Source organism: Oscillospiraceae bacterium, assembly GCA_025757685.1.
In the GTDB taxonomy this organism is placed as follows: Bacteria; Bacillota; Clostridia; order Oscillospirales; family Acutalibacteraceae; genus CAG-217.
Genome location: CP107220.1, coordinates 87,501 through 202,843, shown reverse-complemented (window position 1 = coordinate 202,843; position 115,343 = coordinate 87,501). Strand labels below are relative to the sequence as shown.

General features: G+C 54.9%; 85 protein-coding genes, 4 tRNA genes, 2 rRNA genes and 1 riboswitch (2 of these 92 cut by a window edge). Of the genes, 44 read left to right on the top strand and 47 right to left on the bottom strand.

Annotated elements, in window-relative coordinates; genetic code table 11:
- The 4 genes from OGM59_00870 to OGM59_00855 all read right to left on the bottom strand — a co-directional run.
- Nucleotides 1-296, bottom strand: partial view of an InlB B-repeat-containing protein gene (locus tag OGM59_00870; protein UYI91050.1) — the 5' portion only. 1,567 nt of this gene lie to the left of the window's left edge; only the first 296 of its 1,863 coding nucleotides appear in the window; its start codon is at nt 294-296; its stop codon lies off the left edge, out of view.
- Between the two features lie 405 nt (nt 297-701).
- Entirely contained in the window at nt 702-3,797 is a 3,096-nt protein-coding gene (locus OGM59_00865) for an InlB B-repeat-containing protein (protein UYI91049.1), read from the bottom strand.
- Between the two features lie 21 nt (nt 3,798-3,818).
- Entirely contained in the window at nt 3,819-4,928 is a 1,110-nt protein-coding gene (locus OGM59_00860; GenBank protein ID UYI91048.1) for a dockerin type I domain-containing protein, read from the bottom strand.
- Nucleotides 4,929-4,989: 61 nt separating this feature from the next.
- Complete coding sequence (locus OGM59_00855; GenBank protein ID UYI91047.1) at nt 4,990-10,941, bottom strand: carboxypeptidase-like regulatory domain-containing protein; 5,952 nt, start codon at nt 10,939-10,941, stop codon at nt 4,990-4,992.
- Between the two features lie 890 nt (nt 10,942-11,831).
- On the opposite strand from OGM59_00855, the gene OGM59_00850 reads away from it, so the two are divergent.
- From OGM59_00850 to OGM59_00835, 4 genes are all read left to right on the top strand, one after another.
- A complete protein-coding gene (locus OGM59_00850; GenBank protein UYI91046.1) occupies nt 11,832-19,004 on the top strand; it encodes a hypothetical protein in 7,173 nt (2,390 codons plus the stop codon).
- 262 nt (nt 19,005-19,266) lie between these two features.
- Nucleotides 19,267-19,983 carry an NUDIX domain-containing protein gene (locus OGM59_00845; protein ID UYI91045.1) on the top strand — a complete coding sequence of 239 codons (717 nt, stop codon included), beginning with the start codon at nt 19,267-19,269 and terminating at the stop codon, nt 19,981-19,983.
- Between the two features lie 11 nt (nt 19,984-19,994).
- The gene (locus tag OGM59_00840) at nt 19,995-21,161 is read left to right on the top strand and encodes a nucleotidyltransferase family protein (GenBank protein UYI91044.1); all 1,167 of its coding nucleotides are present in this window, start codon (nt 19,995-19,997) and stop codon (nt 21,159-21,161) included.
- Nucleotides 21,158-22,891: an alpha-galactosidase gene (locus OGM59_00835; protein UYI91043.1), complete on the top strand. Its 1,734-nt coding sequence runs from the start codon at nt 21,158-21,160 to the stop codon at nt 22,889-22,891. Before OGM59_00840 ends, OGM59_00835 begins: the two co-directional genes overlap by 4 nt.
- Before the next feature lie 68 nt (nt 22,892-22,959).
- Here the strand turns inward: OGM59_00835 and OGM59_00830 are convergent, their stop codons facing one another.
- Entirely contained in the window at nt 22,960-23,667 is a 708-nt protein-coding gene (locus OGM59_00830) for a GntR family transcriptional regulator (protein ID UYI91042.1), read from the bottom strand.
- A 236-nt stretch (nt 23,668-23,903) separates the two neighbouring features.
- Here OGM59_00830 and OGM59_00825 point away from each other — a divergent pair, with 236 nt between their 5' ends.
- Nucleotides 23,904-24,944 (top strand): DUF5692 family protein, encoded by a 1,041-nt coding sequence (locus OGM59_00825; GenBank protein UYI91041.1) that lies wholly within the window; start codon nt 23,904-23,906, stop codon nt 24,942-24,944.
- A 65-nt stretch (nt 24,945-25,009) separates the two neighbouring features.
- Here OGM59_00825 and OGM59_00820 read toward each other — a convergent pair whose 3' ends face one another.
- Both OGM59_00820 and OGM59_00815 read right to left on the bottom strand, forming a co-directional pair.
- The gene (locus OGM59_00820; protein UYI91040.1) at nt 25,010-25,654 is read right to left on the bottom strand and encodes a lactate utilization protein; all 645 of its coding nucleotides are present in this window, start codon (nt 25,652-25,654) and stop codon (nt 25,010-25,012) included.
- Between the two features lie 16 nt (nt 25,655-25,670).
- Nucleotides 25,671-27,197 carry a YifB family Mg chelatase-like AAA ATPase gene (locus OGM59_00815; GenBank protein UYI91039.1) on the bottom strand — a complete coding sequence of 509 codons (1,527 nt, stop codon included), beginning with the start codon at nt 27,195-27,197 and terminating at the stop codon, nt 25,671-25,673.
- 159 nt (nt 27,198-27,356) lie between these two features.
- Between OGM59_00815 and OGM59_00810 the strand changes: the two genes are divergently transcribed.
- Both OGM59_00810 and OGM59_00805 read left to right on the top strand, forming a co-directional pair.
- Complete coding sequence (locus OGM59_00810; GenBank protein ID UYI91038.1) at nt 27,357-29,069, top strand: phospho-sugar mutase; 1,713 nt, start codon at nt 27,357-27,359, stop codon at nt 29,067-29,069.
- A 190-nt stretch (nt 29,070-29,259) separates the two neighbouring features.
- Nucleotides 29,260-30,114: an EamA family transporter gene (locus OGM59_00805; protein UYI91037.1), complete on the top strand. Its 855-nt coding sequence runs from the start codon at nt 29,260-29,262 to the stop codon at nt 30,112-30,114.
- Between the two features lie 75 nt (nt 30,115-30,189).
- On the opposite strand, the gene OGM59_00800 is transcribed toward OGM59_00805, so the two are convergent.
- Genes OGM59_00800 through OGM59_00790 form a run of 3 tightly spaced genes read right to left on the bottom strand, consistent with a single transcriptional unit; the run spans nt 30,190 to nt 33,803 of the window.
- Nucleotides 30,190-32,517, bottom strand: coding sequence for a hypothetical protein (locus OGM59_00800; GenBank protein UYI91036.1), 2,328 nt, complete (start codon nt 32,515-32,517; stop codon nt 30,190-30,192).
- A complete protein-coding gene (locus tag OGM59_00795; GenBank protein ID UYI91035.1) occupies nt 32,495-33,394 on the bottom strand; it encodes an ABC transporter ATP-binding protein in 900 nt (299 codons plus the stop codon). The genes OGM59_00800 and OGM59_00795 overlap by 23 nt, the downstream gene beginning before the upstream one ends.
- Nucleotides 33,387-33,803 carry a GntR family transcriptional regulator gene (locus OGM59_00790; GenBank protein UYI91034.1) on the bottom strand — a complete coding sequence of 139 codons (417 nt, stop codon included), beginning with the start codon at nt 33,801-33,803 and terminating at the stop codon, nt 33,387-33,389. Before OGM59_00790 ends, OGM59_00795 begins: the two co-directional genes overlap by 8 nt.
- A 215-nt stretch (nt 33,804-34,018) precedes the next feature.
- Between OGM59_00790 and OGM59_00785 the strand changes: the two genes are divergently transcribed.
- The 4 genes from OGM59_00785 to OGM59_00770 all read left to right on the top strand — a co-directional run bounded on the left by OGM59_00785 (nt 34,019) and on the right by OGM59_00770 (nt 40,267).
- Nucleotides 34,019-35,785: a Na/Pi cotransporter family protein gene (locus OGM59_00785; GenBank protein ID UYI91033.1), complete on the top strand. Its 1,767-nt coding sequence runs from the start codon at nt 34,019-34,021 to the stop codon at nt 35,783-35,785.
- Nucleotides 35,786-35,827: 42 nt separating this feature from the next.
- A complete protein-coding gene (locus tag OGM59_00780; GenBank protein ID UYI91032.1) occupies nt 35,828-36,502 on the top strand; it encodes a response regulator transcription factor in 675 nt (224 codons plus the stop codon).
- 2 nt (nt 36,503-36,504) lie between these two features.
- Nucleotides 36,505-37,518, top strand: coding sequence for an ATP-binding protein (locus OGM59_00775; protein ID UYI91031.1), 1,014 nt, complete (start codon nt 36,505-36,507; stop codon nt 37,516-37,518).
- A 187-nt stretch (nt 37,519-37,705) separates the two neighbouring features.
- Entirely contained in the window at nt 37,706-40,267 is a 2,562-nt protein-coding gene (locus tag OGM59_00770) for a YhgE/Pip domain-containing protein (GenBank protein UYI91030.1), read from the top strand.
- 114 nt (nt 40,268-40,381) lie between these two features.
- Here OGM59_00770 and OGM59_00765 read toward each other — a convergent pair whose 3' ends face one another.
- The 6 genes from OGM59_00765 to OGM59_00740 all read right to left on the bottom strand — a co-directional run bounded on the left by OGM59_00765 (nt 40,382) and on the right by OGM59_00740 (nt 45,895).
- Nucleotides 40,382-40,951 (bottom strand): TetR/AcrR family transcriptional regulator C-terminal domain-containing protein, encoded by a 570-nt coding sequence (locus OGM59_00765; GenBank protein ID UYI91029.1) that lies wholly within the window; start codon nt 40,949-40,951, stop codon nt 40,382-40,384.
- A gap of 24 nt (nt 40,952-40,975) precedes the next feature.
- Nucleotides 40,976-41,938 carry a lysophospholipase gene (locus OGM59_00760; GenBank protein ID UYI91028.1) on the bottom strand — a complete coding sequence of 321 codons (963 nt, stop codon included), beginning with the start codon at nt 41,936-41,938 and terminating at the stop codon, nt 40,976-40,978.
- Between the two features lie 167 nt (nt 41,939-42,105).
- Entirely contained in the window at nt 42,106-42,456 is a 351-nt protein-coding gene (locus OGM59_00755; protein UYI91027.1) for a DUF1667 domain-containing protein, read from the bottom strand.
- Entirely contained in the window at nt 42,453-43,706 is a 1,254-nt protein-coding gene (locus tag OGM59_00750; GenBank protein UYI91026.1) for an FAD-dependent oxidoreductase, read from the bottom strand. The genes OGM59_00755 and OGM59_00750 overlap by 4 nt, the downstream gene beginning before the upstream one ends.
- Nucleotides 43,706-45,142 carry an NAD(P)/FAD-dependent oxidoreductase gene (locus OGM59_00745; protein ID UYI91025.1) on the bottom strand — a complete coding sequence of 479 codons (1,437 nt, stop codon included), beginning with the start codon at nt 45,140-45,142 and terminating at the stop codon, nt 43,706-43,708. Before OGM59_00745 ends, OGM59_00750 begins: the two co-directional genes overlap by 1 nt.
- 189 nt (nt 45,143-45,331) lie before the next feature.
- On the bottom strand, nt 45,332-45,895 hold the full coding sequence (locus OGM59_00740; protein ID UYI91024.1) for a glycerol-3-phosphate responsive antiterminator: 564 nt from the start codon (nt 45,893-45,895) through the stop codon (nt 45,332-45,334).
- Nucleotides 45,896-46,035: 140 nt separating this feature from the next.
- On the opposite strand from OGM59_00740, the gene OGM59_00735 reads away from it, so the two are divergent.
- From OGM59_00735 to OGM59_00725, 3 genes are all read left to right on the top strand, one after another.
- Nucleotides 46,036-48,399 (top strand): glycoside hydrolase family 31 protein, encoded by a 2,364-nt coding sequence (locus OGM59_00735; GenBank protein UYI91023.1) that lies wholly within the window; start codon nt 46,036-46,038, stop codon nt 48,397-48,399.
- A 62-nt stretch (nt 48,400-48,461) separates the two neighbouring features.
- The gene (locus OGM59_00730; protein UYI91022.1) at nt 48,462-49,826 is read left to right on the top strand and encodes a sodium-dependent transporter; all 1,365 of its coding nucleotides are present in this window, start codon (nt 48,462-48,464) and stop codon (nt 49,824-49,826) included.
- Between the two features lie 168 nt (nt 49,827-49,994).
- Entirely contained in the window at nt 49,995-51,440 is a 1,446-nt protein-coding gene (locus OGM59_00725; protein ID UYI91021.1) for an MFS transporter, read from the top strand.
- Between the two features lie 91 nt (nt 51,441-51,531).
- Here OGM59_00725 and OGM59_00720 read toward each other — a convergent pair whose 3' ends face one another.
- The 3 genes from OGM59_00720 to OGM59_00710 all read right to left on the bottom strand — a co-directional run bounded on the left by OGM59_00720 (nt 51,532) and on the right by OGM59_00710 (nt 55,530).
- Nucleotides 51,532-54,207 carry a DUF4982 domain-containing protein gene (locus OGM59_00720; protein ID UYI91020.1) on the bottom strand — a complete coding sequence of 892 codons (2,676 nt, stop codon included), beginning with the start codon at nt 54,205-54,207 and terminating at the stop codon, nt 51,532-51,534.
- 95 nt (nt 54,208-54,302) lie between these two features.
- A complete protein-coding gene (locus OGM59_00715) occupies nt 54,303-54,566 on the bottom strand; it encodes a hypothetical protein (GenBank protein UYI91019.1) in 264 nt (87 codons plus the stop codon).
- Nucleotides 54,567-54,693: 127 nt separating this feature from the next.
- Nucleotides 54,694-55,530: a hypothetical protein gene (locus tag OGM59_00710; protein ID UYI91018.1), complete on the bottom strand. Its 837-nt coding sequence runs from the start codon at nt 55,528-55,530 to the stop codon at nt 54,694-54,696.
- Nucleotides 55,531-55,692: 162 nt separating this feature from the next.
- Nucleotides 55,693-55,907, top strand: a riboswitch (cobalamin riboswitch).
- A 128-nt stretch (nt 55,908-56,035) separates the two neighbouring features.
- On the opposite strand from OGM59_00710, the gene OGM59_00705 reads away from it, so the two are divergent.
- The 3 genes from OGM59_00705 to sdaAA all read left to right on the top strand — a co-directional run bounded on the left by OGM59_00705 (nt 56,036) and on the right by sdaAA (nt 59,361).
- Entirely contained in the window at nt 56,036-57,709 is a 1,674-nt protein-coding gene (locus OGM59_00705; protein UYI91017.1) for a hypothetical protein, read from the top strand.
- Nucleotides 57,710-57,817: 108 nt separating this feature from the next.
- Nucleotides 57,818-58,501, top strand: coding sequence for an L-serine ammonia-lyase, iron-sulfur-dependent subunit beta (gene sdaAB / locus OGM59_00700; protein UYI91016.1), 684 nt, complete (start codon nt 57,818-57,820; stop codon nt 58,499-58,501).
- Entirely contained in the window at nt 58,483-59,361 is an 879-nt protein-coding gene (sdaAA, locus tag OGM59_00695) for an L-serine ammonia-lyase, iron-sulfur-dependent, subunit alpha (GenBank protein UYI91015.1), read from the top strand. Before sdaAB ends, sdaAA begins: the two co-directional genes overlap by 19 nt.
- A 68-nt stretch (nt 59,362-59,429) precedes the next feature.
- Here the strand turns inward: sdaAA and OGM59_00690 are convergent, their stop codons facing one another.
- The 7 genes from OGM59_00690 to OGM59_00660 form a co-directional block, all read right to left on the bottom strand.
- Nucleotides 59,430-60,191 (bottom strand): ZIP family metal transporter, encoded by a 762-nt coding sequence (locus OGM59_00690; protein ID UYI91014.1) that lies wholly within the window; start codon nt 60,189-60,191, stop codon nt 59,430-59,432.
- A 409-nt stretch (nt 60,192-60,600) separates the two neighbouring features.
- Nucleotides 60,601-62,064 (bottom strand): beta-propeller domain-containing protein, encoded by a 1,464-nt coding sequence (locus OGM59_00685; GenBank protein UYI91013.1) that lies wholly within the window; start codon nt 62,062-62,064, stop codon nt 60,601-60,603.
- Between the two features lie 14 nt (nt 62,065-62,078).
- Nucleotides 62,079-62,591, bottom strand: a complete 513-nt coding sequence (locus OGM59_00680) for a sigma-70 family RNA polymerase sigma factor (GenBank protein ID UYI91012.1) — start codon at nt 62,589-62,591, stop codon at nt 62,079-62,081.
- Nucleotides 62,592-62,625: 34 nt separating this feature from the next.
- Complete coding sequence (locus OGM59_00675) at nt 62,626-63,270, bottom strand: hypothetical protein (GenBank protein UYI91011.1); 645 nt, start codon at nt 63,268-63,270, stop codon at nt 62,626-62,628.
- A gap of 201 nt (nt 63,271-63,471) precedes the next feature.
- Nucleotides 63,472-64,083, bottom strand: coding sequence for a TIGR04100 family radical SAM protein (locus OGM59_00670; GenBank protein ID UYI91010.1), 612 nt, complete (start codon nt 64,081-64,083; stop codon nt 63,472-63,474).
- Nucleotides 64,076-64,585 (bottom strand): ECF transporter S component, encoded by a 510-nt coding sequence (locus OGM59_00665; GenBank protein UYI91009.1) that lies wholly within the window; start codon nt 64,583-64,585, stop codon nt 64,076-64,078. Before OGM59_00665 ends, OGM59_00670 begins: the two co-directional genes overlap by 8 nt.
- Entirely contained in the window at nt 64,582-65,370 is a 789-nt protein-coding gene (locus OGM59_00660) for a PfkB family carbohydrate kinase (protein ID UYI91008.1), read from the bottom strand. Before OGM59_00660 ends, OGM59_00665 begins: the two co-directional genes overlap by 4 nt.
- 93 nt (nt 65,371-65,463) lie before the next feature.
- Between OGM59_00660 and OGM59_00655 the strand changes: the two genes are divergently transcribed.
- The 4 genes from OGM59_00655 to OGM59_00640 all read left to right on the top strand — a co-directional run bounded on the left by OGM59_00655 (nt 65,464) and on the right by OGM59_00640 (nt 68,957).
- Nucleotides 65,464-66,768: a PLP-dependent aminotransferase family protein gene (locus tag OGM59_00655; GenBank protein UYI91007.1), complete on the top strand. Its 1,305-nt coding sequence runs from the start codon at nt 65,464-65,466 to the stop codon at nt 66,766-66,768.
- Between the two features lie 94 nt (nt 66,769-66,862).
- Nucleotides 66,863-67,189, top strand: coding sequence for a hypothetical protein (locus tag OGM59_00650; GenBank protein UYI91006.1), 327 nt, complete (start codon nt 66,863-66,865; stop codon nt 67,187-67,189).
- Nucleotides 67,190-67,254: 65 nt separating this feature from the next.
- A complete protein-coding gene (locus OGM59_00645; GenBank protein UYI91005.1) occupies nt 67,255-68,673 on the top strand; it encodes a glycoside hydrolase family 127 protein in 1,419 nt (472 codons plus the stop codon).
- The gene (locus OGM59_00640) at nt 68,592-68,957 is read left to right on the top strand and encodes a hypothetical protein (protein ID UYI91004.1); all 366 of its coding nucleotides are present in this window, start codon (nt 68,592-68,594) and stop codon (nt 68,955-68,957) included. Before OGM59_00645 ends, OGM59_00640 begins: the two co-directional genes overlap by 82 nt.
- A gap of 61 nt (nt 68,958-69,018) precedes the next feature.
- Here the strand turns inward: OGM59_00640 and htpG are convergent, their stop codons facing one another.
- Nucleotides 69,019-70,908, bottom strand: a complete 1,890-nt coding sequence (htpG, locus tag OGM59_00635; GenBank protein ID UYI91003.1) for a molecular chaperone HtpG — start codon at nt 70,906-70,908, stop codon at nt 69,019-69,021.
- A gap of 252 nt (nt 70,909-71,160) precedes the next feature.
- Nucleotides 71,161-72,627: an L-fucose/L-arabinose isomerase family protein gene (locus OGM59_00630; protein ID UYI91737.1), complete on the bottom strand. Its 1,467-nt coding sequence runs from the start codon at nt 72,625-72,627 to the stop codon at nt 71,161-71,163.
- 303 nt (nt 72,628-72,930) lie between these two features.
- On the opposite strand from OGM59_00630, the gene OGM59_00625 reads away from it, so the two are divergent.
- The 3 genes from OGM59_00625 to OGM59_00615 all read left to right on the top strand — a co-directional run bounded on the left by OGM59_00625 (nt 72,931) and on the right by OGM59_00615 (nt 75,335).
- On the top strand, nt 72,931-73,821 hold the full coding sequence (locus OGM59_00625) for a transporter substrate-binding domain-containing protein (protein ID UYI91002.1): 891 nt from the start codon (nt 72,931-72,933) through the stop codon (nt 73,819-73,821).
- Nucleotides 73,822-73,918: 97 nt separating this feature from the next.
- The gene (locus OGM59_00620) at nt 73,919-74,629 is read left to right on the top strand and encodes an amino acid ABC transporter permease (protein ID UYI91001.1); all 711 of its coding nucleotides are present in this window, start codon (nt 73,919-73,921) and stop codon (nt 74,627-74,629) included.
- Nucleotides 74,613-75,335 (top strand): amino acid ABC transporter ATP-binding protein, encoded by a 723-nt coding sequence (locus OGM59_00615; protein UYI91000.1) that lies wholly within the window; start codon nt 74,613-74,615, stop codon nt 75,333-75,335. Before OGM59_00620 ends, OGM59_00615 begins: the two co-directional genes overlap by 17 nt.
- A 454-nt stretch (nt 75,336-75,789) precedes the next feature.
- Here OGM59_00615 and OGM59_00610 read toward each other — a convergent pair whose 3' ends face one another.
- Nucleotides 75,790-76,830 (bottom strand): glycerophosphodiester phosphodiesterase family protein, encoded by a 1,041-nt coding sequence (locus OGM59_00610; protein ID UYI90999.1) that lies wholly within the window; start codon nt 76,828-76,830, stop codon nt 75,790-75,792.
- 197 nt (nt 76,831-77,027) lie between these two features.
- Here OGM59_00610 and OGM59_00605 point away from each other — a divergent pair, with 197 nt between their 5' ends.
- Both OGM59_00605 and OGM59_00600 read left to right on the top strand, forming a co-directional pair.
- The gene (locus tag OGM59_00605) at nt 77,028-77,960 is read left to right on the top strand and encodes a hypothetical protein (GenBank protein ID UYI90998.1); all 933 of its coding nucleotides are present in this window, start codon (nt 77,028-77,030) and stop codon (nt 77,958-77,960) included.
- A gap of 377 nt (nt 77,961-78,337) precedes the next feature.
- A tRNA-Met gene (locus tag OGM59_00600) sits at nt 78,338-78,413 on the top strand.
- Nucleotides 78,414-78,805: 392 nt separating this feature from the next.
- On the opposite strand, the gene OGM59_00595 is transcribed toward OGM59_00600, so the two are convergent.
- Entirely contained in the window at nt 78,806-79,078 is a 273-nt protein-coding gene (locus OGM59_00595) for a helix-turn-helix domain-containing protein (GenBank protein UYI90997.1), read from the bottom strand.
- A 325-nt stretch (nt 79,079-79,403) separates the two neighbouring features.
- On the opposite strand from OGM59_00595, the gene OGM59_00590 reads away from it, so the two are divergent.
- The 11 genes from OGM59_00590 (at nt 79,404) to OGM59_00540 (ending at nt 94,013) form a co-directional block, all read left to right on the top strand.
- Nucleotides 79,404-79,790, top strand: coding sequence for a hypothetical protein (locus OGM59_00590; GenBank protein ID UYI90996.1), 387 nt, complete (start codon nt 79,404-79,406; stop codon nt 79,788-79,790).
- A gap of 174 nt (nt 79,791-79,964) precedes the next feature.
- The gene (locus tag OGM59_00585; protein ID UYI90995.1) at nt 79,965-83,288 is read left to right on the top strand and encodes a hypothetical protein; all 3,324 of its coding nucleotides are present in this window, start codon (nt 79,965-79,967) and stop codon (nt 83,286-83,288) included.
- A gap of 229 nt (nt 83,289-83,517) precedes the next feature.
- A complete protein-coding gene (locus OGM59_00580) occupies nt 83,518-84,498 on the top strand; it encodes a rod shape-determining protein (GenBank protein ID UYI90994.1) in 981 nt (326 codons plus the stop codon).
- The gene (locus tag OGM59_00575; protein ID UYI90993.1) at nt 84,498-85,346 is read left to right on the top strand and encodes a rod shape-determining protein MreC; all 849 of its coding nucleotides are present in this window, start codon (nt 84,498-84,500) and stop codon (nt 85,344-85,346) included. Before OGM59_00580 ends, OGM59_00575 begins: the two co-directional genes overlap by 1 nt.
- On the top strand, nt 85,346-85,870 hold the full coding sequence (gene mreD, locus OGM59_00570; GenBank protein UYI90992.1) for a rod shape-determining protein MreD: 525 nt from the start codon (nt 85,346-85,348) through the stop codon (nt 85,868-85,870). The genes OGM59_00575 and mreD overlap by 1 nt, the downstream gene beginning before the upstream one ends.
- 36 nt (nt 85,871-85,906) lie before the next feature.
- Nucleotides 85,907-87,922 (top strand): penicillin-binding transpeptidase domain-containing protein, encoded by a 2,016-nt coding sequence (locus tag OGM59_00565; protein ID UYI90991.1) that lies wholly within the window; start codon nt 85,907-85,909, stop codon nt 87,920-87,922.
- A 150-nt stretch (nt 87,923-88,072) separates the two neighbouring features.
- Nucleotides 88,073-88,483 carry a methylglyoxal synthase gene (mgsA, locus tag OGM59_00560; protein UYI90990.1) on the top strand — a complete coding sequence of 137 codons (411 nt, stop codon included), beginning with the start codon at nt 88,073-88,075 and terminating at the stop codon, nt 88,481-88,483.
- A gap of 68 nt (nt 88,484-88,551) precedes the next feature.
- On the top strand, nt 88,552-89,892 hold the full coding sequence (hisS, locus tag OGM59_00555; GenBank protein ID UYI91736.1) for a histidine--tRNA ligase: 1,341 nt from the start codon (nt 88,552-88,554) through the stop codon (nt 89,890-89,892).
- On the top strand, nt 89,892-91,673 hold the full coding sequence (gene aspS / locus OGM59_00550) for an aspartate--tRNA ligase (protein ID UYI90989.1): 1,782 nt from the start codon (nt 89,892-89,894) through the stop codon (nt 91,671-91,673). Before hisS ends, aspS begins: the two co-directional genes overlap by 1 nt.
- Nucleotides 91,670-92,257 carry a 5'-deoxynucleotidase gene (yfbR, locus tag OGM59_00545; GenBank protein ID UYI90988.1) on the top strand — a complete coding sequence of 196 codons (588 nt, stop codon included), beginning with the start codon at nt 91,670-91,672 and terminating at the stop codon, nt 92,255-92,257. Before aspS ends, yfbR begins: the two co-directional genes overlap by 4 nt.
- A 13-nt stretch (nt 92,258-92,270) precedes the next feature.
- Nucleotides 92,271-94,013, top strand: a complete 1,743-nt coding sequence (locus OGM59_00540; protein ID UYI90987.1) for a glycosyltransferase family 39 protein — start codon at nt 92,271-92,273, stop codon at nt 94,011-94,013.
- 159 nt (nt 94,014-94,172) lie between these two features.
- On the opposite strand, the gene OGM59_00535 is transcribed toward OGM59_00540, so the two are convergent.
- From OGM59_00535 to OGM59_00505, 7 genes are all read right to left on the bottom strand, one after another.
- Nucleotides 94,173-94,814, bottom strand: coding sequence for a bifunctional 2-keto-4-hydroxyglutarate aldolase/2-keto-3-deoxy-6-phosphogluconate aldolase (locus OGM59_00535; protein ID UYI90986.1), 642 nt, complete (start codon nt 94,812-94,814; stop codon nt 94,173-94,175).
- 287 nt (nt 94,815-95,101) lie between these two features.
- Complete coding sequence (locus OGM59_00530) at nt 95,102-96,199, bottom strand: sugar kinase (protein UYI90985.1); 1,098 nt, start codon at nt 96,197-96,199, stop codon at nt 95,102-95,104.
- Between the two features lie 12 nt (nt 96,200-96,211).
- Nucleotides 96,212-97,615, bottom strand: a complete 1,404-nt coding sequence (uxaC, locus tag OGM59_00525; protein UYI90984.1) for a glucuronate isomerase — start codon at nt 97,613-97,615, stop codon at nt 96,212-96,214.
- 86 nt (nt 97,616-97,701) lie between these two features.
- The gene (locus tag OGM59_00520) at nt 97,702-98,553 is read right to left on the bottom strand and encodes an SDR family oxidoreductase (protein ID UYI90983.1); all 852 of its coding nucleotides are present in this window, start codon (nt 98,551-98,553) and stop codon (nt 97,702-97,704) included.
- Nucleotides 98,554-98,573: 20 nt separating this feature from the next.
- The gene (uxuA, locus tag OGM59_00515; protein UYI90982.1) at nt 98,574-99,641 is read right to left on the bottom strand and encodes a mannonate dehydratase; all 1,068 of its coding nucleotides are present in this window, start codon (nt 99,639-99,641) and stop codon (nt 98,574-98,576) included.
- 140 nt (nt 99,642-99,781) lie between these two features.
- Nucleotides 99,782-100,783 (bottom strand): sporulation protein YqfD, encoded by a 1,002-nt coding sequence (locus OGM59_00510; protein ID UYI90981.1) that lies wholly within the window; start codon nt 100,781-100,783, stop codon nt 99,782-99,784.
- Nucleotides 100,780-101,082 (bottom strand): hypothetical protein, encoded by a 303-nt coding sequence (locus tag OGM59_00505; GenBank protein ID UYI90980.1) that lies wholly within the window; start codon nt 101,080-101,082, stop codon nt 100,780-100,782. The genes OGM59_00510 and OGM59_00505 overlap by 4 nt, the downstream gene beginning before the upstream one ends.
- 44 nt (nt 101,083-101,126) lie before the next feature.
- Here OGM59_00505 and OGM59_00500 point away from each other — a divergent pair, with 44 nt between their 5' ends.
- The 6 genes from OGM59_00500 to OGM59_00475 all read left to right on the top strand — a co-directional run bounded on the left by OGM59_00500 (nt 101,127) and on the right by OGM59_00475 (nt 107,220).
- A complete protein-coding gene (locus OGM59_00500) occupies nt 101,127-102,161 on the top strand; it encodes a hypothetical protein (GenBank protein ID UYI90979.1) in 1,035 nt (344 codons plus the stop codon).
- A gap of 180 nt (nt 102,162-102,341) precedes the next feature.
- Nucleotides 102,342-103,088 carry a Fe-S cluster assembly ATPase SufC gene (sufC, locus tag OGM59_00495; protein ID UYI90978.1) on the top strand — a complete coding sequence of 249 codons (747 nt, stop codon included), beginning with the start codon at nt 102,342-102,344 and terminating at the stop codon, nt 103,086-103,088.
- 14 nt (nt 103,089-103,102) lie between these two features.
- On the top strand, nt 103,103-104,509 hold the full coding sequence (sufB, locus tag OGM59_00490) for a Fe-S cluster assembly protein SufB (GenBank protein ID UYI90977.1): 1,407 nt from the start codon (nt 103,103-103,105) through the stop codon (nt 104,507-104,509).
- Between the two features lie 14 nt (nt 104,510-104,523).
- The gene (locus OGM59_00485; protein UYI90976.1) at nt 104,524-105,561 is read left to right on the top strand and encodes a SufD family Fe-S cluster assembly protein; all 1,038 of its coding nucleotides are present in this window, start codon (nt 104,524-104,526) and stop codon (nt 105,559-105,561) included.
- Nucleotides 105,558-106,784, top strand: a complete 1,227-nt coding sequence (locus OGM59_00480; GenBank protein ID UYI90975.1) for a SufS family cysteine desulfurase — start codon at nt 105,558-105,560, stop codon at nt 106,782-106,784. The genes OGM59_00485 and OGM59_00480 overlap by 4 nt, the downstream gene beginning before the upstream one ends.
- Entirely contained in the window at nt 106,774-107,220 is a 447-nt protein-coding gene (locus OGM59_00475; GenBank protein UYI90974.1) for an SUF system NifU family Fe-S cluster assembly protein, read from the top strand. The genes OGM59_00480 and OGM59_00475 overlap by 11 nt, the downstream gene beginning before the upstream one ends.
- 91 nt (nt 107,221-107,311) lie before the next feature.
- Here the strand turns inward: OGM59_00475 and OGM59_00470 are convergent, their stop codons facing one another.
- The 5 genes from OGM59_00470 to OGM59_00450 form a co-directional block, all read right to left on the bottom strand.
- Nucleotides 107,312-107,770 carry a hypothetical protein gene (locus OGM59_00470; GenBank protein UYI90973.1) on the bottom strand — a complete coding sequence of 153 codons (459 nt, stop codon included), beginning with the start codon at nt 107,768-107,770 and terminating at the stop codon, nt 107,312-107,314.
- Nucleotides 107,771-107,781: 11 nt separating this feature from the next.
- Nucleotides 107,782-108,564 carry a hypothetical protein gene (locus tag OGM59_00465; protein UYI90972.1) on the bottom strand — a complete coding sequence of 261 codons (783 nt, stop codon included), beginning with the start codon at nt 108,562-108,564 and terminating at the stop codon, nt 107,782-107,784.
- Entirely contained in the window at nt 108,554-108,847 is a 294-nt protein-coding gene (locus tag OGM59_00460; protein UYI90971.1) for a hypothetical protein, read from the bottom strand. Before OGM59_00460 ends, OGM59_00465 begins: the two co-directional genes overlap by 11 nt.
- Nucleotides 108,848-109,495: 648 nt before the next feature.
- Nucleotides 109,496-110,299 (bottom strand): OB-fold putative lipoprotein, encoded by an 804-nt coding sequence (locus tag OGM59_00455; GenBank protein ID UYI90970.1) that lies wholly within the window; start codon nt 110,297-110,299, stop codon nt 109,496-109,498.
- A 77-nt stretch (nt 110,300-110,376) separates the two neighbouring features.
- Complete coding sequence (locus OGM59_00450; GenBank protein UYI90969.1) at nt 110,377-111,384, bottom strand: serine/threonine protein kinase; 1,008 nt, start codon at nt 111,382-111,384, stop codon at nt 110,377-110,379.
- Between the two features lie 85 nt (nt 111,385-111,469).
- Here OGM59_00450 and OGM59_00445 point away from each other — a divergent pair, with 85 nt between their 5' ends.
- Nucleotides 111,470-111,895, top strand: coding sequence for a helix-turn-helix domain-containing protein (locus tag OGM59_00445; GenBank protein UYI90968.1), 426 nt, complete (start codon nt 111,470-111,472; stop codon nt 111,893-111,895).
- A gap of 413 nt (nt 111,896-112,308) precedes the next feature.
- Here OGM59_00445 and OGM59_00440 read toward each other — a convergent pair.
- From OGM59_00440 to OGM59_00420, 5 genes are all read right to left on the bottom strand, one after another.
- Nucleotides 112,309-112,384: transfer RNA gene (locus tag OGM59_00440), tRNA-Asn, on the bottom strand.
- Between the two features lie 35 nt (nt 112,385-112,419).
- Nucleotides 112,420-112,536 (bottom strand): 5S ribosomal RNA (rrf, locus tag OGM59_00435).
- A 64-nt stretch (nt 112,537-112,600) separates the two neighbouring features.
- Nucleotides 112,601-112,675 (bottom strand) — tRNA-Glu (locus OGM59_00430).
- 5 nt (nt 112,676-112,680) lie between these two features.
- A tRNA-Lys gene (locus tag OGM59_00425) sits at nt 112,681-112,757 on the bottom strand.
- Nucleotides 112,758-112,853: 96 nt separating this feature from the next.
- A 23S ribosomal RNA gene (locus tag OGM59_00420) occupies nt 112,854-115,343 on the bottom strand; it runs 344 nt beyond the window's last position.

The following is a 115,343-nucleotide window of genomic DNA, read 5'->3' as shown; positions in this document are numbered from 1 at the left end:
GGGTATTCAAAGTCCGTGACCGTGCCGTCCGGATCCGTCAGGCTGGCACGGATATTCCGCCCGCCTGTCACATGGCCGTACAGCTTTAAGGTGTATTCCGCCGTGTACTGGGGCGTAAAGGTCAGGTTTGCCGTCTCACCAGCGCCAAAGGAAAAGGCATTCGTCCGGGTACGGAACAGGTAGTTCTGGTTCAGATTTACCGAGGTGGTGGCACCGTAAGTGACCCCCGGCAGGGCACAGCAGGCCATTACCAACACCAGCACCAGGCACGCCAAGCGCTTTGTCATTTTTTTCATACCGCCGCCTCCAATTCGTTTCGTCTGCTTTCATTGTACCATAAGTGCCGCTCCATTGCCATAGAAAAACAAAAAAAGCCGACGGTCATCCCGCCGATCCGTACAATACCGACCCGGTGCACCCAACCGGCCGCACCGATAAAGCAAAAAAAATCGAGCCGAGGGATTGCTCCCTCGGCTCTTTTCGCTCGAGCAATTATTTTACTAATTGCAATTAGTCGTCTTCGCCACCAATAATTTCAGGACCGCTTGCGGTCATCACATCGATCTGCTGAAATTCCTTGACGTCGACAACAGGCTTAGAATAAGCTTCTTTCATGAAGACATTCCTCCTATTCCTAAATTGCCTTATATCGCTGCCGGCAGTTGCCCGCCGGCAGGAGCGATAAATAGGTGTTTACGCGATTAAGCGTAAGTGTGGCTCATCACATCAGAGTACACGGTCTGCACTTTGCCATTCTGATCCTTGTAGGTCAAGAATGCCTTAGCGGAGGCAGTGCCGGTCTGAGCGGAGATACCATAGCTCAGGATGAACTGAGTGCTGCCCTCGGTGCTGTTGGCATAAGCAGCCTTCACAACGCCGGAGTTATCAGCGGAACCCTTCTTGCCAACATTGGCCAGAGTCAAGTCAGCGTCAGTCAGGTTCTTACCATACACAAAACCGGACTTCAGGTAAGTGCAGCCATCCACCATAGCGCGGGTAGCAACGAACTCAACCTTGTAAGAACCGGCAACCTGGTTGGCAGAAACAGCAGCCACAACGGGAGCCTGGGTGGTAGCGGAAGCCGCCTTCACAGTTACATCAGATGCAACATAGAAGGTGTAGCTGTCGCCGTAAGCAACGATCTTGCCGTCGATAGCCCAAGCGGTAGCGTCGGCCTTAGACACGGTTACCTGGGTGCCGTAAGGAATGTCAGCCAGAGTGCCCTGTGCGGAGTTGCTGCCGTAAGCAACGGTAGCATCAGCGTCAGTGGTTACAGTGTAGGTAGCGGCAGCGTCCTTCTCATACTGTGCATAAACAGTCATGGAGGAGGTAGCGGCCTTAATGGCAGCCTCATCTACGGACCAACCGGTGAAGGTGTAGCCGGTGTAGGTGGGTGCCTGCGGGATCTTCACATCTGCGCCGGAAGCAACAGGCTGAGAAGAGATCACGTTGTTGAACATATCAACAAAGGTGAACTGAACGGGCTTAGCGGACTCAGCGAACACAGGCGTGTAAGTGATGTCAGCGATAGCCACGGTGGTGTAGGTAGCATCGGTGGAAACGATCTTGTTACCGGTCTGCCAGCCTACGAAGGTGCAGTCCGCATTGGGAGTCGCAACCAGGGTGTAAGTGCCGTTCTCAGCGAACTTCTTAGAACCACCGGCGGTCACATCCTGACCTGCCAGGGTTACAGAGCCGTTCTCCACAGCATTTACAGTTACGGTCACACCAGCCAGAGCCGGCGCAGTCTCCTTGGTGTAGAAGTAGCCGCAGTCCTTACAGGTGTAAGTGGTGATCTCGGGCTGATCCAGAGTGGCCTCCTGGGTCACCTTAGCGGTGAAGTCGCAGGCCTTGGTCTCCGTGTGAGAAGCGTCATTGGCGCATACACGGCTGTGCTTTGCATCAGCACCCTCGGTGCCCTCAACATGCTTCCAGTCACCCCAGTTATGATCGGTAGCCGGGATCGCTACAGTGTAGGTGCCGCCGCACTCGGTGCAGGTGAAGGTCTTCACGCCGGGCTCGGTGCAGGTAGCAGCCTTGGTCTCCACACCATTGTTGAAGGTGCACTTGTCAGTCTTCGTAGGCTGGCTGCAGGTACCCTCGCCGGTGCAGGTAGCAGTGTGGGTGTAATTCTTACCCTCAACGAAGGCCTCACCGCTGGTGTAATCAGCAACGGGAGCGCCGTAGTTGTGGGTATGACCCAGAGCGGGCTTGGTCTCCTCAGTGTAGGAGTAGCCGCAGTCCTTACAGGTGTAAGTGGTGATCTCAGGCTGATCAGCAGTCTGGTTCTGGGTTACCTGAGAAGTAAAGTTACAAGCTGCGCTATCGGTATGAGTAGCGTCATTCTCGCAGGTGCGGGTGTGCTTGGACTCAGCCTTAGCGGTAGAGTCGTCATGCTTCCACTCGCCCCACTTGTGACCCAGAGCAGCCTCACCGGTCATCTGGGTTCTGGAGATCTCCTGACCGCAGACGGAGCAGTAAACCACGGAGTCATAAGTCTCAGCAGTCTCGCAGGTTGCGGGCTTCACATTCTCCTTAACCGCAGCAGCGGGGGTGTGGTTCTTGGTAGCGGGGATAACCACGTTATTCTCAACGCTGATCACATAGCCGCAGTCGGAGCAGCTGGTGGTCACGGTCTTAGAACCGTCCTTACCGCAGGTGGCATCCACAATGTTGCTGTCCATAGTCTGCGGATTATGCGGCGTGGTGGTCAGCTTAGCAGTGAAGGTGGTGTCTGCGGAGATGGTCGCTGTGGTGGGATCGGTATCCCAAGCATAGCTGTAGTGGCCGGCAGCATCGGGAGCCTTAGTGGGCAGAGCCGGTACAGAAGCGGGGCTCTTGCCCTCTTCCACTTTCTCGGTGCCCAGAGAAGCGCCGTCCTCGGTCACATAGTTAACGGTGTAAGACTTGGTCTCCGGAGCAGATGCCTTCATGGGTACTTCAAAAAGTCCAACCTCAGCATCGCCTTCTTCGGAGATACCTGTCATGGTGTAGCTGCAAGCGATCTCGTTTTCGTTACCAAATGCAATAGAACTGTACTTGGTCATCAGCGGATCGGTGTTGAAAGTCAACAAGCTATCTTCAATTTTTGTGCCAGCAGCTACCTTAAAGCCAACAGTTGCAATGTAAATACCATCAATAACAACATTAGTATCCTCGTCACTGTTGTACAAAGTAGAAGTATCGCCCTGCCATGTAGCATCCGGAACTTCATCGTTAACCAAACGAGTACCATAGCAGATGTACTGCTCGGTTCCGTTTACATCACTTGCATTATCAGTCATATAAGCTTCGCCGTTAGCATCGACCATAGCCTCATCGGCCATTGCAAGTAACTTTGCAGTCTTGCTCCAGCCGGTAGTAGGATTGCTACGCACACCTGGTGTCAAAGCTGAATTAACTTCATATTTAAACTGTACATTGCCAAATTGGCCAGCTGTATCATGCAGAATGAACGATGCAGCAACGAAATACTCGCCCTTAGAGTTTGCTTTCAGGGTGCAACCATCGCTACCAACGGTCTGACCTTCCACAGAAACTTTACTCAAATCAGTAACGGTCGCGCCATCGGTAATCCAGTTCTCATCGCCATTCTTATAAAAAGCCTGATCTTTACCGGTATAGGCAGTCCATACTACATCCAATTTCGGGCTCAGGCTCTTAGCAGCAGGCAAGTCAGCCTTTTCGATAACCTGGCCAGGCGTATAATTCGCTGCCAACGCAGAAACGGGCGCAGCAGTCAGGATCATCATACCTGCCATAATACCGGAAAGCACTTTCTTTACGCTTTTGCGCATGTGTGTTTCCTCCTAAAATAATCAATTGTAAATCTCAGCACTCAACATTTTACCAGAGAATGCCTTGTAAATGTTGTAATCAGTACCATTCACGGCACCGTCGTGATTAAAATCACAGGCGCCATTGTATGTACTGTCACTCTTACTCTTACCTGTACATCTCTTATAAACATTGAAGTCTGTGCCATTTATAGCCGAATCTTTCTTGAAGTTGCATACAACCATACCGTAGGTGCCGAGATCCACATCAGTGTCAGCAACCGTGATCTTAATGTCACGGTCATAGCCGTAGGCGTATCTCAGCGTAGCGGTATAAGTACCGGCTGCCAAAGACGGAATAGTAAATACGCCATCCGCGCCGGTAGTTGCCACAACTTCCCCATTGATCAGCACATCACAACCGGGGACGGTAAATGCACTGCCTGCCACCTTGCCGCTGGTATTGGCCAGCGCCAGCACCTTGCCGGTAACGGCATGGCCGGTGGCCGGGGACAGATCCGCTGTCATAGGATACAACGTTGCGGTATAGCCGTCAAAGGCGGTGACCAGTGCATAACAGTCCTGGTCAGCCGTGCCATAATCGGCATAATCCGCATAATCTGCCTCAATAAAGGTTTGGTTCGGGTCCGTATCCAAGGTCACAATCTTTGCAAAGTCCACAGGCGCTTCCGTAGCAACGGTGACCTGCAACTTCAAAAGGAGCTGACCCGCCGCATCAATGGCGGTGGTCGTTGCGGTCTGGTCCACCCTGGTGATAAAACCAAAGTTGATGGTCCCATTCTGCACCAGCACACCGGCGGCGCCAAGGCCCCGCAGCTGATCCGGCATACTGTCCGACAGCAGATCACTGTGACCGTTGACCGTCAGCACAGCCGCGTCATAAGACATGGTGTACTGCATCACGGCAAAGGACTGCATACCGGAAAGCGTAAAGGATACGGTGTAATCCCCGGCAGACAGTGCATTGCCGTCTACCGCCCGGCCCTCGCTGTCCGTAAAGGTACAGGAGAGGTGGGGCTGCTCGGTGCCCAAGGTACCCTGGGCAGCCAGCGGGGTTATAGAGGTTAAGGTCAAAATCAATACAAACGATAAGAAAGCAGCAAGTGTTCTCTTCAGTTTGTTCAATTTCATAATCAAAATCAGTGTGACCCAAGCGGTGCCGAAGCACCGCCCGGGTACTTTAAGTTAGGATTTAGCCGTAGATTGCGTTGCTCAGTGTCTTACCTGTAAATGCCTTATAGATATTGTAGTCTGTACCATTTACAGCGCCATCATGGTTAAAGTCGCATGCTTCGTTATAGGAAGCACTACCCTTAGATTTACCTGTTGACTTCTTGTATGTGTTGTAGTCAGTACCGTTGATTGCTGCATCTTTCTTGAAGTTGCATACAACCATACCGTAGCTGCCCAGATTCACATTGCCGTCTTTCACCTCAATGGTGATGTTACGGTCAAAGCCATACTGGTAGCTGAGCGTTGCCGTGTACTTACCGGCAGCCAAAGACGGAATGGTAAAGGTACCATCCTGACCGGTGGTAGCCACAGTCTCGCCGTTGATGATCACATTACAACCAATGACTGTAAACTTGTCACCAGCAACCTTACCGCTGGTGTTCGCCAGAGCAAGCACCTTACCGGTTACAGCAAAGCCCTCAGAAGGAGCAGTTGTGCCCTCTTCAAGAGAGTTCTCTGCATCAATCAGGTTCTTGTAAGCGGTGAAGCAAGCAGACAGGTTGGCGGTGTAGTTGTCCTTATCAGCCGGAACATAGGTGGCAGCGTCCTTATGGGCGTAGTCGCCGTTACCGGTGGTCGCAACATCTACAGCAGCAGCCAGTGCGTTCACATAGTTGGTCCAGGACTCGTCGGTGTAAACCTTCTCGCCCTTGTTAACCAGCTTGCCGCCCTCAACAGCACCGTACTTCGCGGAAGTCGCGGTGGTGGCGATTGCAGCATTCTTGATGGCATTGCCGTCTGCATCGACTTTACCGGAATCTGTCCAGGTGGTGGTCATTGCGCTGTAAGCGCTGCCGCTGGCGTGAGAAACCTCAGCCTCCACCTTGTCGCCGATATAGCCGCGCTCGGTCACAGTGCCCATGTACAGGCTAAACATACGAACAGCCTCTTCAATCAGCAGAGAAGAAGTGCTGGTGGAGAATGCATAGGTATAATCCGCAGCGTCATTACCGTTGGTGTTTGCCAGGTCAGCAATGGTCTGGTCGATCTGGTTCCAAGCGCAGGTGGCAAGCACCGTCTTGGACTCGTCACTCTTCAGGTAAATATCTGCAGCGTACATCTTTTCAGCATCCTTCGCCACGGATACCATCTTCTGGTACTCGGGCAGATCGAAGTTGGCGTCCGTCATACCGTCACGAATGGAAGAAACATCCGTGAAGATCTGACCGGCAACGGTAACGCTCAGCATCTGCGCACACTGATCCACAGCATAGCGCATCTTGTCTCTTGCCTGCATGGCAAGTGCACGAGTTTCCTCACCATTGTTGACAATGGACTTCTCGGTAACCATGTGCTTCACAGTGAAGTCCTTGCTCACGGCAACGCCATTGGCATTGTAGTAAACGAACTTCGCCTGATTGAAGGTGCCTTCCTTTTCAGCACCGTTGATCGCATAGGGAGCAGCCTCATAAGTGGTGGTATCCCATGCGGTGGCATAAGCCGGGGCGTTCAGGAAGTACCAGGAAGAACCGCTCTTCACAACAACCTGGCCGGTCTTATCCATACCAGCGGTGTAAGCCTGACCACCAACAGTGGTGGAAGTCTTACCGGTTACATCAGCATCGGTCAGAGCCTCCGTGGTGTAATAAGGCTGGCTCATAGCGCTGTCAGCATAGTAATAATTGCCGTCAGTCGTTGCATAAGCAGCCAGAGCTGCAGGCAGCTGATCCAAGGAAGTTACAGGCTTGGTTGCAGGCTCGCCGATCACGGTCTTCACCTCAGAGGTAACAGGCGTCTTCGTGAACGCACTGGACAGCGTGCCGGCAGTGGACAGATTCAGCGGAGACTGGCGGGCCTCAAAGCCGGCAGCCAAAGCAGCGGTTGCTGCATCATAGGTTGCGGAAGAGCCACTGGCCGCATCGTAATCCTTAAAGTCAGAAGGTCTGTAGTTCTTAATGTAGCTGTTCAAAGAATCGTAAGCACTATTGAACTGGCTACGGTTACCATCGTCAGCAACAGTTACTTTCAAGCTACCGGTTGCCGGGTTCTTGTCGCAGAAGAAGCTCAACTTCACTTCTTTCTTGGATACCTGAGAAATATCCGTAGAACCATCATACTTGAACAGATCCAGGGAAGAGGAACTGTCCTTAGACAGAGTCACGGAACCGGTCTGGATGTACAGACCGTCAATGCCGGTTGCACCGGAAACCTTGCCCAGCAAGTTGCTGTAAGCGAAGTCGCCGGAACCGCTCTTCAGATAAACAGCGGTGTAATAACCGTTGCTATCCTTAACAGCTGCAGCCAGCGCTTTGCCGCCGTTCAGCTCGCTCAGCGTGTAAGCGTGGTTCACACGAGATACGCCGTTGGAGGGAACCTGGCTTGCGGCAACGCCCTTGACCCAAGTCTGACCGCCATCGGTGGTGTAGTCTACCTTTTCGTAGTTCAGCACATCACCGGTGAACTTATCAAACGCAGCCATCATGTTGGAATTGTTCACAGTTACGGTCTTGTTGCTAAAGGAATCCTTAACAGAACCGGTGCTGTAAGCAAAAACGCCGTCCAAAGTCTTGTCGGGAGAACCGGCAAGGGTACGGTCATAGCCAAGACGAATCTTGTAGTTCTTCACTGCATCCAGGTTAGAGCTTGCCAGAACAATATCGGTAGGATAGCTTACACGGAACGGCTTCGCGTTCAGGTAAGGGTTACCAAAGTAACCGGTGTTGTTCACGGTAGCCTGGCCATCGGAGGTCTTACCGGAAGAACCATTGGAGAATCTGCCGTCCTGAGAACCGCCCGGATACACAGAATCGGACCAGTTCTTCAGCGGAGTCACAAACTGATAAGTCTTGCAGGTCAGGCCGGTGTAGAGGGCCTGGTTGGTGTTGGTGTCGATAATGTTGTAAGTAACGGTGTAAGTTACTACAGTATCTTCATCAAAACCGCCGTTGGTAACAGTGAAGGAAGCGGACTTCTCAGGAACAACTGTCTTGCTGGAGAAGTCTACGGTGCAAGCACTGTTATCGGAAACCACATTCGTGATCTCAATGTTGTAACGGCCACGAGCAACGAAGTTACCCTCGGCGTTCTTTACCGCACGGTTCAGACCGTAGCAGTTATTGGTAACCGTCAGCGTTGTGGTGGTGGTGTTACCGCCATAGCTGAGGGTCAAGTTGCTGTCTGCCACACGAGCGGAAGCCAGCTTCATGTTATGATCCGCCAAAGTGGTGATCAGGCCGCCGATCAGGCTGTTCACAGCCTGTACGGTGTACATAGCGCCGGGCAGGATCGTATCGGTCTTGCCGCTGTCGCCGCCTACACCGCCGGAGGCTTCATACACATTGTATACCAGGGTACCCAGTACGCCGTAACTGCTGTTGCTGGAAGTACCGGCAAAGGTATCCTTCTGCAGCAGATCGTCGAAGGGATGATCGTTGGTCGCAGCAGCGGGAACCACATTACGGGCTGTGCCGTAGCGGCCGCCGAATACAACGTTCACCAGATCAGCCAATACATTGTAAACAGTGCGGATAATGCCTTCGCTCTTGATGGGCGGTGCGGAAACCATGGTCAGCAGACGGGTTACAAACCCGGTTGCGCCATACTGGCCGTTCGCATCTGCCACACCAATATTCAGCATACCCTGGATCACATCGGTGTAGATCAGCTCTTCGGAATTCAAAGCGCCTTTCTTTGCAGAATCGCCATACTGCAGCACGCCTGCAACAGGCAGCAGCTTGTTGGCGATCACATTGATGTTCTCCCACAGGGAGTTGGACAGCTTCACCAGGCAATTGCCGTTGGTGTCGCAAACGCCCAGAAGATTGGCAATACCCTTGCCATGCTCGCCGTCCTTAAAGGTGTCGGTGCCGGCATAGTAAACAACAACGGAATTCAGCAGATCAAACAGAGAAACGCCGTCATTCAGAGTAGCGGTCTCCGGATTCCACAGGTTGCCGTCCTTGTCGTGCATGATAATATAGGGGCTCATTACATAACCCACAGCATCACGAGCCATCAGCAGCAGATTGTCAATGGTTACATCGTACTTACCGTCTGCGCCCTTCTGCACCAGAGAAGAGTAGTCGTGATCCGGCAGCACATAACCCAGATACAGCTGCAACGCCAGAGCAGCTACGCCCTCTGCATCGTCGCAAGCGTCCAGGTCCTCATTGTGGATGCCCTTCTTGAAGTCGGGGATATTCCGCAGTGCAGAAATTGCAAACGGAATCATCGCGCTCTCCAGATTGGCCTCGGTCAGAGCAGTGCCCTCGCCGTTCTCATGATAGAAAGCGCCGAGAATGTTCGCATCCGTTTGATCACAGATGAACTGCAGCACCTTCAGCATATTGCCAACCAGGGTCTGCGCTACATTGCCGGGATCCTCGGAATTTACCTTCGTCAGACCGCTGGCATCATAGCTCGGCAGGAAGTCCTTTACTGCGGCAACCAGGAAATCATTCAGCGCTGCCAGCATGGAGCTGTAGCTGCTGTAATCATTTGCCATGAATGCCTCAATGTTCTTCATACCGGTCTCAGCAAAGCTGCAGTTCAGGGGGCCGGTTGCCTGTTTAAAGTAGTAAACAGACATGGGGCTGAAACGCAGTTTGTTGAACAGGGTGGTGGAGTCAATATCTCTCCAGGTGTAGGTAGGAGACTTCACCAGGTCACGGCTGTTGTACTTCTCCAGATCCGCCTTGATGTAAGCCAGATAGGAAGCCGCATCCTTGTACTCTTCGCCAAGGGTCTGGCCGGGCTTCAAGTTCTTTGCAGCCTTTTGGCACTCATAAGCGGCCCAAGCCTGCACATCGGCAGCGGCGTAGTTGTTGGCTACATTGCTGTAGTCCCAAGCCGTGTTGTGGGTCGTGGCACCGGTGTACCACATATAGTAATTGTAGTCGTAACCGCCCACACCGGAATTCAACTGGCCCAGCGTATCCTTCAAAGCGGTGTTCCACACCATCTCAAAGGCTTGGAAGCCAAAGTCAAACAGCGTATTTGAGGGCTTCAGCGCCAACTTCTGATCCTGATAACGGAACAGATATACATTACCGATGGCCTCGCCGTTCTTGTCATGATCCTCCTGCGTTACATAATGCAGGTTGGTCGTGTCAATATACGGTGCGGAACCCTTCTCCAGATACTCTGCGTATCTGTCTCGAGAATTGGTACCGTCGGCGTATGTAATCTGTGCGGTAATGTTGCTGAGCAACTGGGTGGAGAGCTTATCAAGCAGGATGGAATCCAGCTTGCTGGTCTCCAGACTGGGATTGTTCCGGATCTGAGCCTTCTCCTCTGCAGTAAACCAACCGGTATTCTCCAGAACCAGCTGCTGAACAATATTATATACCATATTGCTCTGATAGCCGCTGGGCATACCAATCAGGTCACCAATGGTCTTGTAAACATCCAAGAAGCTGCTTACGATACCAAGGCCAAGATCGCCGCGCAGCAATTTCTTTACGATATTGCCGTTGGCGCCTTCAGGACCCCCGTCGGAAGAAATGTTCCGAACCAGCTTCACAATACCGCGTACAATATCGGTAGAGGAAGTTGCGCTGCGGGACATTCCGTTAACTGCGCTCAAATCTACATAGCGGGCATCGCCGGCCAGCAGAAGCAGTGCGGACTTGCTGTTCAGGAAAGAATCCAGATCTTGAACAGTTTTAAGCACCTCATCCACGCTGCCCAGTTTGATGGTGATGCTACCAAGGACGCTCAGGTCGATATTCATCGGTGCGATGTTTGCCTGAGCAAGAGTCAGATCCACAAAGTCCAAAAGGGCTGTGCAGGCCTGCTCATCATTGAGGATGGGCCAACCCAGTGAGTTGAAGTCCAAGTCCTGGTCATGGTACTTCGTGTTTGCCGAAGCATTAGCCGCGGAAGCGACCATAGCACCGGAGAAACAGCTCATCGCCATCAAGACCGCCAAAAAGAGCGCAAGCAACTTGCGGGAAAACTTTTTAGCTTTCACTAATTTTTACCTCCATAGTAATTTGTAATTCTTACGAATAAATGGTTGCGTGTACGCGCCGTCCCATCCTCTGACCATCGGGCAATCCAATATTCAGGATGAAGGCATTGCAGCCGGACGCCATACATTATGAAAATGCGCATAGAAACACATTTATCGCATTCTTATTAAAACACGACGCTCACCAAAAATCAATAAAGAGCCGTGATTTTTCTGATTTTCGGAATATTGCACAATTTGAGCGGCCGTTTTTTGTGCGAACGGACAAATTTAATTTACACGAAATTAACAATTTGTTCATATTTTATCGCTTAGTTAAAAGACAATGCCCATTATTTTGCAAGTTTCGACTTGTAAAGGCCATGTGCTTTACGAGCGATTTTCACACGCAAAGGTGTGCCCCTTTACACCATCGTTTTTTTGGCGTAACGGCGGGAAACTTTCACAAGTTCCACAGGATTTTCCACATTTTTTCCTCCAAAACCGGTGGAATTTCTGTCAACAGATGTCGAATGCAGCAATAACGATAAACGCGCCCTGATCCTCCACGCAAATCCAAGATAAGAATGCAGCGCAGATCCATCGGCCGGGCCAAACTATATAAGTACGCAAAAAAATGTTGCGCCGGAATTTCGCTATAAATCGGGAAATTTTGCCCACCCGTTCACATTTTGTTAAAAAGTTTTCGGAAACCTATTGACTTGCCGTTCTATATTTGGTATAAATATACTGTATTTGTTGTACGCGTGGGTATCCTGCGCCCTTTTAGCAGAGGAATTGTGAACAAATTGTTAACGCAACTTGCAAGCACATCCTCCGCTAAAAGGGTGCGCTGCCCAGGCGAATCCAAAACGACAAGTTCGTCAACATATCAGAAGGAGAGATGAATTATGAAGACGGGCAAAAAGTTACTCAGCCTATTTTTGGCTGTAGTAATGATGGTCACCACCTGCTCTGTCGGGTTCACTGCATTTGCAGCGGACAAAGACAAGGGCATCTGGAAGAACTCCACAAGTGCCGATTCCACCTTTGATGCACTGACGGAACTGGTAGACACCTATGTTCCGGTACTGCTCAATCAGCCGAATATCAAAAAGGCGCTTGAGGAGAAGTTGGGGATGACCGTCACCGACACCACCTCGATCAGTGATCTGATCATGGGTGTGTCTCCCACGCTGCTTAATCTTTTGAGCAGCCCCATGAATAAGGCAGACATCATTGACGGTTACCGGAAAGGGTATTCCGATGTGGCGTATGCCTACCTGGACGAGAAAGATGCGAAGATGAGCTTTTATCAGCTGTTTTCTTTTTGCGTCAACAACATTTCGTCCAGCGACGCAGAACTGGCCAAATGGTGCGAGGACACGCTGAGCGATCTGTCCGCCCTGCTGGAGCAGTTCCCCGAGAAACAGGCTAAGCAGCAGGAAGACCTGAGCGCTGCCTATGACGCACTGAACAAAGTGCTCGAGGTGCTGGGTACTGCTGAAGGCAGCCTAGACACCCTGGAAGACATCCAGAAAGCTACCGTTACCTACAAAGACAAATCGTACAAAGTAGACGACTTGATTGCTCTGGACGATTTCAAGGATGTAGCTAAGTGCTTTGGCACCTTCACCGCCTACTTCGAAGAAGCCGGCAGCAAGAAGAAAGTCAGCACCATGAGCGAAGCGATTTGGTATGTGCTGCTCCAGTATCAGTCCGACAAGGCAAGCAGTGAACTGGCAGAGGCCGCCAAGGCTTATCTGTGCAAGCTGGCCAAAAAGGACTACAACACCATCAAGGATGACGATGCTGCACTGGCAGCCGCTTGCAAGATCGGTGCTGCCGTACTGGCCAACAACGGCGATGACGCCTTTGTTAGCGAGTACTATGCTGCGCAGCTGGATGACGCTACCGTAGCTGCCCTGCGTGCGGACATGAACAAGAATGTGCCCGACGGCAACGCAAAAATCGGTTCCAGCCGTGACACCTTCCAGGCTTACCTGAACGGCGACTATGCAGACAAGGGCATCGCTCCTGTAACCAAGCCGGCAATGGCCACTTACTGGAGCAGTGAGGATCTGGATACGCGTACCGAGGGTATTTACCGCAGAGCGTTGATGGAGAACAGAACTGTCGGCGGCATGTCCCCCGAAGAAGTGATCGCCACCATCAACCAAGATCTGTTAAAGACCTTCTACAGTGGTGAACTGAAAGAGAGCGTTGACGAGGCCGTTGATTTCTACTTTGAGATTACCGACGCCAAGGTTATCTCTAATTCTTGCAGAAAGTATTCTTTCGCGAAATACGGCTTTAAGGATTCCTTTGCTGTTGCTGCTGTAAACAACGCCATCAATCAGTACATGGTACTGCTGGATCCTGAGGATCAGGAAGGCGTAACCATCGCAGGCTTGCACCTCACCGGTAATGCGGTTATGAACGAAGTGGTCTACAAACTGGTAGAGTCCAAGGTTGACCTGAAGGGTGCGCTCACCGATATATGGATGAACCTGTACGAGCACCCGGTTGAAACCATTATGCAGTTGCTGCCTGTTTTGACCGTTGTGATTGACGAAGTGCTGATCCCCATGGTATTCAACCAGGAGGGTGATCCCTTTAATGGTTTCCTGGGCGGTTTGCTGAGCGGTCTGATGGATCAATACGGCCAGAGCGTTGGCAGCCCCGTCGGTTTGGGCGGCGGCCTGAGCTGGGATTTGAACGAGGTTCTGCCCACCCTGATGCACTGGCTGATCGGCGACACCAACTATGACTTTACATACTACAACATCAGCGGTGTTGAGTATGGCAAGGATGCCGACGGCAAAGATGTGATCGTCAGCCAGGTGTATGGTGACCCCACCACCGGCAAGTACGATGACACCAAGACCCCGGTAATCCTGAACATCTATGCAGCCGATAAGGCGCTGCAGGGTGCCAAGGCATCCGGCATTGCCGATGCACTGAAGCTCACCGGCGACGCTGCCACTGCCGTGAATGAGGCTGTGTCCGAGCTGGCCACCTTCTTCACCGCTGCTGTGGATCAGTATGTGGCTGCCTATGGTGAAAAAGACGCCAAGAGTGGCGCCATGACCAAGGAAGAGGGCACCGTTTACAACCACGGCGTCAACAACCTCTTCGTTGCCCTGCCCAAAATTCTGGACATCATGGGCAAGAACTTCATTAAAAAATATGATGTAAAGAGCGCTGACAACACCAAGAAGGCTTCCGACTGGTCTTATAGTGATTACAAGATTAAGAGCGATACCGTTGGCGACAAAGCGTTCTCCTACAACCAATCTTTGGTTAACTTTAAGAACCTGGCAGACGGCGGCAAGCCGGCCAAGATTCTGGACTGCTTTGTAAACATCTTTGTGAACGACTGGTTCAACGCCATCATTGACCTGCTCAATGATGTGACCGCCACCGACAACAAGATCACCACCAACCTGCCCATCATCACCGGTCTGATCCGCGCTATGGGCGGTCTGGGCGAAAAGAGCACCATCAGCGATGTACTCAACGGTGTATTCCAGCTGAAGTACAACGACAAGGCCTCTTTCGTAATGGGCGTGTATAACAAGGAATCCAAGTTTGTTGGTCTGAGCACCGAAAGTGCTTACTTCCTGCTGTCTAACATCGGTCAGCTGGTGAATGTGATCCAGGCCATGGACACCAAGACCAAGAACACCATCGACGTGAGCTTCCCGAAAGTGAACGGCAAGATGGCAAAGATCCAGACCCAGCCCAAGTGGGCAAAGGTACCCAAGACCTCCAGTAAGAGCGGCGCTTCTCTGCTGTCCAATCTGGACTCCGCACTGTCCAAGGTGCTGGAGAACTCCACACTGAACAACTTCAACCTGAACACCACCCCCGGCATCCTGTGCGGTCTGGTAAGCCTTGGTTCTTACATCCTGGGCAGCGACAACACCAACCCGATGCTGAAGATGCTCAATAAGACCTTAAACTTCCTGAACGACGGGGACAAGAAGTCCACCGATACCTCAGACAAGAAGGTTTACACTGAGGATCATCTGACCAATCTGGTGGTTCAGATGTATGTTGCACTGGAGAATGTAATTGATTACTATCTGGTGAACGAGGACGCTCTGGGCCTGAATGTTTTCTACGACGGCAATCAGAAGCTGTACAAGAAGAAGAATAAGGCCGGCAAGCCGGTGTACTACACCAGCAAGACCGGTGCTTACCACTACAACATTTTGGCTGCTGCGCTGAAGGGTCTGATTTCTCCCCACGCAGTGAGCAATCACCTGACCAACAAATCCGCCGCCAAGAAGCTGGCAAGCCTGCCTACCTGGCACAACGCCATTCGCTTGGACAAGAGCACCAGCGGCTGGACCGGCGCCACCAACATTAAGATCAACTGGGGTTTCCGCGCAGGCAACAACACCAAGTTCTTCCAGAACTTCGGCGAGAGCCTGGGCATCATCACCGATCTGATCGGCGTGCTGACCAAGGATGCCGGTTACTATGACGGTGTACTCTACCCCATCTTTAAGGATCTGGAAAAAGCACAGGGCTTTAGCCTGGGCGTGTATGCAAAGGGCAGCGTAAAGGACGGCGCAACCGGCCTGCTTGCCATTCTCACCCCCATCAGCAAGCTGCTGGACGGCTTCTACAGCAAGCCTGTCTCCGTGCTGACCAACCTGCTTAAGGGCCTGTCCATTGTGATGAACAAGGACCTGAACAATGTGGCGACTGCCGCCATTTACCCGCTGTACAAAGAGATCCACGGCGTATCCAACATTCTGAGCGCAAAGGTGTCCAACCTGATGCCCTCTATGGCAAAGAACGACGCATGGTTCTCCGCAATACTGGGCCTGATCTTTAAGACCAATACGGACGACAAGGATCAAAACGCGCAGAATAAGCAGACGATTGCCCTTGTAACCGGCCTGCTGAAGAAGAGCGCAACCAAGGCTGGCTTGGGCATCAACGATGTGACCGTGATCAACGCTGTAAACAGCCAGCTGGCTAACTTTGGCTTTAAGCTGCCCACCGCCCTGTTTAAGGACATTGCAAACTGCAAGAATGCAGAGGCTGTTCTGAAGTACCTGGTCAACCTGGTGGTCGATGTACTGCAAATTCGCCAGATCATTGATTTGCTGAAAGTCGTGATCAACAATCCTTCCATGAGCCAGTTGCTGGATATGCTCAGCCGCCTGACCAAGAAGGATCTGCTGAACATCATCAACGCTGTGATCGCCAAGACCACGGATCCCACCACTGCTTACTGGACCTTCCTCCAGTATGTACAGGAAAAGACCACCGGCTTCTATTATCCCGCCGGTGTGACCGCACAGGACGCCAGCGACGCTGTTGGCGATCTGGACACCATGGTCACCTCCGTGATCGGCCTGCTGGCCGGCCTGGATGTGGTGAAGCAGGATAACCTGAAAGACCTGGTTAGCTCCCTGATCTTCACCAACGCCAACCTGACCAAGCTGGCTTCCACACTGTACGGCGCCATTGATCCTTACAAGGATTACCTGGGCTATGCCGGCATTGATGTGAGCAAGAAGGGTGTAGCAAAGCTCCTGACGGACGGCAGCTACGGCAAGACCTACTCCTCCGCAGCTAAGGCAATCAAAAATGCCAAGAGCTGGAAGAAGCTGGGCAACATCAACTGGGGCTTCACCGATGGCTCCGCAAAGGCACAGCAGGGCTTTGTAAACGGCCTGGCTGCGATCCTGCGTCCGCTGGACGGCGTACTGTCTCTGCTGCTGGCAGGCGACGACTTGGCCGTTGGCCAGATTCTTACCGATTTGGTGAAGAACCTGAACTTCGGTTCCTCTAAGGACACCGTACAGCTGAAGAATGGCAAACTGCGCATTCGCATCAAGGGCTCTGACAAGTATTCCAAGACCTCTGTACTGGAGATCAACCTGTACAAAGTGATCGAGGATGTGAAGTCCCTGAGCATCTATGGCGGCAATGGTTACGAAAGTGCCATCGTTCCGCTGCTGGAGGCACTGGAGTGCCCCAACGTGAAGACCTACAAGCAGTACAAGGCAGACATTAAGAAGTCTACCGACAGCGTACTGACGGATGTGTTGAATCCCATCGTAGGCTTCCTGAACAAGGTACTGGACGCTCCGTTCGATACCCTCACCGCAGTACTGCCCAATGTGGCATACTACATTGATAATAATGGCCTGGCACAGCTCGTCAACAATCTTCTGTCGCCGGTAACATCTCTCCTTCCGGTACTGAAGAAGAACGGCGTAGATGTTGAGGTCATTATCAAGGCTCTGGCCGGCAAGTCACTGAACGACCTGGTTAAGGACGCACTGGGTGTGAACATTCACCTGAATCTGAACCACCTGAACAAGTGCGAGATCCAAAACGCCATCGTTCCGCTGGTGAACAAGCTGCTCAAGTCTAAGAAAATCAACATTCAGTTGCCCAAGATCGACTGGGGCGCCCTGGCAAGCCACGGCACAGTCAGCACGGTCAAGAGCGCTGCAAAGAACAGCGAAGGCTATTATAATAGAAAGCACGTTACTGCAAACCAGGGCGAAACGCTGATCGCCGTGCTCCGCTATGTAGCCAACCTGCTGACCAAGAACATCAGCGGTTTGAAGTCCATTTTGGGCGGTATCGACGCGATCAAGGATTACAAGTCCATCATCAACGCGGTACTTGACCAGATCGGCACCTCCTCCGCAGACCAGATCATCCGTGCGCTGTTCTATCTGCTCCAGGAGAATCCCACCAACGCGTTCTGGAATTACAGCGAATACCAGACCAAGGACTACAAGTTCTCTTATCCCTCCACTGTGGATCAAGACTTCTTGAAGAACATTCCGCCTATGCTGGATGGCCTGATCGGTAGCTTTGCTGATCTGAACAAGCTGATCGCTGGCGCTGCCTTTAAGGACAGCACCATCAATGGCATGATCACCGGCATCGGCAAGGCACTGGACGGTGTGAAGATCAACGACTCCACCAACCTGACCGCCCTGCTGTCCCAGACCGGCATTGACTATTCTACCAAGACCGTTGCCAAGCTGCTCACCGATGAGTCCTATGGCAAGACCTACGCGAATGCGGCTGCCGTAATCGGCTCCGCCTCCTCCTGGTCCAAGGTCAACACCTCCGCTCTTAAGTGGGGCGTAAAGGATAAGGATAGCTTCTTTAATGCACTGGCTGCTGTAATGCGTCCGTTCTACGGCGTATTGGATGTACTGCTGAATGATGCTTCTCTGGGCATCTTCAACATCGTTCATATCCCCGGCTCCAACGGCTACTCTTCCGTGGTCGTTCCGCTGCTGGAGGCATTCGGCTGCTACAACATTAAGACCCAGTATCAGTACAGAGAGGACATCAGCAAGGCCTATGACAACATCCTGTTGGATATTGTCAACTCCCTGTGGGATAAGGTAGAGGACATTCTGAATGCACCGCTGCAGACCCTGATGTCCATGCTGCCCAACCTGGCACTGTTCATTGCCAACGACGGCCTGCTGCAGCTGATCGAGAACCTGTTTACACCGGTTTCCGCTCTGCTGGATGCTTTGAAGCCCATCGTGAATGTGAACACCGTACTGACTCAGGTATTCAAGGCCTTCAAAGTGGATCTGAATGGCTTACTGGCTAAGGTTGGCCTGAAGTTGGATCTGAACATTGACCTGTACGATCTGACCGCTATGCTGAAGCCCATCATCGGCGTGGACAACATTGTTCCCCTGCTGAATCAGGTGCTTGGCATGATCAAGATCAAGGGTAAACCCCTGGGTCTGGAACTGATGGATATTGACTGGTTCCAGCTGGCAAGCCACGGCAAGGTGATGACCGATGCTTCTCAGGCTGCCACCTACGGCACGCGCGTGTTTGTAAAGGGCGACGCCTCTGAGACCTTGATTGCCGTGCTGCGGTACCTGGTTGAAGTTGTCAACTACAAGGACAACTACAACACGGTAGCCAGCTTGGTAGGCTCCCTGATCGGTGGATCTGACAACAGCTCCATTACCGATGTGGTAGGCACCGTGCTGAAAATGCTGAAAGGCAACACCGACGATGTAATCGGCGAACTGTGTAACCTGCTTCAGCAGTTGGGTGGTTAATCCCCCATTCCTAAATGAAAATGGCGTACCTTCGGGTACGCCATTTTTGTTACCCGCCGCCGGACAGGCTCCTGTATATCCTGTATATAATGTATATAATATAGAGCGCCCTTTGGGTGCAGGCTCTCACCTGCCCCGAAGGGCTGCTTTTTTTCGCCAAGTTTTACGGCTTTTTGAATTTTCTTTGCGAAAGCCTTGTATTGCTTTTGCAATTTATATATAATAAGTGCATAGTAACTTTTATCTCGGTGGTGAATACAAATTGCTCGGTAAATACGCCAGAGTCAAGGTCGTTATGCCTATTGGCTCTACGGACGGTACGGGCTATCGGTATCCGCTGAACTACGGCACAGTATATGGTGAAAAGGACCAGACTGCCTACATTATGGGCATCCACCACCCTGTGCGTAACTTTGACGGGCGTGTGATAGCCGTCCTCCGAAACAAAAAAGAAAAGAAATCCATTTGGATTGTGGCGCCCAAGAGCACACGATTCATTGTCAACGACATTTTGGAATATCTGGACCCGGAGCGGGACTTTCCCGGCTACCGGCTGGAATGCCTTTACGAGAGCAGCTGCGGCGCGGTCATCTTCCATGATATTAAGGGGGAGGTGCGCTACCTGCTGATCAAGAACAAGCGCTCCGCCCACTGGGGCTTCCCCAAAGGGCATATCGAAAGGGGCGAGACCAAGGAGCAGACCGCCCTACGGGAGGTACAGGAGGAAACGGGCTTGCGGGTTAAGCTGATTGAGGGTTTCTCCTGCCTGTCCAAGTATCGGATTCGGGATCGGGTTGAAAAGACGGTAACCATCTTTGCCGCCACCACCCCGAGCACGGTGATCCACATGCAAAAGGAAGAAATTGAGGACTACATTTGGCTCACCTATGACCGGGCGCTGTCGCTGCTGCGGTTTGACAATGACAAGAGTATTCTCATTGCCGCCCACGATTTTCTGGACCAAAACAACATTATTTAACGATGGAATCCATGTGTGCTGAAACTGCCTATTTAATTGAACTGACCGCCGCCTTTTTGCGGGACGAGCCGGTAACCTTGCGCCCGGATATGGATTATCGCAAGCTGTGCGGCATTGCCAAGGCGCATAATCTGATCGCTGTGGTGTACGCAGTGTGCAACAAAGCACCCAATACCGAGGTGATCCCGGAGGACTGTCGACTGGCACTCAGCGAGCACTTCTTTAGCAGCGTGTTCCTGTACGAGCACCAAAAGCAGGGCGTGGAGCGGGTGTACCGCGTTCTCAGCGACGCCGGCATCCCCCATGTATTTTTTAAGGGCGCGATCTTAAAAGAGCTGTACCCGGTGCCGGAGTGCCGCCTAATGGGCGACATTGACCTGCTCATTAACCCGGCGAACCGCCAGGCAGCCAAAGAAGCGCTAATGAGCAGCGGCTTTGCCTGTACCGCCCAAAACGGCCCGGTATACGACTACCGCAAGGGCGATGTGTTGCTGGAGGTGCACACAGCACTGATCAGCGATGATCCCCGGTGTGAGACTGCCTTTGCAAACGCCATGGATCAAGCCCAATTTGAGGGCTGCTGCGGCAAATTGGAGGACAATTACCACTTTGCCTATCTGATCGCCCATTTGGCCCACCACTTTCGCTTTTACGGCGCCGGAATCAAGCTGATCCTGGATCTTGCCGTGATGCTGCAAAGGTGCCGGATCGACGAAAAAGCGGTACTGACCTTGTGCGAAAAAGCCGGTTTAGCACAATTCGCCAAGATTGTGCTCACCGTGTGTTATCGCTGGTACGGCGTGGGTACGCCTTATGCGGATGACACAGCGGACTGTGAATCGTTTTTGGTCAGCTACGGTGCCTTTGGTAACGCGGACCGGAACAAAAGCGCCGTCATTGCCCGCCGCCAAATGGAGCAGGGCGAGAAAGCAAGCCCCCTGCGCAGCAAGCTGCGCCTGGCGTTTCCGGCATACAGCCAAATGCGCCACATACCCTATATTCGATTTTTAGACGGCCACCCCTGGCTGACCCCGTACGCCTGGTGCTACCGTCTGATTTACAACACCCGGCACCGCAAGGACTTTATGGTGCGCACCGCCCGGGGACTGGACAGCGACGATGCCTACGCCGCTGCCAAGGAAGAACTGGAATTCTTTAAGGAGATGGGATTGTTATGATTTTTGGTATCATTTTGCTGGCTATCGTAGCCATTTTACTGGTGTGGTTCGTAGCCTGGTTTATCATCACCCGCGTCAACGGCAACTGCCCGCTGTGCGCCATGGAAAAGATTGCACGCCCCTCTAAGCTGACCATAGACACCACGGACGCACCGAATTACGGCGGCGCTACCGTGCCCCCTATGGGCTGGTCCAGCTGGAACACCTTTCGCCAAAACATCAATCAGGATCTGATTCTGGAGGTGGCAGAGGCCATGGAGGCCAGCGGTCTGGCGGAAGCGGGCTACAACTATATCAACCTGGACGACTGCTGGCACAGCTCCGTGCGGGACGAAATGGGTCGCCTGCAAGGGGATCTGGGCACCTTCTCTATGGGGATCCCGGCGCTGATCAAGCAACTGAACAGCCGGGGCTTTAAGGTGGGTCTGTACTCCTCTAACGGGACCCTCACCTGCGAGGATCTACCTGCCAGTTTGGGTCACGAACGGCTGGATGCCAAAACCTTGGCCAGCTGGGGCTGCGAATTCTTCAAGTATGACTTTTGTCATCACCATGTATTAAAGGGTGATGTGCCCATTATTGAAAACCTGCAACTGAACCTGCCGGGTACCACAGAACCGGCACTGATCCTGCTGCCCGGCGAAGCAGAATTTACCGGCAAAGGCCGGGTAGTCAAGTGCAGCGATCTGCCCTCCGGTCAAGGCATCGGTATGATCGGTTACGGCTCCGGCACCGCCGGATTCCGCTTTAGCGTAGAAGCAGGCGGCACCTATGCCCTGACCCTGGCCTATAACAAATCTCTGTGCCTCCACCAGCGCTACCTGCGCATTCGAGTCAACAACGGCAAGGAACATGAGTTGCTGTTCCCCACCACCAAGGGCGCCAGCCCCACCGGCCGTATCCAGCTGACAGTTGAGCTGCAATCGGGCGAGAACCACCTGTTGCTCTACAACCCGGTGGTTACCCGGGCTGACTCCTCTTACCTGCAATACGCCCGCATGGGTCGAGAACTGCAAGAGGCCACCAAGGAATGGGCTGTCATCACCGGCGAAGAGGAGCGCCCCATCATCTATTCCATCTGCGAATGGGGCTTTGCTTATCCCTACAAATGGGGAGCCAAGGCAGGCAATATGTGGCGCACCACGCCGGATATCATGCCCAAGTGGCTAAGCATTAAGACGATTTATGAGCACAATGTACGCCTGTATGACCATGCCGGTCCCGGGGCCTGGAATGACCCGGATATGCTGGAAGTAGGCAACGGCAAGCTGACAGAGAACGAGAACAGGGCTCACTTCTCCCTGTGGTGCATGATGGCTGCGCCGCTGATTCTTGGCAATGATGTGCGCAAGTTTGTGGACGGCAACAACGAGCAGGTGCGGGAGAACCCCACCTTAAAAATTGTCACCAACAAAAACCTGATCAACATTGACCAGGACCCGCTGTGCAAGCCCTGCAAGCGCATTCGCCGCCAGGCCGGGCTGGATATTCTGGCCCGCCCGCTGCAAAACGGCGATGTGGCCCTGTGCCTGTTTAACAAGGGCACCTCCCGCCGCACGGTCACCTACGACATTAACGCTCTGGCGGACGATGCGTACCTGAACTTCCGCAAAACGCCGGGCAAGTACGAGGTGCATGAGCTGTGGAGCGACGAGTGGTTCAACGACAACACCATTAACGCCACCGTACCCCACCACGGCGTAAAAGTCTATCGTATTCATAATTCCTAACAACATACAAAACAGGCTAAGCAATTTACATTGCTTAGCCTGTTTTTTGCGTCTGTATTGGTGTATGCTTATTCGTAAATCTGGTGCTCGCCGGTCATCATATCCGTTAAGTGCGTCTCCACCAGCGCCACCGCCCGGGCGGTATCGCCGTTGAGCAGCTGCACCAGCAGTTGCTGCAGGTAATGGTACAGGGACGCCTTGCCATAACGCTGCACATATCGAGCGCCCAACTGCACATTGGCGGTCTTAAAAGAATTATAGATCAGCGGCGCAAAGGTGTTGCCGCTAAGGAAGCTCAGTTCCTGATTATACGCATAAGCCAGCTCTGACACCCGCTGCGGGTCATCCGTCTCGGCCATTTGATCCACAAAATCCTCCAGCTTTTGCACCTCTGTCTCCGTAATGGCGCGGGCAGTGAGCTTGCGCACGGAAAAACAGTCAATCAGGATCTTAAACTCCAGCAGGGAGCGAATTTCCTGCTCCGGAAGAACACCACCGTTATAGTGCATAATGGACAGAAAAATATCCGACTTGCCCACCCGGCGATAATCTGCCACAAAGGTGCCCACCCGGGGTCGCACCTCTAAGAAGCCTTTGTGCGCCATCTCCGCAATGCCGCTATTCACTACACCCCGGCTTACATCCATCATCTCCGCCAACTCCCGCTCCGTGGGCAGCTGCGCGCCGATGGGCAGCTCGCCGGACAAAATCTTGTCCTCCACAGACGAAATAAACAATTCCTTCAAACTGGCGGTTTGCAGCTTTTCAAATTCCATAGGTTCCCCTCCTGTGGTTCTTGGTAATACCAGTGACATTGTATCATCTTTGCTACTCAATTTCAACAAAAAACCGCCCCGGTTTTTGCCAATATGTAGAAATGTGCAGCCGGGCTTGTTAAAAGATTGACAATCTATAAAAACAGGACTAAACTGAACATTGAAGCGGGCGGAAAATCGCCCACGGAAGGGTTGCGCTGCGGCGCAAGATGATTTATTTTTTGGAGGAGATAACTATGTTATTCCAAATCTACGGCGATACTGCGCTGTGGCAGCTGCTGGGCTGGGCATTGGTCTTCACCGGGTTGGTGCTGGCTAACGAGATCGCCCGCCGCTCCAAGGCAGGCGGCATTTTCTTTTTCCTGGTGCTTCCGGCTGCACTGAGCGTGTACTTTATCGTCATCAATGTGGCGGCCGCAAAGGGCGTTGACTGGGCGGTTAATAACGATACGGTGGTCCACATGAACAGCTGGTTCCATTATGCCAAGCTGTATGCTGCCACCGCAGGGTGCATTGGCTTTATGATGCTTAAGTACAAGTGGAGCATCGGCAAGACCCAATGGTTCAAGGTGTTCCCCTTTGTAATTGTGGCCATTAACATTCTGATCGCTGTGGCCAGCGACTTTGAGTCTGCCATTAAGGGCATCAGCGCCGGCGGTGCTGCCGGTGGTTGGTGGCTCTCCAGCGAAAATGTGTGGCTGTTCGGCGGCTGGTGGAATATCCTCAACGGCCTGGCCGGTATCATCAACATTCTGTGTATGACCGGCTGGTGGGGTATTTACTCCTCTAAGAACCACCAAGATATGCTGTGGCCGGATATGACTTGGTGCTACATTCTGGCCTACGATATTTGGAACTTTGAGTACACCTACAACAACCTGCCCACCCACTCCTGGTACTGCGGCCTGGCTCTGCTGCTGGCGCCCACCTTTGCCAACGCACTGTGGAACAAGGGCGGCTGGATCCAGAACCGTGCCTACACGCTGGCCATTTGGTGTATGTTTGCCCAGGTGTTCCCGCTGTTCCAGGATCAAGGCAAGTTCGCCGTGATCACCAGTGTGTATGCGGACGGGTTTATGAACCCGGCGGTGCACCCCACCGCTGCCAACCCCACAGCGCAGGGCGTAATCTCTATACTGGCGCTGGCAGTCAATGTGGTGGTATTCGGTTTCATTATGAAGAAAGCCAAGGAGACCAAGACCAACCCCTATCGTCACGAGATCTTCACCCATCAGAAAGACTTCCAGCTGGCTATGAGCCGCGCGGAAGGCAAATAATCGTACATAGACAAAGAAAGGACCGTATCCACAAGGGATACGGCCCTTTTTGTATGTACATTGTTTTAATAACCCAGTTCCTCGTCCACGATCAGCACCTTAATGCGGCCGATATGGCGGTCAAAGGCGGTGGTCACATAGTTGCAGCACACCCGCTGGGGGCTAAAGCAGCCGTCGCACAGGGCGGGGTCTTCCTGATCCAAACTGATGCAATGGCCGGTAGCGGCGCAAGGGGTCTTGCAATGGAGCCGCTGGGTGTTGCGGGGAGCAGCAATGCGCTTTACCCGCTCCACCGCCTGGTCAAAGGTATCTACGATCTTGTTGCGCCCCACGATCATAATCACCTGGCGGGGACCAAACACAATGCAGGCCACCCGGTTGGAGTTGCCGTCCACATTATAAAGCACCCCGTCGGTAGTAATGGCGTTGGAAGAAGTGAAATAGGCGTCACAGCCAAAGGCATCCTGGTAGCATTGGCGCAGCGCCTCGCCCTCCAGTCCGGCCCGGTTGATATATTGATAATCCCCACCGGAGAGCAGGTCGATCACGCCCACTTCCTTTAAGGTCTCCGATCCGCCGTGGGACACGCTGCTGCCCGCAGGCACCAGCTTTTGCACCAGGGGCAGCACCTGTGCCCGGCTCTCCAAATAATACGGCTCAAAGCCCCGTCTTTTTAAGTTTTTGATGGTTTCTTCTATTCTTGCGTCCATCCCAGTCGCTCCTTTCTTATCGGTTCCAGTATTTCCGGTCCAGCGCCCGGTATTGCAGCGCCTCCGAGATGTGGGCGCCGTTAATTTCCTCTGTCTGCTCCAGGTCCGCAATGGTGCGGGCAATGCGCAGGATTTTGTCATACGCCCGGGCAGACAACCCTAATTTATCAAAGCTGATTTGCAGCAGGGCGGAGGCATCCTCCGTCAGGCGGCAACAGTCCTTGGTCATTTGGGGCGGCATTTTGGCATTGCAGGTAATGCCGGTGCCCGCAAAGCGCCGCGCCTGCATTTGGCGTGCCCGGTTCACCCGCTGCCGAATGGCGCTGCTTGGTTCGCCCCGGGTGGTATCTGCCAACTGGGCATAGTCCACGCTCTGCACCTCCACATGCAGGTCAATCCGATCCAAAATGGGACCGCTGACCTTGTCCCGGTAGCGGTTCACCGCCGCCTGGCTGCAAGTGCAGGCCTTGGTGGGATGACCCAAAAATCCGCAGGGGCAAGGGTTCATCGCCGCCACCACCATAATATTAGAGGGATAGGTTAGGCTGCCCCCGGCGCGGGAAATGGTGATCACACCGTCCTCCAAGGGCTGGCGCAGAGACTCCTTCGTACGCCGGTCAAACTCCGGGAACTCGTCCATAAACAGCACTCCGTTATGGGCCAGGCTAATCTCGCCGGGCTTGGGCACCGCACCGCCGCCGGTAAGCCCCTGGGGCGATACCGTGTGGTGGGGACTGCGAAAAGGTCGGTGGCTGATCAGCCGAGTGCCGCTGGGCAGTGCCCCGGCAATGGAATAAATCTTGGTGGTCTCGATCTGCTCCTCAAAGGTCATTTCCGGCAAAATAGACGGCAGCCGCTTGGCCAGCATAGACTTGCCGGTGCCCGGCGGGCCGATCATCAGGCAATTGTGTCCCCCGGCAGCTGCGATCTCCAGCGCCCGCTTGGCGTTCTGCTGCCCCTTTACATCTGCAAAGTCCAGGTACTCCAGCGTGTCCTCCTCCGGGGAAAATGCCCGGTAGCAAGGCTCTACCGGTGCCTTGCCCTGCAAGTGATCCAGCACCTGGCGCACATGGGCCACCGGCAACACATCTATGCCCTCCACTATGCTGCCCTCGTCCCGGTTGGCAGCGGGAACAAACACCGCGTGCAGCCCTTTTTCCCGGGCGCACAGCACCATGGGCAGCACTCCGGTGCAGGGCCGGATTTCGCCGTCCAGAGACAGCTCGCCTAAAAAGGCACAGCCGTCGGTGCTGCCGTGAATTTGGCCGCTGGCTTTCATCAGTGCCACAAACACCGGCAGGTCGTAAACGGCGCCCTCTTTTTTTACATCTGCCGGGGCAATATTTACCGTCATACGGGACACCGGGAACTGGTAGCCCCCGTTCTTAATGGTCGCCCGCACCCGCTCCCGACTCTCTCGCACCGCCATATCCGGCAGACCCACAATGTCAAACCGGGGCAGACCGGTGCTGATATCCGCCTCTACCGTAACGGAAAAAGCGTCCAGCCCGTTCAGACCCAAGCTCTCCACCTTAGCATACATAATAACGACCTCTTCTCCTGATTTTCTGCTTTTATTATACACGACCGACAGCCGTTTGACAATGCTTATTGACACCGGTGCAAATTGGGATTAAAATAATAGCGTGATGAGGAGCAGAAAGAGACAGACCCATCGTCAAAGAAAGGCAAAGGTGACAGTATGAATACCACAGAACTCTATACCCAGTGGCTGGAAAAGGCCACCGCTGATCCGGACCTGCAGGCAGAGCTGCAAGCCATCGCCGGACAGGATGAGGAAATTCGCGATCGGTTCTACCGCTCACTGGAGTTCGGCACCGCCGGGCTGCGAGGCGTGATCGGCGCCGGTACAAACCGTATGAATGTGTACACCGTAGGCCGTGCCACCCAAGGGCTGGCCGATTATCTGAACGCCAAATACGACCACCCGTCCGTGGCCATCGGCTATGACTCCCGGATCAAGAGCGACCTGTTCTCCAAAGAGGCGGCTGCTGTGCTGGCAGGCAACGGCATTAAGGTATATCTTTATAAAGAGTTGGAGCCCACCCCCTGCCTGTCCTTTGCGGTGCGGCAGCTGGGCGCCCAGAGCGGCATTATCCTCACCGCCTCCCACAACCCGGCCAAGTATAACGGCTACAAGTGCTACAACAAAAACGGCTACCAAATGACCGACGACGAAGCGGCGGAGACTTACCATTATATTGAAAAGGTGGACTACTTCACCGGCATTAAGAAAGCGAACTTTGACGCCGCTGTGGCAGACGGCACCGTGGAATACATTGGCGAAAAGATGATGACCGCCTTTTTGGACGCGGTAGAGACCCAGTGTATGAACCGGGGCGTGTGCCAAAAGGCAGACCTGAAAGTGATCTACACCCCCCTAAACGGCACCGGCAATAAGCCGGTACGGGCGATCCTTGACCGGATCGGCGTGCCCCATGTGTATGTGGTGCCAGAGCAGGAGTTGCCGGACGGCAACTTCCCCACCTGCCCCTACCCGAACCCGGAGATCAAGCAGGCCTTTGAACTGGCACTGAAAATGAACGAAAATATCCACGCTGATCTGCTGCTGGCAACCGATCCGGACTGCGACCGGGTAGGCATTGCGGTGATGCAAGGGGGCAAAGTACGGCTGATGAGCGGCAACGAAGTAGGCGCTATGCTGCTGAATTACCTGCTGGAAATGCGAAAGCAAAAAGGCACCCTGAGCCAAAACAGCGTGGCGGTGAAGTCCTTTGTATCCACCGATCTGGCCCAGGCCATTGCTGCCCGCTACGGCTGCACCTTTAAGAATCTGCTCACCGGATTTAAGTACATCGGCGAGGTGGTAACGCAGCTGGAGTCCCAGGGCCGTGCAGACGACTTTGTGATGGGCTTTGAGGAAAGCTACGGTTATCTGGCCGGCACCCATGCCCGGGATAAGGACGCCGTGGTGGCCAGTATGCTCATTTGCGAAATGGCCGCCTACTACAAGCTGCAAGGGCTGAGTTTGGGCGATGTGATGGACAAAATTTACGCCGACTACGGCTACTATGACAACGCAGTGGTCAGCTACACCTTTGAGGGCGAAGCCGGTATGGAAAAGATGGCCGGGATCATGAACCACCTGCGCCAAAATCCGCCAAAATCTCTGGGCGACAGCCCGGTGGTGGAACACAGCGACTACCAAAGCTCCCTATCCACCGACTTGGTTAACGGCGAGTCCACCTCCATTGACCTGCCCAAATCCAATGTGCTGGAATACAAGGCGGAGAACGGCTGCAAGCTGATCGTGCGCCCCTCCGGCACGGAGCCGAAGATCAAAACCTATGTGACCGCCGTAGCCGCAGACAAAGCCGTTGCCCAGAAAATGGGGCAGCAGCTCATAGACGAAAGCGCCGCCTGGATGGCGTAACAGAAAGGAAGTAGAGAGAATATGCAGCAAAAATGGGTCAAGGTGACCGCCATTATTCTGGCTCTGCTGATGGCTTGCAGCGGGCTGGGCGTTGGCATTTACGCCTTTGTATCTTAACAAAAAGCACGCCCCGGCGCTACGGTACTTTACCGGGCGGCGGGGCTTTTTTGATGGAAAGAGGGGCCCCTTTATGTGGATCTTATTTGCCGTAGGCAGCGCTTTTTTTGCCGGCGCTACCTCTGTACTGGCCAAGGCGGGGATCAAATCCGTGTCCTCGGACTTTGCCACTGCCTTTCGCACCGGCGTGGTGCTGATCTTCTCCTGGCTGATGGTCTTTGTGGTAGGGTGCCAATACGCCGTCTCCACCATTACCCCACGGGCACTGGTGTTCCTGGCCCTGTCCGGCGCCGCCACCGGACTGTCCTGGCTGTGCTACTTTAAGGCCCTATCCATCGGCAACCTGAGCAAGGTGGTGGCGGTGGACAAATCCTCCACTTTTCTGACCATTCTGCTGGCGCTGATCTTCTTCCGCGAGCCGTTTCGTTGGCTCACCGGGCTGGGGATCGCCGTGATGATCGCCGGCACAGCCCTAATGCTGGAAAAGGGCGACGCCAAAAAGGGCGAAAGAGGCTGGCTGTTTTACGCCGCGGGCAGCGCCGTCTTTGCCGCGCTGCAGTCCATACTGGGCAAGGTGGGCGTGCAGGATATGGACTCCACCCTGGCCACCGCCCTGCGCACCGTGGTGGTGCTGGTCTTTGCCTGGGCCATTGTGCTGGGCAAGAAAGAGGGCGGCGACTGGAAAAAGATGACCCGCCGGGACGCCGTGCTTCTGGTGCTGTCCGGGATCACCACCGGCGCCAGCTGGTTGTGCTACTACCGGGCGCTGCAAACCGGCCGCGCCAGCGTGGTGGTGCCCATCGACAAGTGCTCCATGCTCTTTGCCGTGGCACTGTCCGCCATCTTCTTAAAAGAGAAGCAGACCCGCCGCAGCCTATTGGCGCTGGCACTGGTGGTGGCAGGCACTTTAATGATCGCCTTGGCCTGACCTGATATACATAGAATGCAAAAAGGACCGTATCTAAGAGATACGGTCCTTTCCTCTTTGCTTTATAAGCACGGATTATCCCAGCGCATAGGCCAGATCGCTTGCAGCGTCCGTTGTAGGCTTCCCCTGCGCATACCCATAGGCAGTAGGCACAAAATACATCTTGGTGGCCTTGCCGTCCTTGGTGATCAAGCTAACGGCATAACCCTGCTTTGCTTTCTTCAGCCGTTCCATTTGGTCAGCGCCCGGCTGTACACCGGCAAGCGTGCGGGCAATGGCTTTGCGGTCCGTTACCGTACGGAACGGATCGGTATAAAGGGACGCAAAATTCTTGCGCACCACCTGGCCGCCCAACAGGCTCTCCGGGCGGGTCAGGTAATAGCCGTCCTCACTGTCCGGCTCGCCCAGCAGGCAGCCGTCCCCTTCGGTATAATCAGCTGTCACCGTACAAATCGGCGATACCAGCATAGTCTCCACCTGATCGGCAGACGGCAGCGTGGTCTGCGCCCCATAGATAAAGCCGTCTTTTTGCAGCAGCTTTAAGGTGCGATTCGCCCCGCCGGACTGATTAGGCAGATACACCACCGAGCGCACCACCGGGCACGGCGGATCGCTGTCTGTATGGGTGCTGTAAAAGCGGTTATAATAGGTACGCAAGGCCTCCGGGTCCATCTTTTGCAGTTGGCGGCGGGTCTTGCTGTCCGTGCCCGGGCGCACCTGGTAAATGGCAAAAGACACGGTGCTCCAGGACGCGTCTTGCATATTCATATAGGTCCAGTCCGTCCGGGTCAGCTCCATAAAATCCGCTCGAATGGCAGCGTAGTAGGCGGTCTGATCCACCTGCACCTCGCCCCGATTGTCCTCCATGGTCTGGTTCCAGTACAAATCGTCCCGCTCCGTGCTGATTAAGGACACCAGCAGCAGGTTCTCCTTGGCGCTGTTCTTCACAAAGGGCTGTTGCTGCTTATATTCCTTGGTGGAGCGGATCACATTGGCGCCTTTATCCCCGTAAGCGGTATAGATCCGGGTCAGAACCTTGCCGTTCTTTAATTTATATCGGAAACTGGACTTAAAGCCGCTGCCGCCCAGTACCTCAGTCTCTGCTGCGGTAATGCAATCCCGATGCAGCTGCACAATGGCAGCCACGGACGCCGGGTCCGTAAAAGTATAGCTGGATTCCAGCTCTTGCGACTCTGTCGTATCGGTAGAAACCAAGTGCGTACCCGGCTCCAACATATAATCCGGCAGATCCACCAGCGGGTCCTCCACCATAGGCTGCACCGTCACCTGCGCCACATCCTCTGCTGCCGGCACCTTGTTGCGGTAGTCGCTGCCCTGCACGCCTAAAAGGCACACGGTGCCAACGGTCACCACCACTAAGGTACTGCACAGCACCGCGGCAGTGGGATTAACGACCTTGCGGGTGTACACCATGGTACACACCAGGGTCATCACGCCCACACCGGCACCACACAGCAGCGCATACACGCCATACTGATTCGCCTGCAAGGTTAGCAGCATAGGCAAACACACCAGGCTCAGCGCCGCCCCGGTGGTGGCCAGCACATAGACCACCGGTGTGGACAGGGTCTGCTCCGCGCACTCGCCGGAGCGCCGCCGATAAAAGAACAGTCCGGCAAAGAAGCTGACTGCCCCCACCAGCAAAGCCGCCAGCAGCAAATAGCGAAAACCAAACACTCCCTGCACCCCAAAGGGCACATACGCGATAGGGCTGACCAGTGCCACGATCCGTACCGGCTGCTGGTTCAGCCCGGACAGGAAAGCGGGAAACAACTCTGCATAAGAAATCAGTCCCAGGGGCAAACAGCCACCGATACCGATAAGCAGGGTCCAGTATTGCCACACCTTGCCTGCCGTAACGGCGCATAGCAAACAAATACAGTAGAAGGCCGCCGCCGCTGCAAAGGCAACTGCCAGCAGCCGCAGGCCGTAACCGGCATCCAGTTGAACATGCCACTTGCGAGGAATCAGCTGCGGCAACAACCAGCATCCGATCCCGGCGCCGCAAAAGGCCAGCAAAAGTACCAGTTCCCCCATCACCCACTTGACAAAGTAAAAAGTGCGCCGAGTCACCGGCAGGGATAAATAGAAATCGCTTTGCCGCCGACTGTACAGAAAGCGAAAAGCGGATATAGCAAAGAACGCCCCCGCCATGATTGTGGCGGCGGACAAAAACAGCGCTATACTGCCAAAAATGCGCACCGTCTGATCCTGCGCGGCGACAATGTCGGTATCCTGATTCATAAGTGCCTGCAAAAGGCCGTGGCACAGAGCGTACAAGAAGCCTAAAAACGGAAACAATGCCAGCCAAACAGACATACGGCGCCCCTCCCGCTGCAAAGCGGAAAACAGCACCCACTTAGATGACCTTGTTGATGTCATAACCGGCCACCTCCATTTCGCTGATAAATAATTCTTCCAGAGTAATCGGCAGGGTCTCGCAAAACAGCGGATGCAGCCGCTGTACCAGCGCCAAAGTCTCTGTCTCCGTGCCCCGCACCGTCATCTCAAACAGCTTGCCCTGCTGGCTGCATTTGAGCAAATTCAGCCCGGCGCGCACCGTTTCAAAATCCGCCGGATCCGCCAATGCAAACTGCACGCGGGTGATCCCCAGCTTCAGCCGATCCAGGTCGTCCTCGCACAAGGCACCGCCCCGATGGAGCAGCCCCACATGGTCGCACACATCCTCCAGCTCTCGCAAATTGTGACTGGCGATCATCACAGACGCGCCGTTCTCTGCCACAAAGTCCACCAGCAGCTTCTTTACCAGTTCCCGCACCACCGGGTCCAGACCGTCAAAAATCTCGTCAAACAAGATACAGCGAGGCTGGGTGGACAACCCCAGCAGAATCGCAGCCTGGCGCTGCATACCCTTACTCATCTTGCCCAGCCGAGCGTCAAAGGAAATGGGGAACAGCTTTTCCATCCGGGCAAAGTAGTCCTCGCTCCACCCGGGATACACGCTGCGGTACAGCCGTGCCAGCCGCCGCACGGTGGCGGTGGGAGCTAAATACGGATAGTCCGAGATAAACACAGTGCTGCGCTTGACCTGCTCATTCTCAAAAGGCGCCTGGCCGTTAATGAGCACCCGCCCGCTGTCCGGCCGATACACACCGGCCAAAATGCGCAGCAGCGTGGACTTACCGGCGCCGTTAGAACCTACCAGCCCAAAAACGGAGCCGTCCTGCACCTTCAGCGTCAAGTGGCGCAAGGCGGTAACGCAGTCAAACTGCTTGCTCACATCTTGAATTTCAATCATCTCGGTCCCTCCTCTCCATCTGTTCTTCTACAATCTGCTCCAGCTCCTGCCGGGTCAGGCCGGCGTCTGCCGCTGCCTGTACCGCTGCGGCAAAACGATCTGCCGCCAGCTTCTTAAACTGGGACAGCTGATCCTTCTCCGGCGAAATAAAGGCACCCCGCCCGGCTACTGTATAAAGCACGCCGTTCATCTCCAGAGCGGCATAGGCCTTTTGTACCGTGTTGGGGTTAATGCCCAGTTGCTGTGCCATGGCACGCACCGACGGCAGCTGCTGGTCCGGCAGCAACAGCCCCAGGGACACATACCGCACGATCTGCGCTTGCAGCTGCTGGTGAATGGGCACCCGACTGCGATTATCTATATGAAACAACCGTGCACGCTCCTTTTTCTCGTTCTCTGTACTATACATAGTAGTACACTATGACTATACCATACTCATCGCCAATCGTCAACCACCGTTTACAGCCAAATTCGCGCACTTTCCGACAAAATATCCGGTCTTTTGTCGCAGAACATTTAACCCAAATTTAACATTGGCCGAATTCAAACTTAACAGACTTCCTATATGCTAAGTGGGAACGAAATAAAAAACAAGACAAAACAGAAAACAGCGGGGTATATCCGATGACAATTTTCAACTTCTTAAGCCTGATCGGCGGTCTGGCACTCTTTCTCTTTGGCATGAATGTGATGGGCAGCGGCCTGGAAAAAATGGGCGGCGGCAAATTCGAGTCCGTGCTGGAAAAGATGACCAACAACCGCATTAAGGGCGTGCTGCTGGGCGCCGGCGTGACCGCCGTGATCCAGTCCTCCAGCGCCGTGACCGTGATGGCCGTGGGCTTTGTAAATTCCGGCATTATGGCACTGAACCAAGTGGTGGGCATTATTATGGGCGCCAATATCGGCACCTGTATCACCTCCTGGCTGCTGTCGCTCACCGGCATTGAGAGCAGCAATGTATTCTTGACCATGCTGAAACCCAGCACCTTCTCCCCGATATTGGCGCTGATCGGCATTGTACTCTATATGTTCTGCAAAAGCGAGAAGAAGAAGGAACTGGGTTCCATTCTCCTGGGCTTCTCTACCCTGATGTTCGGCATGGAGGCTATGAGCGGAGCTGTGGCACCGCTGGAGAGCGATCCGGCCTTTACCGGCGTGTTCACCATGTTCTCTAATCCCATTCTGGGCGTGCTGGTGGGTATGATCCTCACCGCCATCATTCAAAGTTCTTCCGCTTCCGTGGGTATTCTGCAAGCACTGTCCGCCACCGGTGCCATCTCCGTGGGCGCCGCATTTCCCATTATTTTGGGGCAGAATATTGGTACCTGCATCACGGCGCTGATCTCCAGTATCGGCACCAACAAAAACGCCAAGCGTACCGCTGTTATTCACCTAACCTTTAACATCATCGGCGTGGTGTGCGGTATGGCGCTGTTCTACGGTGCCAATGCCATCTTCCACTTTGCCTTTTTGGACAAAGCGGTGAACGGCGCAGACATTGCCGCCATTCACACCGCATTCAATGTATTTTGCACTGTGCTGCTGTTCCCCTTTGGCAAGCAGCTGGAAAAGCTGTCCTGCCTGATCGTGCGGGACAAGGCAGACAAGACGCAGCCCGCTGCCGCAGACAACGACGCACTGGTAGAGGAGCGCTTTTTGATGTCCCCGTCCTTTGCCATTGAGAAGTGCCGGGAGCGCACCAACGATATGGCCCGCCTGGCCCAGAAAAACACCTTGCTGTCCCTGGGCTTCATCCGGGTCTACAATAAGAAAGACAGCGAGGCGATTCACCAAAATGAAAAGGCGCTGGATGCCTTTGAGGACGAACTGGAGACCTACCTGGTCAAGATCAGCAGTATGCAGCTGAGTCTGGAGAACAGTATGCAGGTGAGCAAGCTGTCCCACGCCATCGGCAACTTTGAACGAATCGGCGACTACGCAGTGAATATTCTAAAAACCAAGCGCACCATGCACGAGGACAAGATCCACTTCTCCAAGGAAGCCTCCAAGGAGCTGGAAGTGATGAGCAGCGCCGTGCAGGAGATCATCACCAAGGCCACCAACGCCTTTATTGAGAACGATGTGGCTGCCGCCCAAACCATTGAGCCGCTGGAGCAGGTGATTGACAACTTAAAGGCAGAGCTGCGCGCCCGCCACACCAAGCGCTTGCAGGCCGGGGAATGCACCATTGAGACCGGTATGCTGTTCTTTGACATCATCAACAGCTTTGAGCGCATTGCGGACCACTGCTCCAATCTGGCTGTGTGCATTATTGAGCTGAGCCAGGGCAGCTACCAGACCCATCGCTACTTAAAGAGCGTAAAGAGCCAAGAGAACGCCCGGTTTATGAAAAGCTTTGAGGATTATTTGCGCAAATACGCATTGCACTAACGGCGAATTTTTGCTATGCTAAAAGGAGTAGGAGGTGACGGTGTGAGCCAAAAGATCTATATTGTAGAGGACGATGCCAGTATTCGAGAGCTGGAAAGCTATGCGCTAAAGAGCGCCGGATTTGAAACGCTGGGATTTGAGAACAGCCGGGATTTCTTCGCCCAAATGGAGAGCCACCTGCCGGATCTGATCCTGCTGGACATTATGCTGCCGGGCACAGACGGACTGAAAGTGCTGGAGACCATTCGCTCCACCCCCGCTTACAGCAAACTGCCGGTGATCCTGGTTACTGCCAAAACCGGCGAGATCGACGCAGTTAAGGGGCTGGACTCCGGCGCCGACGACTATATAACCAAGCCCTTTGGGGTGATGGAGCTGATCTCTCGGGTAAAGGCGCTGCTGCGCCGCATCGACCGGGTGAAGAAAGAGGATCTGAACTACGGCACCATTCGCATAGACGTGAGCCGACACACCGTGCAGGTAGACGGCAACGAAGTGGAGCTGACCTATAAAGAATACGAAATTCTCAAGTACCTGATGAAGAACCGGGGCATTGTGCTCACCAGGGACTCCCTGATGGAAAAAATTTGGGGCTACGATTTCGAACACGGCAACCGCACGGTGGATGTACATATCCAGTCCCTGCGCAAAAAGCTGGGCACCGCCGGGGACGCCATTAAAACCATTCGCAATGTGGGCTACAAGATCGGTGACTGATCATGCGTAAGAAAGTCTTTTTCCGTGTATTTTGCTTTACCGCTCTGGCAGTGATCGCCACCGTGGTGCTCATCACCCTGGCGCTGACAGTGGCCCACGACAACACCGGAGCCTTGACCGGCGCCATCATCCGCAAGGAACTGCCCTATGTACTGGGCATTTTAGCGGCGGTGCTGGGGGCTTCTGTGCCGGTCAGCTACGCCATCACCGGCGCAATTATTCAACCGCTGGAACAGTTGGGCGAACACATCGACCATATTGACCGGGTACAAACCGAAAAAGAGCTGCGCCCCTTTGTGGAGAAGATCCGGGCCAATAATGAAAAAAAGCGCCAGCTGGAAAAACAAAAAAAGCAATTTACCGCCAATGTGTCCCACGAACTGAAAACCCCACTGACCTCCATTGCCGGTTATGCTGAACTGATCGAAAACGGAATGGCTCGGCCGGAGGACATAAAGCCCTTTGCCCACACCATTCGCAAGCAGGCGCTGCGGCTGGTGTCTTTGGCAGAGGATATTATTCAACTGTCCCAGCTGGAGGAGAACGACGGCGAGATCCTCTTTGAAGAAGTGAATTTAACGGAATTGGCGTCGGACTGCGTGCAGTCCCTGCAAATCAATGCCCAAAGCCGAACGGTAGACCTGCGCCTGGCGGCCCCGGAAGCGCCCATTTACATTAAGGGCAACAAAAGCCTGCTGGAGGAACTGCTCTACAACCTGTGCGACAACGCCATTCGCTACAACAAGCCCCAAGGCAGTGTTACGGTAACCCTGCACCCGGAGCAAGGCGGCACCGCCTTACAGGTGGCCGACACCGGCATCGGCATACCGGAGAAGTACCGGGAGCGTATCTTTGAACGCTTCTTTCGAGTGGACAAAAGCCGCAGCAAAGAGACCGGCGGCACCGGGCTGGGGCTGGCCATCGTCAAGCATATTGCCCAGGTGCACGACGCGCCGGTGGAGCTGGACAGCGTGGAGGGGCAAGGCACAACCATTACCGTGCACTTCCCGGAATAATATGGTATATATATTTATATAAGAAACGCACAGTCGTGGCAGCTGTCCGTTTTTTGCGTTTTTTATAGTTTTTATACATTTTACGGCATTTGTCAAATTTTCAGACATTTCGTTATAAATAACTAATTACAAATCGTTATCGCGGTCATATACTATGTGTAGAATTTTTAGAAAAGGAGTTTTAGTTGTGGCTACGAAGCAAAAAAAGCCGATGGCAAAGACCATCATCAAGGCCGCCGTAATTATCGGCGTGCTGATCATTCCGCTGATGTACAGTTACTTCTATCTGAGCGCGTTCTGGGATCCGTATTCCCGCTTGCAAGATGTATCTGTGGCGGTGGTCAACCTGGACCAAGGCGCCAAAATCAACGGTAAAGACCGCAATGTAGGTAAAGAAATTTGTGATAATTTAGAGGAAGACGGCTCGCTGGACTTCCACTTTGTCAGTGAGGCAGACGCAAAAGACGGTCTGATGAACGACAAGTATTACGCCGAGGTTCTGATTCCGGCAGACTTGACCGATTCCATCTCTACGGCCTCCAAGAATACCAAGAAGCAACACGCCCAAATCCAATATGTTGCCAACCAAAAGCGCAACTACTTAGCCTCCCAGATTTTGGAAAGCGGCATGATGCCCACCATTAAAGAAACCGTCAACGGTGCGGTAAACAAGGAAATCACCGCCACCCTGACAGATAAGCTTTACTCCGTGCCGGACGCGCTGGAGATCCTGAAAGACGGCTTACAGCAGCTGTCTGACGGCGCCGGTTCCGTAAAAGACGGCACCCAGCAGCTGTCCACCGCCACCATCAGCCTGAATGTAGGCACGGAAAAGCTGGCAAAGGGCAGCAAAGACCTGGTCAGCGGCCTGTCTGTATTTAAGGCCGGTACCGCCAAGCTGGCAGACGGCGCCACCCAGGTAGACACCGGCGCCGCCAAGCTGCAAAAGGGCGCTGCCACCTTGAAAGCCGGCACCCAGCAGCTAAACAACAATGTACCCGCCCTGAAAAGCGGCGTAAAGAAGCTGAACGACGGTGCCTCCGCGTTGGCAGACGGTTCCGCTGCCCTGCGCACCAACCTGAAAGCATATACCGGCGGCGTGGCTAACGCCTCTGCCGGCAGCGACGATGTGATGGACGGTATCGCCAAGCTCCAGTCCGGCATTACCGGTCTGGAAAGCGGCTTGGTCGACCTGAAGACCCAGTCCGCAGACGGCGCCACCGACCTGGCTGCAGCAGAGAAGAAGCTGGAGACTGGCGTGGACCAGATGACCACCCAGCTGAGCGTCTACACCACCGGTGTAGACAGCCTGATCACCAACTTTGAGACCAGCGTAAAGCTGCTCACCGGGGCTTATCCCTACATTAGCAACGCCGCTGTGCAGCAGCAGGTGGGTCAGTATCTGCAACAGTGCAACACCGCAGAAAATCGAGAGAAGCTTGCCAAACTGAAGCAGGGCAAGAGCCAGATCAATACCGGTTTGGCCACCATGAAGCAGGGCTTGCAGCTGCTGGAGACCGACTCTGCCAAGAGTATGGCCAAACTGCAAGCGGGTATCGGCCAGGTACAGGCCGGTGTCAAAATGTTAGACGACGGTGCTGTGGCTCTAAACACCGGCACTGCAAAACTGCAAAAGGGTCTGCAAACCCTGGAAAAGAACAATGATGCGCTGAACGCAGGCGCAGCCGCCGTAGCCACCGGCGCAAGCCAGTTGGCAGACGGCACCGACACACTGCAGTCCTCCTCCGGCACCCTGGCCAAGGGCGTAACCGCACTGGACAGCGGCGCGGGCGATCTGCTGGCAGGCGTAAAGGCACTGAAAGCCGCCACTGCCCAGCTGGCAGACGGTTCTGACCAAATCAACACCAAGACGACGACCATTCAAGACGGTGCCTCCCAGCTGCAAAGCGGGATCAACCAGCTGAACGGCGGTGCCTCTCAACTGGAAAACGGTGCTGCCAAGCTGAACACCGGTGCCGCCGCATTAAAGGCCGGCACAGACACCGCCAAGGACGGTGTGGAGGAAAACCTGACCACCACCAACAACCAGCTGAAGGCCCTGGACGGCTTGGCCGATTACAGTGAGGAGCCGGTATCCACCGACACCCAGCATGTGCAGCCGGTAGACAACTACGGATCCGCATTCGCCCCCTACTTTATGAGTCTGTCTATGTGGGTCGGCGGTTTGATGATCTTCTTCGGTATCTACCTGGATTATCAAAAGAAAATTCGTATTCTGTCTAAAGACAGCGACCATGTGGTACTGCGTGCATTCGTGTTCATGCTGCTGGGTCTGCTCCAGGCGGTGCTGCTGGCATTCGTAATCCACCACGTGCTTGGCATTAAAGTCGCCAACTTAGGTATGCTGTACCTGTCTTGCTGTTTGGTATCGCTAACCTTTATCTCGATCATTCAGTTCTGCCTGGTACACTTGGGCGACGCAGGCAAGTTCGTTGCGCTGCTGCTGCTGATCTTGCAGCTGACCTCCTGCGCAGGCACCTTCCCCATCGAGACCTGCCCCACCTTCTTCCAGAAGCTGTATCCGTTCATGCCCATGACCTACTCCGTGCGCCTGTTTAAGGAAGCACTGGCCGGCACATGGAACGGCAGCGTTACCAAGGATGTACTGATCCTGGTGGCCATTATGGTGGTATTCACCCTGGCAACCACCCTGCTGAGTGCCTACCGTGATCGTCATAAAATCAAAGAGATGATGGCAAACGGCCCGGAATCTGTGCTGAATAAATAAATCCTAAAACCCCTTTCAAGGAGCCTGTAAGCAATTGCAGGCTCCTTTTTTTACGGCATAAACAAAGCCCCGACGGTACTGCACCGCCGGGGTCCTTTCTATTTTATGCGATTGTTACAGCGTACCGCTGGCCCGCTCTACCGCCACCTTTTGGCAATCGGCAGCCAAGTGACGCAGCTGCGCCGCCAACTGGTCCGGGGTCTTGCGCATTCCGCCGCGCACCCAATCCAGCACCGTGCCTGTAATGCCGTAGGCAAAAAAGTCCGCAATAAAGTGTTGCTCCTCCTCACTGACCTGCAAACCGGAGCGCAAGTTCAACTTAGCAGCTGCGTCCCGAAACAGCGTCGCTGCACTCTGAAACAAGAATCGACGAAACTCATCGTCTGCGTGGAGCACCGCATTCTTATAAAGCGCCGCGTCCGCCGCCATCGTCTCAAACATTTGCAACAAATGGGTATTCCAGTTTTCAAAGGTCAGACCGTCGGTAAAGGGATCAAAAATCTCCTGTTTATAAATCTGACCCAGCAGGGCGTACTTGTCTGCAAAATGATAATAAAAGGTTTGACGATTGAGCTGGCACCGGTTCGTAATATCGGACACGGTGATCTTCTCAAAGGGCGTTTGGCGCATAATGTCCTTCAGCGCCGTCTCCAACGCGGTAACGGTTATTTTTTTTACAGACACAGCATTTCCTCCCGGAATATTATTTTATATCGTAGCGGGCAACCGTCGGCGGATAAAATCATCCACGGTCCGATGATATTCTTCCTCATTGAGCAGGCAGCTTTGGGCGTGCTTGGCGTTGTCAAAAATTTTCAGTTCCTTTTTATCCGCCGGACACAGGTTATAGAGTTCGTACACCATCTCCGGGGGCACAAAGTCGTCCAGCGCACCGTGGATAAAGAGAATGGGCACCTTGGCCTCTCGCACGCTTTGGCGCACATCTGTCTTTTCCAAATCGAACCCGGCCAGGCGCTTGTTCATCTCATTTAACAGCCACAGCACCGGCTGGGGGTGGCGCAGCCCGGCATTCCGAGCCACATAGGAAAACTCGTCCTTGGCACTGGTATAGGCGCAGTCGGAGATAATCAGCTTGACACAATCCGGGCAGCGGCTGCCTGCCAGCTGCAACACGGTAGCAGCGCCCATAGACACCCCGTGGAGTATCACGGTAATATCCTGCCCAAAGCGGGCAGTCAGGTACTCGATCCAGCGGAGCATATCTTGGCTCTCATAGTAATCAAAGCCCACATACTCGCCACCGGAGGCACCGGCGCCCACATGGTCGCAGCAAAAGAAACCGTAGCCCAGGTCGTGGTAGTGCTTAATAAAAGTATGCGGGTCCACCGTGTGGTCCGCATGGAACCCGTGGGAGCCGAACACAATCACCTTGGAGTCACCCTTCGGCGGCAGATAATACCCCCGCAGCAGGTCACCCCGGTCAGAGGTGATGGTGCAGTTCTCCACCGGCTGGGTGTTGACCCAATCGGTGTACTTTTGGCGCCAGGCGTCCGCCATAGCGTAATCGTCCTTGTCCTTCATCTCCATCAGGCGGGTCATGGGGCGCTTGGGGCGATCCCCGCGACCCATCACCTGCTTATACAGATTGACCGCTTCTGCCGCAACCAAGCCCGCTGCGGCGGCGCCTAATGCCACTGTTTTCAACTTCATAAAAAATCCCCCTTATCCGCCGGCAGCCACAAGCGGCACACCTGCTTCTGTCCCTATTTTACCAAAAAACGACAGGGTTTTCAACTTTGGAAATTTACACGGCACCCGGCAGCGCCTGTCTATCAAAACAGCCCGCTTACCGGAGCAAGCGGGCCAAGGGAATACGCTTATTCTTCTACCGTTTTGGTGGCCACAAAGTGCACCCCGGTGCGGAAGATATTGTCTACCACCACATCGCCCACATGCACCGGCGCCGTGACCTCCACTTTGTCCAGAAGCCGCATGGCCTCCTCCATCATATACTTGGGGATCTGGCCGTCCGTCTTTACCGGCAGGCGGCAAGCGCTTTTGCTGCGCAGCCGCACGGTGGAGGTGATTACCCGGGTGGGGTTCTTCAGCTCATTGTGACCGTACTCCGCACCCCGAGGACAGCGATTGCCGGTCACCGTATAACCGTGCTCCTCATCTACCTTTAAGTGGCAGCCCTTGGGGCACATAATGCAAATCAAATCCTTCATGCCTGTACCTCCTCTGCTGCAATATGCAAGGTGTCGCCGTCCATCCGTGCCAGCAGCGCCTTAGGAATCTTAATGGTCTCCATCTCGCCGGGAGCCATATGCTCCCGCTTAAAGGACGCAATGACCTGATCGCCGCAGGTCACCTGAATGCGGCTCTCCTTAAACACGCGCCGCACCCGGAAGTAGAACTCCACACCGTCACTGTCTGCACGGAAACGCTGGGGCACCGTATAGCCGATATGGGCATTGGTGGTCACCTGCACTGTGCGCTCCCGATCCAGCTCGCCGGTCTGCACATAATCCGCAGCCGCCGCGCCGGCAGCCATACTCTCTGCGGTCACAAAGTCTACCAAATCATGCACATGCAGCGCATTGCCGCAGGCAAAAATGCCGGGCACCGAGGTCTCCCGGTTCTCATACACCAACGCGCCGTTGGTGCGTGGATCCATAACGATTCCGGCGTCCCGGGTCAATTCATTCTCCGGGATCAGCCCCACGGACAACAGCACCGTGTCGCAGTCAAAGGTCATCTCCGTACCGGGAATGGGACGGCGCCGGTCGTCCACCTGGGACACGACCACCTGCTCCACCCGGGCTTTGCCCCGAATGTCCGTAATGGTGTGGGACAGATACAGCGGAATATCAAAATCCTCCAGGCACTGCACAATGTTGCGCTGCAATCCGCCGGAATAAGGCATTACCTCTACGCAGGCCAGCACCTTGGCGCCCTCCAGGGTCATACGCCGAGCCATAATCAGCCCAATGTCACCGGAGCCGAGAATGACCACACGCTTGCCCACCATGTAGCCCTCCATATTCACATACCGCTGGGCAGCACCGGCAGTGAGCACACCGGCCGGGCGCGTGCCGGGAATGGAAATGGCGCCGCGGGTGCGCTCTCTGCACCCCATGGCCAACACAATGCTCTTGGCCTCCAGCACCCGGTAGCCCTCTTTCTTGCTTACCGCGTGCACCTGCTTCTCCGGGGTCACCTGGAGCACCATGGTGTCCAGGAATACCTCCACGCCGGTGTCCGCCACCATGGCGGCAAAGCGAGAGGCGTACTCCGGACCGGTAAGCTGCTCTTTGAAGTAATGCAGGCCAAAGCCGTTATGGATACACTGGTTGAGAATACCGCCCAGCTCTTTGTCCCGCTCTAAGATGGCAATGTGTTTCAGCCCTTTGTTCCAGGCTGCATAGGCAGCTGCCAAACCGGCAGGTCCGCCGCCAATTACGATCAGATCATACATTACGCACGCACCTCCCCTTTTGTATAGGCAGTAAGAATTTCGCTGCCGTCCCGATCCTGCAAAATCGTCAACGGCGACACACCCAGCTCCCGCGCCAGCAGGTCTACCACCCGCGGCCCGCAAAAGCCGCCCTGGCAGCGCCCCATACCGGCGCCGGCACGGCGCTTAATGCCGTCTACGGATACCGGCGGAATAGGCGAATGAATGGCGTCTAAAATCTCGCCCTCCGTCACCGTCTCACATCGGCAGATCACCCGCCCGTAAGCAGGGTTTTTCTCAATCAGCGCCTTGCGTTCCGCAGCGCTCAACCGGTTGAAATGCACTTTCTCCCGGCTGTCTATGTAGCTGTCTTTCTCCGTCAGATCCAGTCCGTCTGCGGCCAGCAGCGCCGCCGCATAATCGGCAATGGCCGGCGCAGAAGTCAGCCCGGGAGAGCGAATGCCCGCCACATTCAGGAAATGCGCCGCCGCAAAATCAATAATAAAATCATCCACGGTAGAATTGGCCCGCATACCGGCAAAGTTGCGGATATTCTGGCGAAAATCCACGCCGGGCACCGTGCGCACCGCCTTTTGGCGCACCTCAGCCAGGCCCGCTGCGGTGTCAGATGTATCGTCCGGATCCCGGCGCACCACCGCATTTGGCCCTACGATCAAATTGCCGTGCACCGTAGGCGCCACCAGCACGCCCTTGCCCTCTTTGCCCGGGCACTGAAAAATCACCGTAGACACCCGGTTGCCCTCGCACTTATCCAGCAGGTAATACTCGCCTACCGTAGGCTCTACGGTAAAGGACGGCGCCGCCACCAGGTTGTTCACCCGATCGGCGTACACGCCGGCAGCGTTGATCACATACCGTGCCTCCACCGTGTCTTTGCCGTCGGACAGGGCATAGCCCTCCGCTGTCTTTTCAATCTTCTCCACCGGGAACCGACGGCGCAGTTCACAACCGTTTTGCACCGCCACCTCGGCCATAGCCAAACCAAACTCCCAAGGATTAACAATGGCTGCCGTAGGCGCCCACAAAGCACCCTTGGCCGTCTCCGTTACATTGGGCTCCTTGGCTCGCACCTGCGCAGCGTCCCAAAGCTCCAGCCCCGGCACACCGTTCTCGCGCCCCCGCTCCAGCAGGTCCTGCAAGGTATCCATGTCTTCATCGTTTAAGGCTACCACCAGGGAGCCGGTGTCTTTCCAAGACACATGGAGCTTTTTGCAAATCTCCCGGCTCATGGCATTGCCTTTTACATTCAGCTTGGCCATCAGCGTGCCCGGGTGCGGATCGTACCCAGCGTGCATAATGGCACTGTTGGCGCGGGTGGCACCCATACAGATGTCGTTCTCCTTCTCCAACAGAATGACCCGCACCCGGCAGCGCGCCAGCCGATAAGCACAGGCACACCCGGCAATACCGCCGCCGATGATCGCTACATCATACATTTGTATATCCCCCTTATTCTTGCAAAACAGGCAAAAAAATAAGCAACGAAAAAAGACGGAGCGCTCTGCTCCGTGCTTTTACCGTTGCTCAAATCTCTCGGCTGTTATGCACTTAAAGTAATTTTAGTATAACACAAAGAACTGCCGCTGGCAATACGCAAAAAAGATAATGAACATCTGTGCATTATCTTACATCTGCCAAACTCCCGGATTGGTGGAGGACACTGCCAGTGCGCCCGCCTCCAGGGCGTTGACCACATCGGCCTTTTCCGTCACCAATCCCCCGGCGATAATGGGCTTGCCACAGGTGGCAGCCACCCGATGAATCACCTTTGGCATAAGCCCGGGCAGCACTTCGATCAAATCCACACAGCGCTCGTTCTTCATTTTGGCTATATTTTCCATCGCAATGGAATCAATCAGAAAAAAGCGCAAAATGGTGCGCAGTCCCTTGGCCTTGGCAAAGCGCAACAGCGGCAGCCGGGTAGAAATAATCCCATCCGGCCGGGCTGCGTGAATCAGATAATCCACTGCTGCCTCTCGAGCAGACAGACCTTCGATCAGGTCTGCGTGCACAAATACCGTTTTGCCAGCCGTCTTCAGCTCGGCCACAATCCGCGGCACGGAATTCAAATCTCCAAACAGCACAAATACCACCCGGCACGGACTGTTCAGACACCGCTCCAACCCCGGCTCGTCCTTTACAGCTGCCACAATGGGGCTGTCCCCCAGCGTATCTTCCAAAAATCCCATACTGTTCCCCCTTGTACGGTTTTGGCTTTTTCTCCCTCTCATTGTACCTGTTTTTTCCCGGCAAGTCAACCGGGGACAATCGGGTATTGCTTTAGACGCTGAATATGGTACAATAGGCTTGAAAGACAGGGGGATTTTTTATGTTAAAAGAAGCACTGCGTGCCCACACAGCGGGTACGGCCAAAGAGAAGCAGATTTTTATTTTCGGTCACTGCCGGCTGACGGTACTGACCCCGCGACTGATCCGGGTGGAGCACTGCCCCGACGGCGCATTTGAAGACCGTGCCAGCACTGCCGTGTGGTTCCGAGCCTTTGATGTGCCACCGTGCAAGGCGACACTGCACCGCGGAACGATCACCCTAACCACACCGGAGATCACCCTCACCGTCCACGCCCGCACCGGCACGCCGCAGACGGTAACTTTTTCAAACGGCAAAACGGCGGACTGCCTGAACTTCGGCAACCTGCACGGCACCTGCCGCACCCTGGACGCTACCTTTGGGCCGGTACCTTTGCAGGACGGCCTGGTGTCCCGGGACGGGGTGAGCCTCTTAGACGACAGCCGCAGCTTTTTGCTGGATGCGGACGGCCGTTTCTGCCCCCGCAAGAGAAAGGGCAAAGATGTGTATGTGTTTGCCTACGACCACGACTACCGGGCGGCGGTACAGGATTTTTATAAAATCAGCGGATCAGTGCCCCTAATCCCCCGGTTTGCCCTGGGCGTGTGGTGGAGCCGCTACCACGCCTACACCCAGGAGGAATACTTAGGGCTAATCAAGCGCTTTGCGGCGGAAAATGTGCCGCTGACGGTAGCCACCGTGGATATGGACTGGCACTGGACGGACCCCAACAAACGCTTTGGCACCCACTATAAGGGCAAAGACGGCTGGACAGGCTATTCCTGGAATACGGAACTGTTCCCGGACTACAAGGCCTTTTTGCAGGATCTGCACCAAATGGGGCTGCACACCACCGTCAACCTGCACCCGGCGGACGGGGTGCGCGCCTTTGAGGATCCGTACCCGGCCATGGCTAAGGCGATGGGGCTGGATCCAAAAACCAAGCAGGATATTCCGTTCCGGTGCGGCAACGATACCTTTTGGAACGCCTACTTTGATGTGCTCCACAAGCCCTATGAAAAAGAGGGCGTGGACTTTTGGTGGTTGGACTGGCAACAGGGCAAAAAAAGCGATGTGCCCGGGCTGGACCCGCTGGTGGCACTGAACCACTACCATTATTTGGACAACGCAGAGAACGGCAGGCTGCCGCTGATCCTGTCCCGCTACAGCGGCCCCGGCGCCCACCGCTATCCCCTGGGCTTTTCCGGCGACACCGCCCAAAACTGGCGGGTGCTGCACTTTCAGCCCTACTTTACAGCTACGGCAGCCAATGTGGGCTACACCTGGTGGAGCCACGACATCGGCGGCCATCACTTGGGCGAGCGCAACGAAGAGCTGTACCTGCGCTGGCTGCAACTGGGGGTATTCAGCCCCATTCTGCGGCTGCACTCCACCTCCAACGACCTGATGGGCAAAGAGCCTTGGCGCTATCGGCCGGATGTGTGCGCCGCTGCCAAGGACTGGCTGCGCCTGCGCCATCGGCTCATTCCCTACCTCTACACAATGGACGCTCGCACCCATCGGGAGGGACTGGCCCTGTGTGAGCCACTGTACTATGCCTACCCGGAGGCGGAGGAAGCCTACGACAAAGCCTATTGCAACGGCTACCTGTTTGGCAGCCAGCTGTTGGTGTACCCCATCACCTCTCCGCAAAAAAAGCAGTTGGGTATGGGCGCTGTGGACGCCTGGATCCCGCCGGGACGGTGGACGGATCTGTTCACCGGGGCGGTCTACACCGGTCCCCTGTGCCTGACCCTTCACCGAGAATTGACGGAAATGCCGGTGCTGGCCAAGGCCGGAGCAATCTTACCGCTAAGCGACGACCCGGGCAACGCCTGCGGCAACCCGGCGGCGCTGACCCTGTGGCTCTATGCCGGGGACGGCGACTTTACCTTATATGAGGACAACGGCCAAACGGATTTTGACACCCACAAGGCCGAGACCCAAATCACCCAGCAGCTGCAAGGCAGTACACTGACGGTGACTGTGGCGCCCACCGCCGGCGACTGCACCGTGCTGCCGAAAAAGCGACAGCTAACCTTGGTATTCAAGGATCTGGAGCCGTCCGTCCTCTCCTGCGCAGAAGCGGAAGTGACCCAAAATGCCGCAGGCGAAGCTACCGTAATTCTTACCGACTATGACCCTACTGTGGGGACACAACTGCACCTGCAAGGGGCTACCTACCGCAAGGCGGCATCGTTCAAGGATCGGGTGCTGAACATCTTTTGCCGCTGGCAGGGCAGCAATGCGCACAAAACCGAGTGCTACCGTTTGTTCAAAATCGCCAAAACCAAAGAGGAACTGCGCCGGGCGCTAAAGCGCACCCGCCTACCGGGCACCGTGCGCCGGGCTGTAGAAGAAGCCCTCTTGCAAACGGACGCATAATCGTGTAAAATGGTACGGCAAATCAACGAGAGGGCGGCAGACATCTGCCGAAAATGAAAATTATGGAACAACGCGAACAACTGGGCAGCCGCCTGGGCTTTATTCTGCTGAGCGCCGGGTGCGCCATCGGCATTGGCAATGTGTGGAAATTCCCATACATGGTGGGGCAATACGGCGGCGGTGCCTTTGTACTGATCTATCTGTTTTTCTTAGTGATCCTGGGCATACCGGTGATGACCATGGAATTTGCCATGGGTCGCGCCGGCCAGCGCAGCCCCGCCCGGCTGTACCAGCAGTTGGAGCCGAAAGGCAGCAAGTGGCACCTGCACGGCTATGTTGCCATGGCCGGCAACTATATTCTGATGATGTTTTACACCAGCGTGGCCGGGTGGATGCTGGACTACTTTGTCCGCACCGCCGGCGGACAATTCGTAGGCGCCGACACCGACGGTGTGGCGGCACAATTCAGCCAAATGCTGGGCGACCCGCTACGCATGACCCTGTTTATGGGCATTATCGTCGTGTTGGGCTTCTTGGTGTGCTCCTTTAGTCTGCAAAAGGGGCTGGAGCGCATTACCAAGTGGATGATGGTGGCACTGCTGGTCATTATGGTGGTGCTGGCGATCAACAGTGTGTGCACCGCCGGGGGCAGCCAGGGGCTGCGCTTTTACCTGGTGCCGGATTTGGCGCGGATGAAGAAAGTGGGCATCGGCAATGTGGTGGCCGGGGCCATGAACCAGGCGTTCTTTACCCTGAGTTTGGGCATCGGCGCTATGGCCATCTTTGGCAGCTATATCGGCAAGGAGCGCGCACTGATGGGCGAGTCTGCCCGGGTGGCGGCGCTGGACACGCTGGTGGCTCTGTGCTCCGGACTGATCATTTTCCCCGCCTGCTTTGCCTACGGTGTGCAACCGGACAGCGGTCCCAGTCTGATCTTCATTACCCTGCCTAATATCTTTAACCACATGCCCCTGGGGCGCGTGTGGGGCAGCCTGTTCTTTGTGTTTATGAGCTTTGCCGCCTTTTCCACCGTGCTGGGCGTGTTTGAAAACATTGTGTCCTGCACCATGGATCTGTCCGGCTGGAGCCGCAAAAAAGCCTGCCTGTTCAACGGCATTCTCATGCTCCTGCTGAGTATGCCCTGCGTATTAGGGTTCAATGTGCTCTCCAAGTTCCAGCCTTTGGGCCCGGGCACCGGCGTGCTGGATCTGGAGGACTTTGTGGTGAGCAATCTGCTGCTGCCGCTGGGCTCTCTCATCTTTATTTTCTTCTGCACCTCCCGCTACGGCTGGGGCTGGAAGGACTTTACCAAAGAGGCCAACACCGGCAAGGGACTGAAAGTGCAGCGCTGGATGCGTGGCTATATGTGCTATGTGCTGCCGGTACTGGTGGCCGTAATCCTGGTGCTGGGGCTGATCCGCCACTGATTAAACGGCAGTCACGCCAAATTGTCGCATAAATACAGACAAAAAGCCTTTTCTGCAATGGAAGTTGCAAAAAAGGCTTTCTTTTTTACCCGGGATAGGCTACTCTATATCTTAGGATCGTGTTGCCAAAAATCGAAAACGCAACCGGAACATATAGGGGGAAGCAATATGGAAGAAAAGAAGTATATCGGCCGCCGGGAACAAACCGGCTTTTTGGTGGGCCTCAGCGGCCAAAATATGGTCTATTCCCTAATTGGAGCGTCATTCTTTACTTATTTTATGACAGATATTGCCCTGTTCCCGGCACTGGTGGTCAGCGTGCTGCTGATCGTAATGAAAGTGTGGGACGGGGTCAACGACCCCATTGTCGGCTCCTTTATTGATAAACACACCTTCAAAAACGGCGAAAAGCTGCGGCCGTTTTTGCGCTACACACCGCTGCCGGTAGGGATCTTTACCGTGCTGCTGTTTGTGGTGTTCTCTACCAAAGAAGAGCTGTTGTGGCTGCGGGTCAGCTACTTTGTGATTATGTATATTTGTTGGGATCTGGCCTACACGGTGCAGGATGTGTCCATCTGGGGCATTACCGCCGCCGTATCGCCCAATTCCAATGAGCGGGACCGGTTCGTCCAATGGGCGCGCACCATCGGCTCCTGCGTATATAGCGCATTCAGCACCGTCATTCCCATGGCGCTGGAGATGATCGCCAACGCCACCGGGGCAAGTATGGCGCTGATGGCGCTGGTGTTTGCCCTGATTTTCGGGCTAGGCGGCTCCATGCTCAGCTACCGCTGCTATGCGGCACAGGAGCGGATCCATGTGGTGCAGGAGGTGCAGCAGCAAAGCCTGTGGGAGAGCTTTTCCTTGCTGTTTAAGAACAAAATGCTGCTGCTTGTGACCCTTGCCAACCTACTGGGTGCTCTGGGCTTTGGCGCCAATTTGGTGACCTACTTCTTCAAGTACGAGATTGCCGCGGACTTTTTGGGCGAGAACAGCCTGATCGGCGCGCTGGGGCTGTCCACCATCTACTACATTATGACCGGGCTGCCGGGCTTTTTAGGTATGCTGGCGGCAGATAAGATCAAAAAATGGTGCCACGGCTATGTGAATGCTCTGATCGTGATGCAGGCCTGCAATATTTTAGCGCGCATTGCCGCGTACTTTATTGGCTTTGAAGGCAAGAATTTGTGGTTTGCCATGGCGGTGATCGGCCTGGGCGGTATTCCCCTGGGTGCCGCCGCCATTGCCCAAACCGCCATCTTCTGCGACAGCATCGACTATATGGAGTGGAAGACCGGCAAGCGCACCGAGGGCATCACCTTCTCCATGCAAACCTCGTTTACAAAAATCTCCAGCGGTATTACCGCCGGCCTGGCGACCCTGGCGCTGCACCTGCTGCACTACAAGCCCATTGAGGGGGCGTCCACCTACCTGGGCACCCAAAGTGCCGCCTTTGACCGCTGGATCTGGCCGCTGGTGATTCTGACCCCGGCCATTGCCAGTCTGCTGTATATTGTCCCGCTGCTGTTTATCCGCTACACCCCCGCCCAACGGGCGCAGGTGGAGCAGGAGTTGAAAGCCCGCCGGGCAGCGACGGACAGCCAAAACACTTGATACACACAAAAAGAGCACGCAGTGCGAACTGCGTGCTCTTTTTGTTTTTGTCTATTTACAGAGTCGTGTTGGCAGTAACAACCGCCCGGTGTCAATCCGCCAGAGTGAACTGCACCTCCACCGGCTCACCGGCCTTGCAGTGCAGGGTGCGTACCGTTTGGCCGCAGCGCACGGTCAGCGTGCGGTCCACATCGGCGGTGAGCACCGCCTGCACCGTACCGGCCGCCAGATCCCATTGCAGCCGGGTAACGGTGGCCCGGTTGCGGGTCTTTAGTCCGGTGAGGGTGCCCCTGTCAAATCCGCTCTCCGGCAGCGCCGGCAGCAGTTCGATCTCATCGGCATTGGAGTACACCAGCGCCTCGTGCACAATGCCCAAATAGCCGATGGCAAAGTCCGTACAGTAGCAGCTGCCCCGGTCATAGTCATGGTTGGTCATCAGGGAGTTGTACCGGATTTTATGGTTCATCAAATTCACCAGTGCGTCCGTCAAGGCGGCGCGGTCTTGCAGCCGGGCAGCGATCAGGCTGCGGTGCACCAGGGCGTGGGATGCCTCATTCTCGCTTTTCCGGTTCTCTACCGCCTGCTTGCAGGCAGCGGTCAGCCGGGCATTGCCCCGGGTCTCCATCAGCGGCCAGGCACAGTACAGGTGGCTCAGGTGCCGGTGCTCGTTATTCTCCTCAAAAGCAGTCGTAGCCCATTCCTTCAGCGCTCCGGTATCGTCATACAGATAAGGCGGCAGGTTCGTTTTCAACTGCTTCCACCGACTTTGGTCCGCACCGGGAGCCACATCGTTCATCACGAAAAGCAGCATTTCCATATTATCCCGGCAAGCAGCAATATCAATGGCGCAGTTGGCGTCTGACGGGCTGGCATAATTATCTGGATTATTTTCCGGCGAATAGCTGGGCACAATGCAGTAACTTTCGCCCTTGCCCAGCGCCGTCTTTCCCTTTTCATAATGAATGGAGCCGTCCGCAGAAGTGTAATATTCCGGGGTCAGCAGCTGCGCCCAGTAGTTGGCGGACTTGGTCAGCAGCGGGTAGAGAATATCCTCCTCCAGCCGCAGATAGCCCCGCCTCTCTATGGCTGCCACCTGGGCATCGGTCAAATCCTTTTCCGTGGCAGACAGAACGGAGCGCAGCGCCTGCAAGTTGAATTCGTCACTGAGGGGGATCTGAATATTGCCGTAACTTTGCAGAGTCTCATACAGCGGGCGCAGCATCCAGGACGCCCCGGCGTTCCAGTACCGGAAGGGGTAGGGATAGCAGGTCTCCGTCAGCACCGCCTTGTCCCCGTCCGTATTCACCGGTGCCTGAATAGCGTCTGTAAAGCCGTGGGTGGCCCGGGCATTTTCCTCCCAATCCGGCATCTGGCGCAGCAGGAAGTACACATAGCCTTGGGGGCCGCGGCTCATATTGGAGCTATTCAGCGCCGCCGTTTGCAGGTTCACATTGGCGTCCATGGTGTACTTGCTGCCCCAGCCGGTGTTCCACTCCCCGGTCCACATGCCGTAAAGCCGCCCGGTAGAATACCCGGCGCAACACAGGGCTGCGTACCGCCCGGCATAGTAAGTACGCTGGGCCAGCGCCGCGTTGATCTCTTTCTTGCCCTTTTGCGCTTTCAGCAGCGCCTCGTTAGGCTGGATATTCTCATCACTCAGGGTCAAAGTCACCGCGTCAAATTGGGGCTGGTACGCCTTTAAATGCGCCGCCAGCGCGGCGTCATAATCAAAGGCACCGTCGGTGCTGTACCGGGCGGCCACCTTCTCCAACTGCGCGCGCAGATCTGCCAGCAGCGGATACTCCGCCTGCCTGGCAAAGTCCGATAGCTTGCCCATCTCCAGGGTGTAGTCGCTAACGGTCAGCAGCACCAGTCCGGCAGCGCCGGTAATGCGCACCCCGGTATTGTCGCCAATAAACTGGCTCTCTTTGGTCTGCTTGTCCAGCGTCACCCGCTCTCGGGTGCCGCCCACCGGCAGCACATAGGTCAAAGTGGCATAGCCGCCGGTCTTGCGCTCGCTGTTCTCATAATCCGGGTAATGGGCGATCAGCCCCAGGGCGCTGCCGTCCTGGGCCGTGACCTTTTTATATTGCAGGTCCACCTCTTCACTTTTGCCAAAGTTGGCCAGGGTGGACAGATCGTCATAGCTGAGCGTCAGGTTCAGCGCCGTACCCGTCGTGGACGGGTCCAGCCGGGTGATCACCACGCCGTCCGCCATGGAGGTGATGGAGCGGCGCAGCCAGGTGCCGTTTTTGTCCGTATAGCGCACGCCCACTTGGCCGGTGGCGTAATCAGTATAGCGCACATAATCCCTGGCATGCGCCTTGGTCTGCGCCAACCGTAATTGGCCGCCCGGGTGATACCGGTACACATCGTCATAACTGGCGTTGTCTGTAATATCCTGCCCTTTAATGATCTGCTGGCGCACCGTCTCCAGCTCATTTGCCGTATCCGGGCAGGTGCGGGCGTTTTTGTTCGGCAGCAGGAAGTGCATATTTTGGAAAATAAAAGTATCGCTGTACGGGTCGCCGCTGGTGACGAACCCTTGCAGTCCGTTGCCGGAGACCATACCCTGCCGCCAGCTGTCTGTCTTGTTGGTCTTATTGTCCTTCAGCGATGTGTAGGTGCTGCTGTAACTAACCTTTTGCAGGTCGCCAAACAGGTCTTTTACCACCGCTGTGTCCGTTTGTCCGGCACAGGCAGCCAGCGAGGTCAGCAGCCCTGCCGTCAGCAGCAGGCACAGGCATTTTTTCAGTATAGCTTTCATTTTTTGTGTTTCCCCTTCCAGAGAGAATGCGCGTTCTTTGCTTCTGCAAAACCGATTGAAGCGCCTCTCGTCCTCATTATATCACAAGCACATCCCTATACGCAATAAAAAGCGCCCTGCTGCTGCAAGGCGCTTTTTGCATATCGCTTTTCATCCAAATCAAAGCTGCCGGTAAAGTCACTGTCCGGCTGCACGGCGGACAGGTCGTTCTCGTTTTGTACACCTTTACATAGTCTACACAAAAGTCCGTCTGCCGCTGCGTCATCATTAAACCGGCCGATCTTTTGGCCGTGAGGTCCCCAGCCGTCGCCGGCGTCGATCACTCGGTCGATCTGCGCCAAATAGGCTTGCTTATCCATCTGCTTCTCCCCCCCTCGCACCCCACCGGCGCTCTATTCTATCTATGGATTATATACCCAAATCCCGGCGGGGAAAACCCACCAGCACAAAACATACATTTTTCGGAACACTGGAAAATTTATATAGTCAAAACAGGTCCTCTACCCCGTTTGACTCACGAAATAAGGTCAACAAATCCCCATACCCGGCCATACGCTCCACCCGGGTCACGCTACTGTCTACCATATTCACAGACTGCACCGCGCCCTGGGGCAGAACCATCACCTTGGCAACGCACAGAAAAACGGCAACGAGTAACACCGCCTCAAAGCGCAAGACAAATATGCAAAGGCCCCGAAAGCCGGCAGTCCAGTTGCCCCGCCGTAGAGAAAAGCGGGCGCAAAGCACACCGTAAAGCAGCACACCGGTAACCATATCCTGCACCAGCCAAACCGCCTGTTTTCCATACGCCGCGGTCACGCCTCTGCCGTAAATCAGCAGCGCCAGCCACACACCGCCGGTAAGGACTCCCATAAGAGCCACCCACACCCGGCCGCCCTTACCCACGGCAGCGGTCAGCCCGGCGCACCGGGCCGCCCACCAAAAGGCAAACAGTAAAAAGGCCAACTGTCCAATCTGCCGCACCAAGTCAACCGGCAACAGAAAAGACCCGCCATAAATCACCAAATCGAGAACCAACCTGGCCGCCAGCACGCCGCCTACGGTGCGCAGCCAGGGCTTGGCCCCAAAGGGCGCCACCGTTTTCGGCCCCAAGCTGCTGCGGCAAATGCCCGCCAGCAGCAGAGAGAACAGCACATAGTAAAGCAGGCGGGTCAGCAGCTGCCACACCCCACCCACTGCCGGCAGCTGTAACAGGCAGGTATTGTAGGGCTGCCAAATTGCATAAAATACCGGTGCCAGCGCCAAAACCAATACGCATAAGATCCCCCGGTACACGCCCGGTGCTTTTGACTGCTTATCCATCCGACTTCCTCTTTTCATTACTGAATCACAGGTTCAGTATAAACAAAGTCCGTCTGCCTTGTCAACCCCCGCCTGCTTTACCAATCTCCGGACTGCCACCTATCGAAAAACGCCGGTGAACTTATATTGACACGCCGCACGCTAAATGCTATACTCATAAAGACAATTTAGCGTGCGTTTGGTGCCTTTGCGCGCCCCGCCAAAGGCTGAAAAGGGAATCCGGTGCGAATCCGGAGCAGCCCGAACCTCTACTGTATTTGCCGACAAGAAAGCACCGCCGTTTGGGTAACGGCAGCCATTGCTCCCCCGGGAGTGAGAAGGCCGCTTTTGCGAATGAAGCATAAGTCAGGAGACCTGCCGCGCACGAGCTGTTGTTTGCGGTACTTTAGGTTGGAAGTGCAGTTTTGCTTTAGAACGGGATCATTCTAAGGCTCTTTTTGCGTACCCATACTATCCGTGCCGCCAGATCGGCACGGCTTTTTTGTGCCGCAAAAGGAGGAGAAAGATGAAAAAACACATTACCCGCAGCCTTTGCTGCCTGCTGGCCCTGCTGCTTTGCCTGGGCAGCGCCATCTACACCCCGGCAGCCCAGGACGACCAGACCCAGGTGTCCTTTACCGTGACCCTGGCCACCGGCAAGGCCACCGACTACGCCACCCTAAAGGTGCAGGACAAGGACGGCAAGACCATGCCCTGCCAGGAGGACGAGTACGGCTACGACACCTACGACTACCTGCTGCCCGCCGGTGACTACACCTACACCGCCACCTACCAAAGCGGCAGCCAGACCGCCAGCGGCAGCTTTACCGTTGCTGCCGGCGAGAGCCGTCGGATCCCGGTACAGCTGACCTACACCCAATACAAGGTGCGGTTCAACACCACCCCGCAAAACGCCACGGTGGCGCTGTACAAAAACGGTGCTTCCGGCGCCTATGGCGACCCGATCCTGCCGGACGAACAGGGGTACTATACCATCATCTTCGGTCAGTACCGCTACATCGTCAGCGCCGAGGGCTACGCCACCGTCAACAAGACCTTTAACGCCACAGACACCGCGCTGAAAAACAACAACTATGTGATCACCGTTAAGCTGGAAAGCCCGGCAGACAAGCTGCTGACCCAGGCGGACAACGCCCTGTTCAACGTCTCCGGCGACGGACTGGCGATGATCGAGTACAGCGGCGTGCACAGCGACCCGGACTTTGGTCATTATGCAGACATTGACTCCGACGATCAGGATGTAAATGTACAGAGCGCCATTGAAGCATACCTGGCCAAAAAAGTGAAGTCCGACTACCCGATCACCGTAACGGTGGACAAGGTAGAGAACGACCAGTGGGACGAGGACTACACCGTGATCGACAAGAACGGCAAGATCCACTACGACGCCGTTACCGACGATATGCTGAACTTTGACGAGACCGGCGCAGAGCTGACCGTCTCCGTGACCCTCACCTGCCTGCAAAGCACCAAGGAAAGCGAAGTGACCGTGCTGGTGCCCATGCATACATACAGCCGCCAGGAGCGCCTGGACGCGGCTGCCAAAAAGGCTGCCGATCTGCAAACCCTGCTGGGCGACAACACCGCAGCCGACCGGGTGACCGAACCGGTAAACCTGCCCACCGGCGACGACGACTTCAGCTACTACGGCATTGTCACCGGCTGGACCAGTGACCACCCGGAGGTGATCGACCCCACCACCGGCGCCGTGACGCCCGCCAAGGCAGATACCACCGTTACCCTAACGGTCAAGGCCTTTTACACCGCCGCCCAACTGGAAGAAGCCGGTTTTCTCTTTGATCCCGGCCCCTTGGGCGACAACCAAAGCCTGCAAACGGTGACCCTCACCGTGCCCGGGACCGGTGAGCCGGAGCCGCCCACTGATCCGGAAGGCCCCACTGATCCCCAGCCGCCAACGAACCCGGAAGGTCCCACCGACCCGGTACAACCTACGGACCCCGCAGCGCCCACCGACCCGGTGGGCCCCACAAAGCCCACCACGGCAAAAGAGACGACCACCAAACAGACAGAGACCACTACAAAATCCGCCAAGGCCGCCAAAAAGAGCACAGCCAAATCCCCCTCCACCGGCCACACCGGCGCTGCTGCCGGCGCGGTGCTGTGCGGTGCTGCGCTGCTGGCGCTGACCGCCGCCAAGCGTAAGCACACGGAGGAATAAAAAAAGCGCTTGCCTGTTGGGGCAAAGACGGCTATAATAAGAAAGGGCAACGGTGCACAAGGCTCCGTTGCCTGTTTTTTTATCCACTCCGCAAGGGAGGAGAAGTGTATGAATATTTTTGAGATTTTAGGCCCGGTGATGGTGGGGCCGTCCAGCTCTCACACCGCCGGTGCGGTGCGGATCGGCTACATCTCCCGCCAACTGCTGGGGGAGCCGGTTAAGGACGCCACCCTGGGGCTGTACGGCTCCTTTTGGCTCACCGGCAGCGGCCACGGCACGCCCCTGGCACTGATCGCCGGGCTGTGCGGTATGCACCCGGACGACGCCCGAATTCCTCGGGCTTTTGCCGTTGCCAAGGCTCGGGGCATGCGCTTTCGGCTGGAGCAGGCCAAGCTGAAGAACGCCCACCCCAACTCCGTGCAGCTGCACCTGGTGGGCGAAAGCGGCAAGGTGCTGGATCTGATCGGCCAGTCCCTGGGCGGCTCCATCATCAATATTGCAGAGATCGACGGGCTGGAGGCCAACGTAAGCGGCGACTACCCCACCCTGATTGTCAGCAACACCGATGTGCCCGGTATGGTAGCCAAGATCAGCGCCTTACTGGCACAGGCAAAGGTGAATATTGCGGAAATGCGGCTGTACCGCTCCGGGCGGGGCAAGCGGGCCGCCTTTATTGCCGAATGCGACCAAGAGATACCCTCCGCCACCATTGCCGCCATTCGCGCCCTGGAGGGTATTAAAAAAGTCAGTTATCTGAGTTTGGAGGAAACGCCATGCCGTACCATTCAATAGACGAGATCCTGCGCCGCTGCCGGGACCGGGCGTGCCCCTTTTGGCAGGTAGTACTCACCACCCAGGCCAAGGAAACCCAATTACCGGAGACTGCTGTGCTGGACCAAATGGACCAAATGGCAAAGGCCATGGAGGACTCCATCACCCAGTACGACCCGACAGCGGTGACCACCGGCAAAATGGGCGGCCAAAACGGCGCCCGGCTGGCAGAATATAACCAAAAAGGCGATACCCTGTTGGGAGACTACCTGTCCTCTGTGATCGCCGCAGCGGTGCAGGTGGCAGAGAGCAACGCCTGTATGAAGCGCATTGTAGCCGCCCCCACTGCCGGCAGCTGCGGGGTAATTCCGGCAGTGCTCATCACCTATCAGAAACAACAGGGTCTGCCCCGCCCAGAACTGCTGCGTGCTCTGCTGGTCAGTGCCGGGATTGGTAGTGTAATCGCCGAGAACGCCTCCATCAGCGGTGCCCAAGGGGGCTGCCAAGCAGAGATCGGCTCCGCAGCCGCCATGGCCGCCGGCGGTCTGGTATATTTGGCAGGGGGCGACAACGACGCCATTGCCCAGGGCGCCGCTATGGCGCTGAAAAATATGCTGGGACTGGTGTGCGACCCGGTAGCCGGGCTGGTAGAGACCCCCTGCATTAAGCGCAACGCCGCCGGCGCCGCCAATGCGGTGGTGGCCGCCCAAATGGCGCTGGCGGGGATCCAAAGCGTGATCCCCCCGGACGAGATAATTGACGCCATGTACGAGATCGGCTGCCAGCTGCCCGCCTGCCTGCGCGAGACCTCACAGGCCGGACTGGCCACCACTCCCACCGGGCAAAAAATTGCCGAAAAGCTGGGTCAGAACCAGTTCTAAACCGTAAAAAAAGCAAAACCGCCCGCTGCAAAAAGCAGCGGACGGCCTTTTTTTATCCCCAGGACGACTCAGCCCAGCGCCACATCCATGGCCATCATCAAGGCAAAGCCGGCAGCAGCGCCCATGGTGCCGGTATGACCGTGGGGGCCGGTTTGGGCCTGGGGGTTCAACTCCTCCAGCACCACATACACCATCGCCCCGGCGGCAAAAGCCAACAAAAAGGGCAGCACCGGACGCAGCAGGGCGGTGAGCAATATGGTCAGCACCGCGCCCACCGGCTCTACGGCACCGGACAGCACCCCATACACAAAGGAACGGCTGCGAGAGCAACCGTCGCTGCGCAGCGGCGCCGCCACAATGGTGCCCTCCGGAATATTTTGCAATGCGATTCCGACAGCAAGGGCAAAGGCGTCCGCCGGCGTAATGGCCCCGTCACCTGCCAGCATACCGGCAAACGCCACGCCCACCGCCATACCCTCCGGCACATTGTGCAAAGTCACCGCCAACACTAACAAAAAAGAATTGGCGCCTGCCGTGCCCGGCTTTGGCTCTAAATGCAGCCGAGCCGTAAGCTGATCCAGTCCCAAAAGGAACCCGATCCCCACGAGAAAGCCGACCACAACCGGCAGCCAGCTGCCGGACAGCTCCAAAGCAGGCAACAGCAACGACCAAACGGAGGCTGCCAGCATCACGCCGGAAGCAAAGCCCAACAAAATCTTTTGCACCCGGGGCGGAATATTGGATTTGAAAAGAAACACTGCGGCTGCGCCCAGCGCCGTGCCTACAAACGGAATGGCCAGCCCTACGGCAGTCTGTAAAACAGGGGTCATTGCGTGTTCTCCTTTTTTCTGCGTTCTAAGTTAGTTGCAACTAACCTCTTATAGTTTATCAAATTTTTGTCCCGGACGCAATCCCCTTTTTTCGAAGGTGAAAATAGGAAGCTGTCGCCGGGAGCCGTCAGACTATACTATGTGCGCAGCGAACCAGGCGTGCATATCCACACACCGGCAGGTCGTATATACCGGACCATGCAACCGGCGGCGTACCCACAAACGGAATGGCCAGCCCTACGGCAGTCTGTAAAACAGGGGTCATCAAAGTCTCTCCTTTTGCATTCAACTTTATGTGCCTGCTGTTCAAGCACACGGATAGACCATTCTATGCCCCTTTGCCGCCAATGTGCAAGGGCACACAGATAAAAAGAGAGACTGCGAATTTTTCCGCAGTCTCTCTTTTTACTTATCGGTATGCGTGTGCAAACCGATTGGCGCACACACCGTCCCCGCTTTCACAAAAATCAAAGCAATACACGTATGAATCCGTCAGCACACAATCCCCCGGATACATTGCCTCCGGGTGCGGATTTTGCACCGTTTTCAGCAGCACAATTTTGTTTTGCCGAATTTCAAACACCGTAGCACCATAGTACCGTCGCTGCGCATCCGCCGTATAAGACGGCAGGGCAAACACCCTTTGCCCCTGCTCTATGGCGGCTCGGTGCGACACGGTCACATCTTCCAGCTGCAACCGATCCAGCAGTTGAAAATCCCGATCATACAGAGCAAGGCTTTGGGCAGCGGTTTCCAAGTTTTCCTCTATACTTAGCCAACCATCTCCCATCTCATACAGGGTACGCTCGGTAGAATCCGCCGCAAATTCATGGGGCAATTGAAAAAGTGTTTTGGCTTCTCGCCGCGTGATTTTTGCACATTTTTGGCTTTTCAAATTCCATTTTACACCGTACGCCGTACGGTCTGCGTCCGCAGAAGCGCCCACATAAGCCGCTTTTTTTGTCAGCTGCACCTTTGTGCCGCCGCCCAACACAGCCGCCACATCCTCCGCCGCTTTACCGGTTTGTACATCCACTGTGCCTAAAACCGTGTACTGTGCCTGATTTGCACCGGCAAGGCGCACGATATGCTCCGGCAGCGCCCGGTGTATCTCGCCGTTAACCGTCAAGGCAGGCACCGACTGTTCCGCTTTTGGGTCAAAAACAAAATGAGAAAGCACATACACGTTTTCGCCCACCAATCCGGCTTGCACACAAGCGCCGCTTTGCTCTATGGCAGACAGCAGCACCGGCTTTGTTGGCTCTGCAATCGAATAAATACGCAAATAGGTGCAATTCTCGTCCCGGGCCAAAACCGCTAAACGCTCCCCGTGGGTTATCACGCCTTGCAGCGTTGCCTGCGCCGGGGCAACATTTTCAATCACCGTCAGCGGTTGCTGTCGGTTAGACGCCGCATCAAACACATAAACGCAATTACGCCCTTTTTCTGCCATGCTTGCGCTGTATGCGTAATACATATATCCGTTTTCCGTTTGAACCGATGCCATCTGCTGTACCCCCGGTTGCTGTTTAGTCAGAACCGTTGTGGCCTCTGCGCAACCGGCCTCTCCTGTATCCACAGGGGTCATCGCAGCGGTCACAGCCGTTAACTGGGCCGCGCTTTGAAATCCGTCCACCGGCACGCCGTACCAGCTTGCACCTGCGCCCACAGCAGCCACACACACCATTACCAAACAAGCCGCCGTTACCGCCCATGCTTTGTACCGTGAAGTTCGCTTAGGCATTGCAATCACCTTATGGGACTCTTTTTTCAAAATGCGCTGCTTTAGGCATTCTGCACGCAAGCCGTCCGGAAGCGGCGGCTGCGCTTGCTCAAATTTATGCTGAATAAAGTCAAAATCCTTTTGTTTCATAGCACGCACTCCCTTTATGACAAATAGCGCTTCATTTTTGCCAGGCTTCTGCTTCGTCTTTGTCGAACATTTACAGCAGTTAATCCGGTAATCCTTGCCACTTCCTTGCTTTTCAGCCCAACAACCACTGACAGCAAAATAATATTTTGGTCTGTGTCGCTAAGCAGAGCCAACGCCTGTTGCAGCTCGACCCTCGCAAACGCTGCGGTTTGGTCACAGGCAAGGCTGTTGGCATGCTGCGCAATATCCGATTGGTTGCGGCGTGTGATCTGCTCTTTAATCGCACCGGCGCAACCGTGATATAAAATGGAAAATAGCCACGACCCGAACGCCTCCGGCTTTTTCAGCATACCCAGCTGTTCAAAGGCCGTAAGCATACAATCCTGCACCACATCCTCAGCGTCCTGCACATTGCCCAGCTTGTAATAGGCATAATGAAACAGCTTTTGCTGATATGCGGTATATAAGGCGCAAAAGGCGTCTACATCTCCGGCCTGTGCCTGCCGCACCCGTTCTGCTTGTGTCATAGACTGATCCCCCTTTTCTCTTTTTCTTATTCTCTTATCGGCGCCGCTTTCTTTGCCAAAGTACAAGGGCAACCGCAGCCAAAGCACAAGCGCCCAGTGCAGCCAAAGGCAATACCGGCCGGCTTCCCTTGGCGGTGCTTTCTTTCTCGCCGTCCACCGCTTCCGTGGCTGCTTTTGTGCTGCCTGCTTCCATTTGCGGTGCTTTTTCCGTCTGTTTCTCCGTGCGCATCTGTGTCTGCGCTTCCGTTTCTCTTTTCGTTGCAGGCGGTACAGCAGCCACGCCGGAAGTGGTTACCGCAGCCGTAGAGGCCACAGCAGACGGCTGCTGCACCTTGGCATTGATATAGGGCAGACAGCCATCTTCGTCTAACGCCGCAATGGTAATGCTGCGGCCGCTTTGCGACAGAATTTTATAATCCTTGCCCTCCTCCAGCAACGGCACTTCCCATCCGGTCAGTTTCCCCTTGCCGCGGTAGGTGAATTTGCAGCCGCCCAGGTCCCGATCTGCTTGGGCAATAATCTCATCGCTTTGCGCACCGTTTACACAGCCGATGGTGTCCTGGGGATGTTCTCTGGGTGTCCATTGCCCGGCCGTCTGCGCAAACGCCGTGGCGCTGCCCAGCAGCAATGCTGCTACCAGACAAAGTACCGCTAAAATTGTTCCGATGGTCTTTTTCATACGCACGCACTCCTTATCAGGCTTTTGTCTTTTTTTGCGTTACAACCGCCCCGCTTTCGGGCGTTCACCTGTTTAGAGTCGTTTTTTGCCTGTATTGTGACACCAAAATTTGCCAAAAATTAAAAATGCCGTAACGATGACTTCTGCTTTCGTTAAAATCGTCGTTACAGCACTTTAGCTAAACCGAATGGTTATTCCTTTTTATCTTCCGGCAGCAAAGCTGCGCACACGGAATTTGGCGCCGGTGCTTTCGCACACTTGGCGCGACTTCTCAATATCCTCCGGCGAAATCACATCCACCACCGTCATACGCACATCCGGGCAGTGCGCCACACATTCCCGCGTGAACTGCAGCATGGCGTCAAACGCCTTGCCGCCGTAACAGTTGCGGGTAATCTTATCATACTTCTCTGCCGTAGGCTCGTTGAGAGACACGGAAATGCTGTCAAAATGACGGCACAGCAGCTCTGCGGTGGGCTTGCCGTTAATTAAGTCCGACAGGCCGTTGGTATTCAGCCGCAGGTGAATCTTTGGGTTCACTGTGCGCAGATAATCCGCCGCTTGCAGCAGGTGGTCCAGCGCATTGGTAGGCTCGCCGTAGCCACAAAACACCGCCTCGTCCGTGTGGGCAAAATCATAAGCGTCAATCGCCGCCTTGATTTCCTCCCAGGTAGGCTCCGTGTCAAACCACATTTCCTTCGCATCGCCCACAGCGTCGCCCTTAGAGCGAATGCAAAACGCGCAGTTACAGGGGCACTGATTTGTAATATTCAGATACACACCGTCGTAATAGCGATAAACAATATCAGCCATTGAGATAACCCTTCAATCTTTTATAAATTCCGGCCTTGTCCAGCGCCAGCGCCAGTACAATAAACACCACTGCGCTGCCTACCGCCTGAATGGCATTGGCCGGTATATCCGCGATGGCGCCCTCCCGGTACAGCACCAGATCCGCCACATAGTAGCCGCCAACAGTAATGGCACCGGACAAAATGGTGCACAGCGCCGTCCACACCGTCAGCAATTTATTGCTCTTATTATATAATGCAACAAAGGGAATTGCAATAAGGAATTTGATGATGGCAGAGGGAATGGCATAGGTGGCAAACCCACTGGCAAGATCAGAAAACGCAGCGCCGATGGAAGCAGCCAGGAACGCCCAAGGCCCCAGCAGCAGCCCGCTGAGATAAATCATGGCGTCGCCCACATGAATATAGCCGCCGGCACCGATGGGAATGTGCAGCATGGTCAGGCCGAACACCATGGCGGCGAACAGCGCCGTGAATGAAATTTTTTTTACCGTCTTGTTCATAACAGATCCTCCATAATCTTTTCAAAATCTACGCCGGCCCGGGGGTCTGTACCGTGGGTAACGGCGATGGCGTGGCTGAGAAAATCCACCGCCTGTTTGGCTGCCTGTGCCGGCGTCCGGCCACGAAGCAAGCCGCCGGTGAATACAGAAACAAACAGATCGCCGGTGCCGCTAAAGGAACCGGGGCGCAAGGGCGCTGCCAAGTCTGTACAGTCCCCGTCTGCAAACACCAGGGTGTGGATCTCCGTTCCCTGCCGATAGCCGGTGACCGCCACCACCCGGTGATCCTCTGCCAAGCGGGCGCCCATTTGCCGCACCGCCGCCGGATCCTCGGTATATTCCGCCCCGCACAGCAGCGCCAGTTCGTTTACATTGGGCGTGAGCACATCTGCCTGTGCTGCCAGGCGGCGCACCGCATTACACCGTGCTTCATCAAACCCATCGTACAGGCTGCCGTCGTCCGCCATGACCGGGTCCACCACCAGGAGCGTATCCGCCGTGCGGTGGACAGTCAGAAAGTCCGCAATGCAGTCCCCCTGGGCCGGATTGCTGAGAAAGCCGGTGATGATGCCGTCCGGCTGTACCTCTTGCCAGTCCGCAGTAAATTGGGGCATAAAGCCAGTCAAATCCTCCATAGAGTAACGGTCATAGCCGGTTTGGCGGGTAAGCACCGCCGTAGGCACCGGGTGCACCCGCACGCCCATAGCCGTCAGTACCGGAATGGCCGCCATCAGCGAGCAGTTGCCGTAGCCGGAAAGGTCGTTAAAGACCACGCAGTTTTTCAAATTCTCGCCCCCTTGCTTTTCTGTTATTTATAGTATATACTAATTTTGACAGGAATAAAAGACACAAAAGCCCTGATTTTTTAAGGTACAGTTATGCTAAAATACACCCAAGCCTACACCATGTTTAAGGAAATGATCGCCGACGGGCGACTGCGCCGGGGGGAACGGATGCCCTCTATTCGCCGGGCGGCGGAGCTTTACCGGATCAGCCGCACCACCGTGCAAAATGCTTACTTTCAATTGGCGGCGGAAGGCTATATTTACGCCAAGCCCCAAAGCGGCTACTTTGTGGCGGGAGGTCCTAAGGCACCGGCAACTCCCATGCCCCGCCCGCAGGTGCAGACACCGCCTCGGCTGGATCTCACCGGCAACAGCGCCGATCTGTCCAGCTTTGACTTCTCCCTATGGCAGCGCTACATTAAGAGTGCCTTGCGCCAGCGGCAGCGGCTGCTCACTTACAGCGAGCCGCAGGGAGAGTACGACTTGCGGTGCGCCTTGGCAGACTATGTGCGGGAGCGGCGCAATGTGGTCACTGCGCCGGAACATATTGTGGTAGGCGCCGGGGTGCAAATGCTGCTGGAGATCCTCTGCGTGCTGCTGAAAGGGCGACGCACCGTGTCCTTCCCGGACGGCAGCTTTGTACAGGGCAGTACCGTGTTTGCCGCCCACGGCTACACCGTGCGCACCCGGTACAAGGACGCGGACATTATCTATGTATCTCCCTCCCACATGAACCGGCAGGGTGATGTGATGCCCATTCAGCGGCGGCTGGAGCTGTGCGCCCACTCGGCAGATACCGGCGCGGTGGTGATCGAGGACGACTTTGAAAACGACTTTCTGTACAGCAGCACCCCCACCCCCTCGCTGTACGCCCTGGGCAGCGGCAATGTGGTGTATATGGGCGCCTTCTCCGCCCTGCTGCTGCCGGGCATTCGCATCAGCTTTATGGTGCTCAGCCCGGCGCTGGCCGCCGCCTACCATCAAATGAAAGACACCTTTGCCCAAACTGCGTCCAAAACGGAGCAGATTGCCCTGTGCGCCTACCTGCGGGACGGGAATATGAAGTCCCGCACCAAAAAAATCCGCCGTCTGTACACCGGCAAAGCCAAGACCCTGTGTGCCCTGCTGGCAAAGGCACTGCCGGACCATCCGGTGCGCGTGGGTGAAAACGGCCTGCAGGTGCAGATTGAAACGCCGATGCTACCGGACAACGCCCCTTTTGAGCAAGCGGGACTTGCCTTGTATATTGTAAAAGAGAAAAGCGGCAAAAATATAGTGGTGGTCTCCCCCTCTGCCGTGCCTGCCGATCGGCTGGAAGAAGCCGCCCACGCCGTGGCTGCCGCCCTTTACAAAGCGGAAGAAGCGGCAAAAGCAAAGCAAAGTAAAGATATTTACTAACAGGGACAAGTTTGGTACTCTGGCTGCCAGTCCCATTGTGCCTACCCTTGGGAATTGCTACAATGAAGTTGCAATTTGAAGGAGGTACAACGCCATGAAAAAATACACTGTAAAACACCTGATCTCATCCGCCCTGCTGAGTCTGACCGCCCTGGTGGTGGGCTACGCCCTGCTGAGCCTGCCCTTCCGGCTGATGGACTGGCTGGACCCCACCCAAATGAAGCTGGTGTTCGCCGCCGAATTTGTGCTGTATATCACCGTGCTGGGGCTGGTGATCACCCGCAGGGAAAAGAAATTGGCTGCCAAAAAAGCCGCCTATGCCCGCAGACAGCGCCGCCGCGCTCAGCTGGCACGGCAAGACGCCACCGCCCGCCGCCTGGTTTCCACCACCACTGCAAACGCCGGCCACATTGCCGCTTAAAACAAAATATGCTATAATAGGCCTGTACAAAGACAGGTCTATTTTTTTACCCAAGGAGCAGGCTTATGAAACCTATCAGCCCCAAACACATCACCGTAACCGACCCCTTTTGGGCGCCCCGGATCCGCACAGTAGCTGAAATCGTACTGCCCTATCAATGGCAGGTGCTGCACGATCAGGTGCCCGGTGCGCCAAAGAGCAGCTGCATCGCCAACTTCCAAAAGGCCGCTCATGCCATTGCCGCAGCAAAAGCCGGTGGCCCCCGACCCACCTATCCCACGGACAAATGGTATTATGATGACAAGAACAGCCAAGAGAAGGCCTTTATGGGATGGGTGTTTCAGGACAGCGACCTGTACAAATGGCTGGAGGCCGCCGCCTATGCCATACCCTACGGCAACCGAGCGTACCTGACTGAAAAGAGCCGGGAAGCGGTGGAGATCATTGCCGCCGCCCAGGAGACGGACGGCTATTTGGACACCCTGTATTCCATCAACGGCCTGCAAAACCGATTTACCAACTTAAAGGACTACCATGAGCTGTACTGCTTCGGCCATCTGGCCCAAGCGGCCTGTGCCCGGTGGACCATGCAGGGAGAGCGGGACCTATTGGATATTGCTTGCCGAGCAGCGGACTGCATTTGCCGCACCTTTGGCAAAGGAAAGCGCCCCGGCTATCCCGGCCACCCGCTGGCAGAGCTGGCACTGGTACAACTGTATGAGGTCACCGGCAAGGCGGACTATTTGCAAACAGCCGACTTTTTTATCCGCACGCGGGGCACCCGACCGCTGTTTTTTGACAGGGAACGAGGCGTTGACACCGACGGCAGCGACTATGTTTACAACCAGGCCCACTGCCCGCTGACCGCACAGACAACTGCCGTGGGCCATGCGGTGCGAGGCGTGTACCTATATGCCGGGGCTGCCGCCGTGGCAGAGCATACCGGGAACCGGGCGCTGCAAGCCGCCTGCGAAACGCTGTGGCAAGATCTGTGTCGCACCAAACTGTATGTGACCGGTGCACTGGGCCAGACGGCTGTGGGCGAGGCTTTTGGCCCGGCCTATTATCTGCCGAACGACCTGGCGTATGGGGAAAGCTGCGCCTCTGCCGGGCTGGTATTCTTTGCGCAGCGGCTGTACCGTTGCCACCCGCACGCTGCGTACGGCGCCGTAGCGGAGCTTGCCTTGTGGAACACAATTGCCGGAGCCATGAGCGCCGACGGCTGCCACTTCTACTACGCCAATCCACTGGAGGCGGAGGGTGTACTGAACGATACCGTACCGGAGCGCAAACGCCAGGCGTTGCGCCGCCAAAACTGGTTTGACTGCGGCTGCGCCTACCGGACTGGTGCAAATGTCCTACCCTGGACGGCCAACCTGTTACGGCAAAGGACGGCTACTATGTGCAGCAGATCACTGCCCCCATCACCCTGCGCTTTTGCTTTGTCCCCACGGTACGGCTGCTGTACAGCAACGCCCGGGTAGGCGCCAATGCCGGGCGAGTAGCGCTCAGTCGGGGCGGTCTGATCTATGCGTTGGAGACCCAAGGTGCTCCCTCTATCCACGCCCTTACTTTGGACTCCAAATCACCTATCGTCTATCGGGACGGCTGCCTACTGGCTGCGGGCACCTGTCTGCAACCCAGCGATGATCTGTACACCATATCACCGCCAAAAGCCGAGCCTCGCACCCTGCGTTTCATCCCCTTCTGCCGCAGACTAAACGGTAAGGAGGACCAAATGGCCGTGTGGGTACGCACAACAGACTGAACAAAAAAGAACGGCACTGCCTGCAACTGCAAGCGGTGCCGTTTTTTGTTTTTTGTATGGATTATAACATCATATCCACAATGCTGTCTGCCAGCGCTGTGGGGTTTTGCACATCCAGCCCGCTGATGAGCCGCGCCTGATCGTACAGGATCTTGGTGTATTTCTTCAGCGTTTCCGGATCGTCCTTTAACAGGGCGAACAACTTCTCTGCCAACGGGTGCTTATCGTTGATCTCCAGCACCAGCTGGGCCTTGGCGCCTTGGCCGCCGCCGGGCATACTGCTGAGCACTTTTTCCATCTCCATGGACAGGTAACCCTCTGCCGACAGGCACACTGCGTGGCTGCCTAAGTTGCCGGAGAATTTCACGGCGCTGACTTCCTCGCCCAACGCCTCTTTCATCGTGTCCAGCAAACCCTTGGCGTCGGCATTCTTTTGCTCCATGGCTTTCTTTTCATCTTCGCTTTCCAAATTCAGGTCGTCCTTGGTAATGTTAGCGAACTTCTTGCCATCGTACTCCATGAGCATTTGCAGGGCAAACTCATCTACATCGTCCGTCAGGTACAGCACTTGGTAACCCTTGCTCAGCACCGCGTCCGTCTGGGGCAGCAAAGCGATCTTCTCCGCCGTGTCGCCACAGGCATAATAAATGGTATCCTGCCCCTCGGCCATACCATCCACATACTCTTTCAGGGTCATCATACCCTCCCCGGCAGAGGATCTGAACAGCAACAGGTCTTTCAGGTCGTCCTTCTCGGCGCCGTAGTTGGCATACACGCCGAATTTCAGCTGCACGCCAAAGGTCTTAAAGAATGCCTCGTACTTCTCCCGCTCATTCTTCAGCATGCGGGTCAGCTCATTCTTGATCTTGCGGTTAATGGCCTTGGCAATGATCTTCAGCTGATGATCGTGCTGGAGCATCTCACGGGAGATGTTCAGGCTCAGGTCTGCACTGTCAATGAGCCCGCGCACAAAGCTAAAGTGATCCGGCAGCAGATCCGGGCACTTCTCCATAATCAGCACACCGTTGGAGTACAGCGCCAGCCCTTTTTCAAATTCCTTGGTGTAGTAGTCAAAAGGCGGGTTCTTAGGGATATACAGCAGGGCGTCAAAGGTGGCTTGACCCTCGGTCTTGAAGTGCATCACATCCACCGGGTCCTCATAGTCGCCAAAGCGCTGCTTGTAAAATGCATTGTAGTCCTCCGGCTTCAGCTCGCTTTTGGCCTTACGCCACAGAGGCACCATAGAATTTAAGGTCTCGTCCGCCACCTCTGTCACGGTCTCGCCCTCTTTGTCCGGGTTCGGCACCTGGTGGCTCATCTGCATGATAATGGGATAGCGGATATAATCGCTGTATTTCTTCACCAGGCCCTGAATCCGGTACGGCTCCAGGAACTCGTCGTAATTTTCTTCCTCGGTGTTCTCTTTCAAGTGCAGGGTGATCACCGTACCGCAATCTGCCTTGTCGCAAGGCTCTAAGGTGTAGCCGTCTGCGCCGGTAGAGGTCCAGCAGTTGGCTGTATCTGCCCCAAAGGCCTTAGACTCCACGGTCACCTTGTCCGCCACCATAAAGGCGGAGTAGAACCCAACGCCGAACTGGCCGATCACTTCTACATCGTCGGCAGCCTTGGTGTCGTTCTCCTGCTTAAAGTTCAGGGAACCGGACTTGGCGATGGTGCCCAGGTTCTGCTCCAGTTCTTCGCCGGTCATACCGATGCCGTTGTCTGTCACGGTCAGGGTGCGAGCGTCCTTGTCCACCGCCAGGCGAATGTGAAAATCGCTGCGGTTCATACCCACCGTGTCGTCCGTCAAAGAGCGGAAGTACAGCTTGTCCAGCGCGTCGGAGGCGTTGGAGATCAGCTCCCGCAAAAAGATCTCCTTATGGGTATAAATGGAGTTGATCATCATATCCAGCAGCTTTTTAGACTCTGCCTTGAATTGCTTTTTTCTCATTCAAATCACCTTTGTTATTTCAGAATTAGCACTCTTTGGCTTCGAGTGCTAATTGTTATTATAATCCAATTTTTTTATTTGTCAACCCCGGGGGCAAAAATCCACATTTTGACCTCAAAAAGGCGCAAAAAAGCCCGGCTCTGCAGAGCCGGGCAATGGGTTGATGATCAGGCGGCGAAATCGCGCCGCGATAGGAAGTTCAAGCAGTTATTCATAGGGCGGGGGCTTGCTCCCGCCGACGGACACCCGCTTTTACGCAAAAGGATTTTCCGTAGGATAGAGCATACCCTGGGGCTGATTAAAGCCCACATCGGTAACGCCCAGGCACCGCAGCACATCAAAGATGGCCTTGCCGTAATGGCCAAAAACCACTGCCCCATGGTGGGGGAAGTTCTTTTCAATGAGCACATGGCGATAGAACCGACCCATTTGGGGAATGGCAAACACGCCGATGCCGCCAAAGGAGCGGGTAGGTACCGGCAGCACCTCGCCCTCTGCCACATAGCCCCGCAGCCGGCAATCCGCCGTGGACTGGAGCCGGAAGAAGGTGATGGGACCGGGGGCAATATCCCCCTCCAGGGTGCCGTTGGTGTACTCCACCGGCAGGGTGCGCGCCATGATTTTCTGGTATTTCATCTCGCAGGTGGACAGCTTGCAGGCCGGAGTGTTGCCGCAGTGGAAGCCCATAAAAGTATCGGTTAGGCTGTACGGATACGCATTCTTGATCTTCTCCGCATACAGATCGGCCGGCACGCTGTTGTTAATATCCAGCAGGGTCACCGCGTCCCGACTGACGCAGGTGCCGATAAACTCGGACAGCACGCCGTAAATATCCACCTCGCAGGACACGGGAATGCCCTTGGCGGTCAGGCGGCTGTTTACATAACAGGGCACAAACTGGAACTCCGTCTGGAATGCAGGCCAGCACTTGCCGGCAATGGCCACATACTTGCGCGCGCCCTTGTGGGTCTCCACCCAGTCCAGCAGAGTCAGCTCGTACTGCGCCAGCTTGGCCAGGATCTCCGGCTTCTTATTGCCCTCGCCCAGCTCTTCCTCCATCTCCGCTACCACATCTGGAATGCGGGCGTCCCCGGCGTGGGCGTGGAACGCAGCGTACAGATCCAGCTCGCTGTTCTCCTCAATCTCAATGCCCAGCCGGTGCAGGGGTGCGATAGGCGCGTTGCAGGCCAAAAAGTCCTGGGGACGGGGGCCGAAGGAAATGATCTTCAAATCAGACAGTGCCAGCAGCGCCGTTGCCACCGGTACAAAATCCCGGATCATGGCGGCACAGTCCGCTGCCGTACCCACCGGGTACTGGGGAATATACGCCTGCACGCCACGCAAGTTCAAATTATAGGACGCATTGAGCATACCGCAGTAGGCGTCGCCGCGGCCGTCCAGCAGGCTGTCGCCGCTCTCCTCCGCCGCTGCGCAAAACATCACAGGGCCGTCAAACTGCTTGGCCAGAGTGGTCTCTGCCGTCTCCGGACCGAAGTTGCCCAGGAAGATCACTAAGGCGTTGACCCCGGCAGCCTTTAAGTCTGCTAAAGCCGGCGCCACATCCGTCTCACTTTCTATACACACCGGGCAGTTGTGCAGCATGCCGTACTTGGCATAGGCTGCCGCCAATGCGTCTCGCCGTCCAACGGACAGCGCCATGGGGAAGCAGTCTCGGGACACGCTCACCAGTCCCAGCTTCAGCTCAGGAATATTTGTCATCATCACACTGTACCTCTCTTATCTACCCCCCTTGCCGGGCGGGCGTGATTTATTACTTATTATAGCGCCCCGGCAGGCGTTCGTCAACGGCAGCGGATTTATGCTACATTGCACAAAAAAGCGTATTGTTTTTCGCCCCTTTTTGTGCGCCTATACATTCGCTATGCAAAGACTGCATATTTATGCGTATAATCTATGGAAAGCTCTTGCATTTTCCACGGGAATGTGCTACAGTGAACCACGATAAACCGTATATTTATGAGTATCTGTACGGCAATTTTTTGAAAGGATAGGTACAAAACAATGAAGAAGTTTAACAAAGTCATTGCCCTGGTGCTGGCTGTCCTGTTTGTGGCTGCGTCTTTCGCCGCTTGCTCCTCTAACAGCGGCAAGGATGACAAGGGCACCACAGAGGCCGCCAAGACCCAGAAGGTCAAGGTGATCGACATTGCACTGTCTGACGAGGAATACGCCTTTGGCGTGGACAAAAAGCAGCCGGAGCTGAAAGAGAAGGCCAACGCTTTCATCAAAGAGCTCAAAAAAAACGGCAAGCTGGACGAAATCTGCAATCACTACTTTGGCAGCGGTGAGCCGGCAGGCGTGACCAGCGCCGCCGAGGACAGCGCCAAGGATCAGCTGGTGGTTGCCACCAACGCCGAGTTTGAGCCTTTTGAGTACAAGAAGGGCGACACCTTCTACGGCATTGACATGGAGATTGCCAAAGCACTGGCAGACAGCCTGGGCAAAGAGCTGGTAATCAAGGACATGAAGTTTGAGGCCGTGGTTACCTCCGTGCAGCAGCAGAAGTGCGACATCGCTATGGCCGGCTTGACCGTCAACGAGACCCGCGCAAAGCAGGTAGACTTTACCGACTCTTATTATTCCGCTTCTCAGAAAGTGGTTGTAAAGGGCGACGACACCACCTTTGACGCTTGCAAGACCAAGGAAGATGTGGAGAAGATCCTGAACGGCCTGGACAGCAACGTGAAGATCGGCGGCCAGAACGGCACCACCGGTCAGTCCTATGTACAGGGCAGCGAGGATATGGGCTTTGCCGGTTTGAAGGCACAGTTCGTTGGTTATGACAACGCCTCTCTGGCTATGCAGGACCTGATCAACGGCAACCTGAATTATGTGATCGTAGATGCCGCACCGGCAGCTGCCATCACCACCGCCATCAACAATGTGGCATAATCAGGTCAAATAAACAAAGACGAATCCGCACCTCACCCCCGCACGGGGGTGGGGCATTTTTTGACAAGAAGCCGCCTTGGCGGCAGGGACGCAACTTATGGATAATTTTAGCAACAAAGTTCAGGTTTTCCTTGACTACTTTATTCATCACGACGGCTACAAGACGGTACTGCTTGGCCTGCGCAATACGGCGGAGATCGCCATGCTGGGCCTGCTGATCGGTATCGTTTTCGGCACCGTGATCGCCACCACCCGGGTTATTCCACGCACCAATCCGGTGGCTAAGTTCTTTAACGGTCTGTCCGGGCTGTATGTGGGCCTGTTCCGAGGCACCCCCATTGTGGTACAGCTGCTGGTATTCTACTATGTGCTGATGCCGCTGATGAACCTGCACATGAACTCCGTGGCCGTAGCCGTGGTGGTCTTCGGTATGAACTCCGCCGCCTATATCTCCGAAATCATGCGCGCCGGTATTCTGTCCGTAGACAGTGGGCAGATGGAGGGCGGCCGGGCCATTGGTCTGAGCTACGCCACCACCATGATGAAGATTGTAATTCCCCAAGCGGTCAAGAATATTTTGCCCACGCTGGGCAACGAGTTTATCTCGCTGATCAAAGAGACCTCGGTGGTCAGCTTCGTAGGCGCTATGGACCTGTATGTTGCGTTTAACCGCATTGGCTCCAACAGCTACGAATTTATGATCCCCTACTTGGTGATGGCTCTGATCTACATTGTGATCGTACTGGTAATCACCCTGGGCATTAAGTTGATGGAAAGGAGCCTGAGAAAAAGTGATAAAGGTATCTGACCTGCACAAAAGCTTTGGTAAGCTGGAAGTGCTGAAAGGCATAGACGAAAACATCGAAAAGGGCGAAAAGATCGTAGTGATCGGCCCCTCCGGCTCTGGCAAGAGCACCTTTTTGCGGTGCCTGAATTTGCTGGAAACCCCCACCTCCGGTCAAATCTGGTTTGACGGCCAGTGCATTACGGATAAAAAGACGGACATCAACCGGGTGCGCCGCAGTATGGGCATGGTGTTTCAGCACTTTAACCTGTTTAACAACAAGACCGTGCTGGGCAACATTACCCTGGCCCCCATTCAGCTGAAGCTGATGAACAAGGAGGAGGCCAACGAGAACGCCCTGCGCCTGCTGGATCGGATCGGCCTGCGGGATAAGGCAGACGCCTATCCCTCCATGCTTTCCGGCGGCCAAAAGCAGCGAATCGCCATCGTGCGCTCTCTGGCCATGAACCCTAAGGTGATGCTCTTTGATGAGCCCACCTCCGCCCTGGACCCGGAAATGGTGGGTGAGGTGCTGGATCTGATGAAAGAACTGGCCAACGACGGTATGACCATGGTGGTGGTCACCCACGAGATGGGCTTTGCCAAGGAGGTTGCCAGCCGGGTGCTGTTTATGGACGACGGCAAGGTGCTGGAAGAAGGCACCCCCACGAATATATTCGACCACCCCAAGGCCGAGCGCCTAACCACCTTCCTGGATAAGGTACTGTAATCCATCGTGTATAGCAAAAAGGAACGGCAATGCCGTTCCTTTTCTTTTTGCCCTTATGCAATCACGGCAGGAGCAAGCTATCTGCGGAAAATACAAACGGCATAATCCCTCCGTCTGCTCGCAGGCTCGCAGCCACCTCCCTTTACAAGGGAGGCAAATCGGTTTCATCCTCTTAGGCTCCCTTGCAAAGGGTGACTCCCCGCAGTGCGGGGAGATGTCGCGCAGCGACAAAGGGGACGGACGCCAGTTAGGCGCTGTCACGAAGTGACTGAGGGATTGCGGCACGATGTGGGCATCGTGCCCTACAAATCATATATTACATCGGTCACAAATCCTCATAGAAAGGTACCTTACTCCCGCTGTACTTTGCAGGTCAATTACCGCGCAAAATACCGGCCGACTAATGCCGACCGGTACACACTGATTCTATTCTGTTTTCACCATCGCCGGATATTTACGCCTTATCCTGCATGGTATCATAAAGCTTATCCGGGTAATCGGACATAATGCAATCGGCGCCCAAATCCACCAGGTAGGCCATGTCCTCCGGGTCGTTCACTGTCCAATACTGCACGGCCATATCGTGGGCGTGGGCATAATTGATTACCGTGGCTGTGCCCAGGTTGAAGCCCAGGTTCTTGTACGGCGCGCAATAGGGAATTTGCAGCACCTTGCAGGGCGGCGTGTAATTCTCGTCATTGCGCAGGGCTGCAGCCCAGAATTCCGCCACCTCGGCAATGGAAGTGCTGCGGGTCATATCCTTATAAGTGGCGTCCACATAGGCGCTCACTTCCTTATGGAAGGTGCCGAAGATCACCCGGTCGATAATTCCGCGCTCTTTCATAATATTATAGAGCAGGTCCACACCGTGGGTGCCCAAATCGCCGCTGTTTTTAATCTCGATAATATACTTATATTCGCCCTTGCCCTGTGCGATCAGGTAATCCAACGCGTCCTCCACCCGCAAAATACGCAGATCGTCCGGCACCTGATCCCCATGCAGGTTCGCATAGGGCTTTTCGCCGCTTTCCGTCTCAAACTGAGCGCCCATATTCAACTGGCGCAGTTCGTCATAAGTCTTGTTCTCCGGGCGCACATCTTTCTCGCCAAACACCTGCTGGCTGTCCGAGGTGCGGTCCACCGTGTCGTCATGAAGCAGCACCAGCACATCGTCCTTGGTGACATGCAGATCAAACTCAAACACATCAATGGAGAAGTCCGGGTTCTCGGCGCAATTCTTAAAGGCACGCAGAGTCTCCTCCGGTTCGATCCCGCCGCCGCTGCGGTGGCCGGAAATGTCTGTCTGTTCCAAAACATACGGGTTTTGGGTGTCGTACGTTTGAATGTGGTCCGGGTCCGACCGATGGTGGCACACCACCACATCCGTAATCACAATGGCCAGGATCAGTACCCCCAGTACCGCCAGCACAATGCGACCGGCACGGTGTTTTTTCCGCCCGGCTTTCTTCTTGGTTTTTTGCAGCGTCTCCGCCATAATTAAAATCCCCCTTCTGCAAGGTAGTATCCCTGGATTTTGTATTTTTAGATACTACTTGCTAATTGTAAGTGTACTGGATTCCCTGTAAAAAATCAACCGAAAACGGAATTTTCTATTTTTTTTGGACAGATTTGAAAAAAGCAGTTGAAAATTATGTTCCTATCGGTTATTATACTGTAGAAAGGGGATTTATTATGAGCTATAATGTGAAACGCAAATCCGCACTGGATGTGATCATCCGCATTTTGTTAATCGCACTGGTTGCCGTTGCAGTTATCTTTGCCGTTAAGGTGGTATTTTCTGCCGCCAAGACCGCACCCGTAGCTGCCGACGCCGCCGCTACTGAGGACAAGTCCGTAATCGGCGAGTTTCAGGCCGGTACATACGGCGGTATTAAGATGGACACCGCCGAGGACGCAGTCAAGTACTATGTAGAGGCCTACAACAAGACCAAGGCTGAGACCGCCGAGTTCAATACCCCGGAGGGCAAGCAGACTTGGAGCGCCTTCATCGGCGATGAGGACTTAAAGATTAACAGCGTCATCATCGACGGTAATGAGAACAAAACCATCAACAGCATGGTACCCGGTATCGTAGGCGGCATTTTTCACGCAGGCACCTCTGCCCTGCCTCCCACCGCCGGCAAAGTGCAGAAGGACGATGTAGACGAGAAGGGCAACAGCTTAGTCACCTCTTCTCTGACTGCCGATGATGTGCTGGCTGTTGTAGTTGAGGACAATGGCGACGGCACCATCACCATGAAGATCCAGCCTAAGATGGCTGAAATGAGCCACAAGGGTCAGGACTCTCAGGGTCGGTTCTTCAATACACTGGGCGGCATCGACTCCGTTGTTAATAGCATCAAGCCGCTGACCTGGTCTGAGGGCACCACTGCCGATAACTGCAAGGTACATTATAAGAATGGCACCGGCGTTGTGAAAATCGACACCAAGACCGGCATGATCGTAGAGGCCGACTATGATATGGAAGTTACCGTAGATGTGTCCCATGCGAATGTAGCCGTTCTGCGCGACAAGAGCGCCGTGGTAAGCATCACTTACAAGAACCACTTCCCGGCCAGCGACGAGTATCTGGCAAAGCATGGCGAGATCAGCCGCGTAAAATAAGTTAAAATCGCTTGCAACCCTGCCGCGCGGCAGGGTTGTTTTTTGCCTATTTTTGGATTTTATTGGGGCATTTTGTGCCTTTTGCTACCGCTGCACAGCTAAATTTATACCCGCTGTAATGATACACCATAAATAAATTCGTTAAATATCTGCAATTCGCTTGCCTTTTTGGCCGGAATATAGTATTATATTTTTGTGCTTAAGCACAGGTTAAGGTTATCATCGGCAGATGATGGGAGAGCAGTGGGTTTTCAGTGGCCCGCTGCTTTTTCATTGCCCGGGCCGCCATTGATTTTTTCTTTGCCAAAATTTAGGTGTTGACAAAATGAAAATATCTGCTATAATGATATAGCACTGAGGAAGTGCACCAACCATATCGCGGAGTAGAGCAGTTGGAAGCTCGTCGGGCTCATAACCCGGAGGTCGTAGGTTCGAGTCCTACCTCCGCAACCACCAAAACAGACACCAAACGGTGTCTGTTTTTTATTATTTATTTGGACTCGAACCTACGACACGTGGCTCCAAATGCGTAAGCATTTGGGAGGAACAGTCCGGTGGACTGTTTCGTAGCGAGTGCGCAATCTCGGTCCTACCTCCGCAACCACCAAGACGGCGTTTGTTTACGCCGTCTTTTTTCTTTCTGTTTTTGTTTTTGGCTTAAATAAGCCAAATTTCCGCTTGCGTAAAAACGAGAGAAAATAAAAACCTTGTGGCGTTGCAGTACAGGTTGCAGTACACTCTATTGCAACGCCGTAGGACGAGGACTTGCTCCCGCCGTTTATCTACGTAAACATTCTAAAAAGGCAGCGCTCATTAGCGCCACCCTTTATATTTGTACACCGTTTCTACCTGCTACCCTTTCCTTTAAGGTTTGTGTAAAAGTCTTGTAAAAATTCGGATGTATCTACTTTCAAGCACAAACTAAAACAAGCAAATTCATAATCTGTAACTTGTCTTTGATTTCGTTCAATTTTACTAATCATCTGCTGGTCAATATTTACGCCCAAAACCTGCATTTTTGCTGCCAATTCACTTTGAGAAAGCCCACGCTCCGTCCGAATGCGTGCAAGAACTTTTCCAATAACATTTTTATATTCACCGAATGTGATTTGTTTCATTCCATCATCTCCACGTCATACTAACGTATTGACAATACCACAACAATCGTGTATAATTACGTTACATTAACGTAATTATGAAAGGGGGAAATATGATTGTCACGGTGTCCATATCTTGAGTATATCCAAGGAACCGGAGGCTTTGCTTCTGAGTGCGAGTATGTTTGCAAACTTTGCTACCAGCACATGTATGCGACAGATACAAAAATTAAAAATACTTGCGACGCCGAATACGGCGATAGCTACAAAAACTGTGCTATCTACCAGCAAGCATAACCGCCCACAGTAACACTGGGAATAAAACTGCCAAAAGGAGTAAGCAATCATGACAGCAACAGAAAGAATTGAATTGTGGAAACACGAACTCGACTTGAAAAATTGGAAATACAACGTCCTAAAAAACGGCAACACCATTGTATACGACACTACCGACGGCGCAACTACATTCATTACCGCTTTGGCCGACTTTACAGATATTAGCGTTAGAGGCATTGGACATATCAGCGAAGATCAGTATGGTCACATGATGTTTGCCATAAATCGCTTCAATGGGCGTATACTACCCGTTCATCGCTTTTTTATCGATGATGATGACAACCTATCTTTTAGATCCGTATGCTTAGACCAGGATATTTCATTTGACTACTTAGTTCAAGTCATCTATGGTATGTATTGTTCTCCAGAAGCAATTGTAAAACATTTGGCCGGATAACTGCCCTGCAAATATTTCCACATATTCTGTAAAATTCGCTATACACAAAAGGCACCGGCAGGCTCGGTGCCTTTTTTATTGTCAACGCGAAAAGCGCATTGACTTGACAATAGAAAATATGGTATGATTCGGGTAGGAATTACGCCATTTTTTGGCGCGAAGGGGTGCAAAAAAATGAACAAGATCAAGCGGGGTTTGGCGCTGCTGCTGACCATGATTTTGCTATGCACGGCACTACCCATCAGTGCCCAGGCCAAGACCACCGGCAACAAAACGGTCAACAAGGCCAACATTGTGCTGTTCGGCTACTTTGCAGACGACACGCAGACGGCGGCAGATGCCTATTTTGACCAATACGCCGGGGAACTGGTAGGCTACATCGACGGCAGCTTTGGCCGCTCGCTGAAGAACTATCTGAGCAGCATTTCCTACGGTCAGCTGCAAATGAAAAACACCATTCCCCAGTACGACGGCACCACGGTGCACGCCCTGCAAGTACCGGTGAAGGAAAGCGACGCCCTGGTTCAAAATTTGGACACCCAAATCATAGAGAGTCTGATCCGTCAAATGCCCTCTATTGCAGACAAAGCCGTGGATCTGGACGGGGACGGCTATGTGGACAATGTGATGGTGATTCTAAAGGCCAGCCAGTCCAGCAAGGCCTCCTCCTCTGCCACACTGGTAGCCCACAAAAGCGACTACTCCGGCTCTGCCAAGATCAATAACAAGCCAGTGGTCGGCTACAATGTGTTTGGCACCGACCGACTGCGCTCCGAGGGCAGCAGTCTGCTGGCCCACGAGTACCTGCACACCTTTGGCTACCCAGACCTGTACCGCAATTCCGGTGACGACCGGCCGGTGTACAGCTGGTCCGTAATGGGCGGAGTGATCCCAGGCTCGCCCCAGTACCCCTTGGCCTACGAGCGGATGTATTTTACCCACTGGATCGACATAGATACGGTAACCCAAAACAGCACCCTAACCCTGGATGACCAGGCCAACGCTGACGGAAACCAGGCCTTTATCCTAAAATCGCCCTTAAACGACCACGAAATCTTTGTGGTAGAATACCGCAAAAAGCCCCCCATTAACTACACGGAGCAGGACTCCCTGGACTGCCGCATCGGCGGCACCGGGGTGATCGTTTACCGAGTGAACCTAAATGTGGATGGGCTGACCAACCTGCGGGGATACACAGGCATTTATGTGTTCCGGCCCCAGTCCGGCCAACCGGGCTACACCGGCAACGAGATACTGGATGTAAGCCACGCCTACCTGCCCTACAAGGATGACAGCACCGGCAAAACCCGCAGCACCATCGGCTCTGCGGATATGAGCGCCACCCTGACAGACGGGGCGCTGACCTTCAGCGACGGCAGCAACTCCGGCATTGTGCTGAAGAACATTGCCGTATCCGCAGACAAACAGCAGACCACCCTGGAAGTGGAAATTCCGCAAAAAAGCGACTATGACCTGTGGCAGGATCTGAACTATGCCGCCACCGGAAACATGACCTACGGCGTAACCATGACAGAGGTAGACGGCGCCCTGTACACCGTAGCGGCAGAGAACAAAAAGATCCGCTCCCGCAAGTATGAAAACGGTGCCTGGACGGACTTTGCGCCGGAGATCAGCGAGAGCTTTGCCAGCGAATTCCAACTGGCACGGCAGGGCAGCAACCTGTATATGGCCTTTAACGACACCAACGGTGCCGCCCGACTGATGCGCTACGACCTAACCGCCGGGGGCAGCTGGCAAGCGGTACGCACAGTGGATAACGCCGGCACCGGGGTCAGCCTGCGGGTGATCGGCGGCAAGCTGTATATGGCCTGCATCACCAACCGGCAGGTGGGCTATATGTACTACAACGACCTGCTGCTGATGCAGGTGGACGGCACCACCGCCACTGACCTTGGCACCTATGTAACCGGCACTTTTATCGGCCAGCCCAAGCTGGTGGACTACGGCGGTCCCTGCCTGCTGTATCGCTCCGGTAACAGCGTGATCACCGCACTCAAATGGAACGGCACCGCTTTTGAAAAATTCTCTGATGATACGGTAAAGGGCAACTTTTACGATGTGATCAGCAGCGGCGGCAAGCTGTACCTGTCTTTGGGCGGCTCCACCCTGCAAACCGCCATCTATGACGGTAGCAACTGGACACTCGGCCCGGACAGCGGCATCACCTGCGGCGAAACCGCATGGACCACCCTGGGCGGCGCCCTGTACCTGGTGGCCAGCCCCAACACGGAGAACGGCAACCTGCTGCTGTACCGCTACGACAACGGCACCTTTACCCAGGAGGGCGAACGCATTGACAGCCCGGTGTCTACCCTCACCGCCTGCCCGGTGAGCAATACCGTGTACCTAAGCTATGTGCGGGGCGCGGACCAAAAGATCACCTTTAAGAGCAAAACAGTGATTCCGCCCAAAGCAGAGGTGGACCGCAGTGCGCTGGAAGCGGCGTTGTCCCTGGCTGCCGCCTGCAAAGAGGCGCAGTATTCGGCCGAGAGCCTGGCTGCCCTGCAAAAGGAAGTGGACGCCTACACCCCCTACCTGACTGGCGATGTGACCCAGGCGCAGATCGACGCAGGCAGCACGGCGGTGCTTACTGCCATTTACAACCTGGCGCCGTACTTTGACCTGACCGTCACCGCCCTGAACGGCACCTGCGCCGCCACAGTAGGCGATCAAACCGGCGGCTGTGGTGGCTACAAGCCATTAAAAGGTGCCGATGTGACTCTGGTGGCACTGCCCTATGACGGCTACACCTTTGTGGGTTGGTACGACAAGATCAATCACCGCTATATGAGCCGCAACACCACCTACCACTTTACCGCCACCACCAATGCGCAGCTGCAAGCGGTATGCGTAAAGACCGGCAGCGCTACCCTGACCTTTGCCACCGAAAGCGGCTGGATCAGCACCACCGTTACCCGCACCACGGCGGAATGGGCGGCAACGGACAGTCTGGCAGATCTGCTGCCGGAGGTGCCCTATCGCTACGGCTACACCGCCACCGGCTGGGATTGTGACGAACACACCGTGCTGGAAAAGCTGCGCAGCGGCCAAAATGTGACCCTGCTGCCCACCTACACGGCGGACAGTGCATCCCTGCCTACCCCCTCCCCGGCTAAAGACGGGGTACCGGTGCTGGATCTGTACTACAAACTGGACGAAAAGAACAATGTTGGCTCCTTTGTGATGGCCGCCGGGTGGCCGGATTACCTGGATATTCAGTCCGTGGGCGTAGCGTTCTACTACAAAGACGCCGCCGACTTTGACCCCACCGACTTTACCCTGCTGCTAAACAACAAAATGCTGGCCAGCAACTTCAATACAGACAGCCTGGAGGAGACCTATGTAGTGAATATAAAGAAACTCTCCAACCGCTACAACTGGGCGGCCAGAGGGTATGTAAATTACTACGACCAAAACGGCAAGCTGCAAACCGTCTACTCCAACCAGATCAATCTGATCGCCCGAGAGCAGGTATAAAAACAAGTGAAAAACCGTCGCCCCGGTACGCCGGAGCGGCGGTCTTTTTTTGCCAAAAATGCGGCAGCACCCACCGACACCGACCCGAAAAATGACCAAGTTATGAATTTTCGATTTTTTGGCGTTTGGGTGTTGTGTTCCCTTTATATTTAATATATAATATTATCGCTGAAAGTTTATACAGCGGGCGGCGGCACTGCCCCCTGTTTTTGAAAGTGAGAGAATACATATGATTTTGTCAAGAGATATCGGTATCGACTTGGGTACTGCCACCACCATGATCTGCGACCGCAAGGGCCGCATTATTGTGCGGGAGCCCAGCGTGGTAGCCGTAGATGTAAAGACCAAGCGGGTGGTTGCCACCGGCACCCAGGCCAAGCAGATGATCGGCCGCACCCCCGGCTCCATTGTGGCCGTGCGACCGCTGAAAAACGGCGTCATCGCCGACTTTGATATGACCGCGGATATGCTGCACAGCTTTATTTTCCGCTCGGACAAGCGCTCCATGTTTTCCAAGACCCGGGTGGTCATCAGCGTGCCCTCCGGGGTCACCGAGGTAGAGCGCCGTGCGGTGGAGGACGCGGTACGCAGCGCCGGTGCGCAGGATGTGGAGCTGATCGACGAGCCCATGGCCGCAGCGCTGGGCGCCGGTCTGCCGGTATATGAGCCTACCGGCTCCATGATCGTAGACATCGGCGGCGGTACCACCGATGTGGCGGTGCTGAGCCTGGGCGGCATTGCAGCCTGCAAGAGCATTAAAGTAGGCGGCGAGGCCATGGACGAGGCCATCATCGACTATATCAAAAAGCACCACAACCTGCTTATCGGCGAGCCTATGGCGGAGGAGATTAAACTGAAGATCGGCTCTGCCGCACCCTATGACGGCGAGGGCGCTATGGAAGTGCGGGGACGCAACCTGACAGACGGCCTGCCCGGCGCCATGGAGATCACCAGCGCCCAGGTACGGGAAATCTTGACCGAGCCGGTGCAGGAGATCATCCGTGCCATTAAGGAGACCCTGGAGGTGACCCTGCCGGAACTGGCAGCGGACATTATGGACCGGGGCATTTACTTGACCGGCGGCTCCAGCACCCTGCGGGGGCTGGCGGACCTGATCGAGCAGGAAACGAAAATCAAAATTCACATTCCGGACGCCCCCACCGACTGCGTGGCTATCGGCACCTCCATCAAACTGAGAAGGGCGAGATAATGAAAGCATTTTGGAAAAGCCGCCCGGTGAAGACCGTAGGCATACTGGCAGCACTCCTGGTGCTGGGTATGCTCATTGCGGCAGCCACCGGCCACGGCGAGACCGCCCAAAGCGGCGTACTGGGTACCGTCTTTGCCCCCGCCCACTGGGCTGCGGAGAAGATCAGCGACGGGCTGGCCACCCTCTCCGGCAACGCCAAGGGCAATACCGAATACGAAAAGAAAATTGACGAGCTGCAACGCCAACTGGGCGAAATGCAGGAGCAGCTGGCGGATTATAAAAATATCAAGAGCCAAAATGAGGAGTACAAAGAGGCACTGGAGCTGAAAAACGAGAACAGCGGTTTTCAGTATGTGGCTGCCGATGTGGTAGGCCGGGACAGCGCAGATCCGTATCTCAGCTTTACCATCAGCAAAGGCGCCGTCAACGGAGTCAAGGAGAACGATGCGGTACTTTACGGCCGCTATCTGATCGGCATTGTGAAGAAAGCCTATCCCACATACAGCATCGTTACCACGGTGCTGGACCCGGACTTTTCCGTCTCTGCCTACGACATCAACTCCGGCGAGGTCAGCTATGTAACCGGCGACGCCAAGCTGGCGGCGGACGGCTGCTGCAAGTTTGAGAACCTGAGCACCTCTACGGACATTACCTACGGCTCCATCATTGCCAGCGCAGGCATCAGCTCTAAACTGCCCAAGGGCCTGATCATTGGCACGGTGGAGGAGGTGGCGGACGAGACCACCAACATCAGCACCTACGCCATTGTCAAGCCCGGCACGGATATTGCCAATATTACCGACTGCCTGGTGCTCACCGGCTTTACCCCCGCTAAGGGAGGCAAGTAATGGAACTGACAACACATCAAAAGACGGTGAAATACACGGCCTACTGTTTGATAATCGCCGTCGCCGGCCTGTTGCAGAATACCCCCGGCCTGTTTTGGCAAATCGGCAGCGCCCGCTGCTTTTTGCTGCTGCCGGTGACCCTGTTGCTGGTCATGGGCGAGCGGGAGCTGCCCGCCGCACTGCTGGGACTGTTTGCCGGGTGCGTGTGGGACCTGCACGCGGCCAAATCCGCCGGGTTCAACGCCCTGTTTTTTATGCTGCTGTGCTTTGGCGTGTCCGCAGTGATGGAGCGCTATATTCGCAGCACCTTTGTAACCCACATGCTGTTTGCTCTGCCGGCGCCCTTCCTGTACGGTCTGCTGTACTGGCTGTGCTTTATTCTCATTAAGGGCGTGGACGGCGGCACAAACACCCTGTTCACCTTTTACCTACCCTGTGCCCTGTACACAGCGGTCGCTGCCCCCATTCTTTGGTTTCTGCTGCGACCCCTGCGCCAGCGGCTGAACCGCAAGGCCCTGCAATAATGGGCATCCTATAAAAAAACGAAAGGAGAAAAGCCGATGCAAAGTCGATACAAAAGCACCCGTTCGGTCATTGCCCTGCTGCTGGTGGCAGTGATGATCATCGGCTTCTCCGCCACGCTATATAAAATCCAAGTTCGGGATCACGAATACTACGCCGCCCAAAACAATACGGTCAAGACCTACAAGGTCGCCATTGAGGCCGCCCGAGGCGAGATCGTAGACCGCAACGGCAACGCCCTGGTCACCAACCGGGAGACCAACTCCATTATTCTGGACGCTGCCTACTTCCCTGCCGCTACGGAAAACGACAAGCGCAACGCCATTTTGCAAAATCTCATTGCGCTGTTTCAGAAAAACGGTGAGGAATACACCCAAAATCTGCCCTTAAAGCTGAAAAGCGGCAAAATCGTCTTTTCCGGTAAAAAAACGGACATTGCCACTATGAAAAGTGCGGATATGTTCAACCTGCAACCCTACGCCACAGCACAAAACTGCTATGACGCTATGGTGGAGAAGTACGGTCTGGAGCAATACGACACCAAGACCGCCCTGCAAATCGGCAACCTGCGCTACGAGCTGACCCGGCTGCAATTCTCCATCAGCACCCCGGTAGTGATCGCCGACCAGGTGAGCAGCGAGACGGTAGCCGCCATTAAAGAGGACAAGGACCGTTACCTGGGTGCCGATGTACAGGTGGTGACCCACCGGGAATATACGGACTCCACCCTGGCGCCCCACATTCTGGGCACCGTACGCAAGATCAACGCAGAGGAGTACACCCAGCTGAAAGGCAAAGGCTACGGCATTCACGACCAGATCGGCGAAAGCGGGATTGAAAGCGCCATGGAGAGTGCTCTGCGGGGCACCCCCGGCGAAAAGACCATTACCGTAGACAAGGACGGCCATGTAACCGAGGAGATCACCAAAGCCCCGGTACAGGGCAACACGGTGGTGCTGACCATTGACCGTGACCTGCAAGCCCTGGCCCAAAAAGAGCTGAAAAAGGTCTGCGACAAAACGGATCTTTACAATTCTGCCGGCGCCGTGGTGGTGCAGGATGTAAACACCGGCGCGGTACTGGCATCCGCCAGTTATCCCACCTTCGACCTGGCGGATTACTATGACAAATATGAGCAGCTGGCCACCAATCGGCGGCGGCCCTTGTGGAGCCGCTTTGCCCTGGGTACCTACGCCCCCGGCTCTACCTTTAAGCCCATGATGGCAGTGGCCTCCCTGGAGGAGGGCGCCATCACCCGCAGCACCATCTTCAACTGCGGCGGTCTGTTTCGCTATTATGACCAGACCTTCCAGTGCCTGAACAAAAACGCCCACGGCGGCGAGAATGTGGAGACCGCCCTGCGCGACAGCTGTAACATCTTCTTTTACAACTGTGCCAAGCGCCTGGGCATTACCAAGATGAACGAGTACGCCAGTGCCTTTGGCCTGGGACAAAAGACCGGCGTGGAGATCGCCGAGTCTGCCGGTACTCTGGCCGGGCCGGAGGAGCGTGAAGCTGCCGGCGGCGTGTGGCAAAGCGGTGATACCATTCAGGCAGGTATCGGCCAGTCTGACAACCTGTTTACCCCCTTACAGTTGAGTAACTACTGCGCCACTGTGGCCAACGGCGGCACCCGCTACCAGCTGCACCTGGTGCAGAGCCTGATTGACAACAGCAGCGGCACTGTCACCGAGACTCAGCCCAAGATAGAGGAGAGCCTGGATCTGCACAAATCCACCCTTACTGCCGTTAAGAGCGGTATGCGCCTGGTGGCAACGCAAGGTGCACCCTCGCTAATCTTCAACCAGCTGCGCACCGAAGTGGCCGCCAAAACCGGTACATCGCAGGTGTTCGTCAATGGTGTGAAGAAGAACAACGGCTTTCTGATCACCTTTGCCCCCTATGACAATCCGGAGATCTCCGTGGCCTCCGTGGTAGAGCTGGCAGGCAGCGGTACTTCCACCGCAGAGATCACCTCTTCCATCATCAAATACTGGTATCAGAACAATACGGACGAAAAAACCAATCAAAAAACCGGTGCCCTGCTGAACTGACCTGTATTTTTTGTTGAATAAAGCGCCAAAATATGGTATGATGAACCGTAAAACAAAAAAACAACCGCCGTTTATCATAGAAACGGCTGAACCTACAGCGCCCCGGCGCACCTAACCACCTGACCACCCTGAGAGAAACGGAGGAGCATTATGAATATTGCACTGATTGCACATGACGCCAAAAAAGAACTGCTGGTGCAGTTTTGCATTGCCTACTGTGGCATTATCAGCCGCCACGAGGTGTGTGCCACCGGCACCACCGGCAAACTGGTGGCAGAGGCTACCGGTCTAAAGATCAACTGCTTTTTAGGCGGCAGCCAGGGCGGCGGCCAGCAGATCGCCAGCCGTATTGCCTGCAACGAGATTGACCTGCTGATCTTCTTTAGAGATCCGCTGACCGCCAAACCCCATGAACCCAACGACAACGACCTGCTGCGTCTGTGTGATGTGCACAACATTCCCTTTGCCACCAACATTGCCACGGCAGAGGCGCTGATCCGCGGCGTGGAGCGGGGCGACTTTGAATGGCGAGAGATCGTCAACCCCAAATACAATCACTAAAAACGCAACGGGTGAGCCAGCTCACCCGATTTTGCTGGTATTACACGAACGGAGAAAGAACTATGGCACTGATTACCAAAGCGATTAAGGGCACCAAGGACGTGCTGCCCCAGGACGCCTACAAAATCCAGTATATTGAAGCCACGGCTCGAGAAACGGCCGCCGACTTTGGATACAAAGAGATCCGTACCCCTGTATTTGAGCACACGGAGCTGTTCCAGCGAGGCGTGGGTGACACCACCGATGTGGTGCAAAAAGAGATGTACACCTTTGACGACAAGGGCGGCCGCTCCATTACCCTGCGCCCGGAGGGCACTGCCGGTGCTGCCCGGGCATTCCTGGAGAACGGGCTGTGCAACGAGGCTCTGCCCCAAAAGGTCTATTATCTGGTCAGCTGCTACCGGTACGAGAAGCCTCAGGCCGGTCGCCTGCGGGAGTTCCACCAATTCGGTGTGGAGTGCTTCGGCACCCAATCCCCCCTGGCAGACGCTGAACTAATCGCCTTGGCTTCCGTGGTCTTTGACCGGCTGGGGGTCACCGGACTGCGATTGGAGATCAACTCCATTGGCTGCCCCACTTGCCGTGCCAAGTATTATGACGCCCTGCGCAGCTACTTTGCTGCCCGCAAAGACGAACTGTGCGACACCTGCCGGGGCCGCTTGGAGCGCAACCCCATGCGCATTTTGGACTGCAAAAGCCCGGTATGTCAGGAGATCGCCAAGGACGCTCCGGCAGTGACCGACTATCTGTGCGACGAGTGCCGGGAACACTTTGATAAAGTACAGTCTTACTTAAAAGCGCAAAATATCGACTACATCGTAAACTCCCGCATTGTCCGCGGGCTGGACTATTACACCAAGACAGTATTTGAATTCGTGTCCGACTCCATTGGTGCCCAGGGCACCGTGTGCGGCGGCGGGCGCTACGACGGCCTGATTGACGAACTGGGCGGCCAAAAGACCCCGTCCCTGGGCTTCGCCCTTGGACTGGAGCGGCTGCATCTGCTGATGGAGGCACAGGGCTGCGCTTACCCGGAGCCGGAAAAAGCAGACCTGTTTATCATCGCCCTGGGCGACAAGGCCACCGGCAAGGCGCTGGAGCTGGCCGGGGATATGCGCGGCGAGGGCTTTGCAGTGCTGATGGATCTGAACCAGCGCTCCCTGCGTGCCCAAATGAAATATGCCAACAAGCTGGGCGCCCGCTACACCGTGGTGCTGGGCGACAACGAAGTGGATACCGACCGGGTACAGCTGAAAGCTATGGACACCGGAGAGGAAACGGAAATAGCGCTTTCTACCTTTGTCAACGGATTTTACAGTGTCAGCATGCAGGCGCAGCTGGCGGATCTGGAGATCAACGGCGAAGCCTTTGACTTTACAAGCCTTTTTCAAACAGGAGAAACGGAATAATGGATACTTTAACGGGAATGAAACGAACAGACTACTGCGGCAACTTCACCACCGAGCAGATCGGGCAGGAAGTGACCGTTTATGGCTGGGCACAGCGCCAGCGGGACCTGGGCAACCTGATCTTTATTGACCTGCGGGACCGCACCGGTATTTTGCAGCTGAGCTTTAACGACGCCACCGATCGAGAGATTTTTGCCAAGGCGCAGAGCGTACGCAGCGAGTATGTGCTGGCTGCCACCGGCACCCTGCAAAAGCGAGAGAGCGTCAACAAAGAGTTGAAAACCGGCGAGATTGAGCTGGCGGTCACAGACCTGCGCGTGCTTTCCAAGGCGCAGACCCCGCCCTTTGAAATCGCCAACGCAGATAAAGTAGGCGACGAGACCACGCTGAAATACCGCTACCTGCACCTGCGCAACGAGCGGCTCACCCAGAACCTGCTCATGCGCCACAAAATCGCCAAGATTGCCCGGGAATACTTCTACGGCCACGATTTTGTAGAGATCGAGACCCCCATGCTGATCAAATCCACCCCGGAGGGCGCCCGGGACTATGTGGTGCCGTCCCGGGTACACAAGGGCAAGTTCTATGCCCTGCCCCAAAGCCCCCAGATCTACAAACAGCTGTGCATGATCGCCGGGCTGGACCGTTACATTCAGCTGGCCCGCTGCTTTAGAGATGAGGACCTGCGCGCCGACCGGCAGCCGGAGTTTACCCAAATCGACTTGGAAATGAGCTTTGTGGACTGCGAGGACATTATGCAGATGGCCGAAGGCTTTATTCAGACCCTGATGGCACAGACCGTAGGCGTGGACATTGCCGCTCCCCTGCCTCGCATGACCTATGCGGACGCCATGGCTCGCTACGGCTCCGATAAACCGGACACCCGATTCGATATGTGCATTGAGGACATCACCGACTGGGCCAAAGGGACGGACTTTGTGGTGTTCCAAAACGCCATTGCCGCCGGCGGAACCGTGCGTTGCATTGTAGCAAAGAACGCCGCCGCTGCCTATACCCGTAAGAAAATTGACAAATTAACAGAGCACGCCCGTGGGATCGGCGCCGGTGGCCTGGCCTATGTGCGCTGGGCAGACGAGACCCCCACCTGCTCCTTTAACAAATTCTTAAAAGCGGGCCAGCTGGACGCTCTGCTCACCCGCCTGGGGGCAGAAAAAGGCGACTGCGTCTTTATCATCTCTGACAAAACCTCCAAGGCACTGCCTATTCTGGGCGCTCTGCGCCTGATGGTGGCCAAGGAGCTGGACATCATTCCCAAGGGCAAATGGAACTTCCTGTGGATCACGGAAATGCCCTTCTTTGAACAGGACGAGGAAACCGGCGAATGGATCGCCATGCACCACCCCTTCACCATGCCTATGGAGGAGTGCCTGCCGTACCTGGATACGGACAAGGCTCGGGTGCGTGCCAAGGCCTTTGACCTGGTTCTCAACGGCATTGAGCTGTCCTCCGGCTCCATGCGTATCACCGACTGCCAGCTGCAAAACAAAATGTTTGAACTTCTGGGGCTGAGCAAGGAGGAGATCGACGCCAAATTCGGCTTCCTGGTAGAGGCCTATCAATACGCCGCACCGCCCCACGGCGGTATGGGCATTGGGCTGGATCGACTGGCTATGCTCATCTGCGGTGCAGACTCCCTGCGGGATGTGACCGCATTCCCCAAGGTGCAGAACGCCAGCGAGCTGATGAGCGGCTGCCCGGCAGAGATCGACGCCGTACAGTTGGAGGAGCTGGGTATGCCCCTGCCGGAGGCGGACGCATGAGCAGCAACTTCTTTGCCATGGTGGAGCGCATGAAGCTGATTGACCGTTGGGCACTGATGAACAATACCGGCAAGGAAAACATTGCCGAGCACTCTCACACCGTAGCGGTGATTGCCCATGCGCTGGCGCTGATCGGCAACAAGAAATTCGGCCGCAGCTACAACGCGGAGCGGTGCGCACTGCTGGCGCTGTACCACGACACCACCGAGGTGATCACCGGCGATATGCCTACCCCGGTAAAATATTATAACGACACCATTCGCCGTGCCTATAAAGAGATTGAGGCCACGGCGGGGGATCGTCTGCTGGCCATGCTGCCGGAGGAATTCCGACCGGATTACGACCCTTGCTTTCACCCCGACCCGGCGGACAAAGAACTGTGGCAGCTGGTGAAGGCGGCGGACAAAATCAGCGCACTGATCAAGTGCATTGAGGAGGACCGTATGGGCAACCGGGAGTTTGAGATGGCTCTGCGTGCCCAGGAGGCCAAGGTGGAGGCCATTGACCTGCCGGAGGTGGCCTACTTCCGGAAAGAATTCATGCCCGCCTACTACCTGACTCTGGACGAACACACCAAATCCTAAGGAACGAACGCTTATGCAAACCGCTTCTTCTGCCTCCCGCAAGGGGGCGTTGACCCGCGCACTGTCTGCGCCCGGCACAGCCAATGGGCTGATCCTGCTGGGCGCCGTGTTGCAGGTCCTCTTTTTTATACTTTACCTGATCAACGGCGATGTGCATGTGGACGAGGCTATGCTGGTACTCAACGCCCGCAGTTTGGCGCGGGAGGGCACAGACATTTTCGGCCAGCGTATGCCGGTGTATTTTGACACCTGGCTGTACGGCGGCCAGTCTTCCCTGGCCACCTACCTGGCAGCGGCGTTTATCCGCCTGTTTGGCAACCAAATTTGGATTGCTCGGCTGCCCTTGGCGCTGACCGCCTTTGCCAGTCTGTTCGCCCTAAAAGGGCTGGTGCGCCTGCTGTTTCCCGGGCAGTACACGGTACAAAATACCGTTCTTCTGCTGACAGCGATCGAGCCGTGGCGGCTGTATCAATCCGCCTGGACCCTGGACTGCGCCTACCTGCCCTTTGTGCTGCTGTTTGCCCTGTACTTTTTGGTGCACGCGGTGGAAAAGCCTAAGGCACGGCTGCTGTTTTACACCCTATCCATGGCCTGCTTCGCCCTTGGACTGTACGCCTATATGGCGGCAGCCATTCTGATCCCGATGCTGCTGGTAATCCTGTATCTATCTCTGCTGATCAAAAAGAAAATGAAATTCCGTTACGCCCTGTGGTCCGTAGCCGTATTGGCTGTGTGTGCTCTGCCGTTTCTGCTCTTAGGACTGGTGCAGGCGGGTCTGCTGAAGGACTGCAACTTCCTGGGGTTGTCCATCACGGCTATGGACAGCTACGCCAGGGGCAACAGCACCACCATCTTTGGCTCTGCCGGGTCTGCCGGTGCTGTCTTTCAGCGAGCATTCTCCAACCTGGGCGGCGTGCTTTATAATATTTTGGTGCCGGATTTAATGCTGCTCCAAAGCGCCCGCTATCCCACCCTCAGCGGCAATGTAAGCAACTATCCCTTTGGCCACACAGTGGCGGGGCTGCTGGCACTGGCGGGTCTGCTGCTGTTTTTGTGGCCCAAGAAGCACCGCAAGACCGATACGGACTTTGCCAAAGCCACCACCGCCCGTGTGGTGATCGGCAGCTTTTTAGGCGCCTTTTTGGTGTACGCCATTGTGGTCAGCTACGCCTCCAACGCCATGTACCGCTACGCAGCCTTTTATCCGCTGCTGCATATTTTGGCCGCCTTTGGGGTGTGCTGGCTGCTGGAGAGCTTTTCCTCCCCGGCGGTGCCCCGCCTGCTGGCCGGGCTGGCCGTCGTGTCCCTGGCACTCACCGGCTTTGCCTTTGGCAACTTTGCCACCCACAACAGTGCCCTGTACGGCAAAAGCTTTGAACAGGCGCTGACCGCCGCCAGAGACAGCGGCAGCAGCGAAATTCTGCTGGTAGACAGCCAGGACCCGTACTTTAGAGAGCGAGAGAGCGTGTTCCTGCGCTTTTATGCGGACGACAAAATCAACCAAATGACCCCACTGGAGCCGGAGCTGCGCGCCCGTGGCGGGCTGAGTGCCGGTAACCCGGATGTGGCGCCCCGCCTGCGCCCGGTAACCAAGGACGGCAGCTGGCGCTATGTGCAGGTGGAGGAAAATCGCGACTTAACCGGCGACTGCTACATTTTCTTTGGCACCGTGCCCCAGCTGGATAAAACCCGACAGCAAGAATACGCCGTAAAAAATTATAACGACTTCTGTGTGACCCTGGTGCGGAAGAAGTAAAGTTTCCTCCTTGCGGCGAACGAATAACAGTGCAATCCCTCCGTCAATGCCTACGGCATTGCCACCTCCCTTTGCAAGGGAGGCAAATCGGTTATAAAAAAGCCCCCGACTGTGTACGAAATCTGTACCCAGTCGGGGGTATTTTCTGTTTGTTATCGCTTACGCTCTGGCTTTTTTGATGTTCTCAATAAACTTCTTGCCGGTCTCGGTGATCTTGGCATAATCCCCGGTCTTGGCACCGGCGGTCAGGGAAGAACCGGCACCAACAGCAATGGCGCCTGCCTTAATCCAATCGCCTACATTGTCCACATCCACGCCGCCGGAGGGCATGCACTGGGCATAGGGCACCGGGCCGCGCAGGGACTTAATGAACTTGGGACCAAGCACATCGCCGGGGAACACCTTCAGCACGCTGGCACCGCAGCGCATAGCGGCAATGGCCTCGGTGGCCGTGCCCACACCTGCCATAGCCGGCACATCATAAATGTTGCACACAGCGATGATCTCCGGGTCAAAGTGGGGCGACACAATATACTGGGCGCCGTTGAGAATGGCGATCCGGGCAGTGGCCGGGTCCAGCACCGTACCGGCGCCGATGGTCACATCCGTACCCTCGTATTTTTTCACCATCTGGGAAATCAGCTGGTCCGCATTGGGCACGGTGAAGCACAGCTCCACGGTGGTCACGCCACCGGCCACGCAAGCGTCTGTAATCTTGGCAGCCTGCTCCACAGACTCCGCACGGATCACAGCCACGATCCCAACATCTTTAATTTTGTTCAAAACTGCTTCTTTAGACATACAATACCTCCAAAGCCCTCTGCGGGGCTTATTTTTTCAATTTTATACGCTAACCCTTTCGGCGGCATCCCGCAAAGCGCGTTGCACGCCGGTATGTTATCTTTGCTTATCTCTGCACTCTGGCGCCTGCGCCATGGACTACGGACGGTCACGCTGCTGTTAAGGTCAGACAATACACCCACTCAGTTGCGCAAGGCTCCCCCGGAGCCTTGCTACCAAATCTGCACGGCAGATTTGGACACTCGTGCATCCCTCAAAGCGCGTTGCACGCCGGTGGTTATCTTTACTTATCTCTGCACTCTGGCGCCTGCACCATGAACTTTCGCTTCTACCTCTTTGAGGGATGCCATGCTGGTATCCCCGGGGGTGGTCATAGCCAATGCGCCGTGAACCACGCCATAGTTCACCGCCTGCTGGGCGTCGCCAAAGGTCATCAAACCGTAGATCAAGCCGGAGGCAAAGCTATCGCCGCCGCCAACGCGATCCAGAATTTCCAATCCCGGGAACTCCATGGACTTGTAGATCTGGCCGTCTGCCCAGCAAATGGCTTTCCAATCATTGACGGTGGCGGTCTTTACAGTACGCAGAGTGGTGGCGATCACCTTAAAGTTGGGGTACGCCTTGGTGGCAGCCTCGATCATCTTGTAATAGCCGTCCATATTCAGGCTCTTCAAGTCCTTGTCGTTGCCCTCAACCTCCAAACCAAGGCAAGCGGTAAAGTCCTCTTCATTGCCGATCATTACATCAATATACTTGGCGATCTCCTTGTTCACTTCCTGGGCCTTTTCCTGGCCGCCGATGCCCTTCCACAGAGAGGCACGGTAATTCAAGTCGTAAGACACCACGGTGCCGTACTTCTTGGCAGCCTTTACTGCCTCCAGCACCACGGCAGCGGAATTCTCCGACAAAGCGGCGTAAATCCCGCCGGTGTGCAGCCAGCGCACACCCAGGGTGCCAAAGATATAATCCCAATCCACATCGCCGGGCTTCAGCTGAGAAATGGCGGTGTTGCCCCGGTCAGAGGTGCTGACAGCGCCGCGAATACCGTAGCCCCGCTCCACAAAGTTCAGTCCGTTGCGCACACTGCGGCCAATGCCGTCAAAGGGCACCCAGCGGATCAGGGAGGTATCTACCCCGCCCTGGAGGATCAGATCCTCCAACAGGTAACCCACCTCATTCTCTGCAAAAGCAGTGACCACGCCGGTGCGCATTCCAAAGCAGCGGCGCAGCCCGCGGGCCACATTATACTCGCCGCCGCCCTCCCAGGCACGGAAGGTGCGGGAAGTCTTGATCCGTCCCTCGCCCGGGTCCAGGCGCAGCATGATCTCGCCCAACGAAATCTCGTCGAACTTACATTCTTCCTTGGGTCTTAATTTCAAATCCATTTTTATCTCTCCTTATGCAAAATCAAAATAGGCAATGGCGTTATTGTAGCTAATGCCCTGTACGATCTCTTTCAGCACCGCGTCGTCATTGGCGTACCAGCCTTGCTCCACCCAGCGACCGATCAGGGCGCAAAGAATGCGGCGGAAGTAGGCGTGGCGACCGTAGGAGGTAAAGGAGCGAGAGTCCGTCTCCATGCCCACAAACTTGCCCAGCACGCCCAGGTTACCCAGACTCTTTAGCTGGGCGGTCATACCATCCATGGTGTCCAGGAACCACCAAGCCGGTCCATACTGAATTTTAGACGCAGCCTCCGTGGACTGGAAGTTACCCAGCATGGTCGCCAGCACCGTGTTGTCCTTGTCGTTCAGGTTGAACAGGATGGTCTTGGGCAGGCTGTCCGTGCTGTCCATAGCGTCCAGCAGGCGAGACAGGGGCCGTGCCACCCGACCGTCATCTACTGAATCAAAACCGGTGTCCGGCCCCAGGGCGCGGAACATTCGGCTGTTGTTGTTGCGCATGGCACCAATGTGCACTTCCATCGTCCAGTGCAGCTCATGGTACAGCTTGCCCAGTGCCAGCAGCACCGGGGTTTTATAGATCTGCGCCTCCTGCTCCGTCACCGGCACCCCGGCCAGTGCCTTGGCAAAGACAGCCTGCACCTGTTCCGGTGCAGCGGGGGCGTAGGGCGGCACATCAAAGGCCTGATCAGACACCCGGCAGCCCACAGAATGGAAGTATTCTGCCCGACTGCGCAGGGCGGCGATCACATCGTCCACCGTATGAATTTCCATACCCGCAGCGGCAGCCAAAGTGTCCATATAGTCCGCAAAGTCCGGTGCCTGAATATTCAGTGCCTTATCCGGGCGGAAGGTGGGCAGCACCTTGCAGTCAAAGTCCGGCAGGGCGGCGATCTTCTTGTGATACGCCAGGTCGTCCGCCGGGTCGTCCGTGGTGCACAGCACTTTGACCTTGCTCTTTTCAATCAGTGTGCGGGGGCGAAAATCCCCGGCAGCGATAACCCCATTGGCGCGGTCGTAAATGTCATCTGCCGTGGCGGCAGACAAAGGGGTATCAATGCCGAAATACATCTGCAATTCTATATGCGCCCAGTGATACAGCGGGTTGCCGATGGCGTATTGCAAAGTGTAGGCAAATTTTTGGAACTTCTCTCTGGGGCTGGCGTCGCCGGTGCAGTACCGCTCGTCCACACCGCAGGAGCGCATGGCCCGCCACTTATAATGATCGCCGGACAGCCACAGGGCGGAAATGTCCGTAGGCTGGGCGTTCTCATAGATCTCCTTGGGACTTAAGTGGCAGTGATAGTCACAAATGGGCAGCGCCTCACAGTAGTCGTGGTACAGGTGCCGGGCCGTTGGGGTATCCAGCAAAAAGTCCTTGTCCATAAAAGGCTTCATCTTAACACTCTTTTCTATACAAATAGTCTGCGCAAAAGGGGTGCACACACCCAAAAAATCCCCGAATACTCGGGGACTTTTTTCAATCACACACCGGAATAGGCGTTAAAGCCACCGTCCACCGGAATGTTCACGCCGGTAATAAAGCCGCTGTACGCCTCATCGCAAAGGAACAGCAGCGTGCCGGCCAGCTCCTCCGGCTCGCCAAAGCGATCCATCGGCGTAGCAGCCAAAATCTTGCCGGTGCGGGCAGTGGGGGTGCCGTCCGGGTTCCACAGCAGGGTCGCATTCTGCTTGGTGGAGAAAAAGCCCGGGGCAATGGCGTTGACACGAATACCCATATCCGCAAAGTGCACGGCCATCCACTCGGTAAAGTTCTTTACCGCAGCCTTAGCAGCGCTGTACGCCGGAATTTTGGTCAGCGGACGAAACGCATTCATAGAGGTAACCATCACAATGCAGCCCTTGCCCTTCTCTGCCATATCCTTGGCAAAGATCTGCGTGGGGATCAGGGTGCCTAAAAAGTTCAAATTAAATACAAAGCTGATGCCCTGGGGATCCAGATCGAAGAAGGTCTTAACCTCCGGATCCTGCTGAGCCAGATCAATCTTTTCCAAAGTCTCCTTGGTGGTGGTACCCTTGGGGTTGTTGCCGCCGGCACCGTTTAACAGAATGTCACAGGTGCCCAGCTTCTCGGCAATCACATCCCGCGCGGCGCGCATTGACGCCGGCTCCAACACATTGCAGCCCACGGCAATCGCCTGTCCGCCGTTGGCGTTGATCTCGTCGGCCACTGCCTGGGCAGCCGCTTCGTTCAGATCCAACACAGCCACCTTGCAGCCCTGCGCCGCCAAGGTTTTGGCAAAGCCGCCGCACAGCACGCCGCCGCCACCGGTGACCACGGCCACGCGGCCCTTTAAGTTCTCGTGATTAAACATGGTTTCTACTTCCTCTCTATTTACGCCCTGCGGGATTTTTCTACCGCTTCCCACAAGCCGTTCAGGTAAGACACACCCAGTGCCCGGTCAAACAGACCATAGCCGGGTCGGGCGACTTCGCCCCAGATCATACGCCCATGGTCCGGGCGCACATAGCCGTCAAAACCCTCCTCTTGCAGGGCCTTTACAATCTCATACATATCCAAAGAGCCGTAGGCGCTCTCATGTGCCGTCTCGTTAAACCAGCGGTCATTGATCGCCACATTGCGCAGGTGGGCAAAGTAAATGCGATCCCCGGCAGCGTGGATGATCTCCACCATATCGTTCTTGGGACTGGCGCCCAGAGAACCGGTGCACAGGGTCAAGCCGTTATACTTGCTGGGCACCATGGTCAGCAGCCGCTCTACCGCCGCCTTGTCCGTAATAATTCTTGGCAGGCCAAAGATGCCCCATGGCGGATCGTCCGGGTGAATGGCCATCTTTACATCGCATGCCTCACAAACGGGCATAATCGCCTCTAAGAAATACTTTAAGTTGGCCCACAGATCCTCGGCGGTCACATCTTTATACTTTGCGAACAGCTCTTTGATCTCGCCCATGCGCTCCGGCTCCCAGCCGGGCATGGCGTAACCGTTAGAGTTGTCGTCGATCTCACGGAACATATCCTCCGGGGACTTGCCCTCCACCTGCTTGCCGTCATAGCTCAGGCAGGTAGAACCGTCCGGCAGGGGCATATACAGGTCCGTGCGGGTCCAGTCAAACACCGGCATAAAGTTGTAACAGATCACCTTGACCCCAACCTTGGACAGATTGCGAATCGAGGTTTTGTAATTCTCAATATACTGATCCCGGCTGGGCAGTCCGATCTTAATATCCTCGTGCACATTGACGCTCTCAATGCACTCCATGGTCAGCCCGGCAGCAGTGATCTCGTCATACATGGCCTGTACTCGGTCCATGGTCCACGGCGCACCGGCGGGCAGGTCGTGCAAGGCAGGCACCACTCCGGTCACGCCGGGGATCTGACGGATCTGCTCCAGAGAGACCGTGTCCTTTTCCTTGCCAAACCAACGGAATGTCATCTGCATAGCATCGCCTCCTGTTTCATAGATTTTTGCGCTTTTATTCTATCACAAGGGTGGCGCGCTTGCAAGTATCCGCTGCGTAATTTGGCAAATTTCCAAAAATGAAAAATAACGGCCAAATCGGCAAGTTTTTCCGCCGGTTTTCATGCCCGATCTCGATCGGTTTGCAGGCTTTGCACCTGCACGGTGTAGGCGCCTACGGCCGTGACCGTATCCGGGGTCACCTCCACCGTCACACAGGCATTGATGATGGTGGCGCCCGGCAGCTCCTGCGCCCGTTTTTCCTCCAGTGCCGCCTTAGCCAGCGCCGTGGCCGCCTGCACCGTTAGGCGTTGCTCCACGCGGCGGTAAGCGGTGCGGGTGCGCGTAACGCTGCCCATAGGCAACGCCCGACCGTTTAGGCGCAACAGACGGCGCTGCTCCGTCACCTCCGTCATCGGCGGTGCGTCCTTACCCATGGGCACCAGCGTCAAGCCGTAAAAATACACCCCGCGGCACACCTGCCGCCCGGTTTGCACCCGGTGTACCTGCAGCCGACGAACGGTACAGCGCAGTTCTCGCCGGGCAGCGCCCCATTGGCTCTGCTCCCTGTCGCTTTTCGTCTTAGGGGTATCTACCCGCTCTGCCACCTCCAGCCGGGCGGTGGCGCCCACCTTGTTGATATGCGCCCAGGCCAGATCCGGGAAATCCCCCAGCAGTCGATAGTTCAGCCGACTGCGCGCCGCCCCCTGCCAAGGCTTGCCCACGGCCACGCCATTCTGCGCCAAATAAGTCTCCAGTGTGCCGGTGCCCACTCGATTATTGCCCACCACCTGCACATCCCAGATAAACCCGCTGAGCACACACAGCACCAGTGCAAAAGCCACCGCCCCCATCGGCAGTCCCCAACGCCCCCGCAAACGTCGGAGAAAAAAGGGCAGCCCTCGCCGGGCAGTAATACGCACCCGGCCGCCGGCCTGCCGCGCCGCCTTGTGCAGCTGCATATAAGTCCCCACACTGCACACACCGCGCAGGTGGCTCCCCTGTCGCTGCAAGCCGGGCAGCGTTATGCCCAGCTCCCCCAACGCATTGATAAAATCCTCTGCAAACCCGCCTGTAAATACAAACTGCACATACCCGCGAAGATACCAGTACAATCGGGTCATAGGTCGCCGAACTCCACAGCCAACAGCGTACCGATCACCTGCACGCCCAAAGGCGAATAATCCAGCATGCAAAGATCCGCCCCCACCAGGGTCACCCGGCGCTTGCCCACTTGCAGCTCCAGGCGCTCCGAGGTGTAACTAAGCACCCGGCGCAGCCCGTCCACCAGCACCCGATCGCCGATGATCTCCAGCCGCGGCTCCCCGGCGCTGTAATGCACCGGCAGCTGGCTTTCGTCCCCGGGCAAGGGGCACGCCCGACGATTTTTTGCCCTTTTTTTCTCTTTCGGTATGTGCTCCATTGTATCACCTGTACATACTATGCATAGGAATTATTGGTGATGATATGAAAAAAGAGAACCAAAAAGCGCTGCCCCTGCTGGCACTGCTGCTGGCGGCAGCGTCGATTCTACTGGTGTTTGCCGCACCGGCACGGGCGGGTGCCAAGGCCGGGCTGGCGCTGGCAGAGAATACCGTGCTGCCCAGTCTGCTGCCGCTGCTAATGCTGTTCTTAATGATCCAAAACACCCAGGCGGGGGTACTGCTCAGCCGGTCGCTGACCTTACCGGCCAAGGCACTGCGCCTACCGCCCCAGGCTGCCGGAGCGCTGCTGTTTGGCCAAATCGGCGGCTATCCCACCGGCGCGGTGCTCACCGGGGAACTGCTGGATCGGGGCGTGATCGACCGCGCCACCGCCCGGCGTATGCTGTGCTTTAATGTGTGCGGCGGGGTGGGCTTTATCTGCACAGCTGTGGGAACGGCAGCGCTCCATAGCGGCGCTGCCGGGTGGCTGCTGCTGACCGCCAATATATTGGCTAACCTAACGGTGGCGGCGGTGACCGTTCCCCTCAGCGACCCGCCCGCTGCCAAAGAAGTACCGCCTGCCCCGCCCTTGTCTGCGGGCGAAGCGCTGCCCGCTGCCGCCAAAGGCGCCATGGAGAGCCTGCTGCACCTTTCTGCCTGCATCATTCTCTTCTCCGCTCTGTGCGCTGTGGTGCCGATGCCCAAATGGCTGCTGCCGCTGGTAGAGATCACCGCCGGGCTGTGTACCGGCACCGGCTACACCCTGACCCAAACGGCGGCGTTTCTGGCCTTTGGCGGGCTGTGCGTGCACTTGCAGCTGCTGGGCTGGGCCGGGCGGTTCGGGCTGCCCTACCCGACCTTTTTAGCCTGCCGTGCCGGGGCTGCACTTTTGGCAGACGGCTACTGCCGGGGGCTGCTGCGCCTGTTTCCCCAACCGGCGGCGGTGTTCTCCAATATAGCGGAGACCCTGCCACGCCCCGGTATCGGCAGCACCACGCTGACAGCGCTGCTGCTGGCAGGCGCTGTGGTATTTGCGCTTGATCTGCTGCAACGGCGCAGCCGGGTGGACTGGGCGTAAAAAAGCCCCTGCATTATATATGTATAAAATAGACAATTTTGGCCCCTTGTTTTTGTACCTTTTGTACGAAGCAACCCAAGTTTTTTAATTCCTATTGACAGAGTAGGAAATACGGATTATATTATTATGCAGAAAATAGTAAAAGCACGGTTTTTGTGCACGGAAAGGAAGTTCAAAACCATGTCCCAGCACTTACTGGATATTGAGAATTTGACCGTTGCCGTAGAGGATAAAGAGATCCTGCACGGCGTGAATTTACAGGTAAACGAGGGCGAGACCCATGTGCTCATGGGCCCCAACGGCGCCGGCAAGTCCACCCTGGGCTACGCCCTGATGGGCAATCCCCAGTACAAGGTAACCGGCGGCTCCATTCTGTTCCACGGCAAGGAGCAGCAGGGGCTATCCGCCGACCAGCGGGCCAAGGAGGGTATGTTCCTGTCCTTCCAAAATCCCCTGGAGGTGCCCGGCCTGTCGCTGAAAAGCTTTGTGCGCAGCACCCTGGCGCAGCGCACCGGCAAGCGGGTGAAGCTGTTTGCCTTTGAAAAACAGTTTAATGAGGCGGCAAAGCTGCTGCAAATGGACCCGGCCTACGGCGATCGGGACCTAAATGTGGGCTTCTCCGGCGGCGAGAAGAAAAAAGCGGAAATTCTGCAAATGCTGTTGCTGCGCCCCAGTCTGGCGATCCTGGACGAGACGGACTCCGGCCTGGATGTGGACGCGGTGCGCACCGTATCTCGTGGCGTGGAGGCCTATCAAAAAGAGCAAAAAGGCGCCCTGCTGATCATCACCCACTCCACCCGTATTTTGGAGAGCCTGCATGTGGATTACACCCATATTTTAGTCAACGGACGGATCGTAAAGACCGGCGACGGCTCCCTGGTGGACGAGATCAATGCCCGTGGGTTTGAAGCCTACGAGCAGGCGTAAAAGAGGTGTTCCCTGTGGAAGAAAAAACCTATGTGGCAGACATTGACCGCACGGTCTATGACATAAAAGACGACGAAAAAGATGCCTACAAGCTGCAAGCGGGCTTGACCCCGGAGATCGTACAGAAGATCAGCGATGAGAAGAACGATCCGGCATGGATGCAGCTGTTTCGGCTCCAGTCCCTGCAAGTTTACAATGAGAGCCGGGTGCCGCAGTGGGGCCCGCCCATTGACGGACTGGATATGGACAACATCGTAACCTATGTGCGCCCCAACACCAAAATGAGCGCCAAGTGGTCCGATGTACCCAAAGATATTAAAGATACATTTGAGCGCCTGGGCATTCCCCAGGCAGAGCGCAAGTCCCTTGCCGGTGTGGGCGCCCAGTATGACTCAGAGCTGGTGTACCACAATGTGCGAGAGGAAGTGGCCGCCCAGGGCGTGGTCTATACAGACCTGGAAAGCGCTATGCACGGCCCTTATGCGGAGATGATCCAAAAGCACTTTATGAAGCTGGTAAAACCCACGGACCACAAATTCGCCGCCCTGCACGGCGCCGTTTGGTCCGGCGGTTCCTTTGTGTATGTGCCGCCGGGGGTGTCCGTGACCATTCCGCTGCAATCCTACTTTCGGCTGAATGCGCCGGGCGCCGGCCAGTTTGAGCACACGCTGATCATCGTAGACGAGGGGGCGTACCTGCACTTTATCGAGGGCTGCTCCGCACCCAAGTACAATGTAGCCAACCTGCACGCCGGGTGCGTGGAGCTGTTCGTTGGCAAGAACGCCAAGCTGCGCTACTCTACCATTGAGAACTGGTCCAAGAATATGTACAACCTGAACACCAAGCGGGCGCTGGTAGAGGAGGGGGGCACCATTGAGTGGGTGTCCGGCTCCTTTGGCTCCCATGTGTCTTACCTGTACCCCATGAGTATTCTAAAGGGCAAGGGTGCCCGCATGGAATACACCGGCATTACCTTTGCCGGGGCGGGGCAGAACCTGGACACCGGCGTTAAAGTGGTTCACGCTGCGCCGGAGACCACCTCCGTGATGAACGCCCGCTCCATTTCCAAGGACGGGGGCATCAGCACCTTCCGCAGCAGCGTACAGGTGCAAAAGACCGCACCGGGCAGCAAATCCACCGTGTCTTGCCAGTCCCTGATGCTGGACGATATTTCCCGGTCAGACACCATTCCCGCCATGGATATTCGCACCCGTGACGCGGATGTGGGCCACGAGGCCAAAATCGGCCGAATCAGCGACGACGCGGTATTTTATCTCATGTCCCGCGGACTTAGCGAGGAAGAGGCCCGCGCCATGATCGTCAGCGGCTTTGCAGACGATGTGTCCAAGGAACTGCCGCTGGAATACGCCGTTGAAATGAATAACTTAATTCGCTTAGAGATGAAAGGCAGCATTGGCTGATGGGAGGTAGCAGTATGACAAAAGAAAATACCCTTGTAGTCAATCCCCTGCCGTCCCCCACCTGGAACCGACTGCACATGAACGAAACCACGGTGACCCTGTCCCCGCTGGACGGCCCCTGCAAAGCGGACTGGAGCGGTGCGGAAGTGACCACCGCCCCGGCTCCTGCCACAGTGGTTTCCACCGGTATGGGCCAAGAAGCGGAAGCGGCCTTTGCCTCCCTGGAGACGGACCGGATCACCGCCAAAGCGAATACCGACACCACCGCCCGGCTGACCCTGTGCGCCGACGGCGCCAAGAACGCCCGCCGAGTGGAGCTGTCCGCAGAGTCAAACAGCCACTTGACTGTGGTGATGGACCTGCAAAGCACGGCGGACGCCCCCTGCCTGGCCCTGGAGACCCGGGTAGAACTGGCCCCCGGTGCCAAAGTGCGGCTGGTGCAACTGAGTCTGCCGGGCACGGACTGCACGGTGGTCAACAACATTGGCGCCCACTGCGGTGCCGGTGCAGACTTTCAGCTGGTGCAGTTGTTTTTGGGCGGCAAAGCCACCTACGCCGGGTGCAAGACCCACCTGGACGGAGACGACAGCCGCTTTACCGCAGACATCGGCTACCTGGGCACCGGGGATCGCACCTTTGACTTTAACTATGACGCCCTGCAAACCGGGCGCCGCACCGTAAGCAATATGAACGCAGATGGGGTGCTGCAAGACCGCAGCACCAAGCTGTTCCGGGGCACCATTGACTTTCAAAAAGGCGCCGCCGGCTCTAAGGGCGACGAAAAGGAAGATGTGTTGCTGCTGGGTGAAGATGTAGTGAACCGTACCATTCCCCTGATCCTGTGCGCCGAGGAAGATGTAGAGGGCAACCACGGAGCCAGCATCGGCCAGCTGGACGAGGACATTCTGTTCTATATGAATTCCAGAGGGCTGAGCCGGGCAGAGGCCGAGCTGTTGATCACCCGCTCCAAGCTGGAGGCGCTTTGCGCCAAGGCAAACGACCCGGGGCTCACCGATCGGGTGCACCGTTATTTGGAGGAAAATGCCCAATGACCCAGCAAGAAATTATGAATTACCGGGCGGACTTTCCCCTGCTGCGGGAGAGCAAGGTGGCCTACCTGGATAACGCCGCCACCAGCCAGCGCCCGGACTGCGTGCTGGACGCCCAGCGCAAATTTTACGAGACCCACAACGCCAACCCCCTGCGGGGTCTGTACCAACTGGGTATGGACGCTACGGAGGACTACGCCGCCGCCCGAGAGACGGTGCGCCGTTTTCTGAACGCCAAAAGCGACAGCGAAATTATCTTTACCCGCAACGCCACAGAGAGCCTGAACCTGGTGGCATACAGCTACGGCCTGCACCGAATCGGCCCGGAGGACGAGATCGTTGTAAGCATTGCGGAGCACCACTCCAATATGCTGCCCTGGCGGATGGTTGCCCGGCAAACCGGCGCCACCCTGCGCTATCTGGAATGTACGCCGGACGGCAGCCTGCCTATGGCGGAGCTGGAAGCGAAGATCACAGACAAAACCGCTCTGGTGGCTGTGGCGCAGGTGTCCAATGTATTTGGCCGCACCAATCCAATGGACACCATCATTGATTTGGCCCACAAGCACGGCGCCGTGGTAGTGATGGACGCCGCCCAAAGCGCTCCCCACATGCCGATTGATGTGCAGGCACTGGGCGTGGACTTTGTGGCCTTTTCCGGCCACAAGCTAATGGGTCCCATGGGCATCGGCGTGCTGTATGGCAAGGAAGAATTGTTAGAAGAAATGCCGCCTTTCTTATCCGGCGGCGAGATGATCGAGTATGTGACCCGGGACAAGGTGACTTACGCCCCCCTGCCCCATAAATTTGAAGCCGGCACGGTCAACGCTGCCGGTGCGGTGGGTCTGGCCGCCGCCATTGACTACCTGACCGCCATTGGGTGGGACAAGCTGCACGCCCAGGAGGTAGCGCTGACGGATTTTTCCCTGCAAGGGCTGCGTGCCATGCCGTATGTGCATGTGATCGGCGCGGAAAAGGCAGAGAATCACTGTGGCATTTTGACCTTTACCGTTGACGGCGTGCACCCCCACGACATCAGCGCCATTTTGGACGCGGCCGATGTGGCCATTCGTGCCGGGCACCATTGCGCCCAGCCGCTGATGCAGCACCTGGGCACCCCGTCCACCGCCCGCGCCAGCCTGTTCTTCTACAATACAGAAGAAGAAGTACAGCGATTTTTAGACGCGGTGGCGTCCCTAAGGAGGCAAATGGGCTATGGAGAATAGAAATTTTTATAACCAGATCTTAACGGAGCACAATCTGCACCCGGAGCACAAGCACGATTTGGCAGACGCCAACTTGGTGCTGGAGGGGGTCAACCCCAGCTGCGGCGACGACATTGTGCTAAAGCTGAAAGTGGAGGACGGCGTGATCACCGACGGCGCTTTTGTAGGCGACGGCTGCGCCATCTCTCAGGCCTCGGCGGATATTATGCTGGACCTGATCATCGGCGAAAAGAAAGAGGATGCCCTGCACCTGGCAGAGCTGTTCCTAAAAATGATCAAAGACTCCATTACCGAGGAGGAAATGGAGGAGCTGGACGAGGCAGCGGCGCTGCAAGATGTGGCCCACATGCCCGCCAGAGTCAAATGCGCTGTGCTGGGTTGGCACACTATGGAAGAAATGTTTGACCTGGACAAGCAGCAAGACGCAAAGCAGTAAATCCAAAAAACCGAGAACCGTCCCCTGCGCTATGGAGAAAAAACAGGGGACGGTTCTCGGTTTTACAAAACTTATTTTTTATGTAATTTATTCAGCTTGACTGCTTTAATTTTTTGTCTATTGCAGAGTGAATGGCATTGCCGATAAAAATCGGCACATAGGTCACAAGTAAAGAAAGTACGAAATATTCAATAGTTCTCGCCGGTTCATATTTATTACAATTCTCATAAAAAACATAGTTTCCCATAGATATTGGTGTGCTTATAATGTAAATAATATTGTTCCGACCAAACCCTGACATCAGCGTCGCAATGATAAACTGAACTGACAATACAGATATAGCGATTTTACTTTTCTTTATTCCGTCACAGGCAACAACAATTGTTGATGAATATACATACATTCCTATAAAAATTATGCCTATTATAATATCTCTTTCTATGATAGGTACCAGCTCCAATATCTTGGAGGCACGAAAAAACAATTCAACTGTAAGAGCCGAAATCCAATATGCCCAAACAAGTTTTAAGCCTGATAAAAATTTTTTCATAAAGACGCCCCTTACATAGTATTGAAATTAGCATTTGTTAAAATGGTTTTATATTTTGCAAGCCATGTTTTTGTAACCGATACAGCTGCGTTATATCTTTTTTTGCTTCCGGAAACAGATTTTAGTTTATTTCTTTTGCTGTCTGTCCATTCCCAGCCGGTTTTATCATCTGCGTGGGTAATATTATCACCTTTCGTATAAGATACTAAGTGTTGCGGTGTTGATTTTCCTCTGCCGATTTGTCCGTGTGCTTCTTTATCCTGTAACGGATGAAGAGCATAGCCTAGATACATATAAGCATTTTCTTTTTGCCCTTTTTTCCACGCCAACTCGCTCGCAACAAACCATGCAGATGCAGCATAATCTCTGCTGTCATCACTTCCTGAAGCATATTCATTGAAATGAACATACTGATTGGCAGAACCGGTTATAGCACCCCAACCTGAACTATATTTTATATCAACTTCTCTGTTGTATTTTCCTATTTTTTCAGCAACCGCAGCACTGAAATAGGATTTAGCAAGTGATGTAGTATCGTCCCTATGAACTCCTGCCCCCCATAAAGGCTGAACTCCACCATTTAATGATAGTTCTTCAGAGAACAAACCACCTATATGATCAAACATATTAAAACCTGCTGTAGCATCAGCAATTTTTTCTTCTTCAACATAGTCATTTATTTCAATAATATTTTTAAGAATACAAATTGTTTCTTGTGCATCTGTATTTAAGTCCAATTCCGAAATGATATTGTAAATATTTAATGCTTCAATTGATTGAAAATCATTTTTCATGATAATGAGCAAAATATAAATACTGTTCATCTTTTATTAGAGAAGATAGAATTATCATCATCCTTTCTTCTATAGTTTTATCACCAACCATATTTTCTACAAAATCAGGTTCACAAGAAAGGCGATTATTTAATACTTGATCCTTTTCTTCGTTATCTAAAAAGTCTATCTTGTTTCTTTTTATTTCATCTTTCACAGCTTTGTTGTTATAATTCAACACAACTTTATAGAGCCAGGATTTATAATTCCTGATTTCATTTCCACGAGATAAATTATCATACAAAACTTTGCAGACCTCTTGAGTACAATCCTCTGCATACTCATATTGATACTCAAAAAATTGATGTCAATAACGAATTAAATCCGTTCTGTATTGCTCGCAATCTTCCATTATATTATCTATGAACTTTTCATTGCTGTTTTTTTGGGCTTAAATTTAATCAAAATATTTTCCATAGTTTCAACAATCGATAGTGTTGTAAAAGCAATTAATCAATGGCAATTATTTGAAATAATTATCTAATCTTATTAAACATTATCGCAAGTGTTTTGTCAAGAGCTTTTACTAAAATAAAACAGGGTATAAAACAGTAAAATAAGGAACGGTTCCTTGTTTTGTGGTGTAGCTCTACCTACCCCAACTGCATACGCATAGCAAAAAGGCACAGCCGTATGGCTGTGCCTTTCTTTGTATGCCTATCCTTTTTTCGAATTGGCGGGCGGCAACCTGTCGCTCGCTTTTTATATTGGCGTCCATACACCGTAGAGCGTTATATTCTCCCCTCCGTCAACAAAGTTGACAGCACCTAACCGGTGCCCGTCCCCTCTGTCGCTGCGCCACATCTCTCCGCACTGCGGGGAGTCACCCCTTACATTAAGGGGAGCCTTTGAACAGCGTATCTTAGGTTGTGTGACGAATTCGACGAACCGCTTATTTCTTCACAATGGCACGGCAAATTTTGGCGGTATACATATCCGCCTGGCCGTAGCACTCACCAACGATAGTGACCATCTTGCCCTCGGTCACTTTCTTCAGGTCGTCCATATCCTCAAAGCAGATCTGCACATCGCAATCCCAGTCCCACACATCCGCATTGAACGGCTCCACCACGGCGTACTCATCTGCCACATGGGTCACCTTGGCGGTGAACTGCACGGTCTTGCCCTTGTACTTTTCGTCGGCTTTCACCTGGTTTTCCTTGTAGCGCTTTACAAAATCGTTGATTTTCACCTTTTGGGCGCCGTCATAGTCCGGCACGGTGGCAAACTGGTCGGCGATCACGCTCTTTTTCACATCCACATCGCCAAACAGGTCCGTATCGTCGCACACGCCCTCAATGGTCACCGTGTCGCCTACCTTAAACTTCTTCAGATCCTGGTTGTTTCCCATGTAGACATTCACATTATACAGCCACAGGTCGTCATCATAAGCCCGCAGGGTCACATATTCGTCCTGAATGGTGCCCACCTGACCGGTAACGGCGATCACCTTGTCCGAGTATTTTTCGCTGGCGTTGGCGGCGTCGTTTTTGAAGTCCGTCATTACCGTATCCACCGTTACTCGTGCTGCCGGTTGGTCAAAGTTGTAGTCCTTTGGCCGATTGGCGACCACGACGATCACCACGATCACCGCCAGGATCACCCCAAAGATAATCAGCTTCTTCTTTCGTTTCTGTTTCTTTTGATCTTTCATTGCCTGGTCAACAGCCAGTTGCACCTCTGCGTCGTTTGCCATTTCGCAAACCCCCTTTACTTTGATGGTCTCATTATACAACAGCAAAAAGGGGATTTGGTGTGCTGCCAGCACAACATTCAGGCAGCCGGCGATGCTATAATACAAAGCACAGACAGCACTTGGGCCAGGGCAGACAGGATGATTTGGATCCAAATGCGTTGAGATTTGGTCTTATTTTGCAACCGGGCGATCCGATGGGTCCAGTCCAGGTAGTTGGTCAGGATCGGCACCGGCACGGCATAACCGAAGAAGAAAAAGCCAAAGGTGCACAGGGCGTCCAACAGAGAATGCGCAGTCGACATCGCAACAATCAGGAAAAACAGCAGGGCGATATCGTACAAGACGGCAATCAACTGGTGCCACCAGATCCCCTTGCGAAAGCCGGGAACGGTGCGCAAAAGCCGCTGAAGCTTGCTGCGCCGCTCCAAGTCCAGGATCAGATCGTCCATATTTCTGTACCGATTGGTTTCATCAATCTGGGTGCATTTCAAAACGATCTCAGACAGCCAGCCGTTCACCAACTGCACACCCGGCAGGCAGCCGGTAGCCATCACATTGATCAGCACGCCCATGGAGTAAATATCCGCTTTTGGTCCGGTTTGGTGAAAGCCGAATTGCTCCGGTGCGGTAAAGCCCTGGGTGCCCAGGATCTCCGTATCGCAGCTTTGATTGCGCTTGACAGTCCGGCTGATGCCAAAGTCGATAATCTTCACCGTGCCATCCGCCGCCAGCATAATATTGTTTGGGTTAATATCCCGGTGAACAATACCCAGCTTATGCACCTGCTTCAGCCCATTACAGATCTGGAGCGCTATATTCTTGGTTTCCAAATCACTTAGCGGACCCCGGCGCTCCATATACGCCCGCAGTGTACTGCCGCCGTTGATGAATTCCTCTACTGCATAAAAGCGTCCGTCCTGTGCCACTGTATCGTAAAAGCGCACAATGTTCTTGCAGTCCAGGCGGATCAGCTTTTGATACATTTCTGTATCTTCCAGCCCGATTTCCTTCAGCACATACAAGCTGCCGTCGGCTATGGCCAGCTTCATGCGCGGGTTCATTTCTTTTAAAATTTCATAATACATAAAAATTACCTTGCTTTTAAAGTGTTACTATTATATCATAAATGCAAGGGCATTTGGCGATTTTTGCCAAAATAAGGAGAAGATGATGAAAAAAACCACCGAAGAGTTAATGGAGATCCTAAAACAGAAAAAGTCCATACATGCGTATTTTACGGAAGAAATCGACGAACTGGAATTCGCGTCCCTAGCTGAATACCTGGAACTGCTGCTTAACGAAAAAGGACTGCGCAAAAGCGATGTCATCAAGCGCAGCAATATGGACAAAAACTATGCCTACCAGATTTTCAACGGCAACAAGACCCACCCGTCCCGTGACAAGATGCTTGCCCTTGCCATCGGTATGGGACTGAATGTATTGGAAACCCGCAAGTTGTTAAAGATCGCCGGCACTTGTGACCTGTATGCCCGCAACCCGCGGGACAGCGTACTCATCTATTGCCTACATAAAGGGGCCGGCTTAATGGAAGTCAACGAACTCCTAAGCGATTATAACCTGGATATTTTGGAATAAATGTAGCAAAATAGCAGAATTGACAAACAAATGTCTGGATTATGGTACTGTTGGCAGAAGAATTATGTTTCTATAACTTTCGGGCGGCAGATTGCCGCCCCTACAGAGGACTTTCCTGTGGAACACCACCAATAAATTGTTCCTGTACCCGTAGGGGCGGATATGATCCGTCCGCTTTTTTATAATCATGTTCAATAAAAAACATAAAAATGTAGGGCCGATGCCAACATCAGCCCACTATATCTCCGTTAATAACTGTAAAAATCAACCACCAAAGGCTGTGCAACCTGCTACGAAACAGTCCAACGGACTGTTTCTACCAAATTTGCAAACAAATTTGGAGCAGCTTGTCGTTGGTTCGAGTCAATAAAAAGAAAAAAATACGGAGCACACAAATGTGTACTCCGTATTCTTGGCTCCCCAAGTTGGACTCGAACCAACGACCCTGCGGTTAACAGCCGCATGCTCTACCAACTGAGCTATTGAGGAATGTTTCAGTCCCCGATAAAAATCGGGGACTTTTATGTCGGCACAGACCTATTTTTCCAGGCAGTCGCCCGCCAAGTATCTTCGGCACGAATGAGCTTAACTACCGTGTTCGGGATGGGAACGGGTGGACCCTCATCGTAATAAGCACCGACTGACTGTGATGATAAAGTCACAGTATTTGAAGAAATGACCTGTTGGCAATACCTAAGGTCAAAATGGTGACCCGTAGGAGAATCGAACTCCTGTTTTCGCCGTGAGAGGGCGATGTCTTAACCGCTTGACCAACGGGCCACTGATGGTACACCATCAGGGACTCGAACCCTGGACACCCTGATTAAGAGTCAGGTGCTCTAGCCAACTGAGCTAATGGTGCATAGCTCACATCATTCAAGGCATATACCCTGAAAACTAAATACAGATAAAGCGCAGTGGAACTCTAACAATTGCCTGACACATAATCTAACTTGTTAAGGTCAAGCCCTCGACCTATTAGTACTGCCTAGCTAAATATGTCACCATACTTACACACGCAGCCTATCAACCTCATAGTCCATAAGGGGTCTTAACTGTAAACAGTGGGATATCTTATCTTAGGGAGGGCTTCACGCTTAGATGCTTTCAGCGTTTATCCCATCCGCACATAGCTGCTCGGCCGTGCCATTGGCATGACAACCGATACACCAGCGGTGCGTCCATTCCGGTCCTCTCGTACTAGGAACAGCGCCCTTCAAATATCCTACGCCCACGACAGATAGGGACCGAACTGTCTCACGACGTTCTGAACCCAGCTCGCGTACCACTTTAATCGGCGAACAGCCGAACCCTTGGGACCGAATTCAGCCCCAGGATGTGATGAGCCGACATCGAGGTGCCAAACCTCCCCGTCGATGTGGACTCTTGGGGGAGATCAGCCTGTTATCCCCAGGGTAGCTTTTATCCGTTGAGCGACGGCATTTCCACTCACATACCGCCGGATCACTAACTCCAACTTTCGTTACTGCTCGACCCGTCAGTCTCGCAGTTAGGCTCACTTATGCGTTTGCACTCTAAGGCATGGTTTCCGTCCATGCTGAGTGAACCTTTGAACGCCTCCGTTACTCTTTTGGAGGCGACCGCCCCAGTCAAACTGCCCACCTGACAATGTCCCCCAGCCAGATTCATGGCTGCAGGTTAGAATCTCAATACTTTAAGAGCGGTATCCCAAGGGTGACTCCGCCAACACTGGCGTGCTGGTTTCCAAGTCTCCCGCCTATCCTGTACATAAAATACCGAGACCCAATATCAGGCTACAGTGAAGCTCCATGGGGTCTTTCCGTCTTGCCGCGGGTAACCGGCATCTTCACCGGTACTACAATTTCGCCGGGTGCGTTGTTGAGACAGTGTCCAGATCATTACACCATTCGTGCGGGTCGGAACTTACCCGACAAGGAATTTCGCTACCTTAGGACCGTTATAGTTACGGCCGCCGTTTACTGGGGCTTCAATTCGGAGCTTGCACCCCTCCTCTTAACCTTCCAGCACCGGGCAGGTGTCACCCCCTATACGTCATCTTACGATTTAGCAGAGAGCTGTGTTTTTGATAAACAGTTGCCTGGACCTATTCACTGCGGCTCACTCGCGTGAGCACCCCTTATTCCGAAGTTACGGGGTCAATTTGCCGAGTTCCTTAACAACGCTTCTCCCGATGGCCTTAGAATCCTCTTCCTGACTACCTGTGTCGGTTTGCAGTACGGGTACCCTGCTTATATACACGAAGCTTTTCTCGCCACCATCCAAGCATGCTTCCCTACTTATTTTCGGTCCCTTACGCCCGGGTCAACCAACGCCCGGGTCATGCCCTTCAAATGTGTCCCTTCGCTTAAATGCAAGGTAGCTACGGAATCTCAACCGTATGTGCATCGACTACGCCTCTCGGCCTCGCCTTAGCTCCCGGCTAACTAGAAGCGGACGAACCTTCCTTCTAAAACCTTAGTCTTTCGGCCATTATGATTCTCACATAATTCTCGCTACTCATTCCGGCATTCTCACTTGTGTAAAGTCCACCGCCGCTTTCGCTACGACTTCACCCCTTACACAACGCTCTCCTACCAACATACAAATGTATATTCCCAAGCTTCGGTGTACAGTTTAGCCCCGTTAAATTTTCGGCGCAAAATCACTCGACCAGTGAGCTATTACGCACTCTTTGAATGAGTGGCTGCTTCTGAGCCAACATCCTGGTTGTCTGCGCAATTTCACATCCTTTTCCACTTAACTGTACTTTGGGACCTTAGCTGTGGGTCTGGGCTGTTTCCCTTTCCACCACGAAACTTATCTCACGTAGTGTGACTCCCAATCATTCATTATCCGCCATTCTGAGTTTGATAGAGTTCAGTAAGCTTTCGCCCCCTAGCTCATTCAGTGCTTTACCTGCGGTAATGTTAATTGAGGCTAGCCCTAAAGCTATTTCGGAGAGAACCAGCTATCTCCGGGTTCGATTGGAATTTCTCCGCTAGCCACAAGTCATCCCCTACCATTTCAACGGGAGTGGGTTCGGCCCTCCATGGAGTTTTACCTCCACTTCAGCCTGCTCATGGCTAGGTCACCCGGTTTCGGGTCGAATACCACTGACTAAAACGCCCATTTCAGACTCGCTTTCGCTTCGGCTGCACTCCTGAAGAGCTTAACCTTGCCAGTGACATTCACTCGCCGGACCATTCTACAAAAGGTACCATATCACGCATTGACGCGCTCTATGTGCTTGTAGGCACAAGGTTTCAGGTTCTATTTCACTCCCCGCCAGGGGTTCTTTTCACCTTTCCTTCACAGTACTATACACTATCGGTCATTGGAGAGTATTTAGGCTTGGAGGGTGGTCCCCCCGTCTTCCCACCGGGTTTCACGTGTCCGGCGGTACTCTGGATCCAGCTGGCTAACTTTAGTTTTCGTGTACGCGACTATCACGCTCTGTGGTTGAACT

Excerpts from the sequence above, each read along its gene's own strand:
- OGM59_00865 (UYI91049.1), bottom strand. The coding sequence starts at position 3,797 with ATGCGCAAAAGCGTAAAGAAAGTGCTTTCCGGTATTATGGCAGGTATG.
- OGM59_00860 (UYI91048.1), bottom strand. The coding sequence starts at position 4,928 with ATGAAATTGAACAAACTGAAGAGAACACTTGCTGCTTTCTTATCGTTT.
- OGM59_00850 (UYI91046.1), top strand. The coding sequence starts at position 11,832 with ATGAAGACGGGCAAAAAGTTACTCAGCCTATTTTTGGCTGTAGTAATG.
- OGM59_00840 (UYI91044.1), top strand. The coding sequence starts at position 19,995 with ATGTGTGCTGAAACTGCCTATTTAATTGAACTGACCGCCGCCTTTTTG.
- OGM59_00835 (UYI91043.1), top strand. The coding sequence starts at position 21,158 with ATGATTTTTGGTATCATTTTGCTGGCTATCGTAGCCATTTTACTGGTG.
- OGM59_00830 (UYI91042.1), bottom strand. The coding sequence starts at position 23,667 with ATGGAATTTGAAAAGCTGCAAACCGCCAGTTTGAAGGAATTGTTTATT.
- OGM59_00825 (UYI91041.1), top strand. The coding sequence starts at position 23,904 with ATGTTATTCCAAATCTACGGCGATACTGCGCTGTGGCAGCTGCTGGGC.
- OGM59_00820 (UYI91040.1), bottom strand. The coding sequence starts at position 25,654 with ATGGACGCAAGAATAGAAGAAACCATCAAAAACTTAAAAAGACGGGGC.
- OGM59_00815 (UYI91039.1), bottom strand. The coding sequence starts at position 27,197 with ATGTATGCTAAGGTGGAGAGCTTGGGTCTGAACGGGCTGGACGCTTTT.
- OGM59_00810 (UYI91038.1), top strand. The coding sequence starts at position 27,357 with ATGAATACCACAGAACTCTATACCCAGTGGCTGGAAAAGGCCACCGCT.
- OGM59_00805 (UYI91037.1), top strand. The coding sequence starts at position 29,260 with ATGTGGATCTTATTTGCCGTAGGCAGCGCTTTTTTTGCCGGCGCTACC.
- OGM59_00800 (UYI91036.1), bottom strand. The coding sequence starts at position 32,517 with ATGACATCAACAAGGTCATCTAAGTGGGTGCTGTTTTCCGCTTTGCAG.
- OGM59_00795 (UYI91035.1), bottom strand. The coding sequence starts at position 33,394 with ATGATTGAAATTCAAGATGTGAGCAAGCAGTTTGACTGCGTTACCGCC.
- OGM59_00790 (UYI91034.1), bottom strand. The coding sequence starts at position 33,803 with ATGTATAGTACAGAGAACGAGAAAAAGGAGCGTGCACGGTTGTTTCAT.
- OGM59_00785 (UYI91033.1), top strand. The coding sequence starts at position 34,019 with ATGACAATTTTCAACTTCTTAAGCCTGATCGGCGGTCTGGCACTCTTT.
- OGM59_00775 (UYI91031.1), top strand. The coding sequence starts at position 36,505 with ATGCGTAAGAAAGTCTTTTTCCGTGTATTTTGCTTTACCGCTCTGGCA.
- OGM59_00760 (UYI91028.1), bottom strand. The coding sequence starts at position 41,938 with ATGAAGTTGAAAACAGTGGCATTAGGCGCCGCCGCAGCGGGCTTGGTT.
- OGM59_00755 (UYI91027.1), bottom strand. The coding sequence starts at position 42,456 with ATGAAGGATTTGATTTGCATTATGTGCCCCAAGGGCTGCCACTTAAAG.
- OGM59_00750 (UYI91026.1), bottom strand. The coding sequence starts at position 43,706 with ATGTATGATCTGATCGTAATTGGCGGCGGACCTGCCGGTTTGGCAGCT.
- OGM59_00745 (UYI91025.1), bottom strand. The coding sequence starts at position 45,142 with ATGTATGATGTAGCGATCATCGGCGGCGGTATTGCCGGGTGTGCCTGT.
- OGM59_00740 (UYI91024.1), bottom strand. The coding sequence starts at position 45,895 with ATGGGATTTTTGGAAGATACGCTGGGGGACAGCCCCATTGTGGCAGCT.
- OGM59_00735 (UYI91023.1), top strand. The coding sequence starts at position 46,036 with ATGTTAAAAGAAGCACTGCGTGCCCACACAGCGGGTACGGCCAAAGAG.
- OGM59_00730 (UYI91022.1), top strand. The coding sequence starts at position 48,462 with ATGGAACAACGCGAACAACTGGGCAGCCGCCTGGGCTTTATTCTGCTG.
- OGM59_00725 (UYI91021.1), top strand. The coding sequence starts at position 49,995 with ATGGAAGAAAAGAAGTATATCGGCCGCCGGGAACAAACCGGCTTTTTG.
- OGM59_00720 (UYI91020.1), bottom strand. The coding sequence starts at position 54,207 with ATGAAAGCTATACTGAAAAAATGCCTGTGCCTGCTGCTGACGGCAGGG.
- OGM59_00715 (UYI91019.1), bottom strand. The coding sequence starts at position 54,566 with ATGGATAAGCAAGCCTATTTGGCGCAGATCGACCGAGTGATCGACGCC.
- OGM59_00710 (UYI91018.1), bottom strand. The coding sequence starts at position 55,530 with ATGGATAAGCAGTCAAAAGCACCGGGCGTGTACCGGGGGATCTTATGC.
- OGM59_00705 (UYI91017.1), top strand. The coding sequence starts at position 56,036 with ATGAAAAAACACATTACCCGCAGCCTTTGCTGCCTGCTGGCCCTGCTG.
- sdaAB (UYI91016.1), top strand. The coding sequence starts at position 57,818 with ATGAATATTTTTGAGATTTTAGGCCCGGTGATGGTGGGGCCGTCCAGC.
- sdaAA (UYI91015.1), top strand. The coding sequence starts at position 58,483 with ATGCCGTACCATTCAATAGACGAGATCCTGCGCCGCTGCCGGGACCGG.
- OGM59_00690 (UYI91014.1), bottom strand. The coding sequence starts at position 60,191 with ATGACCCCTGTTTTACAGACTGCCGTAGGGCTGGCCATTCCGTTTGTA.
- OGM59_00685 (UYI91013.1), bottom strand. The coding sequence starts at position 62,064 with ATGAAACAAAAGGATTTTGACTTTATTCAGCATAAATTTGAGCAAGCG.
- OGM59_00680 (UYI91012.1), bottom strand. The coding sequence starts at position 62,591 with ATGACACAAGCAGAACGGGTGCGGCAGGCACAGGCCGGAGATGTAGAC.
- OGM59_00675 (UYI91011.1), bottom strand. The coding sequence starts at position 63,270 with ATGAAAAAGACCATCGGAACAATTTTAGCGGTACTTTGTCTGGTAGCA.
- OGM59_00670 (UYI91010.1), bottom strand. The coding sequence starts at position 64,083 with ATGGCTGATATTGTTTATCGCTATTACGACGGTGTGTATCTGAATATT.
- OGM59_00665 (UYI91009.1), bottom strand. The coding sequence starts at position 64,585 with ATGAACAAGACGGTAAAAAAAATTTCATTCACGGCGCTGTTCGCCGCC.
- OGM59_00655 (UYI91007.1), top strand. The coding sequence starts at position 65,464 with ATGCTAAAATACACCCAAGCCTACACCATGTTTAAGGAAATGATCGCC.
- OGM59_00650 (UYI91006.1), top strand. The coding sequence starts at position 66,863 with ATGAAAAAATACACTGTAAAACACCTGATCTCATCCGCCCTGCTGAGT.
- OGM59_00645 (UYI91005.1), top strand. The coding sequence starts at position 67,255 with ATGAAACCTATCAGCCCCAAACACATCACCGTAACCGACCCCTTTTGG.
- htpG (UYI91003.1), bottom strand. The coding sequence starts at position 70,908 with ATGAGAAAAAAGCAATTCAAGGCAGAGTCTAAAAAGCTGCTGGATATG.
- OGM59_00630 (UYI91737.1), bottom strand. The coding sequence starts at position 72,627 with ATGACAAATATTCCTGAGCTGAAGCTGGGACTGGTGAGCGTGTCCCGA.
- OGM59_00625 (UYI91002.1), top strand. The coding sequence starts at position 72,931 with ATGAAGAAGTTTAACAAAGTCATTGCCCTGGTGCTGGCTGTCCTGTTT.
- OGM59_00620 (UYI91001.1), top strand. The coding sequence starts at position 73,919 with ATGGATAATTTTAGCAACAAAGTTCAGGTTTTCCTTGACTACTTTATT.
- OGM59_00610 (UYI90999.1), bottom strand. The coding sequence starts at position 76,830 with ATGGCGGAGACGCTGCAAAAAACCAAGAAGAAAGCCGGGCGGAAAAAA.
- OGM59_00605 (UYI90998.1), top strand. The coding sequence starts at position 77,028 with ATGAGCTATAATGTGAAACGCAAATCCGCACTGGATGTGATCATCCGC.
- OGM59_00595 (UYI90997.1), bottom strand. The coding sequence starts at position 79,078 with ATGAAACAAATCACATTCGGTGAATATAAAAATGTTATTGGAAAAGTT.
- OGM59_00590 (UYI90996.1), top strand. The coding sequence starts at position 79,404 with ATGACAGCAACAGAAAGAATTGAATTGTGGAAACACGAACTCGACTTG.
- OGM59_00585 (UYI90995.1), top strand. The coding sequence starts at position 79,965 with ATGAACAAGATCAAGCGGGGTTTGGCGCTGCTGCTGACCATGATTTTG.
- OGM59_00580 (UYI90994.1), top strand. The coding sequence starts at position 83,518 with ATGATTTTGTCAAGAGATATCGGTATCGACTTGGGTACTGCCACCACC.
- OGM59_00575 (UYI90993.1), top strand. The coding sequence starts at position 84,498 with ATGAAAGCATTTTGGAAAAGCCGCCCGGTGAAGACCGTAGGCATACTG.
- mreD (UYI90992.1), top strand. The coding sequence starts at position 85,346 with ATGGAACTGACAACACATCAAAAGACGGTGAAATACACGGCCTACTGT.
- OGM59_00565 (UYI90991.1), top strand. The coding sequence starts at position 85,907 with ATGCAAAGTCGATACAAAAGCACCCGTTCGGTCATTGCCCTGCTGCTG.
- mgsA (UYI90990.1), top strand. The coding sequence starts at position 88,073 with ATGAATATTGCACTGATTGCACATGACGCCAAAAAAGAACTGCTGGTG.
- aspS (UYI90989.1), top strand. The coding sequence starts at position 89,892 with ATGGATACTTTAACGGGAATGAAACGAACAGACTACTGCGGCAACTTC.
- yfbR (UYI90988.1), top strand. The coding sequence starts at position 91,670 with ATGAGCAGCAACTTCTTTGCCATGGTGGAGCGCATGAAGCTGATTGAC.
- OGM59_00540 (UYI90987.1), top strand. The coding sequence starts at position 92,271 with ATGCAAACCGCTTCTTCTGCCTCCCGCAAGGGGGCGTTGACCCGCGCA.
- OGM59_00535 (UYI90986.1), bottom strand. The coding sequence starts at position 94,814 with ATGTCTAAAGAAGCAGTTTTGAACAAAATTAAAGATGTTGGGATCGTG.
- OGM59_00530 (UYI90985.1), bottom strand. The coding sequence starts at position 96,199 with ATGGATTTGAAATTAAGACCCAAGGAAGAATGTAAGTTCGACGAGATT.
- uxaC (UYI90984.1), bottom strand. The coding sequence starts at position 97,615 with ATGAAGCCTTTTATGGACAAGGACTTTTTGCTGGATACCCCAACGGCC.
- OGM59_00520 (UYI90983.1), bottom strand. The coding sequence starts at position 98,553 with ATGTTTAATCACGAGAACTTAAAGGGCCGCGTGGCCGTGGTCACCGGT.
- uxuA (UYI90982.1), bottom strand. The coding sequence starts at position 99,641 with ATGCAGATGACATTCCGTTGGTTTGGCAAGGAAAAGGACACGGTCTCT.
- OGM59_00510 (UYI90981.1), bottom strand. The coding sequence starts at position 100,783 with ATGACCCGATTGTACTGGTATCTTCGCGGGTATGTGCAGTTTGTATTT.
- OGM59_00505 (UYI90980.1), bottom strand. The coding sequence starts at position 101,082 with ATGGAGCACATACCGAAAGAGAAAAAAAGGGCAAAAAATCGTCGGGCG.
- OGM59_00500 (UYI90979.1), top strand. The coding sequence starts at position 101,127 with ATGAAAAAAGAGAACCAAAAAGCGCTGCCCCTGCTGGCACTGCTGCTG.
- sufC (UYI90978.1), top strand. The coding sequence starts at position 102,342 with ATGTCCCAGCACTTACTGGATATTGAGAATTTGACCGTTGCCGTAGAG.
- OGM59_00485 (UYI90976.1), top strand. The coding sequence starts at position 104,524 with ATGACAAAAGAAAATACCCTTGTAGTCAATCCCCTGCCGTCCCCCACC.
- OGM59_00480 (UYI90975.1), top strand. The coding sequence starts at position 105,558 with ATGACCCAGCAAGAAATTATGAATTACCGGGCGGACTTTCCCCTGCTG.
- OGM59_00475 (UYI90974.1), top strand. The coding sequence starts at position 106,774 with ATGGAGAATAGAAATTTTTATAACCAGATCTTAACGGAGCACAATCTG.
- OGM59_00470 (UYI90973.1), bottom strand. The coding sequence starts at position 107,770 with ATGAAAAAATTTTTATCAGGCTTAAAACTTGTTTGGGCATATTGGATT.
- OGM59_00465 (UYI90972.1), bottom strand. The coding sequence starts at position 108,564 with ATGAAAAATGATTTTCAATCAATTGAAGCATTAAATATTTACAATATC.
- OGM59_00455 (UYI90970.1), bottom strand. The coding sequence starts at position 110,299 with ATGGCAAACGACGCAGAGGTGCAACTGGCTGTTGACCAGGCAATGAAA.
- OGM59_00450 (UYI90969.1), bottom strand. The coding sequence starts at position 111,384 with ATGTATTATGAAATTTTAAAAGAAATGAACCCGCGCATGAAGCTGGCC.
- OGM59_00445 (UYI90968.1), top strand. The coding sequence starts at position 111,470 with ATGAAAAAAACCACCGAAGAGTTAATGGAGATCCTAAAACAGAAAAAG.